The 94,222-nt window shown below is 63.9% G+C and carries 80 protein-coding genes, 1 tRNA gene and 1 rRNA gene; 28 read left to right on the top strand and 54 right to left on the bottom strand.

Annotated features, from left to right (window positions below):
• Positions 1–205 precede the first annotated feature (205 nt).
• Complete coding sequence (locus tag AWB82_RS19490) at positions 206–361, bottom strand: hypothetical protein (RefSeq protein WP_407643018.1); 156 nt, start codon at positions 359–361, stop codon at positions 206–208.
• Positions 362–524: 163 nt separating this feature from the next.
• Here AWB82_RS19490 and AWB82_RS19485 point away from each other — a divergent pair, with 163 nt between their 5' ends.
• Entirely contained in the window at positions 525–1,652 is a 1,128-nt protein-coding gene (locus tag AWB82_RS19485; RefSeq protein ID WP_086970057.1) for an aminotransferase class V-fold PLP-dependent enzyme, read from the top strand.
• 89 nt (positions 1,653–1,741) lie between these two features.
• On the opposite strand, the gene AWB82_RS19480 is transcribed toward AWB82_RS19485, so the two are convergent.
• The 7 genes from AWB82_RS19480 to AWB82_RS19455 all read right to left on the bottom strand — a co-directional run bounded on the left by AWB82_RS19480 (position 1,742) and on the right by AWB82_RS19455 (position 8,552).
• A complete protein-coding gene (locus tag AWB82_RS19480; RefSeq protein ID WP_235023359.1) occupies positions 1,742–2,722 on the bottom strand; it encodes an SGNH/GDSL hydrolase family protein in 981 nt (326 codons plus the stop codon).
• A gap of 439 nt (positions 2,723–3,161) precedes the next feature.
• Positions 3,162–4,433, bottom strand: a complete 1,272-nt coding sequence (locus AWB82_RS19475) for a cation:dicarboxylate symporter family transporter (RefSeq protein WP_086970053.1) — start codon at positions 4,431–4,433, stop codon at positions 3,162–3,164.
• A gap of 126 nt (positions 4,434–4,559) precedes the next feature.
• Entirely contained in the window at positions 4,560–5,594 is a 1,035-nt protein-coding gene (locus tag AWB82_RS19470) for an Ldh family oxidoreductase (RefSeq protein ID WP_086970051.1), read from the bottom strand.
• The gene (gene dctA, locus AWB82_RS19465; RefSeq protein ID WP_235023357.1) at positions 5,591–6,766 is read right to left on the bottom strand and encodes a C4-dicarboxylate transporter DctA; all 1,176 of its coding nucleotides are present in this window, start codon (positions 6,764–6,766) and stop codon (positions 5,591–5,593) included. Before dctA ends, AWB82_RS19470 begins: the two co-directional genes overlap by 4 nt.
• 5 nt (positions 6,767–6,771) lie before the next feature.
• Positions 6,772–6,897 carry a hypothetical protein gene (locus AWB82_RS39180; RefSeq protein WP_268811032.1) on the bottom strand — a complete coding sequence of 42 codons (126 nt, stop codon included), beginning with the start codon at positions 6,895–6,897 and terminating at the stop codon, positions 6,772–6,774.
• Positions 6,898–7,053: 156 nt separating this feature from the next.
• The gene (locus AWB82_RS19460; RefSeq protein ID WP_086970049.1) at positions 7,054–8,229 is read right to left on the bottom strand and encodes a UxaA family hydrolase; all 1,176 of its coding nucleotides are present in this window, start codon (positions 8,227–8,229) and stop codon (positions 7,054–7,056) included.
• Between the two features lie 53 nt (positions 8,230–8,282).
• Positions 8,283–8,552: a UxaA family hydrolase gene (locus tag AWB82_RS19455; RefSeq protein ID WP_050451961.1), complete on the bottom strand. Its 270-nt coding sequence runs from the start codon at positions 8,550–8,552 to the stop codon at positions 8,283–8,285.
• A 250-nt stretch (positions 8,553–8,802) separates the two neighbouring features.
• Here AWB82_RS19455 and AWB82_RS19450 point away from each other — a divergent pair, with 250 nt between their 5' ends.
• On the top strand, positions 8,803–9,558 hold the full coding sequence (locus AWB82_RS19450; RefSeq protein ID WP_086970047.1) for a GntR family transcriptional regulator: 756 nt from the start codon (positions 8,803–8,805) through the stop codon (positions 9,556–9,558).
• A 76-nt stretch (positions 9,559–9,634) separates the two neighbouring features.
• On the opposite strand, the gene AWB82_RS19445 is transcribed toward AWB82_RS19450, so the two are convergent.
• From AWB82_RS19445 to AWB82_RS19420, 6 genes are all read right to left on the bottom strand, one after another.
• Positions 9,635–10,099, bottom strand: coding sequence for a universal stress protein (locus AWB82_RS19445; RefSeq protein ID WP_327345109.1), 465 nt, complete (start codon positions 10,097–10,099; stop codon positions 9,635–9,637).
• A gap of 196 nt (positions 10,100–10,295) precedes the next feature.
• Entirely contained in the window at positions 10,296–11,201 is a 906-nt protein-coding gene (locus AWB82_RS19440; RefSeq protein ID WP_407643017.1) for an ABC transporter permease subunit, read from the bottom strand.
• Positions 11,194–12,009, bottom strand: a complete 816-nt coding sequence (locus AWB82_RS19435; RefSeq protein ID WP_086970083.1) for a taurine ABC transporter ATP-binding protein — start codon at positions 12,007–12,009, stop codon at positions 11,194–11,196. Before AWB82_RS19435 ends, AWB82_RS19440 begins: the two co-directional genes overlap by 8 nt.
• 56 nt (positions 12,010–12,065) lie before the next feature.
• Positions 12,066–13,142, bottom strand: a complete 1,077-nt coding sequence (tauA, locus tag AWB82_RS19430; RefSeq protein WP_096031445.1) for a taurine ABC transporter substrate-binding protein — start codon at positions 13,140–13,142, stop codon at positions 12,066–12,068.
• A 254-nt stretch (positions 13,143–13,396) separates the two neighbouring features.
• Positions 13,397–15,613 carry a TonB-dependent receptor gene (locus tag AWB82_RS19425; RefSeq protein WP_086970045.1) on the bottom strand — a complete coding sequence of 739 codons (2,217 nt, stop codon included), beginning with the start codon at positions 15,611–15,613 and terminating at the stop codon, positions 13,397–13,399.
• 244 nt (positions 15,614–15,857) lie between these two features.
• Positions 15,858–17,075, bottom strand: coding sequence for a PepSY-associated TM helix domain-containing protein (locus AWB82_RS19420; RefSeq protein ID WP_086970044.1), 1,218 nt, complete (start codon positions 17,073–17,075; stop codon positions 15,858–15,860).
• Between the two features lie 417 nt (positions 17,076–17,492).
• Between AWB82_RS19420 and AWB82_RS19415 the strand changes: the two genes are divergently transcribed.
• Positions 17,493–18,416, top strand: coding sequence for a sterol desaturase family protein (locus AWB82_RS19415; protein ID WP_200818145.1), 924 nt, complete (start codon positions 17,493–17,495; stop codon positions 18,414–18,416).
• A gap of 63 nt (positions 18,417–18,479) precedes the next feature.
• Here AWB82_RS19415 and AWB82_RS19410 read toward each other — a convergent pair whose 3' ends face one another.
• Positions 18,480–20,138: an MFS transporter gene (locus tag AWB82_RS19410; protein ID WP_235023355.1), complete on the bottom strand. Its 1,659-nt coding sequence runs from the start codon at positions 20,136–20,138 to the stop codon at positions 18,480–18,482.
• Between the two features lie 113 nt (positions 20,139–20,251).
• Here AWB82_RS19410 and AWB82_RS19405 point away from each other — a divergent pair, with 113 nt between their 5' ends.
• The 3 genes from AWB82_RS19405 to AWB82_RS19395 all read left to right on the top strand — a co-directional run bounded on the left by AWB82_RS19405 (position 20,252) and on the right by AWB82_RS19395 (position 22,181).
• Complete coding sequence (locus AWB82_RS19405) at positions 20,252–20,743, top strand: hypothetical protein (protein ID WP_086970040.1); 492 nt, start codon at positions 20,252–20,254, stop codon at positions 20,741–20,743.
• 31 nt (positions 20,744–20,774) lie between these two features.
• Positions 20,775–21,407, top strand: a complete 633-nt coding sequence (locus AWB82_RS19400) for a superoxide dismutase (protein ID WP_086970038.1) — start codon at positions 20,775–20,777, stop codon at positions 21,405–21,407.
• A 90-nt stretch (positions 21,408–21,497) separates the two neighbouring features.
• Entirely contained in the window at positions 21,498–22,181 is a 684-nt protein-coding gene (locus AWB82_RS19395) for a hypothetical protein (RefSeq protein ID WP_086970036.1), read from the top strand.
• Positions 22,182–22,302: 121 nt separating this feature from the next.
• Here the strand turns inward: AWB82_RS19395 and AWB82_RS19390 are convergent, their stop codons facing one another.
• Positions 22,303–23,481, bottom strand: a complete 1,179-nt coding sequence (locus tag AWB82_RS19390; RefSeq protein ID WP_086970035.1) for a porin — start codon at positions 23,479–23,481, stop codon at positions 22,303–22,305.
• 118 nt (positions 23,482–23,599) lie between these two features.
• Positions 23,600–23,959 (bottom strand): hypothetical protein, encoded by a 360-nt coding sequence (locus AWB82_RS19385; protein WP_235023354.1) that lies wholly within the window; start codon positions 23,957–23,959, stop codon positions 23,600–23,602.
• A gap of 374 nt (positions 23,960–24,333) precedes the next feature.
• On the opposite strand from AWB82_RS19385, the gene AWB82_RS38365 reads away from it, so the two are divergent.
• Together AWB82_RS38365 and AWB82_RS19375 are read left to right on the top strand one after the other, a co-directional pair.
• Positions 24,334–24,549 (top strand): hypothetical protein, encoded by a 216-nt coding sequence (locus AWB82_RS38365; protein WP_086970077.1) that lies wholly within the window; start codon positions 24,334–24,336, stop codon positions 24,547–24,549.
• A 77-nt stretch (positions 24,550–24,626) separates the two neighbouring features.
• Entirely contained in the window at positions 24,627–27,023 is a 2,397-nt protein-coding gene (locus tag AWB82_RS19375) for a phosphoketolase family protein (protein ID WP_086970031.1), read from the top strand.
• A 1-nt stretch (position 27,024) separates the two neighbouring features.
• Here AWB82_RS19375 and AWB82_RS19370 read toward each other — a convergent pair whose 3' ends face one another.
• Positions 27,025–29,304 (bottom strand): mechanosensitive ion channel family protein, encoded by a 2,280-nt coding sequence (locus AWB82_RS19370; RefSeq protein ID WP_086970029.1) that lies wholly within the window; start codon positions 29,302–29,304, stop codon positions 27,025–27,027.
• 171 nt (positions 29,305–29,475) lie between these two features.
• A complete protein-coding gene (locus tag AWB82_RS19365; RefSeq protein ID WP_086970028.1) occupies positions 29,476–30,099 on the bottom strand; it encodes a TetR/AcrR family transcriptional regulator in 624 nt (207 codons plus the stop codon).
• Positions 30,100–30,360: 261 nt separating this feature from the next.
• Here AWB82_RS19365 and AWB82_RS19360 point away from each other — a divergent pair, with 261 nt between their 5' ends.
• From AWB82_RS19360 to AWB82_RS19350, 3 genes are read left to right on the top strand one after another with little or no spacing between them, the layout of a single operon-like run.
• Positions 30,361–31,482 carry an efflux RND transporter periplasmic adaptor subunit gene (locus AWB82_RS19360; RefSeq protein ID WP_086970075.1) on the top strand — a complete coding sequence of 374 codons (1,122 nt, stop codon included), beginning with the start codon at positions 30,361–30,363 and terminating at the stop codon, positions 31,480–31,482.
• Positions 31,479–34,598, top strand: a complete 3,120-nt coding sequence (locus AWB82_RS19355; RefSeq protein WP_086970026.1) for an efflux RND transporter permease subunit — start codon at positions 31,479–31,481, stop codon at positions 34,596–34,598. The genes AWB82_RS19360 and AWB82_RS19355 overlap by 4 nt, the downstream gene beginning before the upstream one ends.
• Positions 34,595–36,094 carry an efflux transporter outer membrane subunit gene (locus AWB82_RS19350; protein WP_407643016.1) on the top strand — a complete coding sequence of 500 codons (1,500 nt, stop codon included), beginning with the start codon at positions 34,595–34,597 and terminating at the stop codon, positions 36,092–36,094. The genes AWB82_RS19355 and AWB82_RS19350 overlap by 4 nt, the downstream gene beginning before the upstream one ends.
• 43 nt (positions 36,095–36,137) lie before the next feature.
• Here the strand turns inward: AWB82_RS19350 and AWB82_RS19345 are convergent, their stop codons facing one another.
• The 3 genes from AWB82_RS19345 to AWB82_RS19335 all read right to left on the bottom strand — a co-directional run bounded on the left by AWB82_RS19345 (position 36,138) and on the right by AWB82_RS19335 (position 39,269).
• Complete coding sequence (locus AWB82_RS19345; RefSeq protein WP_086970023.1) at positions 36,138–37,430, bottom strand: chloride channel protein; 1,293 nt, start codon at positions 37,428–37,430, stop codon at positions 36,138–36,140.
• 109 nt (positions 37,431–37,539) lie between these two features.
• A complete protein-coding gene (locus tag AWB82_RS19340; RefSeq protein ID WP_086970021.1) occupies positions 37,540–38,541 on the bottom strand; it encodes a sulfate ABC transporter substrate-binding protein in 1,002 nt (333 codons plus the stop codon).
• Positions 38,542–38,633: 92 nt separating this feature from the next.
• Positions 38,634–39,269 carry an RBBP9/YdeN family alpha/beta hydrolase gene (locus AWB82_RS19335; RefSeq protein ID WP_086970019.1) on the bottom strand — a complete coding sequence of 212 codons (636 nt, stop codon included), beginning with the start codon at positions 39,267–39,269 and terminating at the stop codon, positions 38,634–38,636.
• Positions 39,270–39,427: 158 nt separating this feature from the next.
• On the opposite strand from AWB82_RS19335, the gene AWB82_RS19330 reads away from it, so the two are divergent.
• The 7 genes from AWB82_RS19330 (at position 39,428) to AWB82_RS19300 (ending at position 46,360) form a co-directional block, all read left to right on the top strand.
• Positions 39,428–40,234 (top strand): GntR family transcriptional regulator, encoded by an 807-nt coding sequence (locus tag AWB82_RS19330; RefSeq protein ID WP_086970017.1) that lies wholly within the window; start codon positions 39,428–39,430, stop codon positions 40,232–40,234.
• Between the two features lie 68 nt (positions 40,235–40,302).
• A complete protein-coding gene (locus tag AWB82_RS19325; protein WP_086970015.1) occupies positions 40,303–42,039 on the top strand; it encodes a fumarate reductase/succinate dehydrogenase flavoprotein subunit in 1,737 nt (578 codons plus the stop codon).
• Between the two features lie 12 nt (positions 42,040–42,051).
• A complete protein-coding gene (locus tag AWB82_RS19320; protein ID WP_086970013.1) occupies positions 42,052–42,297 on the top strand; it encodes a 4Fe-4S dicluster domain-containing protein in 246 nt (81 codons plus the stop codon).
• 14 nt (positions 42,298–42,311) lie between these two features.
• Positions 42,312–43,718, top strand: coding sequence for an ABC transporter substrate-binding protein (locus AWB82_RS19315; RefSeq protein ID WP_086970011.1), 1,407 nt, complete (start codon positions 42,312–42,314; stop codon positions 43,716–43,718).
• Positions 43,719–43,722: 4 nt separating this feature from the next.
• The gene (locus tag AWB82_RS19310; protein WP_200818144.1) at positions 43,723–44,541 is read left to right on the top strand and encodes an ABC transporter permease; all 819 of its coding nucleotides are present in this window, start codon (positions 43,723–43,725) and stop codon (positions 44,539–44,541) included.
• Positions 44,538–45,368 (top strand): ABC transporter ATP-binding protein, encoded by an 831-nt coding sequence (locus AWB82_RS19305; RefSeq protein ID WP_086970007.1) that lies wholly within the window; start codon positions 44,538–44,540, stop codon positions 45,366–45,368. Before AWB82_RS19310 ends, AWB82_RS19305 begins: the two co-directional genes overlap by 4 nt.
• A complete protein-coding gene (locus tag AWB82_RS19300; protein ID WP_086970004.1) occupies positions 45,365–46,360 on the top strand; it encodes a HEAT repeat domain-containing protein in 996 nt (331 codons plus the stop codon). The genes AWB82_RS19305 and AWB82_RS19300 overlap by 4 nt, the downstream gene beginning before the upstream one ends.
• A 152-nt stretch (positions 46,361–46,512) precedes the next feature.
• Here the strand turns inward: AWB82_RS19300 and AWB82_RS19295 are convergent, their stop codons facing one another.
• The 10 genes from AWB82_RS19295 to fdnG all read right to left on the bottom strand — a co-directional run bounded on the left by AWB82_RS19295 (position 46,513) and on the right by fdnG (position 59,783).
• On the bottom strand, positions 46,513–47,283 hold the full coding sequence (locus AWB82_RS19295; RefSeq protein WP_159462602.1) for a GGDEF domain-containing protein: 771 nt from the start codon (positions 47,281–47,283) through the stop codon (positions 46,513–46,515).
• A 575-nt stretch (positions 47,284–47,858) separates the two neighbouring features.
• Positions 47,859–47,954: transfer RNA gene (locus tag AWB82_RS19290), tRNA-Sec, on the bottom strand.
• A 65-nt stretch (positions 47,955–48,019) separates the two neighbouring features.
• Positions 48,020–48,637, bottom strand: coding sequence for a DedA family protein (locus AWB82_RS19285; protein ID WP_086969999.1), 618 nt, complete (start codon positions 48,635–48,637; stop codon positions 48,020–48,022).
• A 16-nt stretch (positions 48,638–48,653) separates the two neighbouring features.
• Complete coding sequence (locus tag AWB82_RS19280) at positions 48,654–50,657, bottom strand: VTT domain-containing protein (protein ID WP_086970073.1); 2,004 nt, start codon at positions 50,655–50,657, stop codon at positions 48,654–48,656.
• Positions 50,658–50,696: 39 nt separating this feature from the next.
• Entirely contained in the window at positions 50,697–52,616 is a 1,920-nt protein-coding gene (gene selB / locus AWB82_RS19275) for a selenocysteine-specific translation elongation factor (RefSeq protein ID WP_086969997.1), read from the bottom strand.
• Entirely contained in the window at positions 52,613–54,049 is a 1,437-nt protein-coding gene (gene selA / locus AWB82_RS19270) for an L-seryl-tRNA(Sec) selenium transferase (protein ID WP_086969995.1), read from the bottom strand. The genes selB and selA overlap by 4 nt, the downstream gene beginning before the upstream one ends.
• The gene (gene fdhE / locus AWB82_RS19265; RefSeq protein WP_086969994.1) at positions 54,046–55,020 is read right to left on the bottom strand and encodes a formate dehydrogenase accessory protein FdhE; all 975 of its coding nucleotides are present in this window, start codon (positions 55,018–55,020) and stop codon (positions 54,046–54,048) included. Before fdhE ends, selA begins: the two co-directional genes overlap by 4 nt.
• A 103-nt stretch (positions 55,021–55,123) precedes the next feature.
• Positions 55,124–55,774 (bottom strand): formate dehydrogenase subunit gamma, encoded by a 651-nt coding sequence (locus AWB82_RS19260; protein ID WP_086969992.1) that lies wholly within the window; start codon positions 55,772–55,774, stop codon positions 55,124–55,126.
• A complete protein-coding gene (fdxH, locus tag AWB82_RS19255; protein WP_086969990.1) occupies positions 55,761–56,705 on the bottom strand; it encodes a formate dehydrogenase subunit beta in 945 nt (314 codons plus the stop codon). The genes AWB82_RS19260 and fdxH overlap by 14 nt, the downstream gene beginning before the upstream one ends.
• Positions 56,706–56,714: 9 nt before the next feature.
• Positions 56,715–59,783, bottom strand: a complete 3,069-nt coding sequence (gene fdnG, locus AWB82_RS19250; protein ID WP_143756775.1) for a formate dehydrogenase-N subunit alpha — start codon at positions 59,781–59,783, stop codon at positions 56,715–56,717.
• Between the two features lie 275 nt (positions 59,784–60,058).
• Between fdnG and AWB82_RS19240 the strand changes: the two genes are divergently transcribed.
• Both AWB82_RS19240 and AWB82_RS19235 read left to right on the top strand, forming a co-directional pair.
• Positions 60,059–61,402: a YihY/virulence factor BrkB family protein gene (locus AWB82_RS19240; RefSeq protein WP_086969985.1), complete on the top strand. Its 1,344-nt coding sequence runs from the start codon at positions 60,059–60,061 to the stop codon at positions 61,400–61,402.
• A gap of 323 nt (positions 61,403–61,725) precedes the next feature.
• Positions 61,726–62,910: a porin gene (locus AWB82_RS19235; protein ID WP_086969983.1), complete on the top strand. Its 1,185-nt coding sequence runs from the start codon at positions 61,726–61,728 to the stop codon at positions 62,908–62,910.
• 165 nt (positions 62,911–63,075) lie between these two features.
• On the opposite strand, the gene AWB82_RS19230 is transcribed toward AWB82_RS19235, so the two are convergent.
• The 4 genes from AWB82_RS19230 to AWB82_RS19215 all read right to left on the bottom strand — a co-directional run bounded on the left by AWB82_RS19230 (position 63,076) and on the right by AWB82_RS19215 (position 67,192).
• Entirely contained in the window at positions 63,076–63,942 is an 867-nt protein-coding gene (locus tag AWB82_RS19230) for a proteasome-type protease (protein WP_086970071.1), read from the bottom strand.
• A gap of 67 nt (positions 63,943–64,009) precedes the next feature.
• Positions 64,010–64,807, bottom strand: coding sequence for a transglutaminase family protein (locus AWB82_RS19225; protein ID WP_086969981.1), 798 nt, complete (start codon positions 64,805–64,807; stop codon positions 64,010–64,012).
• Between the two features lie 2 nt (positions 64,808–64,809).
• A complete protein-coding gene (locus AWB82_RS19220) occupies positions 64,810–65,763 on the bottom strand; it encodes an alpha-E domain-containing protein (RefSeq protein WP_086969980.1) in 954 nt (317 codons plus the stop codon).
• Between the two features lie 22 nt (positions 65,764–65,785).
• Positions 65,786–67,192, bottom strand: coding sequence for a circularly permuted type 2 ATP-grasp protein (locus tag AWB82_RS19215; protein WP_086970069.1), 1,407 nt, complete (start codon positions 67,190–67,192; stop codon positions 65,786–65,788).
• Between the two features lie 138 nt (positions 67,193–67,330).
• Here AWB82_RS19215 and AWB82_RS19210 point away from each other — a divergent pair, with 138 nt between their 5' ends.
• Positions 67,331–68,914 carry a 3'-5' exonuclease family protein gene (locus AWB82_RS19210; protein ID WP_235023353.1) on the top strand — a complete coding sequence of 528 codons (1,584 nt, stop codon included), beginning with the start codon at positions 67,331–67,333 and terminating at the stop codon, positions 68,912–68,914.
• Here the strand turns inward: AWB82_RS19210 and AWB82_RS19205 are convergent.
• Positions 68,911–69,654 (bottom strand): SDR family oxidoreductase, encoded by a 744-nt coding sequence (locus tag AWB82_RS19205; protein WP_086969976.1) that lies wholly within the window; start codon positions 69,652–69,654, stop codon positions 68,911–68,913. The genes AWB82_RS19210 and AWB82_RS19205 overlap by 4 nt on opposite strands.
• A gap of 123 nt (positions 69,655–69,777) precedes the next feature.
• Between AWB82_RS19205 and AWB82_RS19200 the strand changes: the two genes are divergently transcribed.
• On the top strand, positions 69,778–70,677 hold the full coding sequence (locus tag AWB82_RS19200; RefSeq protein WP_086969974.1) for a LysR family transcriptional regulator: 900 nt from the start codon (positions 69,778–69,780) through the stop codon (positions 70,675–70,677).
• Between the two features lie 130 nt (positions 70,678–70,807).
• Here AWB82_RS19200 and AWB82_RS19195 read toward each other — a convergent pair whose 3' ends face one another.
• The 4 genes from AWB82_RS19195 to AWB82_RS19185 all read right to left on the bottom strand — a co-directional run bounded on the left by AWB82_RS19195 (position 70,808) and on the right by AWB82_RS19185 (position 74,561).
• Entirely contained in the window at positions 70,808–71,293 is a 486-nt protein-coding gene (locus tag AWB82_RS19195; RefSeq protein ID WP_086969972.1) for an HU family DNA-binding protein, read from the bottom strand.
• A gap of 219 nt (positions 71,294–71,512) precedes the next feature.
• A complete protein-coding gene (locus AWB82_RS19190; protein WP_086969971.1) occupies positions 71,513–72,280 on the bottom strand; it encodes an endonuclease/exonuclease/phosphatase family protein in 768 nt (255 codons plus the stop codon).
• Positions 72,277–72,915 carry a TVP38/TMEM64 family protein gene (locus AWB82_RS39345; RefSeq protein ID WP_235023352.1) on the bottom strand — a complete coding sequence of 213 codons (639 nt, stop codon included), beginning with the start codon at positions 72,913–72,915 and terminating at the stop codon, positions 72,277–72,279. The genes AWB82_RS19190 and AWB82_RS39345 overlap by 4 nt, the downstream gene beginning before the upstream one ends.
• Complete coding sequence (locus AWB82_RS19185; protein ID WP_235023351.1) at positions 72,912–74,561, bottom strand: phospholipase D-like domain-containing protein; 1,650 nt, start codon at positions 74,559–74,561, stop codon at positions 72,912–72,914. The genes AWB82_RS39345 and AWB82_RS19185 overlap by 4 nt, the downstream gene beginning before the upstream one ends.
• A 113-nt stretch (positions 74,562–74,674) precedes the next feature.
• Between AWB82_RS19185 and clcA the strand changes: the two genes are divergently transcribed.
• The 5 genes from clcA (at position 74,675) to AWB82_RS19165 (ending at position 78,749) form a co-directional block, all read left to right on the top strand.
• Complete coding sequence (clcA, locus tag AWB82_RS19180) at positions 74,675–76,018, top strand: H(+)/Cl(-) exchange transporter ClcA (RefSeq protein ID WP_086969969.1); 1,344 nt, start codon at positions 74,675–74,677, stop codon at positions 76,016–76,018.
• A 117-nt stretch (positions 76,019–76,135) separates the two neighbouring features.
• Positions 76,136–77,164, top strand: coding sequence for an aldo/keto reductase (locus tag AWB82_RS19175; protein ID WP_086969967.1), 1,029 nt, complete (start codon positions 76,136–76,138; stop codon positions 77,162–77,164).
• A gap of 145 nt (positions 77,165–77,309) precedes the next feature.
• Complete coding sequence (locus AWB82_RS19170) at positions 77,310–77,924, top strand: LysE family translocator (protein ID WP_086969966.1); 615 nt, start codon at positions 77,310–77,312, stop codon at positions 77,922–77,924.
• A 285-nt stretch (positions 77,925–78,209) separates the two neighbouring features.
• Positions 78,210–78,377, top strand: coding sequence for a hypothetical protein (locus tag AWB82_RS37680; protein ID WP_159462601.1), 168 nt, complete (start codon positions 78,210–78,212; stop codon positions 78,375–78,377).
• Positions 78,378–78,587: 210 nt separating this feature from the next.
• A complete protein-coding gene (locus AWB82_RS19165; protein ID WP_008352793.1) occupies positions 78,588–78,749 on the top strand; it encodes a DUF1328 family protein in 162 nt (53 codons plus the stop codon).
• Between the two features lie 90 nt (positions 78,750–78,839).
• Here the strand turns inward: AWB82_RS19165 and AWB82_RS19160 are convergent, their stop codons facing one another.
• From AWB82_RS19160 to AWB82_RS19125, 8 genes are all read right to left on the bottom strand, one after another.
• Positions 78,840–79,949 (bottom strand): diguanylate cyclase, encoded by a 1,110-nt coding sequence (locus AWB82_RS19160; protein ID WP_086969965.1) that lies wholly within the window; start codon positions 79,947–79,949, stop codon positions 78,840–78,842.
• 45 nt (positions 79,950–79,994) lie between these two features.
• The gene (gene cheB / locus AWB82_RS19155; protein ID WP_086969964.1) at positions 79,995–80,993 is read right to left on the bottom strand and encodes a chemotaxis response regulator protein-glutamate methylesterase; all 999 of its coding nucleotides are present in this window, start codon (positions 80,991–80,993) and stop codon (positions 79,995–79,997) included.
• Positions 80,990–83,248: a hybrid sensor histidine kinase/response regulator gene (locus AWB82_RS19150; protein ID WP_086969962.1), complete on the bottom strand. Its 2,259-nt coding sequence runs from the start codon at positions 83,246–83,248 to the stop codon at positions 80,990–80,992. Before AWB82_RS19150 ends, cheB begins: the two co-directional genes overlap by 4 nt.
• The gene (locus AWB82_RS19145) at positions 83,245–83,979 is read right to left on the bottom strand and encodes a chemotaxis protein CheW (protein ID WP_086970066.1); all 735 of its coding nucleotides are present in this window, start codon (positions 83,977–83,979) and stop codon (positions 83,245–83,247) included. Before AWB82_RS19145 ends, AWB82_RS19150 begins: the two co-directional genes overlap by 4 nt.
• The gene (locus tag AWB82_RS19140) at positions 83,976–85,289 is read right to left on the bottom strand and encodes a CheR family methyltransferase (RefSeq protein ID WP_086969959.1); all 1,314 of its coding nucleotides are present in this window, start codon (positions 85,287–85,289) and stop codon (positions 83,976–83,978) included. Before AWB82_RS19140 ends, AWB82_RS19145 begins: the two co-directional genes overlap by 4 nt.
• Positions 85,286–85,756 (bottom strand): chemotaxis protein CheW, encoded by a 471-nt coding sequence (locus AWB82_RS19135; RefSeq protein WP_086969957.1) that lies wholly within the window; start codon positions 85,754–85,756, stop codon positions 85,286–85,288. The genes AWB82_RS19140 and AWB82_RS19135 overlap by 4 nt, the downstream gene beginning before the upstream one ends.
• Before the next feature lie 12 nt (positions 85,757–85,768).
• Positions 85,769–87,394, bottom strand: a complete 1,626-nt coding sequence (locus tag AWB82_RS19130; RefSeq protein WP_086970064.1) for a methyl-accepting chemotaxis protein — start codon at positions 87,392–87,394, stop codon at positions 85,769–85,771.
• A gap of 115 nt (positions 87,395–87,509) precedes the next feature.
• Positions 87,510–88,679: an MBL fold metallo-hydrolase gene (locus AWB82_RS19125; protein WP_086969955.1), complete on the bottom strand. Its 1,170-nt coding sequence runs from the start codon at positions 88,677–88,679 to the stop codon at positions 87,510–87,512.
• Positions 88,680–88,727: 48 nt separating this feature from the next.
• Here AWB82_RS19125 and AWB82_RS38355 point away from each other — a divergent pair, with 48 nt between their 5' ends.
• Positions 88,728–89,300: a hypothetical protein gene (locus tag AWB82_RS38355; RefSeq protein ID WP_235023350.1), complete on the top strand. Its 573-nt coding sequence runs from the start codon at positions 88,728–88,730 to the stop codon at positions 89,298–89,300.
• A gap of 26 nt (positions 89,301–89,326) precedes the next feature.
• Here AWB82_RS38355 and AWB82_RS19115 read toward each other — a convergent pair whose 3' ends face one another.
• The 5 genes from AWB82_RS19115 to rrf all read right to left on the bottom strand — a co-directional run bounded on the left by AWB82_RS19115 (position 89,327) and on the right by rrf (position 94,016).
• Positions 89,327–90,094 (bottom strand): SDR family NAD(P)-dependent oxidoreductase, encoded by a 768-nt coding sequence (locus tag AWB82_RS19115; RefSeq protein ID WP_086969953.1) that lies wholly within the window; start codon positions 90,092–90,094, stop codon positions 89,327–89,329.
• A 10-nt stretch (positions 90,095–90,104) separates the two neighbouring features.
• Positions 90,105–91,889 (bottom strand): IlvD/Edd family dehydratase, encoded by a 1,785-nt coding sequence (locus AWB82_RS19110; protein ID WP_086969950.1) that lies wholly within the window; start codon positions 91,887–91,889, stop codon positions 90,105–90,107.
• 118 nt (positions 91,890–92,007) lie between these two features.
• Positions 92,008–93,048, bottom strand: coding sequence for a LacI family DNA-binding transcriptional regulator (locus AWB82_RS19105; RefSeq protein ID WP_086969948.1), 1,041 nt, complete (start codon positions 93,046–93,048; stop codon positions 92,008–92,010).
• A gap of 34 nt (positions 93,049–93,082) precedes the next feature.
• Complete coding sequence (locus AWB82_RS19100; protein WP_086969946.1) at positions 93,083–93,727, bottom strand: hypothetical protein; 645 nt, start codon at positions 93,725–93,727, stop codon at positions 93,083–93,085.
• 176 nt (positions 93,728–93,903) lie between these two features.
• Positions 93,904–94,016, bottom strand: a 5S ribosomal RNA gene (gene rrf, locus AWB82_RS19095).
• Positions 94,017–94,222 lie beyond the last annotated feature (206 nt).

The following is a 94,222-nucleotide window of genomic DNA, read 5'->3' as shown; positions in this document are numbered from 1 at the left end:
AAAACAGATTTGATTTTCGGACCAGTCTTAGAGATGAGCTGCCTAGGTTAGCTAAGCCGACAATCACGAGCCGAGGCGGCCCTTGAAGCGCGCGAGCAACATCCCGCCATCGACGAAGCGCAATTTGCCGCACTGATCGACGTTCGCGCCGCTTGTCGGATGGTCGTTGAGGTTCGCCAGGGCCCGCGTGGTGCAGCCGTCTCGGCTAGGTCTGAGTGCAGGTGTTGGTGATCACCTGCCAGCGCGGCAATTGGACGGCCTCCACATCGACGGGCACCGCGAGTTCATGCGCGGCGTGGTTGCTGCGGATGTCGCGCATCACGCCGTCGGGGCCTTCTTCCTCGTAGACACCCGAATTCATGTCAGCGCGGTGGTCGTGCGCCAATGACATTTCGCGGCGGGAGTCGTCCTGGATGCCGCAGATCACCCGGCATCCGATATGACCAGAATGTTGCGCAAGTACGGTGCGTCTTTCGCTAGAATCTGTCTTCGATCTTCTTATTTGTCTATCACAGGGGGCGAGCGTGCCAGGGTTACTTCCGGATGTGGATCGCGAGGGGCTCCTCGAATACTCAGTCGTTTATACCGACCGATCAATCAACCATATGTCGCGACTCTTTCAAGGAGTCATGCGCGACATATCCGATGTCCTGAAAAAAGTCTACAACGCGCAGTCAGCCGTTGTCGTCCCGGGCAGCGGGACCTTCGGCATGGAAGCCGTTGCCCGACAGTTCGCGACGAACAGGAAGTGTCTGATCATCCGCAATGGCTGGTTCAGTTTCCGCTGGTCGCAGATCCTCGACATGGGCGGCATTCCGTCTGAATCGCGGGTGCTAAAGGCGCGTCCGGTCGTACAAGGCAGGCAGGCCGCCTATGCGCCGCCTCCAATCGAAGAAGTGGTCGCTGCGATCAGGGAAAACAAGCCGGATCTGGTCTTCGCGCCGCATGTCGAAACCGCGTCCGGGATGATGCTGCCCGATAGCTATTTGCGCGCGGTGTCTGACGCGGTTCATGCGGTCGGCGGGATGTTCGTACTGGATTGCATCGCCTCCGGTACGGTTTGGGTCGACATGCAAGCCAGTGGTATCGATGTCCTGATCAGCGCGCCGCAGAAGGGATGGAGCGCGTCACCCTGCTGCGCATTGGTTATGCTCGGCCCTCTCGCCCGCGAAAGAATCGACGCAACCACGAGCACCAGTTTTGCCTGCGATCTTCGCAAATGGCTGCAAATCATGGAAGCCTACGAGAACAATGGGTTTGCGTATCACGCAACAATGCCCACGGACAGTCTCGTAACGCTACGTGACGTCATGAAGGAGACCGAAGCATATGGTTTCGACAAAGTGAGAGCGGAGCAACTCGAACTCGGCACGCGCGTTCGCGCACTCTTGGCTGACAGAGGTTTCAACAGCGTGGCGGCTGAAGGTTTCGAGGCGCCGGGCGTCGTGGTCAGCTACTCGGACGACGACGGAATACGATCCGGCAAAAAGTTTGCCGATGCGGGCCTGCAGATCGCGCCCGGCGTACCGCTTCAATGCGACGAGCCTGAAGACTTCAAGACCTTCCGCATCGGATTGTTCGGCCTCGACAAACTGCATGACGTCGAAGGCGCTGTGGCGAGGCTCGCCCAGGCGTTGGACAGGATTCTTTGAGGCGCGCGATTCCCAGTTCGGAGGCGCCAACCGTCCGCTCGTCGTCCGCGCGGTGTCACGATGTCCCGCGCGAGCGACGAAGCACCCCTTCACCAGTTCTTCGCTGAGATCAACGACTTCACCTGCTCCGCGACGATCTTGTAGCCGGCGTCGTTCAGATGTATCACGTCGTAGCGCAACGAACTCGGCGGGATATTGCGGCTGTGATCCAAGACGTCTTGAGGAAGGCTCGGATTGAATGAATTGACCAGCGGAGTCTCGACGTCGATGAAATTGTCCGGATACGCGGTTTTCAATGACGCGTTGAGATCGTCGAGGTACTTCGCGACCTCTCCGCCAGCGTATTCGTCGCTGAAATCGCCCTTGAGGATCGAAAGCACCACGAAGTGCGCACCAGTTGGCTTGAGCCACTGCACGATGGACTTGACGTCCGCGAGAACAGTCGGGATGTCATAGCCATTGTTACGACCGACCCAGATAAGCGCGGTCCACGTGTCATAACCTTCCGAGTCGCCTATGAATGTGGACCCGGCGGCGCACGGCACAGCCGACCCGGCGCTGTCACGCGTGAAGGTATAGGTTTCGGTCGTCGATGGCGGGCCGCCATCCGCTGTCCGCTGAAGCGCGCCATGAACCGAACAGACCGTTCCCGACTTGCTGCGAGGGGCGTCATCGGCGGGTGTCGACAACATATCGATCGACAAACTCGATAGATGTACCGCAGTGTTGCTTGCCGGCACCGCGTTGCCGTCGAGCGTTACCGCCGATGGCAGTGCTCCGATCCGCGCTGCGATCTGGGTCGATGTTTGCCCTCCGATTCCGAGATTCGCATAGGGTCTGTTATTCAACATTTCCGATAACATTTGCGGATAACCTCCGCCATCCGATCCGACTCCCTGCGTCAAGCTATCGCCGATGGCAACGAGATTCGGCAACGAACCCGCCGGAGCGGCCGTGGGAGCAGGTGTAGGAGCTGAAGCGGGAGCAGGCGCGGCCGCGGAACTTTGGACGTTTGAAGAAGAGTCGCCGCCACCGCAAGCAGCCAGCAACGAACTGGCGGCCAATGCCATCAAAAGTGCTCGAATCCGATTCATGTCTCCCCCTGTCGAGTAATTGAATCCGTCGAACTGCACGGTTCGCCGGCCTCGAAGTGAGCGGGACATCCTCACATCCGCTCGCCCGCTCATGCAGTGCGCGACGGTTGCCGCTTCACGATGCGCACGATGAACGCCGCATCGACGGGACCGCGACATCGTTGCCTGCGAGGGTACTTTCAGGGGAGCGGGCGCGTGCCCGTCGGACGGAAATCGCCAAGACCTTGTCGGCTTCGCACCATGCGCGACGCGACAACGAGGACGCACGTGCGATTACCAGCTCGACGCATTGCGTGCCGTGAATCGTCTTTAGAAACGTCCGGTGTGAAGCTGTCGGCCACTCATCTGCGACAGGCAATAAGTGCGTGCTGTACCGCAATTCACACGGCGGTGCAGCGCCGGATCGAGCGCCGGTTCAGCGCGTCAGGGCTTTGGGCGGCATGCCGAGGGTTTCCCGCATGCAGACGTCGTCGCGCTGACGTTCCCAGTGCGCGACGGCCACCGTTGCAACCGCATTGCCGATCATGTTCGTCGTTGCGCGAATTTCCGCGATGAAGCGATCGACGCCCAGCACGATAGCCGCGCCTTCGATCGGAATATGCTTGAACGCGGCGAGCGTCGCGAGCAGGCAGATGAAGCTCGCGCCGGCCACGCCCGCCATGCCGCGCGATGTCAGCATCGAAATGCCGACGAGCACGGCCTGTTCAGCCACCGAAAGCTGAATGCCGAACGCCTGCGCGATGAACACCGCGCATATCACCTGCGCGACGCACGTTCCCGCGAGATTGAACGTGTAGCCCATCGGCATGACGATACCAACGACGCCGCTCGGACAGCCGAGCGCTTCGAGCTTCTTCACGAGTTGCGGAAACGCGGCTTCCGACGAAACCGTCGCGATGACCAGCAGGATCTCGCCGCGAATGTACTTGAGAAGACGCCACAGGCTCACGTCGCACATGAGACAGATGCCGCCGAGTATCAGGACGATATACGCGAGCGTTGCCGCATAGACCGTGACGAGCAGCATCAACAACGAGTTCATCGTGCCGAAGCCGAACTTGCCCACCGCATACGCCATCGCGCCGAACGCGCCGATGGGCGCGAACCGCATCACGATGCGCACGACGCCGAAGAGCGCGCTGTTGACGCCTTCGAAAAACTTGTAGGCGGTCTCGCCCGTTTTGCCCGCACGCGACAGGCCGATGGCGAAGAGCGTCGAAAACAACACGACCTGAAGCATGTCCGCGTTCGCGAAGGCCGACACCGCGCTATCGGGAATGATGCCGAGCAGAAAGCCCATGACGCCGCCCGATGCGTGCATCGAGCGTTCGTAGCCGTTCAGCACGCTCGCGTCGATGGAACTGGGACTCAGGTTCAGACCCGCGCCCGGCTGAATGGTGTTGACCGCCCACAGCCCGATCAGTAACGCGAGGGTCGTCGTCAACTCGAACAGAATGATCGACTTTCCGCCGATACGCCCCAGCCCGCCCGCCCCGCCCATCTCCTTCGCGCCGAGCACGATCGTCACGAAGATCAGCGGCGCCGTCACCATCTTCACCAGCTTGATGAACGCCGTGCTCAGCGGCGCGACGCTTTGCCCGGCATCTGGAAAGTAATGGCCGAGCAAAGCGCCGGCCACGATTGCGATGAGAACCTGCACGTAAATCTGACGAAAGATCTTTGGCATGCTTGTCTCCGGGCGTCATGAAGACGCCTGCTTTTATATCGCTGGGGAAGAAGCCGGGTGTGTGCTGCGAATCCTGTTAGTAAGTCATCCTGCTTTCTCTAGCGTGACGCAGCCGGCTATCGGATCTCAGAGCGCATCGGCGCTATCGTTCGCGAGCGAGCGCAGTTGCTCCAAAAGCTTGCGATTCAGCGCGATGCCATTGCTTTCGCTCGCCGCCGCGATCTCGTGCCGCCGATAACCGGGCAAGCGGACATCTTCATCCACGAGCATCAGTTCGATAAGCGTTTCGATGCGTTGCTGATAAACGCGCGACCCTGCCAGCGCATCCGGATCGAGCAGCCAGAACAGATGCCCGACACGCGAGCGCGGACCTTCTTCGGTCAGAAACGAACCCGCCTCCGAACCGAACTGCGCGCCCGACAGCGCCGCCGCGAGCAGTTCGACCATCAACGCCAGCACCGCGCCCTTCGCGCCGCCGAACGGCAGCATCATGCCGCCGAGCGCGGCGTGTGCATCGGTGGTCGGCTCGCCGTCGATGGTCGTCGCCCAGCCCTCGGGAATCGGCTTGTCGTCGCGCGCCGCGACCATGATCTTGCCGCGCGCCACCTGCGAGAGCGACAGGTCGATCATCAACGGCTCGGCCTTCGCACGCGGAAACACGGCGGCGATCGGGTTGGTGCCGAGCAAGGGATGCGTGCCGCCCCACACGGGCATCGAACCCGGCGCGTTGCTGAACGCGAGGCCGACCAGCCCCGCACGGCCGACCGCTTCGAGGTGATAGGCGCCCGCGCCGAAGTGATGACTGCGCGTCACGCTCGCCGCCGCCGTGCCGAACGTGCGCGCGCGTTCAATGCCGGTCGAGATCGCGAGCGCGCATGCGTCGAACGCGAGACCATCGGCGGCATCGACGAGAAACGCCGCGCCCTTGTCGCGCACGATGCCGGGCACCGCCGCCGCATCGACGCGGCCGTTGCGCAATTGCGCGAGATACATCGGCAGGCGCGCAACGCCGTGCGACGAGAGCCCGCGCGCATCCGCATAGACCAGCGCCTTTGCGGTGGCTTCGGCGGTGGCCTCGGTCGCCCCCGCTTCGAGCAGGGCGCGGCGAGCGAGTGCGTGCAGCGTGGCCGGAGAGAGCGTGACTTCGTCGGATGCGGTCATTTCTGCATATCCTGAGCAGGTTCGATCAACATACGCCTCTCCTCTTCGAGGGCGGCGCGCGGGTCCGCGAGTATGCCACGCGCCGTTTCTACATCGAACACGCCTTCCCAGCGCGCGACCACCAGCGTCGCCACCGCATTGCCGATCATGTTGACGAGCGCGCGAATCTCGTTGAGCACGCGGTCGATGCCGATGATCAGCGTGATGCCCGCCACGGGAATGATGTTGTGCGACGACAGCGTGGCCGTCAGCGCGACCAGCGCCGCGCCCGCGACGCCCGCGCCGCCCTTCGACGTGAGGAGGAGAATCGCCAGCAAGCCGAGTTGCTGCATCAGCGAAAGATGCGTGTTGGTCGCCTGCGCGATGAAGAGCGAGGTCATCGTCAGATAGATGGCCGCGCCGTCGAGATTGAACGAATAGCCGGTCGGCAACACGAGGCCGACGACCGACTTCGGACAGCCGAGCCGTTCGAGCTTTTCCATCAGGCGAGGCAGCACGGACTCCGTCGTCGACGTGCCGAGCACGATCAGCAATTCCTCGCGCAGATAGCGAAGCAGGGACCACAGACTCACGCCCGCCCATCGGCAAGCGGTGCCGAGTACGAGCACGACGAACAGAATGCTCGTCACGTAGAAGCACAGAATCAGCAGACCGAGTTGCTGCAAGGTGCCGATGCCGTACTTGCCCACGGTGAACGCGATCGCCCCGAACGCGCCGAGCGGCGCGAGACGCATGATCATCTCGACGATGCGCATCAACGTGTCGCCGAGTTGTTCGATGCCTTGCGCGAGGAACTTGCTGCGCCCGGACGTCAGCGACAACGCCACGCCGAACAGCACGGAGAACAGCAACACCTGAAGCAAATCGCCGCGCGCGAACGCGCCGACGACCGAATTCGGCACGAGCTCTTCGAGCAGGCTCTTGTGTTCCGCCGTATGCACCTCGCTGACGAAATGCGAAACCGCGCCGGCATCGAGCGTCTTCGGATCGATATCGAGACCCGCGCCCGGATGCACGACATTCGCGACGACCAGGCCGATGACCAGCGCGATCGTCGTCACGACCTCGAAGTACAGGATCGTCTTGAAGCCGACGCGTCCGACCTGCTTGAGGCTTTCCATGCGCGCAATGCCGACGGAAACCGTGCAGAAGATCAGGAGCGTGATGAGCATCTTGATCAGACGGATGAAGGTATCGCCGAGAGGCTGAATTGCACGCCTAGCTTCGGCGCTAAGTAACCGACGACAATGCCGGCGGCCAGGCCGATCAGGACCTGGACATAGAGATGCTTGAGCACGCGCAAGATGGTGTCTCCTCCACTCGCTGCTGCAAGATGACGACGGGCGCGCGAGCCCGGTTCGCGCCGTTTCTGCGACGGCTTTCGAACCGGCGCGCGCACCGGACGGGGGACTGCTGACTGAGTGCTTCTACGTGACGATGAGATCGCGCCTTCGCGTGCTCACGCGCTTTCGAAAAGGCGCGTCAGGACGAACTCGCGGTGGCCCAAAGTTTCGGCGGCGGTCCAGCGGCCGTTCGCCGTCGCGAGCATGCATTCGAGCAGCTTGTCGCCGGTTTCGTCGAGGTTCTGCTCGCGTTGCAGCAGACCCGAGACATCGACGTCGATGTGCTCGCTCATCGTGCGCACGGTGCGCGGATTCGCGCAGATCTTGATGACGGGCACGATCGCATTGCCGATCACGTTGCCCTGCCCCGTCGGGAACAAATGCACCGCAAAGCCCGATGCCGCGCACAGCGTCACCATCTCGGCCGCGGCCGACGAAGAGTCCATGAACCACAGGCCCGAATGCGTCGGCGCTTCGGCCTTGTCGAGCACGCCGTCGACCATGCACTTCTTGCCGATCTTCTGAATGTTGCCGAGCGCCTTTTCCTCGATGGTCGTGAGGCCGCCCGCGATGTTGCCCTTGGTCGGCTGCGACTCGGAAAGGTCGTCCGTCTTCCAGCGGTTGATCATGTCCTGATAGCGGTCGAACATGAACTGGAAGCGCTCACGCACGCTGTCGTTCGCGCAGCGCGCCGCGACGATCTGCTCGCCGCCCGTGAGTTCCGACGTCTCGCCGAAGACGAGCGTATTGCCGAGACCATAGAGCTTGTCGAACGCATTGCCGACGGTGGGATTCGCGCCGCAGCCCGAAGTCGTGTCCGACTCGCCGCACTTGGTCGAGACCCACAGTTCGCCGATCGGGCACTCCTCGCGTTCGAGCGCGGTTGCGTACTGCACCATTTCCTTCGCCGCTTTCGATGCCCGCATGATCGTGTCGTGATCGCCGTGCAATTCGATGCCGAAGCCCATCACCGGCTTGCCGGACTTCGCGATGCCGTCCACCACGCGCTTGGTCCAGCCTTCCTCGATGCCGATCACCACGACCGCCGCGACGTTCGGATTGCTGCCCGCGCCGATCAGCGTGCGGAAGTGCAGGTCGAGGTCCGCGCCGAACTGCAAACGGCCGTAAGGGTGCGGAATCGCCATCGTGCCTTTGATCGCGGCTTCGACAGCCATCGCGGCGGCATTGGACAGATCGTCCACGGGAAGAATGATGACGTGGTTGCGCACGCCGACGCGGCCGTTTTCACGGCGATAACCGCGGAAAGTGGTGTCCAGTTGAATCACGCTCATGGTGTCTCTCTCTCTCGATGTGGGGTGAAGGTGGTCCGGTTTCGCGCGGCGCTTTACCAGCGCTTCGTCTTGATGTTGTGCACGTGCGCGTGCTCGCCTGCCGTGATGGGCGCGACCACCTTGCCGATATCCACGCCGTACTTGAACACCGTGTCGCCTACCTTCATGTCCTTGAGCGCGACCTTGTGACCAATGGGAATGTCCTGCTTCGCCGGCACCGTGACGATCTCGTCCTCGTCCATGATCCACGCGTTCAGTTGCGATCCCGCCTTGATGCCTTCGACTACCGCGACGCCCACCGTGTCCTTCGCTTCGTGCAACACGATATGGATCGTTCTGCGTTCACCCGCTTCGGCCTTCGTTGCACCGCTCGTTCCCGCTGCTGCGTGACTCATGTGCTCCTCCTGTTGGTGATGATCCGAAGGACCGGCCGAATCGACCCGGCGCCGTTCGCTGGAATGCATAGTAGGCGTCGATATCATCCATGTCAACTAGGTCATCTATATGTGTTAGATCTTTTCGGCGCGCAGGTACAATGAGCCGTCAACGAAAAAGGAAGTCGAGGGAAGCGCGATGAGCACAGTCACGGCAATGCCGATCGGTCCAGGTGGTACGCGGTACAAGGAAGTGAAAGAGGCGATGCTGGCGGCACTGACCGAGCAGGAATGGAAAGGTGGCGAAGTAATTCCATCCGAGAAGAAGCTCGCGGATCGCTTCGGCGTGTCGATCGGCACGTTGCGCAAGGCTATCGACGAGTTATGCGCGGAGAACATCCTGATTCGGCATCAAGGCCTCGGGACGTTCGTCGCGCAGCATCGGCGCGACAGGCACTTCTTCCGCTTCTTTCGCGTGGCGCGGCGCGACGGCGACCGCGCCTATCCGGTCGTCACGCTCGTCAACTTCAAGCGCGCGAAATCCGCGCCGGCAGTCGCCGCACGGCTCGGCATCAACGACGGTACGCGGCTTTTCGTCTTCACGAACGCGCTCGCGTTGCACGACAAGGTTGTCGTGATCGACACCGTCATGCTGCCGGAAACGAAATTTCCCGGTCTCACCGAAAGCATGCTGCGCGGCCGCCCGAACACGCTCTATAACTTCTATCAGGATGCGTTCGGGATCAACGTGACAAGCACGGATGAACGCTTGCGTATCGGCCGCGCGAGCGAACTGGAAAGCAAACTACTCGAAATCGAAGCGGGAGCGCCCGTGCTGGAAGTGGAACGGGTTGCGTATTCGATCAACCAGAAACCGGTCGAATATCGAATCACGCATATCAACACGGAAGAGTATGAATACATCGCGGGTACTTCAAAGAGCAGCGATATTTGAAGAGATAACGGAAGACGCGTCTCTCGATGTTCACGCCCGCTGCGCCCACTGAATCGTGCTGCTTGAGGCATTCCGATCATCGGTCATGTTGAGTTTGTGGAGACTCCAGATCCATCGCAACGAGCACGCTGCACGAAACCCGATCGAGCAAGCGACCGTCGTCCTGACCGGTCCACCACCGTGCAAGAAGACCGCTCCGATGATGTCCGACCACGATAAGATCGATCTTCAACTCTTCGGCGAAGCGCGGGATTTGACTCATCGGGTTTCCAATTGCGAAGTGGCCGGATGCGGTCACGCCGAGTTGCCCCAGTTTGCTCACGCCTTCTCGCAACACCTCTTTCGCTGACATCTCTTCAAGCTCGAAGGGAATCGCAGGAACGGCATCCAGACCTCGTGTCCATGCAGTGTCGTCCAGCACGGCGAGCAGATGGGTTTCCGCGCCGAGTTGCTGCGCGAGCCGGGCGCCAAGTCGCAACGCACAACGGCCCTCTCGCGTGGCGTTGTAGCACAACAAGATTCGGCGATAGGTACCCATCATGCCTCCCTGCGCTCCGGCAGTCTCGACGTCCCGGAGCGCGATTTAAAGGCATCGAAAAACGGCGAACGCCTTGCAGCGGCTCGCGCCTGTCTAGCGCGAATTTCCGTATCTCCAAATGTATCACGTTGTGATGTATTAGATGCGACGGCAGATTAAGCATCGAGCGCTTGCCAATGGCAAGCGCCGTCGGGCTCGCTCACACTCTCCCTTTCCACGGCACCATCGCCTTTTCCAGATACCGCATCAGCAAATCGAAGCAAAGCGCGAAGAAGCCGATAACGATGATGCCCATGATGACGACATCGCTCGCGAGGAACTCGGCTGCGTTGAGCACCATGAAGCCGAGCCCACGCGTCGAGGCGACCATCTCCGCCGCGACGAGCGTCGTCCAGCCCACGCCGATGCCGATGCGCATGCCCGTGAAAATCTCCGGCAGCGCGGATTTGAGAATCACGTGAGTCACCACTTGCGCACGCGACGCGCCCATCGAATACGCTGCGTGAATCTGCTCGATCGACACCGATCGCACGCCCGCGCGCGCGGCGATCGCGAGTGGCGCGAAGATCGCCAGATAGATCAGAAAGATCTTCGAGAACTCGCCGATGCCGAACCAGATGATGATGAGCGGCAGATACGCGAGCGGCGGCAGCGGCCGATAAAACTCGATCGGCGGATCGAACACGCCGCGTGCGTGCCGCGAAACGCCCATCAGCACGCCGACCGGAATCGCTGTCGCGCAGGCGAGCGCGAACGCGCCGAACACGCGCAACAGGCTCGCCACCACATGTTCGGCGAGCGTCGAGTTGGCGAAACCTTCGCTCGCCACCAAAACGAACTTCGCATAGACCGCTTGCGGCGAAGGCAGGAAGAGCGGCTTGACCCAATGCATGCCGGTGATCAGAAACCAGCCGGCCACCAGCACGGCAACGGTCGCGGCGCTCATCGCCAGGCTGCTGCCGTAACCCGGCACGCCGAACGTGTCGCCCGGTTTCACCGGCTTTTTCTTCGACTGTCGCGCGGGCCTGCCCGGGGGACGCCGCGACGCGCCGATCTCGCGTTCGAGCGCGTGACCGGGCGCCGTCATCGATGCGCGCTTAACCATGATGAACCTCCTCGGCGTGATGGACGGCGCGCTCGTCGCCGTAAATGATGCCGAGCACGCGCTCGCGCATTTCGATGAAATCGGGGCTTGACTTGATCGCGCGCGCGTCGCGGGTGGCGAGAAAGCGGCGGTTGAAATCGAGATCGTAGCTATGCGTGATCCGCCCCGGACGCGGCGACATGACAATCAGCCGGCTCGCCAGAAAGAGCGCCTCCTCCACGCTATGCGTGATGAAGAACAACATCTTCTGCGTGCGCTGCCAGACATCGAGCAATAGCTCCTGAATGGTCTCGCGCGTGAGCGCATCGAGCGCGGCCATCGGCTCGTCCATCAGCAGCATCGCGGGGTCGCAGGTCAGCGCGCGGGCAATGCCCACGCGCTGCTGCATGCCGCCCGACAACTGGTAGATCATGTGCCGGTGAAAGTCCTGAAGGCCGACCAGCGCGAGGTTGCGTTTCGCGATCTCCTCGCGTTGCGCCTTCGGCACGCCCTGCAGCTTCAGGCCAAAGGTGGCGTTGTCGAGCACGTTGAGCCACGGCAGTAGCGCATGCTTTTGAAACACCACGCCGCGATCGGCGCCCGGCCCCTCGACCGGCCGGCCGTTGAGCAGCATCTCACCCGACGACGGCGCGATGAAACCCGCCATCAGCGACAACAGCGTTGTCTTGCCGCATCCCGACGCACCGAGCGCGACGACGAATTCGCCATCGCCGATAGTGAGATCGATGCCGTCGAGCGCTTGCACGCGCTCGCCCGGGCGTCGTCCAGGAAACAACACGCTGACGTTTCTGACCTGCATGCAACTCATATGTCCTCCCGGACCCGGATGTGGCAAGGGCAAGCGGCGCGTGCCCGGATTCAGGCTCATTTCAGCTTTTCAGCCGCCTCGACGTACTCCGCCGTCACGTACTTCGAATAGTCCGGCAGCACCGCGTCGACACGCTTCTGCTGCTTCAGAAAGTCCGCCGTGTCCTTGAGCGCGAAAGCGGCCCGGCTCGACGCGCCGCCGCCGAGCCACTGTTTCGACGCCTGCTCCTGCGCCGACGGATAGCCGTACAACGCAAGCGACTCCGGCACGTCCGCCGGCGCGCCGCCGATCGTCCTGGCGATAGCCACAGCTTGCTTCGACTGCGCGGTCCATTTGGACGGATCGTTGCGATACTGCGCATCGAGATCGGCGATGGCCTTCACGAGCTTCGCCATGAAATCCTTGTGCGCCTCGCCCCACGCGCGGTCGACCGCGATGCCGTCGAACGTCGGCTTGCCCAGTTTCGACAGATCGCCCGACGTGATCAGCACCTTGCCGCTCTTCTTCAATTGCGAAAGCGCCGGGTCCCACACATAGGCGGCGTCGATATCGCCGCGCTCCCACGCCGCCGCGATCTGATTCGGCTGCATGTTGAGAATCTTCACCGACGACGGATCGATGCCCCAATGCTGTAGCGCGAACATCGTGTGATAGTGCGTCGTGGAGACGAACGGCACGCCGATGGTCTTGCCCTTCAGATCCGCCGGCTTCGCGATGCCCGAGCCGTTGCGCACGACCATCGCTTCGGCTTCGTTGATATTGTCGAGAATCCAGAAGAGTTGCGCGTCCACGCCCTGACTGACGGCGGCGGCGAGCGGGCTCGAACCGATTACGCCGATCTTGACGTCGCCCGATGCCATCGCGGTCGCCACCTTCGCGCCGGATTCGAACTGCCGCCAGTTGATCTTGTAGCCGGTCGCCTTGGCGATCGAGCCATCGGCAATGCCGACGACCCACGGATCGACGATTTGCTGATACGCGATCGTCACTTCCTTGTCTTCGGCATGAGCCGCCTGTGCGACGCCCCACGCGCACGCGGCGATTGCGAGCGTTGCCAGCGCGCGCGCCGGTGAGATCTTTCGAAGCAACTTGCCAGGCAGACGTTTCAGGCCGGAGACGCGGATCGTTTTCATGACGGTTCCTGGAGAAGTGGAAAATCGGGCTGGCCGGCGCGGCATCCCCCGTTTCGCTGCGGCCCGTCGCGCATGCAGCGGACCGATGACCGAGTATCCACAGCGAAAAATCCAGGAAGTTAGTGCCAGACGGGACCAATCGTTGAGTCCACATTGCGTCGCGGCTATTCACCGGCACCGAGCGGACCACAAATGCAAACGCCGCGCGTTCTTGCGAACGCGCGGCGCTTTTTCCCGCTTCCGGATCGGAGCGCCTAGAAATCCGTCGTCATCGACAGGAGCACCGTGCGCGGCGCGCCCTGCGTCAGATAACCACCGATGGTCGATGCCCAATACGACTTGTTCGCCACGTTGAGCACGCTCGCGCGGAACGTCGTCGGCTTGCCGAACACCACCGTCGCGTAGCGCGCGCCGAGGTCGAAGCGGTTCCAGTGCGGAATCGACAGCGTGTTCGTCGTGTTGAGATACTGCGAGCCGGTATAGATCCAGCGCGCCGTCAGCGTGAGGCCGTTGAACATCGGCACGTCGTATTCCGCGTTCACGTTGAACAGGAACGTCGGCACGCCGATCGGCTTCTTGCCGTCCGACGATGCATCGGCCAGACCGTATTGCGTCGCGTGGATATACGTCGCGCCCGCGATCAGGCGCACGCCGCGCACCGGCTCGCCGAACACCGACGCCTCGATGCCGCGATTGCGCTGCGTGCCGTCCGAGACGAAATAGTTCGACGCGTTCGTGTAGGTCAGCGGCTTCTCGATCTGGAACGCCGCGAGCGACGCGCCGTACTGGCCGGTGTCGTACTTCGCGCCGACTTCCCATTGCTTCGACTTCTCCGGCGGCAACAGTTGTCCCGTGTTGGCCGCGGTGGCCGGCGCCGCCTCGCCGATCGTCAGCGCTTCGCTGCGGTTCGCGAAGAACGACACGTTCTGCCACGGCTTGACGACGAGGCCGAACAGCGGCGTCGTCACCGAGTCGTTGTAGGCCTCGGTTTGCTGGCCCGTGTAGTCGAAGTTGTTCGCGTGGATGTCCTGATGACGCGCGCCGAGCGTGAGCAGCACGCGGTCGTTGAGGAAGCCGAGCGTGTCCGAGATCGAGACGCTGCGCAGCAGACTGAGCGAGGTGGTCTGCGGATCGGCGAGATTGCCGCCCTGTCCGATGGTCGCCGGATACGGCACTTGCGGCGTGTCGTAGATACTCGACGCCCAGGAGGCGCTGTACGTGTACGCCGACATCGTGTCGACGCGCACGATCGATGCGCCCGCCGTCACGAAGTGCGAAACGGGGCCGGTGTTGAAATGACCGCGCACGCCGGCTTCGGCGGAAGTGCCGTCTTCCTTGTGCGGCACGCCGAGACGCGACTGCGTGACGCCCGTCGTGTTGATGCTCGGCGACGAGTACTCGCCGCGCTCGTCCGTGTGGCGCGCGCCGCCCGTCACGTAGGCCGTCCAGCCCGGCAGGAAGTCGTATTCGGCGCGCAGGATGCCGACCGTGTCTTCGATCGAACTGTAGTTCCAGGACTGCCCGTAGTTGTACGACGCCGACGGCGGTTCGGGAATGTAATTGGCGTAGTCGTACACGGTCGAGCGGCCGCCGTTCACGCGCTGGCGCTGATACAGAAAATCGCCGTACAGACGCAGCTTGTCGCCGCGCCAGTCGAGCGCCACCGCCGTCGTGTTGTCGCGACGATGTTCGTTGTCGATCGACGTCTCGCCATCGTGATTCGCCTGATTCACGCGGATGCCGAACTGCCCTTCGCTGCCGAAGCGGCGGCCGACGTCGAGATGCGCGCCGATCACGCCCGAGGTCTCGCCTTCGAGCGTCACGCGCGTGAGCGGCTTGTCGTCCGCGCGCTTCAGTTGCAGGTTCAGCCCGCCGCCCACCGCCGAGCCGTTCGGCGACGCGCCGTTCAAAAACGCATTGGCGCCCTTGAACACGTCGACGCGCGCGAGCGCATACGTGGAAACGAGCTGGCGCGGCGTGATGCCGTAGAGACCGTTGAGCGAGATGTCATCGCCTTGCAGCTCGAAGCCGCGAATGACGTACACCTCGGAGAAGTTGCCGAAGCCGAGCGCCGTGCGCACCGCCGGATCGTTGGCCAGCACGTCCGAAAGCGTGCGCGCCTGCTGATCCTCGATCAGCTTCGACGTGTACGTCGTCATGCTGAACGGCACGTCGATCATCTTTTGCTGCCCGAGCACGCCGAAATCGGCGCCGCGCGCGACCTGGCCGCCGGCGTAAGTCGGTGCGAGATCGCCCGGCAACTGTTCCTTCGACGCCTGCACCTTGACGGCGGGCAGCGTGCTTTCGGCGGGCGCGCTCGCGCCCTCAGCGTCGTTCGACCCGGCCGATTGCGCGTGTGCTGACAAGGAAAAAACCGCCGCGACAGCCGCGACGATGGCGGCGCTCGACGCACGACGGACGAGCGCCTTCGCAGGCGTCGCCTGCAAGGTTAATACGGGGGAAACGGACATGAATCAGCGGGGAAAAATCGATGTTGGTCGGTCTTCCGTCCCGGGGCGCGAACGGAATCCGGGCGGCATGTTCTGGGTCCCGAGACCGGCCGCGCACGCGCGCGGCGGCACCAGGGCCGTTGTGCGCCGCATTATATTGCAAATAAGATTCGTTATCATTCCGACATCGATAGGGTTGTCGGAACGCAACATCTCACGCAAGCCTGTGAGACGAATCGTGGTTTATGCGAGATTCGTCAGGCTGTCATGAAGTCAGCGAGCGCGCCGCTCGCGCATTCGCCACGGCTGCCGAGTGCCGGCGTGCGGCGCGCTTTCTGAACCAGATCATGAGACCGGTCGCGCTGAGCATCGCGACCGCAATGCCCACCGCGCTTACCAGAATGCGCCCGCCGAGGCCGACGATACGCCCCGAGTGCAACGGAAACTGCGCCTGCATGAAGATGTCGCCGGCCGAGCCGCGGCCCGGAATCGTCGAGCCCGCAAGCGCGTCCGTCTGAGCGTTGTAGTAGAGCCAAGCGTTGCCGAGACCCATGTCGCCGTGATCGTGTCCGGGCGCGAAGAAGCCGACGCCGTAGGCCTTGAACATCGGCGCGTAGTAGAGCGCGCCCATCGGTTCGGTCAGGTTTGCGCGTTTCGCGTCGCGCGCGGCCATCTCCAGAATGTGCTCGCGCGTGGCGGGCGGCTTGCCGGGCGGCCCGGCGCGCACGAGTTCCGGATTGTCGAGAAACGACGGCGAGAGCTTCGAGAACATCGAGACGACCGGACGCATCACGGGCTCGGAAAGATTCATCGAAATCGACGTGAGCGCCATCACGAGCAGCAGGCCCCAGATCCACACGCCGCCAGAGCGATGCAGGTCGAACGTGAGCGCGTAGCCGCCGCGCTTCATGCGGAACGCGAACGACTTGCGCCACGCCTTCACGCTCGGAAACGACAGAATCAGCGCGATGCCGCTATCGAAGAACCACAGAATGCCGACGATGCCGATCAGCCAGGTGCCCGTATCGAAGCCGCCGACGATGGGCAAATGCAGCGTGTAGTGCAGCTTGTAGAGGAACGGCATCAGGTCGATGCGCGCGAGCGACACCACGCCCCACATGCGCTGCGCCTGCACCTGCCCGGTCGCGGGATCGACGGCGATCTGGTTGTACGCGACGTCGAACGGCGCGTTCGTCGCCGGGTTCGTGCGCGGCATCACCATCATTTGGGCGGTGTGTCCCGGCTCGACGCCGAGCGGCAGATACGTCACCTCGACGCGCGGATCGGCGGCCTCGACGCGCCTCGCGAGTTCGAGCGGCGCCAGCGCGGGCCCGTCGGTGCGCGCCTCAAAGAACGACGGATTGAGGAGCGCGTCGATCTCGTGATCCCACGCGATGATCGCGCCGGTGAGCCCCGAGACGAACAGAAAGAGCGCGGTCGCGACGCCGAGCCAGCGATGCAGGCGAACCAGAACCGGTCTCATGCCCGCGAATCCTCGGAGCGATAGTCGTGCGCTGCAATCATCTTTTCGAGGTGATGTAAATAGGAATTGTTCGCATTCTATCGGCGTCTGATCGTACGCACAAGCTTCTCGTAAGCTGCTTATCGATTTTTTGCCGCGCTATTAAGCCCAGTCCGATTGACGGTTGAGTCCATCAGGCGATTTCTGGCCGCGCGCAATGAAGGCTGGACCATTTTCGAGAGTCCCGCGAAACCGTAGCCGTAGCCGGGTCCAACCGGTCGACATACATTGAAATAACTCCCGCGAAACGCCCGCCCTCTGCGCCACAAGGGTTTGCGGGCGGGCCGTGACATTCCGTGAAATAGTTTGTGCGTGGTTTTTAACCAGGCCGATCGCCAAAATGGGTTCATTCGCAACCACCCACCAAGGCGAACCATCATGGAACTGGAGCTGCTCGGAAAAATTTCGCTGTACGCGATGGGCATCGTTCTCGCCGCGTCGATGATCGAAGCTGTCGTCCTGCACTTCAAATACAAAGGCACCGACAAGGCCTTCGACTGGCACGAGACCTGGATCTCGCTCGTCGATCTCATCGGCCGCAAGCTGCTCGCCTTCGTGCCGATCTCGCTCGCGACCCCGGTGTTCAACTTCGCGTGGGAGCATCGCATCCACACGGTCACGACGAACACCGCGCTGACGCTCTTTCTGCTCTTCATCGGACAGGAGTTCTGCTACTACTGGTATCACCGCGCGTCGCACACGATCCGCTTTTTCTGGGCGAACCACGCGGTGCATCACTCGCCCAACCAGCTGACGCTGTCGTCCGCGTATCGTCTCGGCTGGCTGACCAAGATCGCGGGTTCGGCCATCTTCTTCACGCCGCTCGTGTGGCTCGGCGTGAAGCCGGATGTGGTGCTCGCAGTCGTGTCGATCAACCTGCTCTACCAGTTCTGGCTCCACGCAACCTGGATTCCGAAGCTCGGCTGGCTCGAATATGTGTTCAACACGCCGTCGTCGCATCGTGTGCATCACGCTTCGAACGCAGCGTATCTCGATGCGAATTTCGGCGGCGTGCTGGTCGTCTTCGATCGCCTGTTCGGAACCTACGTGGAAGAGCGCGCCGAGGAACCGTGTGTCTACGGCCTGACGACGCCGGTGACGTCGCATAACCCGATCGTCGTCGAGATGCAGCACTGGGTCAGCCTCGCGAAAGACATGTTCCACGCGAAGAGCGTCGCGGATGCGCTCGGCTTCCTGCTGCGTCCTCCGGGCTGGCTGCCCAACGGCGAAGGCCACACGACCGACGAATTGCAAAAGCGCGCCAGGGCGATCGAACAACAACCGGCCCACGTCGGCCAATAAGAAAAGCTTCTCGGCGGTAGCTTCGAATCCCGATGTCCGGCTCGCGCCCACATCGGGATTTTTTTATTTTCTGCGATGGATGGTCGCCGCCGCCACGCCCGCCGCCGCGAACGCGCATACGGCGGACAGCGCGGCGACCGCGCGCAACGCATCGGCGATCGCATCGGCCTGTGCGCGGGCAAGCGGCGTCGATGGCGCGGCGGTTTTCGGCTCGGCATCGAGCGCGCGCATGCTCTCGCGCGGCAAATGCAGACGATCGAGCCGCGCCGACAAAGCCGCGTCGTGCGACCACACGAACACGATCCCGAGCACGGCGATCGCGAGCAGGCTCGCCACGCGCGCCACCGCGTTGTTGATGCCCGACGCAATGCCCGCGCGCCCGCTTCCCGCCGACGCCATCACGGTCGTCGTGAGCGGCGCCACGGTGATCGTCATGCCGAGTCCGAGCACGATCAGCGCGGGCAGAAAACCCGTCCAATAGCGCCCCGCGACGATCGGCAGCGCGAGCATCGCGAAGCCGAGACCCGCGACGCACGGACCGGCGATCAAGAGCGCACGCGCACCGAAGCGGCTCGTCAGCCCGCCCGTGAAGCGCGAGAACAGGCCGATGACGAGCGGCATCGGCAATACCGCCGCGCCCGCTTCGGTCGCGCTGAAGCCGTATGCGCGGATCAGCGTGAACGGCAGGAAGAACAGCACGCCGCCGAGCCCGAAGTAGAGCAGCAGCGTGACGAGATTCGCGCCGCTGAAATCGCGCGAGCGGAAGATGTCGAGCGGCACCATCGGATCGCGCGATTTGACTTCGATCGCGATGAACGCGGCGAGCAGCACGACGCCCGCGCCGATCATCGCGAGCACGAGCGGATCGGCGAAACCGCGCGACGGCGCCTCCGTGAGACCGTACGTCAGCAAGGCGAGGCCCGCTGCGGTGGTCGCAGCGCCCGGCCAGTCGAGTGTCTGCGGCGCGTCGGCATCGTGGCTATCGGGCACGGACGCCATCGCGAGCGCGATGGTCGCTGCGGCGAGCGGCAGGTTGAGGAAGAAAATCGCGCGCCAGGAGAATGTGTCGACGAGCCAGCCGCCGGCCGCCGGTCCGACCGACGACGTGATCGCGCCGACGCCCGCCCACGTGCCAATCGCGCGCCCGCGCGCTTCGCCCTCGAACACCGCGCCGATGATCGCGAGGCTGCCCGGCACGAGCAGCGCCGCGCCGATGCCCTGCAACGCGCGCGCGGCGATGAGCCAGCTCATGCCGGGCGCGAAGCCGCACGCCGCCGACGCGACCGTGAATATCGCGATGCCCGCGACGAACACCTTGCGGCGGCCGAGCTTGTCGCCCATCGCTCCGCCGACGAGCACGAGCGCGCCGAGAAACAGCAGATACGCGTTGACGACCCACTGCATCGCCGCAATGCTCGCGCCGAGCTCGCTCTGGATCGACGGCAGCGCGACGTTGACGACCGAGCCGTCGATGAACGCCATGCTCGACCCGAGAATCGTCGCCGAAAGGGCGAGGCGCTTGCGCCCACAGGGATGACCGGCCGCGACGGGCTGCGCGCGAATAACGAGTTCATCGCAAGGACTCGCGTGCGAGGCGACCGCGTGCGCTCGTTGCTGGCTATCGGGATGTCCGGGATGTCGGCTGGTCAATGACGTTCCTCGTCTCACGTTTCTTGTTTTGTCGACGAATGTCCAAGTACGAGAGGCTAACCGAGTCCGCATGTCCGCGCCGGCAACGTGGTTGGCAAGTTTAAATGATAATGGTTATCATTAACGAATCCCGAGTACGCAGGCATCCGGTCGACGCAAAGGGCGATGGAACAGGAGCCCTCGCCATGCGTCAGCACATTGCAGACTTCGCCGCCGATAAACCGGCTTCGGACGCCCCGAGTCTGCCGCTCTGGGAAACCGCGATGCGCCAAGCCGTGAACGCCGAGCGCGACCGGCAAACCACGCTGGCGCTCGCCGGTTACGAACGGGCGCTCGCGATCGCGCACCGTCTGATCGCCGCGCCGCCCGCGGGCCGCGCCGACGATTGCCTCGCCGCGCTCGTCGTCTCGCATCTAAATCTCGCCGATCTTCGCGTCGCTCAAGGCGATCCGAACGCGGCCGCCCTCGTCCTCTGCCGCGCGCATGAAGCGCTCGCCGCGTTGTCCATCGACGCCGCGCGGCCTGCATCGCTGCGGCACGCCGCCTTGCGTCATGGCCGCGAAACGTATGTCGCGCTGATTCGCCATATCGCGTGGCATGGACCGCATCCGCTCATCACGCGAGCGATCGCGGACGCCGACGCCGCGCTTCACGGCGCGAGTTCGGCGCGCCACTGAACCCATCCATCGATCCGAAAGGAGAACGACGATGCCTTACACCTTGCCTCCCCTGCCCTACGCCTTCGATGCGCTCGAACCGAATATCGACGCTCGCACGATGGAAGTTCATCACACGAAGCATCACCAGACTTACGTGAACAACCTGAACGCGGCGCTGGAGAAAACGGATCGTCGGGACGTGCCGGTCGAAACGCTGATCGCGCAGATCGACGCGCTGCCCGAGGCTATCCGCATGGCCGTGCGCAACAACGGCGGCGGTCACGCGAACCATAGTCTCTTCTGGACGATCATGTCGCCCGACGGCGGCGGCGAGCCGCAAGACGCACTCGCCGATGCGATCGACAAAGACCTCGGCGGCTTCGATGCCTTCAAGGAAGCCTTCACGAAAGCCGCGCTCACGCGCTTCGGCAGCGGCTGGGCGTGGCTTGGTGTCGACGCGCAAGGCAGGCTCGCCGTCGAAAGCACAGGCAATCAGGACAGTCCGTTGATGGCCGGCATCGCGTCGGGCAATACGCCGATTCTTGGCCTCGACGTGTGGGAACACGCGTATTACTTGAAGTACGAGAACCGCAGGCCGGAGTACATCGCAGCGTTTTTCAACGTGATCCACTGGCCGGAAGTCGCGCGCCGATACGCGGCGGCGCGCGGCGATCAGGGATGATCGGACGCGACGCGCATCGACCGCGTTGGCACGCACGCGCCGGCCCGAGCGGGTTAAGCTAGCCACTTCCGCTCGCATCGAGATGACGCCATGAGTCGAATAGCCGGAGTCGCGCAAAGCCGATGGCTCGCCGATGCGCGCGAGGAAATCGCCGCGGCGCTTCGAACATCCGACGAAGCGTGGCTTCACGACATGAGCATGCGCTGGGGTTGCCGTCTCGCGATGCTCGTCGCGGATTTCGGCGTGCGCGTGATGCTGCATGAAGAAGGCATTGTTATGAAGTTAGAGCCGCCATCGGAGATCGACGGCGCGCTCATCGAAGTCGACCACGGCAAGCCCGACTCCCTCGCCCGCGCGGCCTGGATCAAGCTTTCGAGGTTCGAGGAACACGCGATCGCCGTGCTCGAAGCGAGCGCGCTCATTCAGGGCGACGCGCAATGCACCGCCTGCCGCGAAACAATTCTCGCGTGGCGTCAGATGCTCATAGCCGCGAACGAGTGGCCGAGAGAGGAAGCGGACCCGTACATCAGCCACGCTTGCCGGCCGATCTTGAAACGGTTCATGAATCTCGCATCGTGCGCGACGGACGGGCGTCAGTTCGAACTCGCGCGCGAAGGCGATTACGCAGAGACGTGGCGCGAGTTCGAGAACTTCTGCTCGAATGAAGACGCCTCGCCCGTGACCGGATGGGGCCGCAAGTATCGGCATCCGCCGGACGCATTGCCGATGCCTCACGCGTTCGAAGTCAAGACCGAAGCGCGTCCCGCCGCCTGAAGCCACCGGCGCGTTCGATGTATCACGCGTGGCGTCCGGCCATCGCAAACCTCGTACACGTCGCCGCTTGCCTATTACGTGGACACTGCACGAAAGACAGTCATGCGTTGACCGGCTGCGATCAGAAGCGATGCCGCAAGCCGACCGTCGCTTCGACCTGATTGCTCGTGGACGATGGGGCCGTGAGGCCGTTGATCCATGCCACGCCCAATGGCGAATTGCTGCTGGCGCTCACGCCTTGCCACACGCCCTGGATGTAGACGTCGGTGCGCCGCGAGAAGCTATAGCCAGCCATCGCGCTGACCTGGTTCCAGTGCGGATTGCCGCTGCCAGCGAGACCGCTCGCGCGCGAATACGTGTACGCAGCGGAAAGCTCCACGGCGGGCGTCAGCGTATAACGCACGTTGCCCTCGAAGTTCTGCACATGCGTGCTCAGGCCGGTCTGGAACAACTCCGTCAGATTCGTCTGCGTGTAGACGAGTCCCGCCACCGCCGGGCCGATCGCGTAGCTCACGCCCGCGCCCCACGTCTGCTGACGGCTCGACAGCGCGCCCAGCGGAACGGCCGTCGTCGTGAGCACGCCTTGTAGCGACGATCCCGTCGTATCGGTGACGGCGCCGTTGGCATTGAGTTGTCCCGGCGTCGCGGCGTCGCTGTTGAGTTGCAGGAAGCCCGCGCCGAAATTAAGCGGCCCCCACATATAGGAAACGCCGAAGCTATACGCGCGATTGTTCGAAAAGCCGCCGGCCTGATTGGAAAAGCCATATAACGCGCCGAGTTTGAATCCCGCGAAATCGGGACTCTGATACTTCACGGCGTTATTGATCTGGAACGAATCGTTGAGGTTATCGATGTCGAATGGATGCGCGAAATGCGTCCCGCCATACTCCGTGCCCGTCAATGAAAGCGGCGCGACGAAATCGACCATGTCGTCGGTCTGACGGCCGAACGTGATAACACCGTAATCGCGGCTCGACAAGCCGACATAGGCCTGTCGGTTGAAGATGCGGTTATTCACGGTGTATTGCCCGTTGTTCAGATTGAAGCCGCTTTCCAGATTGAAGATAGCTTTCAATCCGCCGCCCAGATCTTCCGCGCCGCGCAAACCCCAGCGGCTGTACTGGACAGGGCCGCTCTTCAGTTCCCAATTGCTGTGCCCGCCGCCGGTGGGGCCTATCTGATTGTTCGAATACGTGATGCCCGCGTCTATGAGGCCGTACAGCGTCACGCTGCTCTGCGCGTGGGCCGCGCCGGTGAGCGTGATCATCGTCGTCGCACCGGTTATAAGCAACTTGTTCATTTGCTTGGGGCTCCATCGATGTCGGTGAAAGACGCGGCGTGCATCATCACTTTATGCGACCGAATCGACAACCGGCAACCTAAAAATATCGCGCACGAGCACGCAGACAAACGAGCGCTTAAAAGTCGTGCCGCACCGAGAATGTCACGCCCTTTTCGTGCTCGTGATTTGCGCCGAGTTGCGGGTTGGCATAAAAATGCCAGTCGTCTTCGTCGCCCGTGATGTCGTCGCGCGGGCGCACCGGAACGGGGATCGCATCCGGCGACGGCGGCAACGGATAAGCCCGCACGAGCTGGCTCAGATCGGGATGAGCTTTCTTGTCGTATTTCGACAACGTGACGGCATCGAGCGCGTCTATCGTAGCTTTGAAAACATATCGCGGATGACGAGGCCCGACCCGATGTGCGCCTTCGGTCGAGACAATGGCCGGAGGAGGAAAGAACAGCACATTCGCCGCCACTCGCTGAATGGTAATCATGCGAGTTTGCTCGCTGGCCGATGCAAAGCTGCCGACAACAAAAGCCATGATGCCGGCGACCCAATATCTTCTGATATGGCGTGTCATCGAGTGCCCGAATGACGCTACGGTCGAATGAAATTCAGCGTTCTTTAATCATTTTAATTCATTTGCCGGCCCGTTTCATGGCAGTGACGCCATCAAGCAACGGGGATTCGCGAATCGCATCGGCGGATTGTGCAGCGAATCGAAACGCATCGCTCGAATTGCTCGACTAGTTTCACAATTGTGCGCGCAGCAACTATCTTGGAGAGCATCCCGAATCAGATGACGCACTCTTCGGAGATCACATCATGCTTGCGCGCAAGCTATGGCTCATAGCCTTATCCACGGCAATGCTCGTCAGCGCCGCCCCAAATGCATCTTATGCCACGGAACAGGCACAACAACGCCGCGCGGGACGCGACGTCCGCCAGGACACGCGTCAGCACGCCCGCCATACGAAACAGGATTGCCGCGCCGCAAATCAGCAATCGAACGCGCATTGCCGTCAGGACAAGCGCGACACGAAACAGCATGGGCGGCAAGCAGCACGCGACATCAAGTATTGATTTGCAGGACCGCGTTTGCTTCTTCTTATCGCATTTCCGCAATTGCCGATGAACCTTCATTGAAAGGAGACGTCGTGATGAGTAAGCATTCCAAGAATGGCGTGTCGCATTCTTCTGCGCTGGAAGGCGAAGAACTTCGCCTCGTCGATTCGTGGTGGCGCGCGTGTAACTATCTTTCGGCGGGCATGATCTTCCTCGCCGATAACCCGCTGTTGCGCGAACCGCTGAAAGCCGAGCACGTGAAGCATCGCCTGCTTGGGCACTGGGGCGCGAGCCCCGCGCTATCGTTCGTGTGGGCGCATCTGAACCGCGTCATCAGGCGCGACGATCTCGATGTGATCTTCATGGCCGGCCCCGGTCACGGCGCGCCCGGCGTGCTCGGTCCCGCATATCTCGAAGGCACGTATTCGGAGGTGTATCCGGACAAGAGCGAAGACGCTGAAGGCATGCAGAAGTTCTTCAAGCAGTTTTCCTTTCCCGGGCATATCGGCTCGCATGTAACGCCCGAAACGCCGGGATCGATTCATGAAGGCGGCGAACTCGGCTATAGCCTTTCTCACGCCTATGGCGCGGCGCTGGACAATCCCGAGTTGATCGTCGCGTGCGTCGTCGGCGATGGCGAAGCGGAAACCGGTCCGCTCGCCACCGCCTGGCATTCGAACAAGTTCATCAATCCCGCGCGCGATGGCGCTGTGCTGCCGATCCTGAACCTGAACGGCTACAAGATCGCCAATCCGACGATCCTCGCGCGCATCAGCCATGACGAACTTGAGGCCTTGTTCGTAGGCTATGGTTATCGGCCTTATTTCGTCGAGGGATCGGATCACGCCGAGATGCACCAGAAGATGGCGCAAACGCTCGATGCCGCCACCGCCGAGATCCGCGCAATCCGGGACAAGGCGCGCAACGGCAAGAACGTCGAACGGCCGCGCTGGCCGATGATCGTCTTGCGCACGCCGAAAGGCTGGACTGGCCCGAAGGAAATCAACGGCCATAAGGTCGAAGGCTCGTGGCGCGCGCATCAAGTGCCGTTCTCCGACGTGCATAACAATCCCGCGAATCTCGCCGTGCTCGAACGCTGGATGCAAAGCTATAAGCCCGAAGAGCTTTTCGACGAAAGCGGCCGCCTGCGTGAAGAGATCCGCGCGATCGCACCTGTCGGCACGCGACGCATGAGTGCGAATCCGCATACGAACGGCGGCGTGCTGCGCAAGGAACTCAAGCTGCCCGATTTCCGCGACTATGCCGTCGATGTCGGCCAGGCCGGCAAGATCCTGCATGAGAACACACGCCCGCTCGGCGCTTTCCTGCGCGACGTAATGCGTTGCAACATGGACCGGTTTCGCGTGTTCGGCCCCGACGAAACGGCGTCGAATCGCCTTCAGGCGATCTATGAAGTCAGCAAGAAAGTCTGGATGGCCGATCTTCTGCCCGAGGACGAAGACGGCGGCGAACTGTCACGCGACGGCCGCGTGATGGAAATGCTCTCCGAGCACACGCTGCTCGGCTGGCTCGAAGGCTATCTGCTTTCAGGGCGACATGGCTTCTTCCACACTTACGAAGCTTTCGCGCATGTTATCGATTCGATGTTCAATCAGCACGCAAAGTGGCTCGACATCTGCAAGAACCATGTGCCGTGGCGCGCGTCGGTGTCGTCGGAAACGATTCTGCTTTCTTCGACCGTGTGGCGGCAGGATCACAACGGCTTCTCGCATCAGGACCCGGGCTTCATCGATCTCGTCACCAACAAGAGCCCATCGGTCACGCGCGTGTATCTGCCGCCCGATGCCAACACGCTGCTCGTCGTGGCCGACCAATGTCTGCGCTCGACAGACTGCATCAATGTGATCGTCGCGGACAAGCAGAAGCATCTGCAGTTCACGACCATCGACGAAGCGATCGTGCATTGCGCGAAAGGCATGGGCGTATGGCGTCGCGCGAGCACCGATGAGAACGACGAGCCCGACGTCGTGCTCGCCTCTTGCGGCGATGTCGCGACGCAGGAAGCACTGGCGGCCGCGGCGATTCTGCGGGAGCGTCTGCCCGAATTGAAGCTGCGCTTCGTGAACGTGGTCGACCTGTTCAAGATGCAGCCCAACACCGAGCATCCGCATGGTTCGAGCGTGCGCAATTTCGAAAGCCTGTTCACGCTAGACAAGCCCGTGATCTTCAATTTTCACGGCTATCCGTGGCTGATCCACAGGCTCGCCTACCGGTTCCGCAATCACGAGAACATGCACGTGCGAGGCTATAAAGAAAAAGGCAACATCAATACGCCGCTCGAACTGGCCATACTCAATCAGGTCGATCGGTTCAATCTCGTTATCGACGTGCTCGATCGCGTGCCGCGCTTGCAGGCAAGGACCGCGCATTTAAGGGAAGACATGAAGAACACGATCATCGGCCACCTCGACTACGCGCATACGCACGGCACCGACAAGCCGGAAATCGCGGAATGGGTGTGGCCGTTCTGATTCAGGGCGATTCCCTGAGCACGCGAAGATCCGGCTGCACGGCGCCGTCCGTTGCACGCCGGGTCTCCGTCTGAATATGCATCTGCGGCAATAGCATCTCGATGCCGGCTTCATCCATCTTGAGTTTGAGCCGCGCGTTGAACGCGCGCGCCACGCTCCATTGCTTTAGCGGCTTCGTCTTGATCTGCCCTTTCACGACGATACAGTTCGCCTCGAAGCGTTCGAGTCCCCACACATCGACCGGTCCGAGAATTTCGTTGCGAAAGCGGAAGTCGGCAATCATGTCCGCGCCCACCTCGTTGATCATGCGCGTGATGTCGTCCAGCTTCGCCGAGAACGGCACGCGGATTTCGAACACCGCGTTCGCGAAATCGCGCGACAGGTTCTTCACGATTTTGATCTGCGAGAACGGAATGGTGTGAACCGCGCCTTGCCCGTCGCGCAGACGCACCGTGCGGATCGTCAGGTCCATCACGGTGCCCGCGTGTCCGCCGTCGATGTCGATCCAGTCGCCGACCGAGATCGTCTCCTCGACGATGATAAAAAGTCCCGTGATCAGATCGGTGACGAGCGTCTTCGCGCCGAAGCCGACCGCGAGGCCGATCACGCCCGCACCCGCGAGCAGCGGCGTCAGATTGATGCCGAGACTCGCGCACGCGATGATGGCCGCGAGGCTCGCGACCGTCACGAAGATTCCGTTGCGCACGAGCGGCAACATCGTGCGGGCGCGCACGCCGGGACTGAGCGCCTTGTTGCGCGAACTGTTCGGGCCGAGCGCTTCGAGAATGACGGTGTCGAGGACGATCCAGATGAACCACGCGCCGAACACCGTCGCGACGACCGCGATCAGCGCGTGTCTGAAGCCGGGTGTCATCGCGCCGTGCCTGATGAGCCGCGCGATCGGTCCGCTCCATAACTCAAGCTCGAAGCGCAGATACGCCAGCCAGATCAGCAGCACGAGCAGCGTGCATCCGAAGCGCAACAGCCGCGAGAGATGCGGTGCGCGGCGTTGCGCGCGCGTGTCGCGCCGACGCGTCAGGTGCAGCAGCAACGCGGATACGAACAGGGTGAGCACGAGCAGCGCGGCGCTGAGCAGCGACGGCCGCAGCACGTCGCCTTCCGCGCCGCGCCCGTCGATGATCGCGACCACCGACGCCACCGCGATCAGCAGTATCGGGATATGCCAGAGCGACGCGAGGATATCGAGTGCTTCCGTTGCGAACTGATGATCGCGCCTGCGCCCATACGGGCGATTGCGGATCAGATGCGTGACGGGCCGCCGGTAAGCCAGCGCGAAATAGCCGGCGAGCAACGCCGCGGCGAGACTCGCGAAAGTCGACACGACGCCCGCGAGATTGGGTCCGAGTTGTCGCGTGACATCGGCGTTGGCGGTGGCGTCGCCGAGCGCGCCGCATGCGCCGATCGCAAAGAGCGGCCAGAGCGTGCGCGTCAGCAATTGCTGCACGGCCACGCGCCGATGCGCCGTGCTGAACACCGAGAACACGATCATGCAGATCGACGAGAAGATGGAACCCGCGACGATCGCATAAGCAACGACGAGCCCGAGCGTGCGGCCGAGCGCATCGGGCGTCGCGCGCACGAAGAGCAGCAACGCGAAGAACGCGACGACCCACGGTCCGGTCCGACGCAGCGCGAACGAGAGCAATTGGACCGACGTCGGATTCGGCGCGAGCGCGACGTCCCGGCCATAACGCGCGAAAATGCGCCGCTGCACGCCGATCAGCACGAACGCGCACAGGCCCCATCCCGCGAGCGTCGCGGCCATGCCGGTGAATATCGCGCCGAGCGATTCGCCTTTCGCGCCCGTGACCATGGCCTGCAATTCGCCCGCGGCCGCATTGCGGCGCGCCGACCAGAAGCGCAGCGGCGTGAGTCCTGCGCTGAGATTCGTTTCGACCGATGCAATGCCCGATGCGATCGCGCCAAGCAGATCGGCATTGGCGGGCGCGGGCGCGGCGGGCGCGGCTTTCTGCGTGGCGTCGCGCAGGGCTTTCAGTTGCGTGACGAGCGCGCTGCGTTGCGCGTCGTTGTCGAGCGTGCCGATGAGGCTGTTCAGCGAACGCACCATTTCGGCCTGACTCGCGGGCGAAGGCGCGGACGCGGCCGACGCGCCGGAGGCCGGCTGCGGCGCGACGAACTTCTGCATCGCATCGGTCAGCGGCGCGGCCATCACGGAAAGCGCGCATGCCGCACATCCGATGAAGACGCCGAGCGCGATCAGAACATGTCCCGTTACGATGCGCCGCGTGAATGCGCTCATGGAGCTTCCCTCGGAGATGTCATCCCCGTTTGCGAAATCTCGAATGAATTGCGAACGATTTCGAAACACTGCAAGCGTGGCCTCTGCGGCTCTCGCGCAAAGATTAGCGTATCGATACACGCGTGCCGTCGGCATTGCAAGTTACGGGCAAACGCAAGGGACCAGGCCGTTTTATTCGGCGGCGCCGCTCAGTACAACGCGCCGGAAGAATTGCGCGAGCACGTCCTCGGCGAATTGCGCGGGCACCGATTGCGGGTCCGACGAATAGAAGAACTGCACGCCGTCGCACAGCGCGATGAGCCCGAGCGCCATCTGTTCCGGCGGCATCGTGAGCGGCGTGCCCACGCGCTCGGAAAACGCCCTGATGTAATCGGTCGTGGACTGACGCAACTCGCGCATCAGCGCGTTGAAGCTCTCGCGGAACTTCGCGTCCCGGCTCGCGTGCAGTTTCGCTTCGACCCATAGCAGAAAGCACGCGTTGTTCTGGTAGCACTCGCTGTAGTACTGCAGCACGCGCGCTTCCATGTCGGCGCGCGAGGCCTCGCCATCTTCGAAGATCGTGGAGAGGCGCTGCATGATCGTGTCGTGATCGCGCTTGAGCACTTCGAGCAGCAACTCGGCCTTGCTCGAAAAATTCGAGTAGAACGCGCCGCGCGTGTAGCCCGCGTCGGCGGCCACGTCTTCGACGCTCGATGCGCCGAATCCCTTCTTGGTGAACACCGCTTGCGCAGCGTCGAGCAAACGCTGGCGCGTCTGGTCGCGACTCTGCTCGCGGGTAAGGCGTACTGGTTTCATGCGCGAAGTGTAGCATCGCCGGGCTTACAAATCCGTCTTTGCATTCGGATACAGGTCTGTATTAGAATTCATCTCGTATTTATGTCCGGGTCGTCGAAACCCTTGCCGGACGGGGCTTTCCGGTCGATGCACCGATCCGCCCCGCTCACGCTAGTATCTCGAAATTGCCGCCGGGCAGCCCATTCTCCTGCTTCGCCCATGAGCGGCGCGTCACTGTTTCGAGGCGCGCGGCACCATGCCCTTGCGGGCGCCGAGGTTCCTGTGAAGCTCTTGCACTCACCCGCGTCGATCGTCGCGCGCGCGGCATTCGTCCCGATCGTCTGCGTTGCGCTCGTCGCCTGCAAGCGGCATGAGACGCCCGCGCCCGCGCCGCGTCCGGTCGTCGCCGTGGCGGCGCAAGCCGATGGTCACGCGAACGCATCCAGCCTGCCCGGTCAGGTTCAATCGCGCTATTCGACGCCGCTTTCCTTTCGCATCAACGGCAAGATTCTCGAACGGCGCGCGCGCCTCGGCGATAGCGTGAAGGCGGGCCAGGTCGTCGCCCGGCTCGATCCCGCCGATGCCGAGAAGAACAGCGCAAGCGCCCGCGCGCAGCTCGACGCCGCCGAGCATCAGCTCGTCTATGCGAAGCAGCAACTCGACCGCGATCGCGCTCAGGCCGCAGAAAATCTCATCGCGCCCGCGCAGCTCGAACAGACGCAGAACGCCTACGCATCCGCGCTCGCGCAGCGCAATCAGGCGCAGCAGCAGGCCGGGCTGTCCGCCGATCAACTGCGCTACGCGACGCTGGCCGCCGATCACGCGGGCGTGATCACCGCCGAGCAGGCCGACACCGGCCAGAACGTCACGGCGGGCCAGGCGGTCTACACGCTTGCATGGAGCGGCGACATCGACGTGATCTGCGACGTGCCCGAAGCCACGCTCGCCGCATTCGCCGTGGGGCACGAAGCGAGCGTGAAGCTCGCGGCATTGCCGGGGAAGACCTTCAAGGCGCGCGTGCGCGAGCTCTCGCCCGCCGCCGACACGCAAAGCCGCACCTGGCGCGCGAAGCTCACGCTCGAAGCGCCGACGCCCGACGTGCGCCTCGGCATGACGGCGGATATCGCGTTCGCATCGGCGAGTGCGGACAAGGGCGCGTTCACGATTCCATCGACGGCGCTCTTTCACGACAACGGCCATCCCGCCGTATGGATCGTGAAGCAACCGGGCGATGCGCTCGAACTGCGACGCGTCGAAGTCGCGCGCTATGGCGAGCGCACCGTGACGCTCGCGGGCGGCATCGAAGCGGGCGAGCGCATCGTGTGGCAAGGCGTGCATACGGTTTCGGCGGGCGAGAAAGTGCGCGTCGTCGCGCCGCTGCATCCCGAGGACTTCGCGTCATGAGCGACCCTCGCGACGACGACGCGTATCGCCACGAAGAAGGCCGCTTCAATCTCTCGGCGTGGGCGCTGCGGCATCGCGCGCTCGTCGTGTTCCTGATCGCGATGGCGACGATCTTCGGCATCCTCGCGTACACGCGGCTCGCGCAGTCGGAAGATCCGCCCTTCACGTTCCGCGTGATGGTGATCCGCACGTTCTGGCCCGGCGCGAGCGCGCGTCAGGTGCAGGAGGAAGTGACCGACCGCATCGCGCGCAAGCTGCAGGAAACGCCGCATACGGATTTCATGCGCAGCTATTCGCGCCCCGGCGAATCGCTCATCTTCTTTCAGATGAAGGATTCCGCGCCCGCGAAGGACGTGCCCGAGGAGTGGTATCAGATCCGCAAGAAAGTGGGCGATATCGCCGCAACCTTGCCGCCTGGCGTGCAAGGCCCGTTCTTCAACGACGAGTTCGGTGACGTCTACACCAACATCTATGCGCTCGAAGGCGACGGCTTCTCGCCCGCGCAACTGCACGACTACGCCGATGCGTTGCGCACGGTCCTGTTGCGCGTGCCCGGCGTCGCGAAGGTCGATTACTTCAGCGATCAGGAAGAGCGCATCTATGTGGAGATTCCCAATACCACGCTCACGCGTCTGAACATTTCGCCGCAGCAGATCGCGCAGGCTATCGACGGACAGAACGCGGTCTCGACGGCCGGCGTTTTGACGACGCCCAACGACCGCGTGTTCGTGCGCCCGAGCGGTCAGTTCAAAAGCGTCGACGCGCTCGCCGATACGCTCATCAACGTGAACGGCCGCTCGTTCCGGCTCGGCGATATTGCAACGGTCAAGCGCGGCTATATCGATCCGCCCGCCACGCAGATGCGTTCGGCCGGCGCGAGCGTGCTCGGCATCGGCGTCACGATGCAACCGGGCGAAGACGTCGTGCGTCTGGGCAAATCGCTCGACGGCGAGATGATCAAGTTGCGTGCGCAACTACCTGCGGGTTTGAAGCTGACTGAAGTGTCGAGCATGCCGCACGCGGTCTCGCATTCCGTCGACGACTTTCTCGAAGCGGTCGCCGAAGCGGTCGTCATCGTGCTGATCGTGAGTCTCGTGTCGCTCGGCGTGAGGACGGGCATGGTCGTCGTGATCTCGATTCCGATCGTGCTCGCCGTCACCGCGCTCTTCATGTATCTCTTCGATATCGGCCTGCACAAGGTCTCGCTCGGCACGCTGATTCTCGCGCTCGGCCTGCTCGTCGATGACGCGATCATCGCCGTCGAGATGATGGCCGTGAAGCTCGAACAAGGCTGGAACCGCACACGCGCCGCCGCGTTCGCCTACACGAGCACGGCATTTCCGATGCTGACCGGCACGCTCGTCACCGTCGCGGGCTTCCTGCCGATCGCGCTCGCGAAATCGAGCACCGGCGAGTACACGCGCTCGATCTTCGAAGTGTCGGCGATCGCGTTGATCGCATCGTGGCTCGCGGCGGTCGTGCTGATTCCGTTGCTCGGCTACAAGCTCCTGCCCGAGCGGAAGAAGGAAGCGCATCTGCCCGACGATCACGAGCACGATATCTACGACACGAAGTTCTACGGACGCCTGCGCCGCTGGGTCGGATGGTGCGTGAAGCGGCGCTTCGTCGTGCTCGCGATCACGGTCGCGCTCTTCGTCATCGCGATGGCGGGCTTCACGATCGTGCCGCAGCAGTTCTTTCCAAGCTCGGACCGGCCCGAGTTGCTGATCGACGTCAGATTGCAGGAAGGCGCTTCGTTCGACGCGACGTTGCGCGAAGCGAAGCGGCTCGAAGAAGCGCTTAAGGGCCGCGATGAAATCGATCATGTGGTGAGCTTCGTCGGCACGGGCGCGCCGCGCTTCTATCTGCCGCTCGATCAGCAATTGCCGACGCCGAACTTCGCGCAATTCGTCGTCACCGCGAAGTCGGTCGAAGCGCGCGAACAACTCGCGCGCTGGCTCGATCCGATGTTGCGCGAGCGCTTCCCCGCCGTGCGCACGCGCCTGTCGCGTCTGGAGAATGGTCCGCCGGTCGGCTATCCGGTGCAGTTCCGCGTGAGCGGCGACGATATCGGAACGGTACGTCATATCGCCGAGCAAGTCGCCGCCGACATGCGCGCCGATTCGCGCACGACCAACGTGCAGTTCGACTGGGACGAGCCATCCGAGCGCTCGGTGCGCTTCGAGATCGATCAGCAGAAAGCGCGCGATGCGGGCGTCACGTCGCAGGACATAGCGAGCTTTCTCGCGATGACGCTGACCGGCACGACCGTCACGCAGTATCGCGAACGCGACAAGCTGATCAGCGTCGATTTGCGTGCGCCGCGCGCCGAACGTGCCGATCCTTCGCGGCTCGCGACGCTCGCGATGCCGACGCCGCACGGACCGGTGCCTTTGGGCGCGCTGGGCCGCGTCGTCGATACGCTCGAATACGGCGTGATCTGGGAACGCGACCGTCAGCCGACCATCACCGTGCAATCGGACGTGAAGGGCGACGCGCAAGGCATCGACGTGACGCACGCCATCGACGAGAAGCTCGACGAGATTCGTCGCGCGTTGCCGGTGGGTTATCGCGTCGAAGTGGGCGGATCGGTGGAGGAAAGCGGCAAGGGCCAGGCGTCGATCAACGAGCAAATGCCGGTGATGGTGATTGTCGTGCTCACGCTCCTGATGATCCAGTTGCAGAGCTTCTCGCGCGTGATGATGGTCGTGCTCACCGCGCCGCTCGGACTGATCGGCGTGGTCGTGACGCTGCTCGCGTTCGGCAAGCCCTTCGGCTTCGTCGCGATGCTCGGCGTTATCGCGATGTTCGGCATCATCATGCGCAATTCGGTGATTCTCGTCGATCAGATCGAGCAGGACATCGCCTCGGGACACAAGCGTTTCGATGCGATCATCGGCGCGACCGTGCGGCGCTTCAGGCCGATCACGCTGACGGCCGCCGCCGCCGTGCTCGCGCTCATTCCGCTTCTGCGCAGCAACTTCTTCGGCCCGATGGCGACCGCGCTGATGGGCGGCATCACGAGCGCGACCGTGCTCACGCTGTTCTATCTGCCCGCGCTCTACGCCGCGTGGTTCCGCGTGAAGCTCGACGAACGCGAAGGAGCATCGACATGAATCGCCGGTTAATGAGCATTACGGCGAGCATTACGGCGAGCATTACGGCGAGCATTGCGGCGTGCATCGCGCTCGGCGCATGCGCGTTCGGTCCCGATGGCAAGCCGCCCGCGACGCCGCAGCCCGCGCATTACGGCGTTGAGCCGCAAGCGCAAGCGAGCGTGACGGCCGAGGGTGCGTCGCAGCGCTTCGACGTCGGCGGAAAGCCCGTGCCCGAATGGTGGAAGCTGTATCGCTCGGATACGTTGAATGCGCTCGTCGATGAAGGCTTGCGCGCGAGCCCGAATCTCGCGGCGGCGGATAAAAGCCTCGTCGCCGCGCGCGAACAGTTGCGCGCGCAAGTGGGCTCGTCGCTGTTGCCGCAGATCGACGCGGGCGGGCAAGCGACGCGGCAACGCGGCTTCGGCATTCCCGAGGCCGGTCCGCCCACCGTGCTCTACAACCTCTTCGTCGGTCAGATTCAGGCGCAATACACGTTCGATCTCTTCGGCGGGGCGCGCTTCGCGAATGCGGCGCTCGCCGCGCAAGTCGATCAACAAGCCTTCCAGCTCGACGCCGCGCGCCGCGCGCTCGCCGCGAACATCGTGACGGGCGCGATCGGCGCGGCCGCACTGCATGCGCAGATCGACGTGACCGGGCGTCTCGTCGCGCTCGCCAACGACGATGCCCACGATGCCGAACGCCGCTACGCGCTCGGCTCGGCATCGCGCGCCGACATGCTCGACGCGCGGCAGAACGCGGCGTCGCTCGCATCGCAATTGCCGGGCTTGCGCGCGCAGTGGCTCGCGACGCGTCATGCGCTCGCCGTCCTGCTCGGACGCACGCCCGATCGCGCGCCCGACGATCTGGATCTCGCGAGCCTCGCGGTGCCGTCCGACGTGCCAGTCGTGTTGCCATCGGAATTGCTGCAAACGCGCCCCGACATTCAGGCCGCCGACGCCGCATTGAAAGCGGCGGCGGCGCAAGTCGGCGTCGCAACGGCGCAGTTGTTTCCGAGCTTGTCGATATCCGCGTCGATGGGCAAAGGCGGCTTCGACTGGCCGACGGCGCTCTCGGGCGCGGGCGCGTTGTGGAGCGTGGGCGCATCGCTGTCGCAGCCGCTCTTTCATGGCGGCGCGCTGCTCGCGCAACGGCGCGCGGCCATCGCCACGTATGACGCCGCCGTCGATCAATACCGGCAGACCGTGCTCTCGGCGTTTCAGAACGTCGCGAACACGCTGGCATCGCTCGAAACGGATAGCGAAGCGCTCGCTTTCGCCGATAGCGCGAGCAACGCGGCGCGCGACGCATCGGCGGATGCGGCGGCACGCGTGCGTCTCGGCGCGATCCCGCCGCGCGCCGCACGCGGCAGCGAGCAGCAGTACCTCAACGCGCGGCTGGCCACGATCCGCGCGAGCAGCGCGCGCATGAGCGACACCGCCGCGCTCTTTCAGGCGATGGGTTCGCCCGTTGCGTCGGCGGCGAGCGTCGCTCAGGCGCAAGACGCGCAACGCTGATCGCGGACCGGTCCCGCTATCCGAATCGCGATTGCTCCGACGATCAATCGGAGAGACCTTGCAGCGTTTGACGAGGCGCGGCCGAAGGCATCGGCGAACCTTGCGCGAGCCATCGGTAGGTGAGCGTCGCGCCCGCGATCGCCAGCGCCGACGGAATCAGGAAGTCGTGATCGAAGCGCGTGAATTCGAGCATCAGCACGAGCGCGGTCAAGGGCATCTGCATCGCCGCGCCGAGAAACGCGCCCGCGCCGATGACCGCGAACGCGCCGAGCGGCGTGCCGGGCCAGATGCCGTTCCACGCACTGCCGAGCACGATGGCGAGCAGCGCGCCATTGGTCAGACCCGGCGTGAGCAGGCCCCCTTGCGCGCCCGCGCGCAGCGAGCTTACTTCGATCGTCACTTTCAGCACCAGCAGCACGCCCGCGAGCGCGAAGCTCACGTGATCCTCGAAGGAAAGCCCGGCGGGACCTTTGCCATTGCCGGCGAGTTGCGGGTAATAGATGACGAGTCCGCCGATCAGCGCGAAATTCACGATCGACAGCAACGGCAGCATCTTGCCGCGCGGCGCGTTCTCGCGCGCGGCGCTCGTGAGCTTCGCGAAAAGCCGCGCGGCCGCCCCGAAAACCGGCGCCATGACGACGGCCCATGCGAGCAGTTGCGCGTTCAGCGTGAATGCCGGCAGATGATATTGATGGCCGTCGCCGAGCCCGATCCACGCGACCATCGCCGCGATCGACGAGGTCACGAACGCCGCCGCGATGATCGCGCCGTCGAAGGTGCAGAGCAGCACTTCGAGCACGAACACCGCGCCGCCGAGCGGCACGTTATAGACTGCCGCCAGCCCCGCGCCCGCGCCGCACGCGACCATGATGCGCGATTGCGCGGGCGTGAGCCGTGCGTAGTGCGCGAGCCAGCCCGCCCACAACGAGCCGATTTCGCGCGGCGCGACTTCGCGGCCGAGCGGCGAACCCATCGCCACCGTGACGATCTGCAGGAGCGCATGCGCGATCGTGCTGCCGGGCGGCATGCGCGGATCGTCGGCTTTGACGGCCTTCGCGATGCTGACGAGCGGTTTGCCGAAGCGATGCAGGCCCCACCAGCCGAAGCCCGCGACCGCGCCGCAAAGCGTCAGCACGATAAAGCGCCGGGCGGGCGACGCGGCCGAAATGCCTTCGAGAAAGCTCTCGCCGCTGGTGAATGCATCGAGGCTGTAGCCGAACGCGACGTGCTGGATCAGATGAAGCAGCAGCGCCAGCGACATGCCGCCGACCCCCGCGCCCAGACCGACGAGCACGGTAACGACGATGAGTTTCGCGCTTGGATTCGACGAGGGCATCGCAGTCGCCTCGGGGGAAAACGTACAGCTTAATCCCTCCTTCACCAACGGCTCTTCGCGATGCGCACGCGATATCGAAATCGCACGCGCGATCGCAATCGAGACGATGTTAGTTCTTGTCGGCCACCGCCTGATCGAAGCTCCCGCCATCGGAGAAATGCGTCTGCTGCGCCTTCTGCCAGCTTCCGAACATCTGCTCGACGGTGAAGGTCTTGAGCGACCTGAACTCGCTCGCATGCTTCGCGAGCACATCGGCATTGCGCGGACGCAGATGATGCTGCGCGATGATTTCCTGCGCGGCGGGCGTGAACAGGAAGTCGAGATACGCCTGCGCTTCTTTACGCGTGCCGCGCTTGTCCACGACCTTGTCGACGATCGACACCGGAGGCTCCGCAAGCAGGCTCACCGACGGATACACCGCCTCGAAGTCCTTCGCGCCCGGCCCCGCGCTCATCAGGCCGACTTCGTTTTCGAACGTGACGAGCACATCGCCGATGCCGCGCTGCGTGAAGGTCGTCGTCGCGCCTCGCCCGCCTGTATCGAGCACGGGCACGTTCTTGAAGATGGCTTTCTCGAAGTCTCGCGCCTGCGCATCGGTTGCGCCTTGCTGCTTCTTGAAGCCCCATGCCGCGAGATACGCATAGCGTCCGTTGCCCGATGTCTTCGGATTCGCAATCACCACCTGCACGCCGGGCCGCGCGAGATCGCTCCAGTCCTTGATGTTCTTCGGGTTGCCCTTGTGCACGAGAAACACCATCGTGGTCGTGTAGGGCGCGCTCGCATCCGGCAGACGGCTGCGCCAGTTCGCGGGCACGAGCTGGCCGCGCTCAGCGAGCAGGTCGATGTCGTTGGGCTGATTCATCGTCACGACATCCGCCTGCAATCCCTGCGTGACCGACAGCGCCTGCGCGCTCGATGCGCCATGCGATTGCCGCACCGATACCGTCTCGCCCGTCTTCTTCTTGTAGTCCGCGACGAAGGCCGCGTCGATATCCTTGTATAGCTCGCGCGTCACGTCATACGATACGTTGAGCAGCGTCGTGTCCGCGTGCGCCATGCTTGCCGCGATGCCGAGCGCAACGGTGATGATCAGCTTTTTATGAACCGCCATTTTTTCTCCAGAGACAAGGGTTCCAACCGCACAACAAACAAAGGCCGCCCGAAGGCGGCCATGCATGCACTACACGTTCTCAGACAACGGCGTCAACCATACGCGCGCCGTTCCTCCTCTTCGTATTCGGGCGATGCGCGGCGCGCAAGCGTTTCGGCAAAATGCTTCGCGAGCGGCCAGGGCCCGAATCCCGCCGATGTATTGATATGCCCCGCGTTGCCGAGATTCACGAACGCGCTGTTCCAGCGCTGCGCGAGCGTGCGCGCGTCGTCGAGCGGCATCCACGGATCGGTCTCGCTGCCGACAACGAGCGACAGCGTGTCGAGCCTGCGCGCACTGAACGCCCCCGCGAAACGGAACTTCGCCGGACTCGCGGGCGCGACGAACAATACGCCCTTGACCTTCGCCGCGTGCTCACGAGAGGCGCCCGCGTGCGTGAGCGCATGCCCCGTCGCGAGACATCCGAAGCTATGCGCCGCGATGACGACCGGACCGTCGATGCCCGCGAGCACGTCGAGGACCGCATCGCTCCAGAGCGCGAGATTCGGCGTGTTCCAGTCGCGTTGCTCGACGCGCCGCGCACCGGGCATCTCACCTTCGAGCCAGCTCTGCCAATGCGCGTCCTCGCTGCCGTGCAAACCGGGCACGGTCACGAGCGTGACCGGCGGCAAAGAGGAAAAGCCCGACGTTGCTGCATTTCGCTCATTTCGCGCGCTGCGCTCATTCATCTTCGATCCTCGCTCGATCCGAACTAGTCAGGCACCATTCTCGGGCAGCGCGCGGGCGCGGCTAACCAATATTTCGTCATTTGTTTATGGCGATGCGCCCCGGGCCCGCCGCTATAATCGCTGCTCGAAGCGACCGCCTCTCTTGCCATCCCTCTCTCATGCCCATCCGTCGCCCTTCCGTCTCGCTCGATTCGCACGTGCCGCTCTACACGCAAATCAAGGATGTGTTGCGCACCGGCATTCTCGACGGCCGCTATCCGCCAATGGGCCGCATGCCCTCGGAAAGCGAGCTGATGGCGATGTTCGAGGTAAGCCGCATCACGATTCGCCAGGCGCTCGGCGACCTGCAAAATGAAGGGCTGATCTTCAAGGTCCACGGCAAAGGCTCGTTCGTGTCGCAACCGAAGGCGTTTCAGAACGTGACTTCGTTGCAGGGTTTCGCCGAGGCGATGTCGGAGAGCGGCCACGAAATCATCAACCGCGTCGTGCAAATGCGCGTCGTGGCCGCGCCCCCGGAAGTAGCCGCGCAACTCGCGCTCGCCGAAGGCAGCAGCGTCGCCGAGATTCATCGTGTGCGGCTGCTCAATCGCTCGCCCGTTTCGTACGAAGTGACCTTCCTGCCCGAAGCCATCGGGAAACGCCTGAAGCGCGCGGAACTCGCCACGCGCGACATCTTCCTGATGCTGGAGAACGACTGCGCCGTGCCGCTCGGTCACGCCGATCTCGCCATCGACGCGATCGCGGCCGCGCCGGACATCGCGGAGGCGCTCGACGTGAAGAAAGGCGCGCCGCTTCTGCGCATCGAGCGCCTCACGCACGATGCCGGCGGCAAGCCCATCGACTTCGAATACCTCTATTTCCGTGGCGATACCTTTCAGTATCGGCTGCGCATCGATCGCGAACGGACTTCGTCCGGCACGTCGCGCGTTATTCGAAGCAAGCACAAGCAAAGCAAAAACAATTGATTCCCTCGCGGTTCGCGCGCTTCTAGAATCTGGTCCTGACTTGTCATAACAAGCGGCGAATCCAGATCATGCAGACCCACGAACTCGAATACGACATCGTCGTCGTTGGCGGCGGCACGGCTGGCCCGATGGCCGCCATCAAGGCGAAGCAGCGCGACCCGAAGTTGCGCGTGCTGCTCATCGACAAGGCGCACGTGAAGCGCAGCGGCGCGATCTCGATGGGCATGGACGGGCTGAACAACGCCATCATTCCCGGCCACGCGACGCCCGAGCAATACACGAAGGAAATTACCGTGGCGAATGACGGCATCGTCAATCAGGCCACGATCTATGCGTATGCGCGCCACAGCTTCACGACCATCGAGGAACTCGATCGCTGGGGCGTGAAGTTCGAGAAGGATCACACCGGCGACTATGCGGTGCGCAAGGTGCATCACATGGGCGCGTATGTCTTGCCGATGCCCGAAGGCCACGATGTGAAGAAGGTGCTGTATCGGCAATTGAAGCGTGCGCGCGTGGAGATCACCAATCGCGTCGTCGCCACGCGCTTGCTGAATGGCCCGAATGGCGAGATCGCGGGCGTGATGGGCTTCGATTGCCGTAGCGCCGACTTCTACGTGATTCGCGCGAAAGCGGTGATTCTCTGCTGCGGCGCGGCCGGCCGATTGGGTTTGCCCGCATCGGGTTATCTGATGGGCACCTACGAGAATCCGACCAACGCCGGCGACGGTTACGCGATGGCTTACCACGCGGGCGCGGAGCTGGCGAATCTCGAATGCTTCCAGATCAATCCGCTCATCAAGGATTACAACGGCCCGGCGTGCGCGTATGTGACAGGGCCGCTCGGCGGCTATACGGCCAACGGCAAAGGTGAGCGCTTTATCGAGTGCGATTACTGGAGCGGGCAAATGATGTGGGAGTTCTATCAGGAACTCCAGAGCGGCAACGGTCCGGTCTTTCTCAAGCTCGACCATCTCGCGGAAGAAACGATCCAGACGATCGAGACGATCCTGCACACCAACGAGCGCCCGAGCCGCGGACGCTTTCATGCGCGGCGCGGCAACGACTATCGCACGCGCATGATCGAGATGCATATCTCGGAGATCGGCTTGTGCAGCGGACACAGCGCGTCGGGCGTATGGGTCGACGAACGCGCGCGCACTTCGGTGGAAGGGCTTTACGCGGCGGGCGACATGGCGGCCGTGCCGCACAACTACATGCTCGGTGCGTTCACCTACGGATGGTTCGCCGGCGAGGACGCGGCCGCGCATGTCGCCGGCCGCGCGCTGCCCGCACTCGATGCATCGCAGGTCGAGCACGAACGCCGACGCATCTTCGCGCCGCTGTCGCGCGAACATGGCCTGCCGCCCGCGCAAGTCGAATACAAGCTGCGCCGCTTCGTGAACGAGTATCTTCAGCCGCCGAAAGTCACGCGGCGCATGGAGATCGGGCTGCAACGCTTCGCGGAGATTCGTGAAGATGTCGAGCATCTCGGCGCATCGGACCCGCACGAACTGATGCGCGCCGCCGAAGTCGCCGCGATCCTCGATTGCGCGGAAATGGCTGCGCGCGCGTCGCTGTATCGCACGGAAAGCCGCTGGGGTCTCTATCACCATCGTGTCGATTTTCCCGAGCGCAACGATGACGAATGGTTCTGCCATGCGCATCTGAAGAAGGACGCGTCGGGGCGCATGACGTCGTTCAAAAAGCCCGTGGAACCGTATGTGGTTCCCGTCGACGAGTCGGAGCGCGGCGCGTATTCGCGTTTGCGTGTGGCTCGCACGTCGCAGCCGGTCACTGCATAGGAGAGAAAGAACATGGCACTCGTGCCCCGCGAAGCGCGCCTGCGCTCAAGCCTTCCCGTGATGATCGACGAAGACAAGTGCATTGCCGACAAGGGCTGCACGGTCTGCATCGACGTCTGTCCGATGGACCTGCTCGCGATCGATCCCGAGACCGGCAAGGCTTTCATGAAGTTCGACGAATGCTGGTACTGCATGCCGTGCGAACGCGATTGCCCGACCAATGCCGTGCATGTCGACATTCCGTATCTTCTTCGCTGACGAGGACCCGACACATGAAACGAACGCTATCCATCGCGCTTGCGGCCGCGCTGTTCGCGAGCGTCGCGCATGCGGAAACGATCCGCGTCGCCATCGGCACGCAGGACACGACGATCAACACCGCTGCGGGCGGCGCGTTGATCCGCGAGTTGCATCTGCTCGAAAAGTACTTGCCACATGATGGCAAATACAAGGACGCGCAATACGACGTTCAATGGAAGAACTTCACGAGCGGCGCGCCGATCACGAACGAGATGGTCGCGGGCAAGCTCGACTTCGGCTCGATGGCGGATTTCCCCGGCGTGCTGAACGGCGTCGCGAATCAGAAGGCGGGCAAGCGCAGCATCTTCATCAGCGTGTTGTCGGGCAGCGTGCGCGGCAGCGGCAATGGCATCGTCGTGCCGACGGATTCGCCCGCGCAGTCCATCGCCGATCTGAAGGGCAAGACGATTTCGGTTCCGTTCGCATCGACCGCGCACGGCATGTTGCTGCGCGCGGTCGCGGCGCAAGGATGGGACCCGGAGCGCGACGTGAACATCGTCACGCAGGCGCCCGAGGTGGCCGGGCCCGCATTGCAGACGCGCAAGATCGACGCGCACGCGGACTTCGTGCCCTTCGCCGAACTGTTTCCGTATCGCGGCTTCGCCCGCAAGATCTACGACGGCTCGCAGGCCGGATCGGCGACGCTGCACGGCACGCTCGTCGAGAAGGACTATGCGCAGAAGTATCCGGAGGTCGTCGTGGCTTATCTGCGCGCGGCGATCGAAGCGAACCGGCTGCTCACGGCGGAGCCCGAAAAGTACAGCGAACTGATCGCGAAGGTCACGGGCATCGAGCCTGAAGTGGATTATCTGTTTCACGGACCGCTCGGCTTGCAGACGCGCGATCTCACGTGGAAGCCCGAATATCGCCAGGCCGTGCAGACATCGTTCGATACGCTCAAGCTGCTCAAGCGCGCGGACGGCGATCTGAACGCGAACGCCTTCATCGACGATAGTTATGTGCGCGCCGCATTCAAGGCCGAACATCTCGACTACGAAGCCGCGTTGAAGAACTATGCGGCGACGCCGCTCGTCGCGAACGATGCGCTGACCGGCAAGCCGATCGCGAACACGGATCGCATCGCGCAGATCTGGGTGCGTGGCGAGCCGAAAGTGCGCAGCTATGCATCGCCGGAAGAAGCCGTGCGCGAACTCGGCACGCTTGCGCGCGACGGCAGGCAAGTGCGCGCGTTCTATGCGCAGGATCGCGAAAGCGGCATCAAACTGCTCGGCGATCAGGCGTGGTTCGCGAAGACCGGCGACGGCCAGTTGAACGCGTTCCTGCTGAAGGACCGCGCCGAGGCGTGGGCGAGCGCGCACGGCGCACAGGTGCTCGATTTCGCCGCCGTGCGCCAGCCCGCCGCGCTCGCCAACCGTTGAGGCAATGATGGCGACGCTCGCATTTTCCGCTCCATCGTTGCTGCGTTCGCGCGGCGCGCGCGCCGGCGTGCAGTGGGCGTCGCTCGCGCTGTGCGTCGTGCTCTGGCATCTCGCGACGACGCATCGCTGGAACCTCGGCATCGTCACGTTCGAGAATGTGCCGACGCCCGCCGATACGCTCGCGGCCATTGTCGATCTCGTGCATTCGCCCAAGCTCTTCTCCGATCTCGCGAGCAGCGTGAGACGCATCGCGGCCGGTTATGTCGCGGCGGCGGCGAGCGGCGTCCTGCTCGGGCTCGCAATCGGCCGCTCGCCGTGGTCGCGCGCAGCCTTGCTCACGCCGCTCGAAGTATTGCGGCCGATTCCCGCCGTCGCGTGGATACCGCTCGCGATCCTGATGTTTCCTTCCTCCGAAATGTCGATGATCTTCATCACCTTCACCGGCGCGTTCTTTCCGATTCTGCTCGGCACGATACACGGCGTCGAAGGCGTCGAACCGCGGCTCGTGTCGTCGGCGCGCAGTCTCGGCGCGGGCAATCGCGTGATCCTGCGCGAAGTGATTCTGCCGGGCGCGGCGCCCGCGATCGTCACCGGACTCGCCATCGGCATGGGCACGTCGTGGTTCTGTCTTGTCACCGCCGAGATGATCTCAGGGCAATTCGGCATCGGCTATTACACGTGGCAGTCGTACACGGTGCAGCGCTATCCCGATGTGGTCGTCGGCATGTTGCTGATCGGCTTGCTCGGCATGGGCAGCAGCGCGCTCGTGCGGATCGCGGGCAAGCGGCTCACGCCGTGGCTTGCGGCAGGGAGACTTCGATGAGCGCGGGCCGCATCGACCTCGAAGCGCTCGGCATCACGCTGGGCGAAGGCGCGAGCGCATTCACCGCCGTGCGCGACGTGAACGCGGTCATCGAGCCGGGAGAATTCGTCTGCATACTCGGGCCTTCGGGCTGCGGCAAGTCGACTTTGCTCGCCGCGCTCGCGGGCCACGTCGCGCCGGACGCAGGCCGCGCGACGCTCGATGGCGAGCCGATCGACGGCCCGCATCCCGAACGCGGCATGGTGTTTCAACAGCACACGCTGCTGCCGTGGCGCAAGACGCTCGATAACGTGGCGTTCGGTCTGAAGATGCGCGGCGTGGGCAAGCGCGAACGACAACAGCGCGCGCGGGCCTTGCTCGATCGTGTCGGGCTGGGCGCGTTTGCCGCGCGTTATCCCGCGCAGCTCTCGGGCGGCATGCAGCAACGCGCGGAGATCGCGCGCGCGATGCTCAACGAACCGCGCGTGCTGTTGATGGACGAACCCTTCGGCGCGCTCGATGCGCAGACGCGCGCATCGATGCAGGCGCTGTTGCTCGATGTATGGAGCGAGCGGCGTCCGACCGTCGTGTTCGTCACGCATGACATCGACGAAGCGCTCTTCCTCGCCGATCGCATTCTCGTGATGAGCCATAGCCCCGGCACGGTGCTCGAAGAACTGCGCGTACCGTTTGCGCGTCCGCGCGAACGCGAGCTCGTCACGGAGACGGAATTCGTCGCGTTGAAACGGCGCTGTCTCGCGTTGCTTCGCTATCCGCTTGCGAGCCCGATGGCTGCATCAAACGACGCGCCCACGCGCATCGACATCTCACACTCCGTTTTCTCATGACGCATACCAATCCACTTTTCGATGCCGTCACCGACGACGCCCTCGCCGCGCGCTTCACCGATACCGACGCCGCCGTGCGCCGCCTCGCCGTGCTCGAAGCGGCCGATCTCGAAGACGAAGCATGGCTGCCCTTGCTCGCCGATGCATTGCGTCACGACACGGATGCCGACGTGCGTCGCACGGCGGCCGAGCGTCTCAGCGCATGGGAGACGAACGAGGCCGTCGATGCGCTATGCGCCGCGCTCGACGATGCGGATACGAATACTCGCGAAGCCGCCGCCGACAGTCTCACTGCGTTGAAAGATCCCGTTGCGGGCGAACGCCTGCTGCCGTATCTCGCCGATGCCGATGCCGACGCATTCGCGCGCGCCGCCCTTTTGCGCGCATTGCGTGAATTGCGCTTGCCGGCGGCGGCCGAGCCTGCGCTTGCGGCGCTATCGGATGCGTCGCCGTTCGTGAGGCGCGAAGCGATCGGCGTGCTGGGCTGGCTGCGTCATGCGCATGCGTTGCCGCAACTGAAGCAACTCGCGCGCACCGACGCATCGACGGAAGTGCGTCACGCCGCCGTCGGCGCGCTGGGCTTCGCCACGGACGACAGCGTGATCGAAACGTTGACGCTCGCACTCGCCGATGAAGCGTGGCGCGTGCGCGAAGAAGCCGCCGCGACGCTCGGCAAGTTGCGTCTCGTCGCGGCGCGCCACGCACTCGAAAGCGCGCTCGCCGACGACTACTGGCAAGTCACGCTGCAGGCGGTGCGCGCGCTCGGACGTTTGCGCGATGCCGCAAGCACGCATGCCGTGTCGGACCTGCTGATTTTCCCGATCAGCAATGTGCGCAAGGAGGCCGCGCTGGCGCTGGGCGAACTCGGCAATGCCGACGCGCTCGCCGTGCTCGAAGCCGCGCTCAACGACGGCGATCCGGAAGTGCGCAAGGCCGCGCGTATCGCGATTGCGCAGATCGGTGAGCGAGGGGCTTTACATGGCGCGCGATGAAGGTGCGCCTCGTCCTTGCGCGCGAGGACACAGTCGGGTTGAACACTGTTACGTCATGCGCAAGGATGGAGATCAATTCGTGTCGCTTCGGCCGATAAAACTCGTACGATATCGCGACATCAGCAAACTCTCGGCAGCGCCAACAACGGCGTTCAGGTCGTAACAGCGGTCTTGGTCAGGGCGATCGTCTGTACGCGATTGCGACCCGCCGCTTTGGCCGCGTACATCTGAGCGTCGGCGGCTTCGACCAGGTGGGTCGGCGCAAAGCCTTCACCCGGGTTGCATGTCGCGCCGCCAATGGACACTGTAATGCGTTGATATTCGCTCGTAACGTGCGGAAGCTGCAAACCTTGAACCTCCGCTCTAATTGCATCGGCCATAACGGTTGCTACATCGGCCGTCACCCTGGGCAAGACCACCACGAATTCTTCACCGCCGTATCGACTGACAAAGTCCGCAGACCGGCGGGCCACCCTCTGAACACAGTGCGCAACAGCAATGAGGACCTCGTCGCCGGCAGCATGTCCGAGTGTGTCGTTGAATCGCTTGAAGTGGTCGATATCGATGAAAAGGACGGATAGAGGCGAACCTCGCTGCCGCGCCTTGTCCCACTCTTGAGTGAGATGCAACTCAAGACTGCGACGATTTGCAAGCCCGGTTAGCGGGTCGGTCGTTGATAACCGCCTGAGCTTTTTTTCCTTGCTGACCTGCTCTCGAAGCACAAATGCAAAGAGCCAGGAGGCGGAAACAGCCGCGGCCCCAAGCGCCACGGCGAGCACGAACACCGTTGCATCTCCGAGAGTCATTTGTACCGCATCGAGCATCAAGCTCAACAGACCAACGGCAAAGCCCGTGCCGAGGACCCCGATAATCATCGGGTGCACGCCGAGAATCTGCGCAGTCCGGCGCAAAACGAGATGCATGCTGGCGCCCGTTGAACTTCTGCGCGGCGAGCTGCGGGACTGAAGGGTTGCCATGACCGGAAATCTCATCAAATGCCGGGCCCATATGGGTACCGGGACCGCCATCCTGCTCTGGGTTTTTTAGCCTGAGCAATGGTTGACTGGGCAACCAAAATGATAATTCGTCCATTGGACCGTATCCGCGGCAAGTTGCCGCACAAATGCGTAAAACCGATATTAGTAGAGAGCTACATCGGTTAAATCGCAGCTGTCGCGCTGGAAATCTTGTCCGTTGAAGTGGGTCAGGTTGCCGTGTAAATAAACCGAGCAGGTGTTTTCGATTCACGCCGGGTACCTGAGCTTGGCGAATGTCTCGACATCGAATTAAGATCGAAACGAGGTCTACCATGACGCGAAACTCGAATACCACCGAAGTGGAATTAAGTTTGGATACAACGAGAGTGGAATTTTTTAAACGGAATAATCGGAACTGCTTTCGGACAGACGGATTCGTGGTCCAAACAATCAATTCGTGTCGCTAACGACATTAATTGATGAATTCCAAACATGTGAATGCCACCGCGAACATCGCCGATTGGCGGAAGGCAGCCGGAGTCGAACCGACCTGGGAATGTCTGACATCCCCAACCGGGTTTGAAGCCCGGCCGCACCACCGGATACGGATGCCTTCCTTTGGAAACCACAACAAAACATCTCCGGCCAGATTTCGACCGGGCGTTCGATTATAACGGCGTACTCAACCGTTGCGGTTGCGCGGGCGCGGCTGTCGTCGCCGCATCAACCGATACACGCAATACAGCAGCGCCGCCGCCACGAGCAGATCCACCACCGTCGCGCCGTGCGATTCGAGCGCGAGCACCGCGATATGCAACTGCCGCTCGAAGAGCGCGCCGCCCAGAATCCAGAACGACGCCCACGCGGCAATGCCCGCCGTATCCCAGAAAAAGAACGCGAGCGCGGCGATCTGCGTCGTGCCCATCAACGGCGGCGTGACGAGGCCGAGACCGGGCACGAACTTCGATACCGCGACGATCGGCGCGCCGTGACGCTCGAACAGTTCGCCCGTCGTGCGCATGCCGCTATCGACGGCGTACGATCTGCGCGACAGCGCCGCGACGAGCCGCCGTCCATAGATGCGCCCCGCCGAGAACCACACGCTGTCGCCGAGCAGCGCCCCGCACAGCGCCGCGAACAGCACGTGCGCGAACGACAGGCGTCCGCTCGCCACGGCCGAGCCCGCGAGCACGAGCAAGGGCGCGGACGGCACCGGCACGCCGAGGCGCGTCAGCAAAACGTTCGCGAAGACGGCGGCGCCGCCCCATTGCACGATCGCCGACGGGGGAATCTGGATCAATCGGCACCTCGAAACGTCATTCGGACCTCGACTCGACGAGCATCACCGGCACGCTTCCACATCCCGCGCTACTCGCAATTTCGATGCCGCGCCACGGCGTCCCCTCGCCATGATCGAACGCCATCGGGTCGACGCGCCGGTCCGGTCTCAGCACGTTGAACGGCCACGCCGGACGCTGCAGGCGCTCGTGCACGACCGAGCCGAGCCAGATCGGCGCAGGCGACGCGCCCGCGCCCTGGCGCACCTCGTAATGCGTCGGCCAGAAGCGCAGCACGTCGCGCTCGTCGGCGCCGCGTATCGAGCGCGCGAACACGAGTTTCGACGGCTCGCCGTTGTTCAGGCGCGGCAGCGCGGGCAGCGCGATCGCGGGCGCATTCGGCAACACCACCGACATCACGCTTTTCAGGCTGACATGCGACACCTCCGTCCAGCCGCGCGACGCCAGCAGCGCGCGAATCTGCTCGGGCGTCGCGGCCCACTGCACCGTGATCGGTTCGCGCCGGTCGCCTTCCATACTTGAGCGGTAGCAGGAAAACGTGCGCCACACCGAATCGGTCCATTGAATCGGCGTGATGACGATGGTCGATGGCACGACGCTGTGCGCCTCCGTTTCGTCGCTCATTTGCAGCGCGACGCTCGCGCAGATCACGGCGAGCACGACGACCGGCATGAGCGGCCGCGGCGGCGGCCTGGCAGGATTGCGCCACACGGCCGTGAGCGCGATCAGAAAAACCCACACGGCGGCGAGCGCCGCGCCGCCGAGCGCGTCCGAAATGGTGAAGCGGCCGAAATACAGCCCCGCGAGACCGACCGCCGTGACAATGGCCGAGGTCGCCGTCGCGATGAACACGCCGGTCAGGATGCCCACGCGCCTCAGAAGCAGGAAGGCGAGAAAGCCGTAGATCACGACGGTCGCCGCGACGTCGCTATTCGGGAAGCGATGCTGCGTCGGCGCGAAGGAAACGAGGATCGGCTCGTGCGCGGTGAAGCGGATCGCCGCGACGAGCAACTGCGAAAACGCCACGGCGACGACCCAGTACGTGACCGTGCGCCAGCGCCGCTCGAAGCTCATCCACACGATGACCGTCGCGCCGAGCGCGAGCAGCGTTTGCGTGCTGCCGAGCGTCGAGGCGACATCGAGGATCGAATCGGTCCAGGTCGAGCGAAACGATTGCAGAAGCCGGTAGATCGACACGTCCACCTGCACGATCGACGCGCCGCGCGCCACGTTCGCGAGCACCGAGAAGAAGAGAATCGCGGAGGCGAGCAGCAGCACCGAAATCATCACGATGAGGCCGGTCGCGGGATTGCCGGGATCGAGCGCGCGCGACACGAGGCGCGCGGCCAGGCCGCTGCCCTTTTGCGCCCAGGAGAGCAATGCGTCGCGCGACGCGATGGTCCAGCGCATCGCGTGCGAGACGACCACGCGCGCGAGATTGAAGACGATCCAGGCGAGCGCCGCGACGAGAATCAGGATCACGACGAGCCGGATCGACACCGCGCCCGCCAGCTCGATCGACGCGCCGAACACGACGCCCGGCAGAATGTGCGTCGGCGCCCAGATGAGCGCGCTCAGAATATTGACGACGAGAAAGCGCGCCGGCGTCATGCCCGTGACGCCCGCGACGACCGGCACGACCGCGCGCATCGGCGCGACGAAGCGCGCGAGCACGACGCTCTTCGCGCCATGCGCATCGAAATACTTCTTGCCGGCGGCGAGCGCGCCCGGATGCGCGCGAAACGGCCACATCTGCGCGATCCGGTCCGCGTAGTGCTGACCGAACCAGAAGCTCGCGGCATCACCCGCGATGGCGCCCGCGATCGCGCAGACGAATACCCAGCCGAGATTCAGCGCGCCCGCGCCGACGAGCGCGCCCGCGATGAACATCGCGGTGCTGCCCGGCACGAACGTGCCGATGAAAGCGACCGATTCGAGAAACGACGCAAGCAGCACGACCGCGAGCGCCCACTCGGGGTGGCCCGACAAGAGGTGCAGCAGCTTGAAGTAGGCATGCTCCATCGTGTGATCGACAGGCGAGTGCGCGAAAGCGCGCAATCGTCAGACGGACTCGTGCCAGCGGCTGTCGGCGCGCAACAGATGCAGGTCGCGGTGGAATCGAGTGTACCCAACCCGGTCGAAGAACTCCAAAATCTGTATCGCGCGCTTGCGGCCCAGCGCACTCGCATCGCGGAAAGCGCCCGCGCCGACCGCCCCGTCTTGTGTTTGCGCCGCTTGCGCGACAAGTTGCGCCAATGCGCCGATCGACGCCCGGCCATAGAACAAGTCGCGCACGACCTGATAGACGTCGCCGCGGCGCGCGAGCTTTTTGAGGAGCCTGCGCATTTCGTCCTCGCCGACGCCGTGCGCCTTCGCGAGATCGCGCACCCACGGCGGATCGAAGCGCCCCTCGTCCAGCGATGCGAGCACAGCGCGCGCGAGCGCTTCCTCGTTGGCGTCGAGCGTCACCGTGTGCGATGGCAGATGCAGCCACGGCCCGCTCTTCGCGATCGATCCGCTCGTCACCGCGTCATCGACGAGCGCGCGCCACAGCGCATCCGGCGCGAGCGGCGCGGCCATGCGGCGCAACCGTGCGGCGTCGGGGCCTTGTTCATCGGGGAAACGTTCGTGGAACGCGGCGAGCGCATCGACGAGGCGCGCGTTCAACGCATTCCAGTGCGATGCCGCGATTAGCAATGCATCGTCGTGCAGCGCGACGGTGCGGACATCGCCGGGCAAGGCGATCGAAGCCGTCGGCATGCCGCTCAGATGCTCGATCAGCGCGCGCGGCAAGCCGTATGGCGCCTCTTCGAAAAGCGCGTCGATGCGGCCGATGTCCAGCATCGCGGCGAGCGCATCGAGCCACGCGCGGCGTTTCGGCGTGCGGCGCTTGCGCGCGGGCGCGAATGGATCGAGCACGCGTCCGCCGCCCACCGTGCGGTTCGCTTGCGCATTGCGCACGATGAAACGGTCGCCGGGCAGCGCGCAAACGGGTTGATCGAAGACGAGTTGCACGCGCGCCGCGTGCCCCGAAGCGAGCGTGTCCGCTTCGAGCAGCGCGACGTGCGCGACGCGATGCGTCGTGCCGAGATGCACATGCAGAGGCGCCCAGTGCGTGAGCGTGAGTTGCGCATCCGCCAGCAAGCTCAGTTCGACATCGATTCGCTCGGACGCCCGCGCGAGGCGCGTATCGACGATCCAGTCGCCGCGTGCGAGCGCGTTCTTGTCGACGCCCGCGAGATTGAGCGCGCAGCGCTCGCCCGCGCGGCCCGTCTGCGCGGCGCGATTCTGCGCGTGAATGCTGCGCACGCGCACGGGCTCGCCGCACGGTTCACGCGGCGCGAGCGCGAGCATGTCGCCAACGTTCGCGCGGCCCGCGAACACCGTGCCCGTCGCAATCGTGCCCTGCCCCGTCAACGTGAATACGCGGTCGACCGCGAGCCGGAAAAAACCGTCATCGCGGCGCGTGTGCCAGTGAGCGGCGGCATCGTGAAGATGCGCTTGCAACGAAGCGACGCCCGCGTCGTCGTGCTTTGTCGCATCGGTGTCGAACAGGGGCGCATCGCGTAACGGGCTGCGCGCGAGCAACGCCGCGATTTCGGCGTGCACGTCGCGCACGCGCGATGCGTCCACGCGATCGCACTTCGTCACCGCGACCGCGCCGCGCGTCACGCCGAGCAGTTCGAGGATCGCGAGATGTTCACGCGTCTGAGGCATCACGCCGTCGTCGGCGGCGATCACCAGCAACGCGAAGTCGATGCCGCACGCGCCCGCCGTCATGGTGTGCACGAGTTTCTCGTGTCCGGGCACGTCGATGAAACCGAGCACGCCGCCGTCGTTCAACGGCACGTATGCATAGCCGAGTTCGATCGATATGCCGCGCGCCTTCTCTTCCTTCAGCCGGTCGGTGTCCACGCCCGAGAGCGCGCGCACGAGCGTGGTCTTGCCATGATCGATATGCCCCGCCGTGCCGACGATCATTCGCGTGCGTCCAGTTGCGCGATGAACGCCGCTTCATCGGCTTCTTCAAGACAGCGCAGATCGAGACGCAACGCGCCGTCCGCGATGCGCCCGAGCACCGGCCGCGGCAAGTCGCGCAGGCGCTTCTCGATGCGATTCAGTTGTCCGCCCGGCCGCTTGCCGCTCGCGAGGCGCACCGCGAGGCCGTAGCTCGGCAGCACGTCGACGGGCAATGCGCCGCTGCCGATCTGGCTGAACATCGGCTCGGCGCTGACCGTGAAGGCATCGCCGATCATGCGTTGCAACACAGGCTCGATGCGTTCGGCGGCGAGGCGCATTGCGTCGGCGGGACGCGTGAGCAGGCGCAATGTCGTGAGACGTTCGGTCAGCGTTTCAGGCGCGCGATAAAGACGCAGCACCGCTTCGAGCGCCGCGAGCGTCAGCTTGCCGACGCGCAGCGCGCGCTTGAGCGGATGCTTCTTGATCTTCGCGATGAGATCCGCGCGCCCGACGATCAGCCCCGCTTGCGGCCCGCCCAACAGCTTGTCGCCGCTGAATGTGACGACGTCCGCGCCCGCCGCGACCGTTTCGCGCACGGTCGCCTCGCGTGGCAAGCCCCATTGCGCGAGATCGACGAGCGTGCCGCTGCCCAGATCCACCGCGACCGGCAGTCCGCGCGCTTTCGCGAGCGGCGCGAGTTCCGCGAGCGTCACTTCCTTGGTGAAGCCGCTCAGCGCGTAGTTGCTGCAATGAACCTTCATGAGAAGCGCGGTCTTCGCGTTGATCGCTTCGTCGTAGTCTTTCAGATGCGTGCGATTCGTCGTGCCGACCTCGCGCAGCTTCGCGCCCGCGCGGCTCATGATGTCGGGAATGCGAAACGCGCCGCCGATCTCGACAAGCTCGCCGCGCGACACGATCACTTCCTTGCGCGATGCGAGCGCGGAAAGCGTCAGCAACACGGCCGCCGCGTTGTTGTTGACGACGGTCGCGGCCTCGCCGCCCGTCAGCTCGCAGATCAGGCCGTTGATGAGATCGTCGCGATCGCCGCGCGCGCCGGTATCGAGATCGAATTCGAGGTTCGCCGGACGCGTGAGAACCTCGGCCACCGCGCGCACCGCTTCATCGGGCAGGAGCGCGCGGCCGAGATTCGTATGCAACACCGTGCCCGTGAGATTGAAGACGCTGCGCACGTTGCTGCGCGCGCGCTTCGCGAGTCGCGCGTCCACCGCGAGCGCGAGCTGCGAATCGCTCAGCGCGTCGACGGATGCGCGGCCCGCCTGGGCGTCGCCGCGCCACGCATCGAGCGTCGCGCGCAATGCGGCGAGCGCCTGCGTGCGGCCGTATGCGGCGATCACCGCCTCGAATTCCGCCGACGCCAGCACGCGCTCGACCGATGGCACACGCGCCATCAATGCGCGCAGTGCGCTGCCGTCGCCGCCTGTGACGTCGCTCATCGATCGTCTTCCGGTTGTTCGGGCCACAGCCACGGATGCGGCGCCGCGCGCCGAAAACCCGCCTCGCCCATCAGCAGATCGAGCGTGAGGCTCGCGAGATCGTCGGCATAAGGCTCGAAGTCGTAGGCTTTCTCCTGATAGCCGATCTTGCGATACGTGCCGCATTCATCGCACGATTCCGCCTTGAGCGGCGCGCTTCTCGCCTTCGCGGTCTTTTCGTCCTCGGGTTCGTCGCCCGCGCCCATCACGTGATACGCGATGCCTTTGGTCGAATCGCAGTTCGTGCATTTCGCGCGGACCACGTGGAGTTCCGTCGCACATAGCCCGCATTGCGCGTAGCGATAGCCTTCGTAAGCTCCGCCCACGCGCACGATGCTCGCGACCGGCACCGAGCCGCATACGGGACAGACGCCGGGCGTGTCGAGGTAGGGCACGTCCTTCATGTCGATGCGGCTTGCGAGATCGGTCCACATGACTTGCAGCGCGGCCGCGACGAAGGGCGCGGCGGCCGGATCAATCTCGGCGAAGCGCAGCGCGAGGATCGCATCGGCTTGCGCGTCGAGCGCGGCGGCGTCGAGCGCGCGCAGGCGAGCGATGAGTTGCACGAGCGGAGGCGTCAGCGCGCCGTCTGCTTCGATGCTGTCGAGCAGCATGAAAAGCACATCGCGCCACGCGGGATCGCGATCGTCGGTGAGCGCGGGAACGATCGGCATCGAATGACGCTGGTTCAGCTCGATCGATGCGCGCGAGGGCATCGGCGCATTGAAACGGGCGAGCGCGCGCTGCTGTGCGTCGGCGAGCGCGGCCATCAGGCGCAGATAACCGGAGATGGGATTGCTCGCCTGCGCAAGCTGCAAAAGACGCGCGGCGCGCGCGGCGAATATCGTCGCGCGTTCCGGCATGCGCAAACGCGGAATGGCCGAGGGATCGAGCGATTCGATGCTCTCGGCTTCGACTATACGTTGGACCACGGAAGGTTTCCTCGCGGGGAAAGCGGTCGACCGAGCATATCAGCAAATTCGATATGACCTGGACCGCACCCCGCACTTATTGGCCCAACGTCGCGACGGATTTCTACTTCCCGATAGTCTCTCTGAACCACCGCGGATGATGCTTCCTCGCCCATCCATACGTGACGGTTCCGCGTACCATCGCGCCGATCGAGCCCTTCACCCACAGCGCGGCATAGATATGCATGATGATCGATACGATGAGCACGAATGCCGTCGCCGCATGCACGACCGATGCAATGCGAATCACGGTGATCGGAAAATAGAACGCGAAATACGCGCGCCATATCACAATGCCGCTCAGGAGCAGCAGCACGAGAGACAGCACCATCACGAAGAACAGGATCTTCTGCCCGGCGTTGTATCTGCCTATCTCCGGCAAGCGATCTTCGCGATTCGTGATCACGTCGTTTATCTGCTTCATCCACTGGACGTCGTTCCCGTCCAGATAGTTGTGATGCCAGAAGCGCAGCGCGAGAATCATGAAGGAGACGAACATCACGCAGCCGACGAACGGATGCAGAATGCGCGTCCACTGCCCGCCGCCGAATATCGCGTAGAGCCATGACATCGACGGATGGAACATTGCGAGCCCGGACAACGCGAGCAGCACGAAGGCGATCGCGGTGATCCAATGATTCGTGCGCTCGTTCGGCGTGTATCGCACGATCAGCCGATGGCCCTTCACATCACGCAATTCGCTATCGTGTTTCATCTGTCGCCTCCTGTCCGCCTTCGCGGCGACGCCGCACCTCGTCCGCTTCGCGATGCGCTTCCAGTTCGTCATCCTCGCTGACTTCGTTCGGCCCGATGCGCGTGTAGTGGAAGAAGCCCGCGAGCGCCGCGAGCGCGATGCCCGCCATCGCGAGCGGTTTCGTCACGCCCTTCCATATCGACACGAGCGGGCTAATGTGCGGGTCTTTCGCGAGCCCGTGATACAACTCCGGCTGATCCGCGTGATGCAGCACGTACATGACGTGCGTGCCGCCCACTCCCGCCGGATCGTACAGACCCGCGTTCGCGAAGCCGCGCTCCTTCAGATCCTCGACGCGATCGGCCGCCTGCGCCTGCATGTCGACCTTGGTGCCGAACATGATCGCGCCGGTCGGACACGTCTTCACGCACGCGGGCTCCTGTCCGACCGCGACGCGGTCCGAACACAGCGTGCATTTGTATACGCGATGATCTTCCTTCGAGAGCCGCGGAATATTGAACGGGCAACCGGTGATGCAATAGCCGCACCCGATGCAGTTCTCCTCGTGAAAATCCACGATGCCGTTCGTGTATTGCACGATCGCACCCGGCGAAGGACACGCCTTCAGGCAACCCGGGTCCTCGCAATGCATGCAGCCGTCCTTGCGGATCAGCCATTCGAGGTCGCCCTTCGGATTCTCGTATTCGGTGAAACGCATCACCGTCCACGAATGCTCCGTGAGGTCGCGCGGATTGTCGTAGACGCCGGTCGTGTGACCGATGTCGTCGCGCAGGTCGTTCCACTCCATGCACGCCGTCTGGCACGCCTTGCAGCCGATGCACTTCGACACGTCGATGAGCTTCGCCACCGCGCCCGTCGCAGGTTCGCGAACCTGTGTCTGCGGCACGGTCGTCGCGGAAATACGCTTGATATCGAGCGATTGCAGAGCCATCTCGTCCCCCTATGCCTTCTCGACCTTCACGAGGAACGACTTGAACTCGGGTGTCTGCGAGTTCCCGTCGCCCACGGAAGGCGTGAGCGTGTTGACGAGATAGCCCGGCTGCGCGAGGCCCTTGAAGCCCCAGTGCAGCGGCAGGCCGACGGTATGCACCTTCTTGCCTTCCACGGTCAACGGTTTGATGCGTTTGGTGACGAGCGCCACCGCGACGATATGCCCGCGATTGCTCGACACTTTCACGCGTTCCCCCGCGACGACTCCGACTTCCTTCGCATGCTCCTCGCCGATCTCCACGAACTGCTGCGGCTGCACGATCGCGTTCAGCCGCGCGTGCTTGGTCCAGTAGTGGAAATGCTCGGTGAGGCGGTACGTGGTCGCGGTGTCCGGGAACTTGTCGGCGGTGCCGAACGCGGCGCGATCGTCGGGAAACACGCGCGCGGCCGGATTGCTCGTCACCGACTTGTTGTCCGGGAAGAACGGGTTGTAGCCGAGCGGCGTTTCGAAGGGCTCGTAATGCGCGGGGAACGGCCCTTCGTTCATGCCGTCGCGTGCGAAGAACCGCGCCACGCCTTCCGGATTCATGATGAACGGACTCATGCCCTTGTCCGGCGCGTCGTCGACCTTGAAGTCGGGAACGTCGGGGCCGGCCCAGGCGCGCCCGTTCCATGCAATGAGCTTTCTCGACGGATCGAACGGCTTGCCGTTCATGTCGCACGATGCGCGGTTGTACAGCACCCGCCGATTCGCCGGCCACGCCCACGCCCAGCCGAGCGTCTGGCCGATGCCCGTCGGGTCCGAGTTGTCGCGCCGGCCCATCTGGTTGCCTGCCTGCGTCCACGATCCGCAGAAAATCCAGCAGCCGCTCGCGGTCGAGCCGTCGTCGCGTAGCTGCGCGAAACTCGCCAGTTGCTCGCCGCGTTTTGCGAGCACTTTCGTCTGATCGGTCGGATCGGTGACATCGGCGAGCGCGCGGCCGTTGAACTCCATTGCGATCTCTTCGGGCGTCGGGCTTTCCGGGTCGGCATACGGCCACGTCATTTTCAGGATCGGGTCGGGATACTTGCCGCCCTTTTCCTGATAAGCCTTTCTCATGCGCAGCCACAAGCCCGACATGATCTCCAGATCGCTCTTCGCTTCGCCCGGCGGCGTCGTGCCCTGCCAGTGCCATTGCAAGACGCGCGACGAACTCACGAGCGAGCCGCGCTCCTCCGCAAAGCAACTCGTCGGCAAGCGGAACACTTCGGTCTGAATCTTCGATGAATCGACGTCGTTGAACTCGCCGTGGTTCTTCCAGAACTCCGACGTTTCGGTGGCGAGCGGGTCCATGACGACGAGCCACTTCAGCTTCGACAAACCGAGCCCGATCTTCGCCTTGTTCGGCGCCGCGGCAAGCGGATTGAAGCCCTGGCAGATATATCCGTTCATCTTGCCCTGCGCCATCAGCTCGAAAACCTGCAGCATGTCGTAGGACTTGTCGAGCTTCGGCAGCATGTCGTAACCGAAGTTGTTATCGGCGCTCGCGTTGTCGCCCCACCACGACTTCATGAAGCTCACGTAGAACGCGCGATAGTTCTTCCAGTAGCTCAGCTGATTCGGCCGCAGCGGCTGCGCCGCACGCTTCTTGATGTACTCCTCGTAGTCCTGCTCGCCTTCCATCGGCAAGGTCATGTAGCCGGGCAGCAGATTCGACATCAGGCCGAGATCCGTCAGACCCTGGATGTTCGAGTGACCGCGCAGCGCATTCATGCCGCCGCCCGCGATGCCGATATTGCCGAGCAGAAGCTGCACCATCGCGCCCGTGCGAATCATCTGCGCGCCGACCGAGTGATGCGTCCAGCCAAGCGCATAGAGCACCGTGCCCGCGCGATTGGGCGCGGCGGTCGTCGCGAGCATTTCGCAGACCTTCAGGAACTTGTCGGTCGGCGTACCGCAGACCTTCGTCACCATTTCCGGCGTGTACGCGGCGTAATGCTGCTTGAGCAGGTTGTAGACGCAGCGCGGATGCTGCAAGGTCGGATCGGTCTTCACGTAACCGTCGTCGCCGCGCTCGTAATCCCAGCTCGTTTTGTCGTACTTGCGATGCTCGGCGTCATAGCCCGAGAACAGGCCGTCCTTGAACGAAAAATCCTCGCGCACGATGAACGACATGTCCGTGTAGTTCTTCACGTACTCGTGCTGGATCTTGTCGTTCGCGAGCAGATAGTTGATCACGCCGCCCAGGAATGCGATGTCCGTGCCGGTGCGAATCGGCGCGTAGAAATCCGCGACCGATGCCGTGCGCGTGAAGCGCGGGTCCACGACGATGAGACGCGCGCGCCGATGCGCCTTCGCCTCCGTCACCCACTTGAAGCCGCACGGATGCGCCTCGGCTGCATTGCCGCCCATCACGAGAATCACGTCCGCGTTCTTGATGTCGACCCAATGGTTCGTCATCGCTCCACGGCCAAACGTCGGGGCAAGACCTGCCACCGTCGGGCCATGTCAGACACGCGCCTGATTGTCGAATGCGAGCATTCCCCAGCTGCGCACCGTCTTGTGCGTCAGATAGCCAACCTCGTTGCTGCCCGCCGAAGCCGCCAGAAAGCCCGAGGTCAGCCATCGGTTGACCGTCTTGCCATCGGGCGTCATCTCGACGAAGTTCGCGTCGCGATCTTCCTTCAATAGCTGGGCGATGCGGTCGAGCGCCTCTTCCCACGAGACGCGTTTCCACTCGCTCGACCCCGGCGCGCGATGCTCGGGGAACGTGAGCCGGCTCGGGCTATGAATGAAGTCGATGAGCGAAGCGCCCTTCGGACAAAGCGTGCCGCGATTGACCGGATGATCCGGGTCGCCTTCGATGTGGATGATGCTCGCCTTGGCGTTCTTGGAATTGTCGCCGAGGCCGTACATCAGGATGCCGCACCCGACCGAACAGTACGGACAGGTGTTGCGCGTTTCTGTGGTGCGCGACAGTTTGTATTGCCGGACTTCGGCAAGCGCGGGCGCCGGTGAGAAGCCCAGTGCTGCCAGGCTCGAACCGGCGAGCGTGCTCGCAGAGACCTTGAGGAACTGTCGCCGTGACATGTGGAGCATGGTTGCCCTCGGCGTGACGTCGTAGAGTAGGGGTTACTGAAGTATATGGTGCCCGATTACATCTCGCAGACAGGTCGACACGGTATTTGCACCAATCCCCCGTTTCGCCGGGCTGCATACAACAAATACTACATTCGAGGCCACGCTTCACCGCGCGCAACTTCGGTGGGGCAGCAAGGCGCGAGCCTGAACACGCCTGTTCTGGAATAAAACGTGCTCGACGGGATGAGCATCGCCGGGCATCGGCGCTCCATTCATCGAACCGAGAGGTCGTCATGAGTTCCGTCTCAACGCAAAAGATCGAAGCGGCCGTGAAGAAAGACGCTTCGTGGGCGCTCGGCGCGCTGAAGAAGTTCTCGGAAAACCGCTGCGCCGCCATGGCCGCGAGCATCGCGTTTTACTCGGCGTTCTCGCTCGCGCCGACGCTCGTCATGGTCATCGCCGTCGCGGGGTGGATCTTCGGACCGGAGGCGGCGCGCGGGCAGTTATTTCATCAGGTGAACGGACTCATTGGCGATCAGGCCGCGGCGGGCGTGCAGAGCATCGTCGAGAACGCGCATCGCAGCAGCGGGACGGGCATCGCCGCGATCATCTCGTTCGCGTTGCTGGCGATCGGCGCGTCCGCCACGTTTTCGTCGCTCAACACGGCGCTCAATATCGTCTGGCCGATGAGCGGCGAGCAACGCTCCAGCATCATGACGATGGTGCGCGTGCGGCTCATCTCGTTCGGGCTCGTGCTCGGCGTCGCGTTTTTGCTGATCGTCTCGCTCGTGCTCGATACCGCGATTCAGGCGGTCGGCTTGTGGCTGTGGGCGAACTCGCCGTTCGTGATCGTCGGCGATATTGCGCAGCTCGTCGTCGGACTCGCGATTCTCACGGTCGCGTTCGGCGCGCTGTTGAAGTTTCTGCCCGACGCGTCCGTGCAATGGCGCGATGCGCTCGTCGGCGGTTTCGTCGCCGCCGTGCTCTTTTCCGCGGGCAAGAAGCTGTTCGCCGTATATCTGACGCACGCCGGCACCGCGAGCGCGTTCGGCGCGGCCGGCTCGCTCGCGGTGCTTCTGATGTGGCTGTACTTTTCCGCCGCCGTGCTCCTGCTGGGCGCGGAGTTTTCGGCGGCGCGCGCACGCCTGCACGACCCGCGCGGCGCGTGGGGCCGGCAAAACAATGGCCGCGTGCCGCCGGGAAGCCGCGCGAAAATCGGCTCGCTTCTCGCGGCCTCGACGCGCACCGCCGTGCCGCTCGCGGCCGCCGCATCCACGACCGCGCCGGTCACGCCCGCGAGCGCCCGCGCGGATGTGCCCGTCGCCGCGAGCGCGCGACGCGCGATCGGCGCGCGCGCGCAGCACGCGCAACAACTGACGGGTCAGGCGCGCAAGAAAGTGTCCGCCGTGGCGCGGGCACTGGCGTTGTCGCGCAAGCTGGCGCGGGTCGAATCGACGGCCACGCGCGCCACCGCGCTAGCGATGGTCAGCGCTGGCCGCAAAGCGTCGCATGCGAATGCGGCGGTGCGGCGGCATCCGTGGCGCGCGGTGCTCTTTGCCGCGGGCGCGGGCATGGCGGTCGCGCTGCTTTCCCGCCGCGACGCCGAGCGACACGACGACATCGACATCCGAAACTGACCGCTCGCGCCACGCTGCGCGGCTGTCCATCGAATCCGAAAAATCGCGCGTCGGGAAAGCCGTTTGTTATTCGAATCGGAAGTAATCGAATATCGGCGATAAAAAATCCGGTTTAAATGCTCGATTGCACGCGGAACTTTTTTGAGACGCGCCTGTCTGCCAAAATTCTCTTTGAGAGACTGCCGCAAAACCATGACAGGCGGGCGTCACGCCCAAGTGTGTGTTTTTTGAGACAGTCAATATTTTTTCGTTTCTTAAGTTACGAAACGTTGCGTTATTCTCTGCGCCGGCAACAACGATTAATCATTCGCGTGGAGAATTCGATGAAACGAATCGCACTGACGTCCCTCTCGCTGGCGCTGCTCGGCGCAGCAGGCGCGGCGCAAGCACAAACGAGCGTGACGCTCTATGGCGTGATCGATACCGGTCTCGCATATGTGAGCCACGCCAACGCCAACGGCGACCACCTCTTCGGCATGGTCAACGGCACGCTCTCCGGCCCGCGTTGGGGCTTGAAGGGTCAGGAAGACCTGGGCGGCGGCCTGAAGGCAATTTTCCAGTTGGAAAGCGGCTTTGATCCGGGTACCGGCAGGCTGAATCAAGGCGGCCGTGAATTCGGTCGTCAGGCATTCGTCGGCCTGAGCGGCAATCAGTGGGGTACCGTCACGTTGGGCCGTCAGTACGACCCGTCCGTCGACATGGTTCAGGGCCTCACGGGCGACAACTACTGGGGCGCAGCGTTTGCAACGCCGGGCGACGTCGACAACTACGACAACAGCCTGCGCGTGAGCAACGCCGTCAAGTACGTGTCGCCGGTGTTCTCGGGCTTCCAGTTCGAAGGCATCTACGGCTTCAGCAACCTGGCCGGCACGACGGGTCAAGGTCAGACCTGGGGCGGCGCAGCGACGTACGGGAACGGTCCGTTCTCCATCGCGGCCAGCTACCTGTACGCGAACAACCCGAGCGCAGGCCGCGTGCCTGTGACCGGGGCGAACACCGGCTGGAACAGCCCGTCGTCGGACTCGCTGTTCAACACGATCATCAACAACGGCTACTCGACGGCTCACGCAGTCGGCATTGCACGCGGCGCTGGCCAGTACGTGTTCGGACCGTTCACGGTCGGCGCATCGTACAGCTTCGCTCAGTACAAGCCGGACGGCCTCTCGTCGTTCCAGACGCAAGAGAAGTTCAACGTCGGCAACGGCTACGTGAACTTCCAGCTGACGCCGGCGACGCTGCTCGGCCTGGGCTACACGTACACGCACGCAAGCGGCGACACCTCGGCGAACTACCACCAGGTCAGCCTGGGCGCCGACTACTCGCTGTCCAAGCGTACGGATGTCTACGCCGTGGGCGCGTACCAGCACGCAAGCGGCTCGCAACGCGTGAACAACTCGGACGGCACGCAATCGACGGTCAACGCTACGGCGTCGATCAGCGACTTCGGCTTCGACAGCGGCCGCAGCCACCAGGAACTGGTGCTCATCGGCCTGCGCCACAAGTTCTAAGAACAACCGGTTGGCGTGGCACGCAAGTGCCGCGTCGGGCGGATTGCAGCACCTTCGAACAGCCATCGGTCTTCCGATGGCTGTTTTTTTATGCGCGCGTGAAAGTGACGAGCGCAGGCGATCTAAATGGCCATCGCGCCGCCGCTGCAACGCCCTCGAAGCCGCTCACTGCCGCGACGCCTTGCCCTTCGAGTCGACGTCTTCCGCGAGCGTCTGCGCGGGCGCGTCCGGGCACGGCAGATCGCCGATGACGAGCCGTGGCACCGTGCTGCGCGTCTCGCGCGGGCGCAATGGAACGTTGTCGAGTTCGGTCCACGAAGGGTTCGGGATCTCGCCGAAAAGCTGCCTCAGACGCTCGCCCCAACTCTTGTTGATCATCTGGTAGTACGCGCTGTTGTTGTCGAGCGTGGCGAAGCGCGTGACGCGCAGCGAGTCCTTTTCGTAGACCAGCAGATCGAGCGGCAGACCGACCGAGAGATTCGAGCGCAGCGTGGAATCCATCGAAATGAGCGCGCATTTGGCGGCTTCGTCGAGCGGCGATGCGGGCGTGATGACGCGGTCGATGATCGGCTTGCCGTACTTCGATTCGCCGATCTGAAAATACGGCGACACGCGCGTCGATTCGATGAAATTGCCCGCCGCGTAGATCATGTACAGACGCGGCGGCTGGCCCTCGATCTGTCCGCCGAGGATGAAGCTGCAATTGAAGTCGACGCTGAATTCGGCCAGTGACAGCGCATCGCGGCGATGCACCTCGCGCACCGCATCGCCGACAATGCGCGCCGCTTCCGCCATCGTCGGAACGCCATAGAGCGTGGGCGCGTTCGGATCGGTCGGCTCCGCGAGCAGATGCGTCACCGCCTGCGTCAGCGAGAGATTGCCCGCGGCGAGCAGGACGAGTACGCGCTCTCCCGGCTGTTCGAACACAACCATCTTGCGCGCGGCGCTCACGTGGTCCACGCCGGCGTTGGTGCGCGTGTCGGACAGAAACACGAGTCCCTCGTCCACGCACATGCCCACGCAATAAGTCATTTCAATACGTCCTGAAGCAAACAAACCCACATTGTACTGAGCGCGACCGCGCGTCGCATCCATCCGCTCACTGATCCGGCTGCGCCTCGATGCTGACGTGGACGGTCAGCGTTTCTTCTCTCCCGCCGACGCGCGAGCCGCGCACCGGCGCCGCCGATTCGTAATCGCGCGCGACGGCGAGCCGGCAATGGCGCTCGCCCGCGAACGCCGCTTGCGTCGCATCGACCGACACCCAGCCGTGTTCGACCCACACATCGGTCCATGCGTGCACCGCGACGTTCTCCTCGTCACTTGCAGCGAAATAACCGCTCACGCAGCGCGCCGGCACACCGCGCGCGCGGCAGCACGCGAGCATCAGATGCGCGAGATCGCGCGCATCGCCGAAGCCGTTAGCAAGCGCTTGCGCGGCCGTGCCCGCCGCATACGCCGGCTCGTTGCGATACCGCACGCGCTCGCCGATGCGCTCCGTCAGCGCAAGGAGCGACGCGCGCGTATCCAGCGCGTCGACGCGCAGCGCGAGTTCGCGGATGGCCGCATCGGGCGACGTCAGCCGCGTGGGACAAGTGAAATGTTCGAGCGGAATCGGGCCGGCTTCGTCGAAGAGGCGGCCATCGGACAAGGCTTCGGTTTCGACCTCGCCCGCCACGCTCACATGGATCTCGCCATGCGGCTTCGTCAGCACGAGCGTGTGCAGTGCGTTGCCGTAAGCATCGCGCGCGAGATCGAGCTTGCCCGGCGCTTCGACATGCCAGTGCCGCACGATCTTCGACGCGCCGCTCGCCGGACTCACGCGAAACTGCTGGATCGAATACGTGACCGGCGTGGCGTAGCGATAGCGGATGTCGTGGCGAATGGTCAGCAGCATGATCACGCAATCGGCAACAAGAGGAAAGTGTGCATCACGCGCAGGCCGAGTTCGTCGACACGCTTCAGGAACTGCGTGAGCCACGCGTGCACGCCGGTCTCCAGAATCTGGCGGATGTCGGCGTACAGCACGTCGGCGCGCAGCTTGCCCGCGAAGCGCTCGCACTCCTTCGACGCATCCGTGCGCAGCTTCGCGAGCGTGTCGCACACGCCATCGAGCGATGCGATCAACGAGCGCGGCATCTGCTCGTTGAGGATCAGCAGTTCGACGACACGCGCGGGCGTTACGACATCGCGATACACCTTGCGATAGATCTCCAGCGCCGATACGGAACTGAGAATCGACGTCCAGTAATAGAAGTCTTCGAGCTGGCGCGCCGCTTCGCGCGAGTTCGGCGTTGCATCGGCGAAACGGACATCGAGAATGCGCGCCGTGTTGTCCGCGCGTTCGAGATACGCGCCGAGCTGCATGAAGAAGAATGCGTCGTCGCGCAGCGCGGTGCCCTGCATCACGCCGCGGCACAGATTGGAGCGGTACTTGACCCATTCGAACAGCGCATCCGGGCCCGTTTCCAGTTCCATGTTCGCGAGCCGCTGATTGAATTCGAGCCACGTGAAGTTGATCGTCTCCCAGCCGTCGGTCGTGAGCGTGCCGCGCACCGCGCGCGCATTCTCGCGCGTCGCCTGCAGACAAGAGAGGATGCTCGACGGATTGCGCGCGTCGGCGACCATGAAGTGCAGCATGTCCTCGCGCGAGCGCGATCCCGGATGACGCTCGTCGAACATGTCCTCCAGCTCGGAAATTTTCAGCACCGAGCGTTGCGAGCGCGCCTCCTGCTCGGGCGTTTGCGGCAGGAGCGCGCCTTCCATGTCGATGTCGAGCATGCGCGCGGTGTTCTCGGCGCGCTCCATGTAGCGCGCCATCCAGAACAGGTGATCGGCAGTGCGGCTCAGCATGACGTCATGTGCAGTGAGTGAGTCATTCGACCATCCACGTATCCTTCGTCCCGCCGCCTTGCGACGAATTGACGACGAGCGAGCCTTCGCGCAACGCGACGCGCGTGAGGCCGCCCGCGCACATCGACACTTCGCGGCCGGAGAGCACGAACGGCCGCAAGTCGATATGACGCGGCGCGATGCCCGCCTCGACGAAGGTCGGGCATGCGGAAAGCGCGAGTGTCGGTTGCGCGATATAACCATCGGGCCGCGCGAGAAGCAGCGCGCGAAACGCTTCGATCTCGCCGCTCGTCGACGCCGGCCCGACGAGCATGCCGTAGCCGCCCGCGCCGTGCACTTCCTTCACGACGAGCTCCGGCAGATGCGCGAGCGTGTACGCGAGATCGTCGGGCTTGCGGCATTGATACGTCGGCACGTTGTTCAGAATCGGCTTCTCGCCGAGATAGAACTCGATCATGTCGGGCACGAACGGATAGATCGATTTGTCGTCGGCGATGCCGGTGCCCATCGCGTTCGCGAGCGTCACGCGTCCCGCGCGATACGACGTGAGCAAGCCCGGAATGCCGAGCGCCGAATCGGCGCGAAACGCGAGCGGATCGAGAAAGTCGTCGTCCACGCGGCGATAGATCACGTCCACGCGGCGCGGCCCGTGCGTCGTGCGCATGAACACATAGTTATCGTCGACGAAGAGATCCTTGCCTTCGACCAACTCCACGCCCATCTGCTGCGCGAGGAAGGTGTGCTCGAAATACGCCGAGTTGTACATACCGGGCGTGAGCACGACGACCGCCGGATCGTCCACGCCTTCGGGCGCGATGGAACGCAAAGTTTCCAGCAGCAAGTCGGGATAATGCGCGACCGGCGCGACGCGGTTCTGCACGAAGAGTTCGGGAAAGAGCCGCATCATCATCTTGCGGTTTTCGAGCATGTACGACACGCCCGAAGGCACGCGAAGGTTATCTTCGAGCACGTAGAACTCGCCCGCCGCGCCCGCGCGCACCACGTCGACGCCCGCGATATGCGCGTAGACATCGAGCGGCACGTCCACGCCCTGCATTTCCGGCCGATATTGCGCGTTCGTGTAGACCTGTTCGGCCGGAACGCGCCCGGCGAGGACGATGTCGCCCTCGTGATAGATATCGTGCAGAAAGAGATTGAGCGCCTGCACGCGCTGCCGCAAACCGGCTTCGAGCACGCGCCATTCATCGCCGGGAATGATGCGCGGAATCATGTCGAAGGGAATCAGCCGCTCGGTGCCGGAGAGGTCGCCATTCACCGCGAATGTTATGCCGACGCGCCGGAACAGCACGTCCGCCTCCGCGCGCTTTCGCGCGATCGTCTCGGGGCTCTGCTTCGCGAGCCAGCGGGAAAACCGCGCGTAGTGGTTGCGCACGGTGTCGTCCTGACGCATTTCATCGTAGATCTGCATCATTGCGTCCTTCGTGTTTCGGCGCGTTTCATCGCAGTATCCGACGAAAGTGCGGGACGTGCGCCACTTTTTTAACGCTCGCTCATGGTGCACGATGGTTTCGCGCTAGACTTCCCGCTCAACGCTCAACGTTTCATCATGCCCGACGCTTTCGAAGACGAAGCCGATTCCCTCGCCGACGCCCTCCTCGCAGGACTCGCGCGCCCGATCGTTTTCGTCGATCTGGAAACCACCGGCTCGAACGCGACCGAGGACCGCATCACCGAGATCGGCGTCGTCGAAGCGAGCACGGCGGGCATCGAACGCTGGAGCGTGCTCGTCGATCCGGGCGTGCCGGTGCCGCCGTTCATCGCACGGCTGACCGGTATCGAAGATTCCATGCTGCGCGGCCAGCCGAGCTTCGAATCGCTCGCGCCCGCGCTTGCCGAGCGGCTGCACGGCAAGCTCTTCGTCGCGCACAACGCGCGCTTCGATTACGGCTTTCTCAAGAACGCATTCCGCCGCGCGGGCATCGCGTTTCGCGCGGATACGCTCTGCACGGTGCGGCTGTCGCGCGCGCTGTTTCCGTCGGTTGAAAGACATGGTCTCGATGCGCTCATCGCGCGGCTGAATCTCGCGCCCGAAGGACGCCATCGCGCGCTCGCCGACGCCGATCTTCTCTGGCAATTCTGGCAGAAGATTCACGCGCTCTATTCGCAAGATCTCGTCGATGCCGCCATTAAAACGCTCGTCAGGCGCGCGAGCCTGCCCGCCGCTTTGCCCGAGGGCGCGCTCGATGCGCTGCCGCCCACGCCCGGCGTGTACCTCTTTCACGGCGACGACGACGTGCCGCTCTATGTCGGCAAGAGCATCAACCTGAAACAGCGCGTCGCGGCGCATTTTTCGGGCGATCACAGGCTTCAGAAGGACTTGTCGATCTCGCAAAGCATTCGTCGAATCGAGTGCCGCGAGACGGTCGGAGAACTCGGCGCGCTGCTGCTCGAAGCGAAGCTCGTGAAGGATTTGAAGCCGACGCACAATCGCTTGCTCAAAGGCGCATCGGCGACGTGTGCGTGGCAATGGTTGCCGGGCGCGAACGCGCCGACGCTCGTGAAGGCGAACAGGCGCGATCTGTCGCGCGAGGCGCATCTGTTCGGCGTGTTCGCATCGCGCGCGAAGGCGCATGCGTTCATGCGCCATTTAGCCGATGAACACGATCTCTGTCACGCGACGCTCGGCCTGGAAAAAGCGCCGCTTTCGCCGGGGCGCGGCTGCTTCGGTTATCAGGTGAAACGCTGCTTCGGCTCGTGTGCGGGAATCGAAACCTTCGCCGATCACGCGGCGCGCGCCCTCGCTGCGCTCGAAGGCGCACGCCTCGTGAAGTGGCCGCATGAAGGACCCATCGCCGTCTGCGAGCGCGACGAAGCGTCGGGGCGCGAAGCATGGCACGTGATCGATCGATGGTGCTATATCGGCACGTGCGCGACGCGCGACGACATCGCCGCGCTCCTCGCCGATGCACCCGACGCGCGCCCGTTCGATTCCGACGTGTACAGCCTCGTCGCGAAGCGTCTCGCGTCGGGACAACTCGCATGGATCGCGTGCGATGCGCGGCCTGCGTTTCGTCTCGTCGTACAAGATGCGCCCGCGCGCGCCGCCGTCACCGTCACCGCCACACAGCAGACGAAACGCGCAACGAAGCGCCGCGCGCTCGCCGCCGATCAAATCGCGCTGATCTTCTAGGCAATGCCGCCGTTCGCGCGCAGCACTTGCCCATTGACCCAGCCCGCATCCGGTCCGACGAGAAACGCGACAACCGAAGCGATATCGTCGGGCTGACCGAGACGTTCGAGCGGCGGCATCTTCGAGAACGTGGCGATCTGCTCGTCGGTCTTGCCGTCGAGAAACAGCGACGTCGCCACCGGTCCCGGCGCGACCGCGTTCACCGTGACGCCGCGTCCGCGCAACTCCTTCGCGAATACATGCGTGAACGATTCGACCGCCGCTTTCGTCGCGTTGTAGATCGCGTAGCCGGCCATGTTGAGCGCGAGCGTCGTGCTCGAAAAGTTCACGATGCGCCCGCCGCCGTTCATGCGCGCCGCCGCTTCGCGCAGCGTGTTGAAGGTGCCGCGCACGTTGATATCGAACGTCTGATCGTAAAGCGCATCGCTCGTATCGGCGAGCGGCGCGGTCTTCAGCACGCCCGCGTTGTTGACGAGCGCATCGACCTTGCCGAGCGAAGCTTCGACAGTCTCGAACATGTGGCGCACTTCGTCGGCGTTGGCGACATCCGCTTTCACCGCGATCGCCGCGCTTCCCGCTTCGCGCAATTGCGCGACGAGCGCGTTCGCTTCGTTCGCGCTCGACGCATAGTTCACCGCGACCGCGAAGCCGTCGCGTGCGAGACGCCGCGCGATCTCCGCGCCGATGCCGCGCGACGCGCCCGTGACGATGGCAACGCGTTTTGCCTGGGTCTGACTCATGATGTGCTCCTTAAAGTAGGCTGGTCGATGCAGAGCATGATGAATCATTCCGTTTCCGCGATCATCGCGCGTGGCTTAGTATCATCGTTCCAGTTGCTTTAACAATCTATCCGCCCATTCGTCATGGATCGATTCCAGGAAATGCAGGTATTCGTGCGCATTGCCGAGCGGCACAGCTTCACGCAGGCCGCCGACGATCTGCAGATACCGCGCGCCACCGTCACCAATCTGATGAAGCGCATGGAGCAACGGCTCGGCGCGCGCCTGCTCGAACGCACCACGCGCACCGTCCGCCTCACGCACGACGGCGAGGAACACTATCGGCGCTGCGTGCGTCTGATCGCCGATCTGGAGGAGGCGGAAGGCTCGTTCAAACACGCCGAACCAAAGGGTGTGTTGCGCGTGAATCTGCAAGGCACGCTCGCGCGGCATTTCATCGTGCCGGGACTGCCCGCGTTTCTCGCGCGACATGCGCAGATCGAGCTGCATATCGGCGAGGACGACAGGCTCGTCGATCTCGTGCGTGAAGGCGTCGATTGCGTGCTACGCGCGGGCACGTTGCAGGATTCGTCGATGATCGGCCGGCGCGTCGCGCTGCTCGAACAGGTGACGGTGGCAAGTCCCGCGTATCTCGCGCGCTCAGGCATGCCGGATGATCTCGCGGCGCTCGCCTCGCATCGCGCGGTGAACTTCGTATCGAGTGCGACGGGTCGTGTGTTGCCTCTGGAATTCACCGTCGATGGACGTATCGAGACGATCGAATTGCAGGCGGCGGTGTCGGTGTCGGGCGTCGAACTCTATACGCAAGCGGCGCTCGCGGGACTCGGTATCGTTCAGGTGCCGCGCTATCACGTCGACGATGCGCTGACCGATGGCCGTCTGCAAGTCGTGCTTGCGAAACTCCCGCCGCCGCCCATGCCAATCTCCGTGCTCTATCCGCATAACCGGCAACTCTCCGCTCGCGTGCGGGTTTTCGCGGACTGGTTGAGCGAGATCTTCGCGCCATACAACGAGCGCACATAAGCAAAAGCGCAAAAGCGCAAAAGCGCAAAAGCAAAAGAGGCCAGCATCCCGATAAAGGGAAGCTGGCCTCTTTCTCAACGAGCTTCGATTTCGCTAACGAAACCGAAGCCGCAATGCTGGCGCAACGGACTTAAGCCGCTGCGTCCTTCAGCTTCTTCAGCGGGCGCGCCTTGATGCGAACGCTTGCCGGCTTGGCCGGGAACCAGCGCTCTTCACCCGAGAACGGGTCCTTGCCGAAGCGCTTCTTCTTCGCCGGCACGGCTTGAGCGGAGATCTTCAGCAGACCCGACAGCGTGAATTCGCCTGCGCCCTTCTTGTGGATCGAACCGAGGATGGTGTCTTCCAGCGCACCCAGCACGGCCTTCACTGCCTTCAAGTCGACAGCGGCGCGCTCCGAGAGATGCGTCGCGAGCGATGCCTTCGTGAACGTGTCCTTGATCGGCGAGGGAGCGCCCGTGGTCTTCGCGGCTACTTTCTTCGCGGCTACTTTCTTCGCAGCTACTTTCTTCGCGGCAACCTTCGGCGCTGCTGCTTTCTTCGCCGGTGCGGCGGCGGTCTTCACCGTGGCCTTCTTGGCCGGGGCTTTCTTGGCAGCGGTTTTAGCGGAAGTCGGCATGTTTCTCCTACCTGTTTTTGGTCAGTGATATTCGAATACGTTCGCACCCATGCGTCGTATCACGCCGGATTCTACATAGGCCAAGCGAGTTCGTGCGAGTCTTTTGCGCTTTTATATCGTTTTTATAGGGGTTTTTCGTGGCGTCGCGCTGACACGTGAGCCATGAAGGCATCATCCGCGATGATCTTCGATACTTGTGCATCGAACACGTCATGCGTTTTACCGCTTTATGGACGATGCAAACGCGCGATGCGCGATATGAGCGATGAGCGGATAGTGATCGGAAGCGATACGCGAAAGCCGCGTGCGATGCACGTCCACGCGCATGAGACGCTCGCCCGGATGCACCCAGATGCGATCGAGCGCGAAGAGCGGATAGCGCGTCGGAAACGTGCGCAACGCACTCGCGCGATGAAAGCGCGTGACGAGTCGCCGCAACGTGCGGCCATGGACGAACCACTCGTTCAGATCGCCGAGCAGGATCACGGGCAGCGCGGGCGTATCGAAGCTTTGCAGCACTTGCTCCACTTGCGCGCGCCGCTCGCTCGATGCGAGACCGAGATGCGTCGCGACCACGCGCCAGAGTTCGCCGCCGCAATCGATGTCGGCATCGAGCGCGCCGCGCGGCTCGCGACTTCTGAACGAGAGATCGAGCGTGCGCACCGCGCGCACCGGATAGCGCGTGAGCACCGCGTTGCCGTAGCGCCGCTCGGGCGTGTCGAGCGTCGGGCCCGCTACAGCATGCAGATTCGTCATGCGTTGCAGCACGTCGAGCACATCGGGCGAGCCGCTGCCGCCGAGCGGCACTTCCTGCAACGCGAAGATGTCCGCATCGATCTCGGCGAGCACTTCGCCGATGCGCTCCGGCGCAAACTTGCCGTCGATGCCTATCGCACCATGCAAGTTATATGTGGCGATGCGCAGCTCGCGCGCGCGCGCTTCGTTCATGTCTTCGCGTTCGATGACGGTCTCGTGCATCCGCGTCATGAGTTGACCTCGTCGGGGCGCTCGTTTCTGGCCGATGCCTCGCGCGGCATCGTTGCGTTCTCGCGCAGTGCGCTCGCGCGCTTCGCTTCATCGCTTGCGCGCGGCTTGTCGGCATCGCTCGGCGCGCCTTCGTGCGCATCCTGACGCGCCGCGCCGCCGAGAAAGCGCTGCAGCAACAGCGATACGCCGAGCAGCGACGCGCCGATGCCGATCAGCACCGCGAACGAGCCGACCGTCGGCCGATGCAGCGAAGCGACGAGCTGATGCGCGAATGCGACCGTCAGAAAGATGCCGGGGCCCATGCCGAGCATCGTGCCGATCATGAAGTCGCGCATGCGGATATGCGACGCGCCCGCCACGAGATTGACGATCGCAAACGGTGCGACCGGCAAGATCCGCAATACCACGACCGCGACGATGCCGCGCTTGGCCACGCGTTCGGACAGCCGGTTGACGCGCGCGCCCGCGAGCTTGCGCACCGCATCGCGGCCAAGCCGGTTGCCGAGCGAATAAGAAATCGCGGCCGCGATTGTCGTTCCGATGAACGCGTAAGCGCCGCCCCATGAAGCGCCGAAAACGATGCCCGTCGTCGCGATCAGCAGCGTGATCGGCACCGCGACGACCGCCGCGATCACATAACAAAGGACGATCCACAGCGGCGCGAGCGCAACGAATCGATATGACGCGTCGCGTTCGTGAGCGACTTCAGGTTCACGTAATCGCCGAGCGGCGTCCAGTGCCACAGACCCGCGACGACCACGATCATCAGCGCAAGCGCGCCGAGCAGCGCGAAGCGGCCGATGAGCGGACGCGTCTTTTCCGCGGGCACGAACTGGTCGACGAGTTCGTCGGCGGCGATCGGCGTTTCGGGATCGATCAGCGCCTCGGGCGGAATCAGTTGATCGAGTTCCGTCGACACTTGCGGGTCGAGCGGCACCATCGTTCGATGTTCTTCGCGATCGCGCGAGAGCGCCTGAATCGCGGCGTTCATGCCGTTGCGCGCCTGGCGTTCGCGCACGACATCCGCGATCTCGCAGCCGAGATGTTCGGCGAGCAACGCGTCGCGCATCGTAGCAATCGCGCGGCGGATACGCACGTCGGCGCCGGCATCGATCGACACGTTGCATTCGCTGTCGAGCACCATCGACCGATTGTTCAGATTGGCCGAGCCGACGATCAGCAATTCATCGTCGACGATCATCAGCTTGCTGTGTACGTTGACGATCTCTTCGCCGAGCTTCGGCACGCTCGGACACAGCAGGCGGTATCGCCCATGCGCGTCCGCGCTCTTCAGAAGCCTGTGCAGGCGCGCGCGCAGCACGCCCATGGTCACTTCCTGCAGCCAGCCGCTCTGATTGCGCGGCACGACGATGGCGAGATCGGGGCCGTCCTCGCGCGCGAGCGAATCGGCGAGCGCGGCGCCGATCGTCCCCGACGTGAAGTACTGATTCTCGATATAGATGCTGCGCCGCGCCCGCGCAATCGCGTCGAGATACTGCGTGCGAATCTGCTGCACCGGTTCCCGGCCGAGATAATCGGGCTCGGTGAGCGAGATGGCGATATCGACATCTTCGAGATCGACGCGTCGCGAAGGCGGCCACGGGTCCTGCCGAAGCATCGCGCGATGCGAGCGGATCGCGAGGCGCTTGCCGCATGAGCGCGCCCATCGCTCGCGCGCGAGCACGCCGATCTCGCGTGCGGCGTCGCCATCGAACATCGTATGGACATCGTGAAACGGCTGATACGACGCGCCGTTCGCATCGCGGCGCAACGGCTCGTCGGGCGCGTGCGCGGTCGTGTCCCAGCGCGAGCGCGTGAGATCGAGACCGCCGACGAACGCGAGCCGGTCGTCGATCACGACGAGCTTCTGATGTTGCGAGCCGCCGAGCGGATGCTTGCGGTCCATCTGGAACGCGATGCGCCTGTGCGTGCGCCAGCCCATTTTGTAGACCGGCAGCCATTCGCGCTCGAACGCGTAGAGCATCGCGAAATCCCACGCGAGAATATAGATGCGCAGACGCCGCTTGTTGCCAGCGAGCGCGTGCAGAAAGTCGCCGAGCGCTTCGGGATAACCATCGTCCGCGCCTTCGGGCGTGAGCTTCATGCGGCTGTCGATATCCCATCCGAGGATGAACACCGTGCGCTCCGCGCGCGTGAGCGCCTCGCGCAGCACGCGGAAATAGTCCGCGCCATCGACGAGCAGACTGAAGCGCCCGGCATGACGCACGCTCGCGCAATTGCGCCCTGGCTGGAAAAACGGCTCGTCTTTTGCGTGATTCATGTGCCTCTCGAAATGCTCCGCGTCGAAATGCCTTTCGGTTTGCAAGCTCCATGCCCGCCGCGCTGCGCGGTGATACGCTTCGTGGCAAATGCCGATTAGGAGCGCCATGCGCGATGAACGATAACGAAGACACCATTCAGGACGACGAGCGCGCGGGACTCGTTGCGCTCGCGGCGGCGTCGGTGCTCGTGGGCGCGGCGACGGGCGCGATCGGCGTGCTGTTTCGCTTCGCGCTCGAACGCGCCGATGCCTGGCGCAATGCGTTCGTCGCGTGGGCGCACGCGGGCCACGACTCGGCAATCGTGCTGCTCGCGCTATGCGTGCTCTTCGTCCTCGCAACGGCGGCGGCGGCCGGGCTCGCCGCGTGGCTCGTCGCGCGCTTCGCACCCACGGCGAGCGGCAGCGGCATTCCCCATGTCGAAGCGGTGTTGCGCGGCAGCGTTCCGCCCGCGCCGCTCGTGCTCATACCGGTCAAGTTCGTGGGCGGCGTGCTCGCCATCGGCGCGGGGCTCGCGCTCGGCCGCGAAGGTCCGACCGTGCAGATGGGCGCTTCGATCGCGAATGCCATCGGCACGTTCTTCAGGCGCAACGCAGGCGATTGCCGCGTGCTGCTCGCGGCCGGCGCGGGCGCGGGCCTCGCCACGGCGTTCAATGCGCCGATCGCGGGCGCGGTGTTCGTGCTCGAAGAACTGATGCGGCGCTTCGATACGCGCACGACGGTGGCGGCACTCGGCGCATCGGCGAGCGCTATCGCGATGGCGCGTCTGCTGCACGGCGACCTGCCCGACTTTCACCTGCCCGCGCAACCGTTCCCCGGATTCGAAATGACCGGCGCGCATCTCCTGCTCGGCGCGTTGCTGGGGCTGCTGGGCGCGGCGTATTGCCGTCTCATCCTCTGGACGCTCGACGCCGCCGAATCGATCGCGCCGCCCGCATTGGTCAAGCATGCGACGGCGCGCGCGGCGACGGTCGGCGCAGCGGTCGGCCTGCTCGCGTGGTTCGCGCCGGATCTCGCGGGCGGCGGCGATTTGCTGACCGAGCGCGCGCTCCTCGGCGCGGGCACCGTCGCGAGCGTGAGCGCGATGTTCGCGTTGCGCTTCGTGCTCGGCCCGGTCTCGTACGCGGCGGGCACGCCCGGCGGCATCTTCGCGCCCATGCTCGCGCTCGGCGCGCAGACGGGGCTCGTTTTCGGCCGCGTGTGTCTCGACTGGTTCCCCGGCATGACGAGCGCGACCGGCAACACCGGCACCTTCGCGGTGGTCGGCATGGCGGCGTTCTTCGTCGCGGTGGTGCGCGCGCCGGTTACGGGCATCGTGCTCGTCACCGAGATGACGGCGAGCTTCACCTTGCTCCTGCCGATGCTCACCGCCTGCTTCACCGCGATGATCGTGCCGATGCTTCTGCACGTGCCGCCGATCTACGATTCGCTCGGCGAGCGCGCGGCGCGCGGGCGTTAGCGCCTGCGCTTCCTGCATGCGCGCAGGCGTTGCGGTAGTCTCGTCGATGGACATTCGTCGCGCCGCGCTTCCCGCACGAAGCGCGGCGCCCACAGATTTCATCCACGAGGACAAGCAATGGAATATCGACATCTCGGTGCTTCGGGCTTCAAGGTTCCCGTCTTGAGTTTCGGCACCGGCACTTTCGGCGGCAAGGGCGAATTCTTTCAGGCGTGGGGCGAAACCGACGTGAGCGAAGCGCGCAAGCTCGTCGATATCTGCCTCGACGCGGGCGTGACGATGTTCGACACCGCCGACATCTACTCGCGCGGCTCATCGGAATCGATACTCGGCGAAGCGCTCAAGGGCCGGCGCGACAAAGTCATCGTTTCGACCAAGGCGACATTCCGCTTCGATCAGGACGACCCGAACGCCGTCGGTTCGTCGCGCTTTCACCTCGTTCGGGCCGTGAACGCGGCGCTGGAGCGCCTGCAGACGGATTACATCGACGTGTTCCAGCTGCATGGCTTCGACGCGAAAACGCCCGTCGAAGAGACGCTTTCCACGCTCGACGATCTCGTGCGCGCGGGCAAAATCCGCTATACGGGCGTGTCGAATTTTTCGGGCTGGCATCTGCAGAAATCGCTCGATGTGGCGGACCGCTACGGCTATCCGCGCTATGTCGCGAATCAGACGTACTACTCGCTGATCGGCCGCGACTACGAATGGGAATTGATGCCGCTCGGGCTCGATCAGGGCGTGGGCGCAATCGTGTGGAGTCCGCTCGGCTGGGGGCGTCTCACCGGCAAGATTCGCCGTGGCCAGCCGCTGCCCGCGACGAGCCGTCTGCACAAGACCGCCGACATGGGGCCGCCGGTGCCGGACGAGTATCTGTATCGCGTGGTCGATGCGCTCGATGCGATTGCCGCGGAAACTGGCAAGACCGTGCCGCAGATCGCGCTCAACTGGCTGCTGCAGCGTCCGACGGTGGCGACGGTGCTGATCGGCGCGCGCAACGAAGAGCAACTGCGGCAGAACCTGGGCGCGGTCGGGTGGAACCTGACGGCCGAGCAAGTCAAAAAGCTCGACGAGGCGAGCACGGTGCGTCCGGCGTATCCGTACTGGCCTCAGCAAGGGTTCGCGGAACGCAATCCGTTCCCGGTCTAAGCCCGTCGAACGAGCGCGGCGGACCTGCCGCGCTCGCAATCCGCCAGAACACCGTACAGGAAGTCAGCCGACAATCTGTACCGGTACTGTACCGGAAACCTTACGTACACTTTGCGCTCATGAGTCATTCATTGCGGAGCGCGCCATGCCCATCGAACTTCTGAATGCCCTTCCCGCTGCCGCGCTGTTCGCGCTGGTGACGACGATCACGCCCGGACCGAACAACACGATGCTGCTCGCCTCGGGCGTCAACTTCGGGTTGAAGCGCACCGTGCCGCACGTGCTCGGCATCAGCGCGGGCATGGCGATTCTGATGATCGCGGTCGGTATCGGGCTCGCGCAGGCGTTCGAGCGTCTGCCGTTTCTGTACACGGTGCTCGAAGCGGCGAGCGTTGCGTATCTGCTGTATCTGGCCTGGAAAATCGGCACGTCGTCTTCGGTGCAGATGCGCGACGGCCAGGCTCGCCCGATGCGTTTTCACGAAGCAATCGCGTTCCAGTGGATCAATCCCAAAGCGTGGATGATGGTGCTCACCGCGGCGACGACCATCCACCTGCACGCGAGCCTCTCGCTGAACGCGGCGCTCATGGCGGTGGTGCTCGTCGTGATCGGCCTGCCGTGCATCACGATGTGGGCCGCGTTCGGCATGTCGCTGCGCCGCTTTCTCGCGAATCCGCGCCGGCTGCGCATGTTCAATCTCACGATGGCCGTGTTGCTGGTGCTGTCGCTGTATCCGATCGTCGCCCATTTTTTCGCTTGATGCGCCGACCGAAAAACGCGCGTGCTCTTTGCCTCGGCGCGCGTCCCGGTGCATACTGGTCCAACGCGCCGGCACGCAAAATCTGCCGTCCCGCTTGCAAGATTGGGACTGCATTTCTTTTTTTGTCAGCACGGTCTGTTCATCTTTCCGCCCGAAACGATCCTCAACTGATCCTTAAGCGATCCTTTAAGGCGGACTTTCAGCCCGGCGCGTACAAGCCTTGCTGGTCCGTTGGTTCGCGCCGAATCGTCGGCGCGGCTTTGAAATCTGTTCAAGGAGTACGCCATGTCTGGAGCCAATCGCCCGTCCGGTCCCGCCACGCGCAAATCCCTCGACCTAGCCGATCAGATCGAGCGCGATGAACTAGAGAACAATCTGCCGGATGCGCTCAACGGCGTCGACGACGAAGACGACGACGATCAAACCGACTCCGATCGCACACTAGGCCGTTAGCCTCCACAGCCAGGCCATCGCGCGGAAGCACGCGCGATCCGCAACGCCGCAATGCGTTTCATCATTGCGGCGTTTTTGCATCTTGAACGCGCCCGACGCCAGGCACGCTCGTTGCTTTGAACGATGCGCGTCAAAAATCCGATGCGCGAAAGCGGCGGCGCCGATCCGCCCGCATATCGACCGATCAACCGATCACCACGGGAGGGCAACATGCTCCGTTACGCTGTCATTTTCTTCATCATCGCGATCATCGCGGCCGTCTTCGGCTTCGGTGGAATTGCAACGGGCGCGGCGGAAATCGCCAAGATTCTGTTCTTCATCTTCATCGTGATCTTTCTGGCGACGTTGCTGCTCGGCGTGTTCAGGCGATGACGCGCTTCCTGCACGAAGCGCTGTAAATAGAAACGCGCGGACTTCATCGAAGGCCGCGCGTTTTTTCAATGCTTCATGCAGTGAATCGCGTCAGGTAACGATCACGCGATTCTTCCCGTCTCTCTTCGCGCGATAAAGCGCGAGGTCGGCGGCTTCCACGAGCTGTTTCGACGCATCGTCGTGCATGGCCGTATGCGTCGCCCCGCCGATACTGATCGTCACGCGCCCGCTCGACGAACCCGCATGCGGCAGGTCGAGCGCTTCGACCGCGATGCGTATCTTCTCCCCGAGCAAACGCAAGCTCGGCGCCGACGACGACAGCAGCACGACCGCGAACTCCTCGCCGCCGAAGCGCGCCGCGAGATCGGTGGGACTGCCGAGACTCGATTCGATCGTATGCGCGACGAGCTTCAGCACATCGTCCCCGGCGACGTGGCCATAGGTATCGTTGTACGACTTGAAGTTATCGACATCGATCATCAGAAAGCCGATGGCTGCATGCTCGCGTGCGGCGCGACGCCATTCGGCGTTCAGATAGTCATCGAGACGGCGACGATTCGACAAACCGGTTAGCCCATCCGAATGCGTCAGGCGCTGCAATTCCAGATTCGTTTCGAGCAGCTTCTGCTGCGACTGACGCAGCGCGCGATACGCTTCGTCGCGTTGCAGCAGGTTCTGATACGACCGCGAGTGATAGCGCACGCGCGCGACGAGCTCGATCGTATCGGGCAGCTTCACGAGGTAATCGTTCGCGCCCGCCGCGAACGCCGCGCTCTTGATGCGCGGCTCTTCCTTCGTCGAGAGCACGATGATGGGAATATCGCGCGTCGCCGGATGCTCGCGATACTGACGCACGAGCGTGAGGCCATCGACGCCGGGCATCACGAGATCCTGCAGAATCACCGTGGGCCGGGTTTCCTGCGCGGTGCGCAACGCATCTTCCGGATTGGCGCAGTAATGCAGATCGACGTTGGCCTCGTCCGCGAGCGCGCGACGCAGCGCCTCCGCGATGATCGCCTGATCGTCCACGAGCAATACCATTACCGGCAAGTCGGCCGCGGGCGGCGCGTTCAATGCGGCCGCGAGCAGATCGGACACGGCGCGCTCGTCCGCCATCGCACGCGAGCCCGCGCGCTCGATGCTCGCGGTCGCGGCCCGCTTCGCGCGCTCGGCCAGCGGATCGGGATGAGGAAGTTTCATGAATGGGTCCTTGGTCGGGTACTCATCTATTGATTCGTTATCCTATTAGTCAAACGCAGTGGCGATCGCATGCGCGATGCGCGGTAGCGGCAGAATCGACGCGGCCGCATCGAGCGCGGCCGCCGCCTTCGGCATGCCGTACACCGCGCTCGTCGCCTCGTCCTGCGCGATCGTGTGATAACCCTTCGCGCGCATCGCCTTCAGTCCGATCGCGCCATCGCGACCCATGCCGGTCAGGAGCACGCCGATCGCACGGCCCGTCCAGCGCGCGGTCACGCTCTGAAAAAACACGTCGACGGACGGGCGATAAGGCAATTGCTCCGGATGCGCGGTATAACCGAGGCGCGTGGCATCGGCGAAGTGGAGATGATCGTTGGTCGCGGCGAGCAGCACTTCGCCCGACACGGGCCTGTCGCCTTCGCGCGCGACGCGCACGGGCAGCGCCGATTGCGCGTCGAGCCATTGCGCCATGCCTTCGGCGAACGCGCGATCCACGTGCTGCACGATGACGATCGCCGCCGCGAACTGCTTCGGCAACGCGCCGAGCAGTGTCGCGAGCGCCGCCGGGCCGCCCGCCGACGCGCCTATCGCGACGAGCCGCGCCTGGCTCTTCGGCACGCTCAGCGCGCTTGCCGACGGCGCATTGAACGACGCGAGCCGCGCGCCGATCTGATCGATCTTCGCAATCAGCGCCGCCGCGCCGCGACGCGCATCGGCGCCCGCGAGCGCGGGGGTATCGACGGCATCGAGCGCGCCCGCGCCCATCGCTTCATACACGCGCCATGCGTTCGCTCCGACATCCACGGTGACGACGAGAATGGCGCACGGCGAACGCGCCATGATGGTCCGCGACGCCTGCACGCCATCGACGTTCGGCATCACGAGGTCCATCAGCACGACATCGGGCGTGTGCGTCGCGCAATAGTCGATGGCCTGCTGGCCGTCGTGCGCGACCCATGCGATCTCGAAGTCGGGCCGCGCCGCGAGCGCGCGGCGCAACGCTTCGACGGCCAACGCGACGTCGTTCGCTATGCCGATCTTCATGACTTCGCCTCGCCGATGAGATCGCGCACCGCATCGATGAGCGCCTGATCGTGGAAGCTGCCTTTCGCGAGGTAATAGTCCGCGCCCGCGTCGAGGCCGCGTTGACGATCTTCCGCGCGATCCTTGTACGACACGATCATCACCGGCAACGCGCCGAGTTGCGCATCGCGCTTGATCAGCGTGACGAGTTCGATGCCGTCGAGTCGCGGCATGTCGATGTCGGTGATGACGAGATCGAAGCGCTCGCCGCGCACCGCGTTCCAGCCGTCCATGCCATCGACCGCGACGGACACGTCGTAGCCGCGCGACGCGAGCAGCTTGCGTTCGAGCTCGCGCACGGTGAGCGAATCGTCGACGACGAGCACGCGCTTCGCACTCGCCACGCGCGAGCGCGAAGCGTTCGCCCCGACGCGCCCGAGTTCGCCGCTGCCGACGAGCTTTTCCACCGAGCGCAGCCAGTCGTCGAGATCCGCGATGAGCAGCGGATCGCCGTTCTCCATCAGCGCGCCCGCCGCGATGTTGCGCACCTTGCCGAGGCGTTTGTCGAGCGGTTGCACGACGAGCATGCGCTCGCCGAGAAAGCGGTCGACGACGATGCCGTAACTCGCCGCGCCCTGCCCGATCACGACGACGTTGAGCGCATCGCTCGCGGCTTCGAAAGCGGCGGTCTGCAAGATCTGGTGCGCGGTGACGAGACCGACGCGTTTGCCGTCGAAGGAGAAATGCTGCTGACCTTCGAGCACGTCGATGGCGCTCGCGGGCAGCACCAGCGTGCGCGCGACATGCGCGAGCGGCAGTCCATACGGCTCGCCCGCCACTTCGACGATCAGGCTGCGAATGACCGAAAGCGTCAACGGCAATTGCAGCGCGATGCGCGTGCCCGCATGCGTTTCCTGCGTCACGCGCACGCTGCCGCGCACTTGCCGCACGACGTCCTGCACCGCATCGAGGCCGACGCCGCGACCGGATACATCGGTGACGGCGTCACGCATCGAAAAGCCCGGCAGAAAGAGGAATTCGAGCAGTTCGGCTTCGGTGAGACGCGCGGCGGTATCATCGCTCGCGAGGTTCTTGCGCACGACCGCGCGCCGCAATGCATCCAGATCGACGCCCGCGCCGTCGTCGGACACGCTGATGAAAAGCGAACCCGCGCTATGGCGCGCGTCGAGCGTGATCGTGCCGGTTTCGGGCTTGCCCAAAGCGCGGCGCAGCGCGGGCGGCTCGATGCCGTGATCGACCGCGTTGCGCAACAAATGGCCGAGCGGCGCATCGAGCAGATCGAGAATGTCGCGATCGACCTGCGTCGTCTCGCCCGCGATGACGAGACGCACGTCCTTGCCTAATCCGCGCGCGACGTCTCGCACCATGCGCGCGAAACCGCCCGTTGCATCGACGAAAGGACGCATGCGGCACGCGAGCGCTTCGTCGTAGATCTGTTGCGCGAGATGCGTCGAGCGGCGATCGAAGTTTTCCAGTTCGGCCAGACGCTCGCTCAATTGACGATGCGCTTGCTCCGCGAGGCGACGCACTTCATCGAGCGCGGCGTGAGCGCGGGCATCGAGTGGCGCGGCGTTTGATTCGGTCAGCGTCTCGTGCAGACGTTCGAGCGCGCGGTTCGCATCGTGCTGAATGCGCTTCACGCGCAGCATCGACTGCGAAAACGGCTTCAGCCAGCGCGATTCGACGAGCGATTCGCCCGAGTGGCTCAGCAAGCGATCGAGCGTGTCGGCGCGCACGCGCAGCATGCGTGTTTCGTTCGTGCGCGAAGGTGTCTGGACTGGCTCGGGCGTTTCATCCAGCGGCTTCGTCAGCGTGAGTTCCCGTGAGAGATCGAGCGCATCGTCATGCGCCGCGTGGCCTTCGATACGCGCGTTGAGGCCTTCGACGAACGCATCGACTTCGCGTTCGAGCGTGGTCTGCGCATCGGCCTCGCGCGCCTCGCCTATCTGTACGATCAGATCGACGCCGCGCAACAGCATGTCGATATAACCCGCATCGAGCACGACGCGCCCTTCCTGCGCCGCGACGAAGCAATCCTCCATCACATGCGCAAGCGTCACGCCGAGCGGCACGCCGACCACGCGCGCGGCGCCCTTCAGCGAATGCGCGGCGCGCATGCTCGCTTCGAGCGTGACCGGATCGCGCGGCGCACGTTCGAGCGCGATGAGGCCATCGGAAAGAATCTGCGCCTGCCCGCGCGCTTCCTCCTGAAAGAGTTCCAGCAATGACGAACGGCCCGGATCGATGTTCGTCACGTGAGGCTCCGGTTCAGGCTGTCGATGAGACGATCGGCATCGAGCAGGCCGACGGTCGCGTCGCGGAATGCGGCGACCGCGTGCGCATGCGATGACAGGCGCTGTGAGAGCGTCGCGGGCACGGGCTGAAGCTGCGCTTGCGTGAAGCGATGCACGCCGTCGACGGCATCGACGGGAAAGGCGATCGGGCCTTCATGATCGCCGCTCGCGTGATGATCGCGGCTCGGCGCGCGTTCGATGACGAGCAGGCGTCCAAGCTCGCGCGTATCGATGGCCCGGTTGCTCGACGCGTCGTGCGCGGCGCGCTCTTCAATGCCGAAGAGCCGCGCGAGCGAAGCGCACACGATCAATCTGCCGCGCACGTTCACGACGCCCAGCACCGCGCGATGCCGCCGATGCGGCAGCGTATGCACCGGGCGCGTTTGCGCCACTTGTGCGCAGACGGTCGTCGGCAAACCGAGCCATTCGCCCCCGATGCGAAACACGAGGTACGAGAGCGTGTTGCTTTGGTCGCCGTTGCGCGTCACGTTCGACGATGCCGCACTCGACTGTTCGATCGACGTGCGCGCCTGCACGCGATCGAGCACGCGCGACGCCGCTTCATCGTGAACGGGGCAATTGCGGCAATGCACGTAGCCTTCGAGCTTCGGGCACGACGCATCGCCACGCACGCCGATGCGGTTCCAGCAATCGTCGATGTCGATCGCAAGGTCGATGTCGCGGGCATTCATCGCGCGCACTCCGTGACGCGTTGCGCACGCGCCAGCAGCAGACGCGCACCGCTTTCATCGCCGTCGAGCGAGAGGCACGCGGCCAGATGCGTGAGCGCTTCGCGATGTGCGGGATCGAGATACAGCGCGCGACGATAATGCCCGCGCGATGCTTGATGTTCGCCACGCGCATCGGCGATCACGCCAAGCAGATAGTACGCATCCGCGTTCGATGGATGCGCTTGCAGATACGCGTGCGCGACGCTCGCCGCGGCGTCGAGTTGGCCGGCATCGGCGAGTTCGCGCGCGTGCGCGAGATCGGCCGCCGGCGCGGGTTCTTTGGGCGCTTCCTCACGCGGCATCGCGGACGGCATCGCACGGACGGCAGGCGGCGCGCTCGCCCATGCGGGCAACACGAACGCGCGCTTCATCGGCGGCAAGGGTTTCGCGATGATCTGCGGAACCGGCCACGCGCCATTGAAGGCATTCGCACGTCCGCTTCCGGGCCGGTTGAACGCAAAGGCGAGCGGAATGTTCGCGGACCTCATGCCTTCGCGCATCAAAAGACCCGTCTCCGCCGGACCCACGAATAACGTGCCGCCTTGCGCGAGCAATCCATCGAGCACGCGCAGGACGGCGCATTGCGTGTCGCGATCGAAATAGATCAGCACGTTGCGGCACAAAATGAAATCGAAGCGCTCGAACGCGTGCGTATCGAGTTGCAGCAGATTGGCTTGCGAGAAACGCACGCTTTGCGCGACAGCGGGATCGAGTTGCCAGCCGCCGTCGATCGCGCGGAAATGACGGTCGCGAAAATCGAGCGCGCGTCCGCGAAACGCGTTGCGTCCGTAATGCGCGCGACGCGCGATGGCGAGCGCGCGCTCGCTCACGTCGATCGCATCGACAGTGAAGCGCTCGGCGGGAACGCCCGCTTCGATCAGCGCCATTGCAACGGTATAGGCTTCCTCGCCGGTCGAGCACGGCGCGCTCAGCACGCGCACCGGTTTCGCGGGCCGTTCGTGCAGACGCACGCGCGCCAGACGCGCGAGCGCGGCGAAGGCTTCGGGATCGCGAAAGAACCATGTCTCCGGCACGACCACCGCTTCGATCAGTTCCTGCATGCACGCGTGATCTTGCGTCAACGCGCGATAGTAATCGTCGAGCGTGCCGCCTTGTTCGTCGCGCCACAGGTTGTAGCGCTCGCGCACCGCGCGCGAAACGGCGTTCGCGCCGATCGATTCCGCATCGAGTCCGATCGTGCGATGCAATAGCTCGATGAAGCGACCGATGCCGAAGACTTCGTCGGCGAAGGCGCTCGGCAGCGCGCTCATGCTTCGCTCCCGGCGAAGAGCAGCGCGTGCACGTCATCGGGCAAAAGATGCTCGATGCGGACCCATTGCAACAGCCCTTGCTCGTCACGCGTGAGCGGACCGAGATAGCGCGCGTGCGGCGTGTCGATGCCCGCATCGGCGAACGAAGCGGCATCGAACGTGACGGTGCGCGTCGCCTGTTCGAGCACGAGACCGAGCCGATGATGCACCCTCGCGCCATCGCCGCCGCGACGCGGATACGCGACGAGCGCGAGCCGCGTCGACAGTCTCTCGTGCGATGGACGCGTAAGCGCGAGCGCGGCGATATCGATGACAGGCACACTCGCGCCTTCGTAGTCGAGCACGCCCGCGACCCATGCGGGCGCGCCCGGCAGAGCCTTCAGTGGCGCGAGCGGCAGCATGCGTTCGACCTGCGCGCTGTCGAGCAGATAGCGGTCGGTCCCGAGCGTGAACTGGATGAAAAGCATCGCGGCCCGGCCTTAAGCGGCGACCTTGAAGCGCGACACGCCGGTACGCAGGCCGTTCGCGACATGCGTGAGATCGTCGATCGCCTGCGACGACTGGCGCAGCGACTCGGCCGTCTGCTGCGCGGCTTCGGAGAGTTGCGAGAGCGCCTGCGAAATCTGGTCCGCGCCGGTGGCCTGCGTCTGCATGCCTTCGTTGATCATCGAGACACGCGGCGCGAGCGTCTGCACCTGATGGATGATCTGCGAAAGCTGTCCGCCCACTTGCTGCACGTCGAGCATGCCGCGGCGCACTTCCTCGGAGAATTTGTCCATGCCCATCACGCCCGCGGCGACGGCCGATTGAATCTCCTTCACCATCTGCTCGATGTCGAACGTGGCGACGGCGGTCTGATCGGCGAGACGGCGAATCTCGGTGGCGACGACCGCGAAGCCGCGCCCGTACTCGCCGGCTTTCTCCGCTTCGATCGCCGCGTTCAGTGAAAGCAGATTAGTTTGATCTGCAACTTTCGTGATGGTCGCGACGACCTGATTGATGTTGCCCGCTTTCTCGTTGAGGATCGCGAGCTTGCCGTTCACCGAGCCGGCCGCTTCCATCACGAGGCGCATGGTTTCCTCCATGCGCGTGAGTCCCGCCTGGCCCGTGCCCGCGAGCGCCGCCGACTGCTCCGCCACGCCCGACACTTCGTTCATCGTGCGCACGAGATCGCGCGCGGTCGCGAAAATCTCTCGCGAGGTCGCGCCGATTTCGGTCGTCGTCGCCGCCGTTTCGCTCGCGGTGGCCTGCTGTTCGCGCGCGGTCGCGGCGATCTCCGATACCGACGTCGTCACCTGCACAGCCGATTTCTGCGCCTGGCCGACGAGACCCGTGAGCTCGTCGGTCATGCGGTTGAAGCCCGCCTCCAGCGTGCCGAACTCGTCGCGGCGCGCGAGCGCGAGGCGCTGCGTGAGATCGCCGGTGCGCATCTTGTCGACGACATCGACCATGCGCAGCATCGGCACCGTCAGCGCTTTCATCAGCATGAAGCCGAGCACCGCCGCCGCCGCGATCGCAATCAGCATGATGACGATGAGCGTCGCCTCCGATTTCTGCACCGAGCCGCGAATGCTTTCCACCGATTTCGCGTTGAAGGTTTCGTTGTGCTCGACGAGCGCGCGCGTCGCGGCCTGCCCCGCTTCCCAGGCCGGCGTGAGACGCGTGTTGAAGGTTGCGACGGCCGCGTCCTTCGAACTTGCGAGTTCGCGCAGCGCCTGATCCTGCACCGGAACGTAGAGGTCGCGCTGGCGCTTGAAGTCGTTGAAGAGGCGGCGGTCTTCGTCTTCGAAGATGGTGGGCACGTAGGCGTCCATCAACTTGTCGACGCTCGCGCGCGTTTCGGTGAGACGCTGCGTGTCGCGGCGGATCTGCTCCGCGTCGTTGTCGATGAAGACGAGCCGCTGCGTGATCGTGTAATTCTCGAACCACGCCGCGCGAAGATCGCTGGAGAGCGCGAAGCCGAGCATCGAATCGTCTTCGAGGCTCTTCGCTTCGCGATCGATTCCGCCGAGCAGCGTGTACGACAGTGCGGCCATGACCAGCATCAAGCTAAGAATGATGCCGAAGCTCGCCAGAATGCGATGCCGAATGGATAGTTGCTTCACGCGTTTGAGCCTATCAGTGGATAAAGACGATCGCCGCGCCGAGCGCGCCTCGATCATGAGACGCCTCGATTGCAGGATGAATTACCGCGCGTGAATGACGCGCCGTCAGACCGTGTTAACGACCGATTGTGGCGGCGCTTGAGTTCGGCGTGTCGAGATGAATCATTTCGCCGTGTTTCAGCACGGTGAATGCGTCCGCAGGCAGACCGGCGCGGCGCACGGCTTCGGCCAGACGATGCGGCGGTTCGTCGAGCGGCTCGTCGGTCAGCTCGAACGAGCCCCAGTGAATGCCGATCGCTTTCTTCGCGTGAATGTCCTGGAAGACGCGCACCGCTTCCTCGGGATCGACGTGCTGCGCGTGCATGAACCAGCGCGGCTCGTAGGCGCCGATCGGAATGAGCGCGAGATCGAAGCCGCCGAAACGCGCGCCGATATCGCGGAAGTCCGGCGAATAACCCGTGTCGCCCGCGAAGTAAAACGAATACGGGTGCGCCGCGCCGGCCGGCGTCTTCACGACCCAGCCGCCCCACAGCGTTTCCGCGCGGTCGAACGGCGTGCGCGCGGACCAGTGCTGGCTTGGCACGAACCAGATATCGAGGCCGGCGGCGTGGGTCTCGTCGCTCCAGTCGAGTTCTTCCACGTTCGTCACGCCAATATCGTTCATCCATTGCTTGATGCCGAGCGGCACGAGAAAGCGCGGCGGCCCGCCCGGCTGGCCGGCGAGCGCTTCGATGCTCGGCTTGTCGAGATGATCGTAGTGATTGTGCGAGATCAGCACGATGTCGATATGCGGCAGCTCGTCGAGCGTGAGACCGGGCGGCGTCTTGCGCTTCGGACCGACGAACGAGAATGGCGAAGCGCGTTCGGAAAACACGGGATCGGTGAGGATGTTCACGCCGTCGATCTGCACCAGTGCGCTCGCGTGACCGATCCACGTGAGCGTGTCGGCGGTGCGGTTGGCCTTGAGCCACGCGATGTCGGGATGCGCCATCGGAAACCCATATCCGTTCGCGGGCGGTTTCGGCAATCCCTGCGTGAAGCGCTCCCAGCGCCACTTCAAAAACGATTCGCGCGGCAAATTCCCGTAGTTGTTTTCATAGCCCGATGAGGTGCGCTTCGCGTGATGCAGCGGCTGCGGCTGTTTACTTTTCTGTTGCTGTTGCGACGCGGCTTCCTGGCTGCGCGCCGGCGTGCCCGACGAGCATCCCGCGAGCAACGCGAGCGCGCACAACGCGACGTGAGGACGTCGGGCGAACACATCGGAGCAAAAAGCGGAAAGTTGCATGTTTTGACGGTTTGCGCACCTCGCGGGGCATTCGATTGTACGGAATGCATGGAAAGCGCGCTGCCCGCGCTTTCGTCGGATGACCGGAAGGCCCGCCTTGCGCCGCGCCCCGCAAGGCAAGGCGGAGCGATTCATCGCCTGAAGGCGCAGTCGGCCCGCTTCTTGCATTCAATCGCCTCAGCGCCAAAACGAGGCGCTATCGAAAATCCAATCGCGGCGCGTGCTTTTTTTTCGGATGCGGACATCGCATTCCGGCACGTAGCGGCCAGTGTCAAAGACGGGGGCGTCATGAGTGGCAGTCAAAAAATAAACGCAATAAACACGTTCAACCCGCAATTGCACACGATGCACGCGATGCTGGTTTCGCGCACCGCATCTCATCTGGCAAGCGCAATGCGTCCCGAAGGCCGCGACGAGGCGCTCGTGGGAGGCATCACGGAGGTCATCGCCCATTGCGGGCATGCGGGGCTCGGCCTCTTTCTCGCGGCGATCTGGCATTGGCTCGACGAACGCGACTACCACGAAGCCGCCGACGCCGTGCAGCACTACATCGAAAGCGGCACGATGCCGACGGTCAAGGCGACGCCGAAAGTGGTCCGGCGGCGCGACGTGCGCGTGTGAAGCGTGGATCAGCCGCCGTTATGTCGTTACGTCCCGAACCATCCGGCATCGACGTAATAGTCGCGCGCGGTGCAGCGGGCCGAATCGTCGGATGCGAGGAATAGCACCATCCGCGCGATGTGTTCTGGGTCGATCCGCTCATGCAGGCATTGCTGCGCGAGAAGCTTCGCCTCGCTCTCGGGCGACTGCCATAGCTTCATCTGACGCGGTGTGCGCACCGCGCCCGGAATCACCGTGTTCACGCGAATGCCGTGCGCGCCGAGTTCGCGCGCAAGACCGCGCGTGAGCCCTTCGATCGCGGCCTTCGCGGTCATGTAGAGCGTGAGATCGGGCAGCGCGAGATGCCATGAAATCGAGCCCATGTTCACGATCGAGCCGTGCCGTTGCGCGCGCATGCGCTTTGCCGCCGCCTGCGCGCAGAAGAACTGATGCCGCAGATTCACGGCCATGCGTTCGTCCCAGTATGCGGCGCTCACGTCGTCCCACTGATGACGGTCGTCGCTCGCGGCATTGTTCACCAGCACGTCGATGGAACCGGCAACGTCCACGATCTCGCCAAAGGTTTTCTCGATAGCATTTGCATCGCGCAAATCGCAATGCAGAAACTGCGGCGTATGCTTCTCGCTTGCGAGCGTCTGTTCGAGTTGCCGCGAATCGGCCTCGGCAACGTCGATGAAGAACACGCGCGCGCCCTGCTTCGCGAACGCCTCGACGATCGCCGCGCCGATGCCGCTGCCGCCGCCCGTCACGACAACACGCTTGCCCGCAAGACTCGGATAGATGGCATAGGACATGGCGGCTCGCTCAGTGTGAGTGACGCGGATTGCCGCGCGTTTCGATGACCTTCAGATACAGCGTCGCGGGCTCCAGACATCCGCCGGTCGACAACTGTCCGACCGTCTGCCGATACAACTCCTGCCACGGCGTCTGCGCAACCGGCGCGGCGAATGCGGATTGTGCGCGGCGGCTTTCGAGCTCGGCTTCATCGAGCAGCACGTTCACGCTGCGCGCGTTCAGATCGACGCGAATCCTGTCGTTCGTGCGCAGCAGCGCGAGACCGCCGCCGACAGCCGCTTCGGGCGACATGTTGAGAATCGACGGGCTCGCGGACGTGCCGCTTTGCCGGCCGTCGCCCATGCAGGGCAGCGAATCGATGCCGCGCTTGATCAACTCGGCGGGCGGCGCCATATTCACGACTTCCGCGCTGCCGGGATAACCCACGGTGCCGCAACCGCGAATCACGAGAATGCATTGCTCGTCGATTTCGAGCGACGGATCGTTGATGCGCGCATGGTAGTCCTCGGGGCCGTCGAAGACGATCGCGCGGGCTTCGAACATGTTCTCCGCGCCCGGCGCGCTCAGATAGGTTTTCCTGAACGCATCGCCGACGACCGACATCTTCATGATGGCGCTATCGAAGAAGTTGCCCGACAGGACCACGAAGCCCGCGCCGTGTTTCAGCGGATCGCCGGCGGTGCGGATGACTTCGTTGTCGGCGGCGGGGGCATCGCTTGCAATCTCGCCGATCGTGCGGCCCGATACCGTCAGACAATCGCGCTCGATGAGTCTCGCTTCGTCGAGTTGCCGGATCACTGCGGGCACTCCGCCCGAGCGATGAAAGCTCTCACCGAGATATTCGCCCGCGGGCATGCAGTTCACGATGAGCGGCACTTGCTCGCCGTGGCGCTGCCAGTCGTCGAGACTCAACTCGATGCCCATGTGCCGCGCAATCGCGATCAGATGCGGCGGGCAATTCGTCGATGCGCCCAGCGCCGATGCGACGACGATCGCGTTGATAAAAGCATCGCGCGTCATGATCTTCGACGGCTTCAGATCCTCGCGCACCATGTCGACGATGCGCTTGCCCGTGGCATACGCCATCTGTCCGCGCTCGCGATACGCGGCTGGAATGCTCGCGCACGTCGGCAAGGACATGCCGAGCGCTTCGGCGATGCTGTTCATCGAGAGCGCCGTGCCCATCGTGTTGCAATGGCCGATCGAAGGCGACGATGCGGTCGTCAGGCGCATGAAGCCTTCATAGTCGATCTCGCCCGCTGCGAGCAGATTGCGCGCGTGCCAGATCACCGTGCCCGAACCGACGCGCTTGCCTTCGTACCATCCGTCGAGCATCGGGCCGCCCGACAGGACGATCGCCGGCATGTCGACGGTGGCCGCCGCCATCAGGCACGCGGGCGTGGTCTTGTCGCACCCGGTGGTGAGCACCACGCCATCGAGCGGAAAGCCGTGCAGGATTTCGACGAGGCCGAGGTAGGCGAGATTGCGGTCCAGCGCGGCGGTCGGACGACGGCTCTGCTCCGCGAGCGGATGCACGGGAAATTCCATCGGAATGCCGCCGGCATCGCGAATACCCGCCTTCGTGCGCGCGGCAAGTTCGATGTGGTGACGATTGCACGGCGCGAGATCGCTGCCGGTCTGCGCAATGCCGATGATCGGGCGACCCGACTGCAACTCCTCGCGCGTCAGCCCGTAGTTCATGAAGCGCTCGACGTATAGCGCGGTCATGTCGGCGTGCGAGGGATCGTCGAACCACTCCTGGCTGCGCAGGCGCTTGAGATTCTGTTGGGGCATGGGAATGTCTCTCCTTGATTCACAGTCGTTCGGCATGAGCGCCGACGCTGTTTGTTATGTTCAAGTTACCGGTAACATTTCGGACCATGTTAGCACGCATTCGCCGCACTGCTTCGGCTCAGGCACTCGCGCGCGGCACCACAGAATACGCGACACGCACGCGCTTGCCGGCCGGTCCCGCGACGCCCTGATCGCGCGCTTCCAGCGCCGCAAGCAAGGTCTCGCCCGTGCGCAAGCCGATGCCGTATGCGTCGACGGAAACCGTCGTGATCGATGGCGTGCAGCACGCGGCCACTTCGAAATTACCGAAGCCCGCGACGGCGATATCGTCCGGCACAACGAGGCCGCGCCGGTGACACTCCATTATCGCGCCGAACGCGGACATGTCGCTCACGCACATCACGGCTTGCGTGTCGGGCCAGGCTTCGAGCAGCGCGGCCATTGCGGGGCCGCCGTGACTCATCGTGATGGGCGAATCGCCCAGACGAATGATGCGTCGATCGTCGAGGCCGAGCGCCTTCATCTGCGCCCGAAAGCCCTTCAGACGATCCAGCCCGCGACGGTCCAGCTCGCTCGCCCCGCCCAGAAAGCCGATGCGTTCATAGCCCTGGTCCGCCAGATACCGCACCATTTCGCGTGCGGCGCTGCTGTTGGAGAAACCGACGGCGGCATCGATCGGATCGGAAGGTGAATCCCACATTTCCACGACGGGTACGCCGGAGCGACGCAAAAGCGTGCGCGTCGCCTCCGTATGACGCGAGCCCGTCAACGCGATGCAGCGCGGTTGATGACGCAGCATCGAGCGCACGAGCCGTTCCTCACGATCCAGATCGTAGTCCGTGTCGCCGATCAGCAATTGCAGACCGTGCGGTTCGAGCGAAGCGGAAAGGCCGCGTACCGTGTCGGAAAAGTTGGAACTTGCGAGCGAGGGCACCAGGACGGCAACGAATTCCGAACGACCGGACGATAAAGCACCGGCGGCGGCATCGGCGACGTAGCCGAGTTCGTCGATTGCTTTCTGCACGCGCTCGCGCGTCGCCAGCGCAACGCTGTGGCCGGCGAGCACGCGCGATACGGTCATCTTCGAAACGCCGGCGAGGCGCGCGACGTCGGACATGCGCGGCGGGCCGGCGGAACGATCGAAGGTGGATGTCGGCATGCGTCGATTGGCGTGGCGTAACGTCGAGTCGAGTTCAGTCGACCCGAACCCAGCCGTTCTCGCGCTGCTCCAGAATGATGTGCAGTTTCGTCTCGCCGGCTTCGCGGTCGGAGGCGGTCACTTCCGGGAAGGCGCGCTTGATGTCGCGATCGTCGACCCAGGGCGCCACGTTTTCGAGCTTGTAGGTGTAGGTGACGTCGGAACGGTGAGCGGTCGGATCAGGCTCGGTCCAGCCAACGACCTTGTCCAGCTTGACGTGCGCATAGCAGAGCATCCAGGCGCGCGGATCGCTCGTTGCGTTGGGATCGCTGGCGGGTCGATTGGTCTCGACCGCGTACTTCTGCCCTTCGCCAGTGAGGCTATACGCGAGGCCATTCTGCTTGGCGCTGGCGTTCGCGGGTGTCGGCGCCGCGCGCGCGATGAGTCCGCTCTTCTCTAGCGCCGCGAGCTGTTCGCGCAGCGCGCCAGCCGAATACTCGTTGAGGTCGCGGTTGCTATAGACCGATGGGAACGCGTATACACCTCGACCGCTACGATTCAGGCATAGCAAACCGCGGTTCGTTTTCATGTCGGCGGAAATCGCGTCGCCCAGGCTCGACTCGTTTGCGTCGTTCTTCTTGCCGCACGCCGCGAAAAGCAAGGTTGCGCTGACAGCAGCAATCAACAGGCTCGTTCTCATATGCGCTCCGGAAAGGGTCGGCATGACGGGTACAACCTTTCGACGCCATTCTACCGACTGAAACCGCGCATCGGAGACGGGATGATGTCAGTTCGGACTCAGTCGATGCAAATCACGCGCCCCAAACGCAAAAACCCCACCTTTTAGGGGTGGGGTTTTGGCTTTCAGCATGAGGAGCCTGACGATTACCTACTTTCACACGGGAACCCGCACTATCATCGGCGTGGAGTCGTTTCACGGTCCTGTTCGGGATGGGAAGGGGTGGGACCGACTCGCTATGGTCATCAGGCATGACTTGTTGTTGTGGGCCTGTGGGCGCACAACCAATCTGGGAAGAAGCGGTAAAGAATTCGGGTGGCGATTGTTGCACGCGCGTTACTCGCCAGCGGGGTGCATGAAGCACGCAAATACGCACTCGACACGCACGCAAACACACTGGTTATAGGATCAAGCCTTACGGGCAATTAGTATCAGTTAGCTCAATGCATTACTGCA

The organism is Caballeronia glebae (assembly GCF_001545035.1).
Lineage (GTDB): Bacteria > Pseudomonadota > Gammaproteobacteria > Burkholderiales > Burkholderiaceae > Caballeronia > Caballeronia glebae.
This window is presented reverse-complemented; position numbering and strand designations above follow the sequence as displayed.

Coding starts and splice junctions, on each gene's coding strand:
- AWB82_RS19490 (WP_407643018.1), bottom strand. CDS start 361: ATGAATTCGGGTGTCTACGAGGAAGAAGGCCCCGACGGCGTGATGCGC.
- AWB82_RS19480 (WP_235023359.1), bottom strand. CDS start 2,722: ATGGCATTGGCCGCCAGTTCGTTGCTGGCTGCTTGCGGTGGCGGCGAC.
- AWB82_RS19475 (WP_086970053.1), bottom strand. CDS start 4,433: ATGCCAAAGATCTTTCGTCAGATTTACGTGCAGGTTCTCATCGCAATC.
- AWB82_RS19470 (WP_086970051.1), bottom strand. CDS start 5,594: ATGACCGCATCCGACGAAGTCACGCTCTCTCCGGCCACGCTGCACGCA.
- dctA (WP_235023357.1), bottom strand. CDS start 6,766: ATGCTCATCACGCTCCTGATCTTCTGCACGGTTTCCGTCGGCATTGCG.
- AWB82_RS19460 (WP_086970049.1), bottom strand. CDS start 8,229: ATGAGCGTGATTCAACTGGACACCACTTTCCGCGGTTATCGCCGTGAA.
- AWB82_RS19450 (WP_086970047.1), top strand. CDS start 8,803: ATGAGCACAGTCACGGCAATGCCGATCGGTCCAGGTGGTACGCGGTAC.
- AWB82_RS19445 (WP_327345109.1), bottom strand. CDS start 10,099: ATGATGGGTACCTATCGCCGAATCTTGTTGTGCTACAACGCCACGCGA.
- AWB82_RS19440 (WP_407643017.1), bottom strand. CDS start 11,201: ATGGTTAAGCGCGCATCGATGACGGCGCCCGGTCACGCGCTCGAACGC.
- AWB82_RS19435 (WP_086970083.1), bottom strand. CDS start 12,009: ATGAGTTGCATGCAGGTCAGAAACGTCAGCGTGTTGTTTCCTGGACGA.
- tauA (WP_096031445.1), bottom strand. CDS start 13,142: ATGAAAACGATCCGCGTCTCCGGCCTGAAACGTCTGCCTGGCAAGTTG.
- AWB82_RS19425 (WP_086970045.1), bottom strand. CDS start 15,613: ATGTCCGTTTCCCCCGTATTAACCTTGCAGGCGACGCCTGCGAAGGCG.
- AWB82_RS19420 (WP_086970044.1), bottom strand. CDS start 17,075: ATGAGACCGGTTCTGGTTCGCCTGCATCGCTGGCTCGGCGTCGCGACC.
- AWB82_RS19415 (WP_200818145.1), top strand. CDS start 17,493: ATGGAACTGGAGCTGCTCGGAAAAATTTCGCTGTACGCGATGGGCATC.
- AWB82_RS19410 (WP_235023355.1), bottom strand. CDS start 20,138: ATGCGGACTCGGTTAGCCTCTCGTACTTGGACATTCGTCGACAAAACA.
- AWB82_RS19405 (WP_086970040.1), top strand. CDS start 20,252: ATGCGTCAGCACATTGCAGACTTCGCCGCCGATAAACCGGCTTCGGAC.
- AWB82_RS19400 (WP_086970038.1), top strand. CDS start 20,775: ATGCCTTACACCTTGCCTCCCCTGCCCTACGCCTTCGATGCGCTCGAA.
- AWB82_RS19395 (WP_086970036.1), top strand. CDS start 21,498: ATGAGTCGAATAGCCGGAGTCGCGCAAAGCCGATGGCTCGCCGATGCG.
- AWB82_RS19390 (WP_086970035.1), bottom strand. CDS start 23,481: ATGAACAAGTTGCTTATAACCGGTGCGACGACGATGATCACGCTCACC.
- AWB82_RS19385 (WP_235023354.1), bottom strand. CDS start 23,959: ATGATTACCATTCAGCGAGTGGCGGCGAATGTGCTGTTCTTTCCTCCT.
- AWB82_RS38365 (WP_086970077.1), top strand. CDS start 24,334: ATGCTCGTCAGCGCCGCCCCAAATGCATCTTATGCCACGGAACAGGCA.
- AWB82_RS19375 (WP_086970031.1), top strand. CDS start 24,627: ATGAGTAAGCATTCCAAGAATGGCGTGTCGCATTCTTCTGCGCTGGAA.
- AWB82_RS19370 (WP_086970029.1), bottom strand. CDS start 29,304: ATGAGCGCATTCACGCGGCGCATCGTAACGGGACATGTTCTGATCGCG.
- AWB82_RS19365 (WP_086970028.1), bottom strand. CDS start 30,099: ATGAAACCAGTACGCCTTACCCGCGAGCAGAGTCGCGACCAGACGCGC.
- AWB82_RS19355 (WP_086970026.1), top strand. CDS start 31,479: ATGAGCGACCCTCGCGACGACGACGCGTATCGCCACGAAGAAGGCCGC.
- AWB82_RS19350 (WP_407643016.1), top strand. CDS start 34,595: ATGAATCGCCGGTTAATGAGCATTACGGCGAGCATTACGGCGAGCATT.
- AWB82_RS19345 (WP_086970023.1), bottom strand. CDS start 37,430: ATGCCCTCGTCGAATCCAAGCGCGAAACTCATCGTCGTTACCGTGCTC.
- AWB82_RS19340 (WP_086970021.1), bottom strand. CDS start 38,541: ATGGCGGTTCATAAAAAGCTGATCATCACCGTTGCGCTCGGCATCGCG.
- AWB82_RS19335 (WP_086970019.1), bottom strand. CDS start 39,269: ATGAATGAGCGCAGCGCGCGAAATGAGCGAAATGCAGCAACGTCGGGC.
- AWB82_RS19330 (WP_086970017.1), top strand. CDS start 39,428: ATGCCCATCCGTCGCCCTTCCGTCTCGCTCGATTCGCACGTGCCGCTC.
- AWB82_RS19325 (WP_086970015.1), top strand. CDS start 40,303: ATGCAGACCCACGAACTCGAATACGACATCGTCGTCGTTGGCGGCGGC.
- AWB82_RS19320 (WP_086970013.1), top strand. CDS start 42,052: ATGGCACTCGTGCCCCGCGAAGCGCGCCTGCGCTCAAGCCTTCCCGTG.
- AWB82_RS19315 (WP_086970011.1), top strand. CDS start 42,312: ATGAAACGAACGCTATCCATCGCGCTTGCGGCCGCGCTGTTCGCGAGC.
- AWB82_RS19310 (WP_200818144.1), top strand. CDS start 43,723: ATGATGGCGACGCTCGCATTTTCCGCTCCATCGTTGCTGCGTTCGCGC.
- AWB82_RS19305 (WP_086970007.1), top strand. CDS start 44,538: ATGAGCGCGGGCCGCATCGACCTCGAAGCGCTCGGCATCACGCTGGGC.
- AWB82_RS19300 (WP_086970004.1), top strand. CDS start 45,365: ATGACGCATACCAATCCACTTTTCGATGCCGTCACCGACGACGCCCTC.
- AWB82_RS19295 (WP_159462602.1), bottom strand. CDS start 47,283: ATGCATCTCGTTTTGCGCCGGACTGCGCAGATTCTCGGCGTGCACCCG.
- AWB82_RS19280 (WP_086970073.1), bottom strand. CDS start 50,657: ATGGAGCATGCCTACTTCAAGCTGCTGCACCTCTTGTCGGGCCACCCC.
- selB (WP_086969997.1), bottom strand. CDS start 52,616: ATGATCGTCGGCACGGCGGGGCATATCGATCATGGCAAGACCACGCTC.
- selA (WP_086969995.1), bottom strand. CDS start 54,049: ATGAGCGACGTCACAGGCGGCGACGGCAGCGCACTGCGCGCATTGATG.
- AWB82_RS19260 (WP_086969992.1), bottom strand. CDS start 55,774: ATGAAACACGATAGCGAATTGCGTGATGTGAAGGGCCATCGGCTGATC.
- fdxH (WP_086969990.1), bottom strand. CDS start 56,705: ATGGCTCTGCAATCGCTCGATATCAAGCGTATTTCCGCGACGACCGTG.
- AWB82_RS19240 (WP_086969985.1), top strand. CDS start 60,059: ATGAGTTCCGTCTCAACGCAAAAGATCGAAGCGGCCGTGAAGAAAGAC.
- AWB82_RS19235 (WP_086969983.1), top strand. CDS start 61,726: ATGAAACGAATCGCACTGACGTCCCTCTCGCTGGCGCTGCTCGGCGCA.
- AWB82_RS19230 (WP_086970071.1), bottom strand. CDS start 63,942: ATGACTTATTGCGTGGGCATGTGCGTGGACGAGGGACTCGTGTTTCTG.
- AWB82_RS19225 (WP_086969981.1), bottom strand. CDS start 64,807: ATGCTGCTGACCATTCGCCACGACATCCGCTATCGCTACGCCACGCCG.
- AWB82_RS19220 (WP_086969980.1), bottom strand. CDS start 65,763: ATGCTGAGCCGCACTGCCGATCACCTGTTCTGGATGGCGCGCTACATG.
- AWB82_RS19215 (WP_086970069.1), bottom strand. CDS start 67,192: ATGCAGATCTACGATGAAATGCGTCAGGACGACACCGTGCGCAACCAC.
- AWB82_RS19210 (WP_235023353.1), top strand. CDS start 67,331: ATGCCCGACGCTTTCGAAGACGAAGCCGATTCCCTCGCCGACGCCCTC.
- AWB82_RS19205 (WP_086969976.1), bottom strand. CDS start 69,654: ATGAGTCAGACCCAGGCAAAACGCGTTGCCATCGTCACGGGCGCGTCG.
- AWB82_RS19200 (WP_086969974.1), top strand. CDS start 69,778: ATGGATCGATTCCAGGAAATGCAGGTATTCGTGCGCATTGCCGAGCGG.
- AWB82_RS19195 (WP_086969972.1), bottom strand. CDS start 71,293: ATGCCGACTTCCGCTAAAACCGCTGCCAAGAAAGCCCCGGCCAAGAAG.
- AWB82_RS19190 (WP_086969971.1), bottom strand. CDS start 72,280: ATGACGCGGATGCACGAGACCGTCATCGAACGCGAAGACATGAACGAA.
- AWB82_RS19185 (WP_235023351.1), bottom strand. CDS start 74,561: ATGAATCACGCAAAAGACGAGCCGTTTTTCCAGCCAGGGCGCAATTGC.
- clcA (WP_086969969.1), top strand. CDS start 74,675: ATGAACGATAACGAAGACACCATTCAGGACGACGAGCGCGCGGGACTC.
- AWB82_RS19175 (WP_086969967.1), top strand. CDS start 76,136: ATGGAATATCGACATCTCGGTGCTTCGGGCTTCAAGGTTCCCGTCTTG.
- AWB82_RS19170 (WP_086969966.1), top strand. CDS start 77,310: ATGCCCATCGAACTTCTGAATGCCCTTCCCGCTGCCGCGCTGTTCGCG.
- AWB82_RS37680 (WP_159462601.1), top strand. CDS start 78,210: ATGTCTGGAGCCAATCGCCCGTCCGGTCCCGCCACGCGCAAATCCCTC.
- AWB82_RS19165 (WP_008352793.1), top strand. CDS start 78,588: ATGCTCCGTTACGCTGTCATTTTCTTCATCATCGCGATCATCGCGGCC.
- AWB82_RS19160 (WP_086969965.1), bottom strand. CDS start 79,949: ATGAAACTTCCTCATCCCGATCCGCTGGCCGAGCGCGCGAAGCGGGCC.
- cheB (WP_086969964.1), bottom strand. CDS start 80,993: ATGAAGATCGGCATAGCGAACGACGTCGCGTTGGCCGTCGAAGCGTTG.
- AWB82_RS19145 (WP_086970066.1), bottom strand. CDS start 83,979: ATGAATGCCCGCGACATCGACCTTGCGATCGACATCGACGATTGCTGG.
- AWB82_RS19140 (WP_086969959.1), bottom strand. CDS start 85,289: ATGAGCGCGCTGCCGAGCGCCTTCGCCGACGAAGTCTTCGGCATCGGT.
- AWB82_RS19135 (WP_086969957.1), bottom strand. CDS start 85,756: ATGCTTTTCATCCAGTTCACGCTCGGGACCGACCGCTATCTGCTCGAC.
- AWB82_RS19125 (WP_086969955.1), bottom strand. CDS start 88,679: ATGCAACTTTCCGCTTTTTGCTCCGATGTGTTCGCCCGACGTCCTCAC.
- AWB82_RS38355 (WP_235023350.1), top strand. CDS start 88,728: ATGGAAAGCGCGCTGCCCGCGCTTTCGTCGGATGACCGGAAGGCCCGC.
- AWB82_RS19115 (WP_086969953.1), bottom strand. CDS start 90,094: ATGTCCTATGCCATCTATCCGAGTCTTGCGGGCAAGCGTGTTGTCGTG.
- AWB82_RS19110 (WP_086969950.1), bottom strand. CDS start 91,889: ATGCCCCAACAGAATCTCAAGCGCCTGCGCAGCCAGGAGTGGTTCGAC.
- AWB82_RS19105 (WP_086969948.1), bottom strand. CDS start 93,048: ATGCCGACATCCACCTTCGATCGTTCCGCCGGCCCGCCGCGCATGTCC.
- AWB82_RS19100 (WP_086969946.1), bottom strand. CDS start 93,727: ATGAGAACGAGCCTGTTGATTGCTGCTGTCAGCGCAACCTTGCTTTTC.